The following is a 115343-nucleotide window of genomic DNA, read 5'->3' as shown; positions in this document are numbered from 1 at the left end:
TGGCTGCGGGCATTCAGGCCGCCCGGGGCGAATACATCGTGACGCTGGACGGCGACCTGCAAAATGATCCGATGGATATTCCCTGGCTGGTCGAACTGGCTCAGACGGAAGGCTGGGACGTAGTGGCGGGCAACCGGGCCAGTCGGCAGGATGGATTCCTGCTCCGCAAGTTCCCCAGCCGACTGGCCAACGCACTGATCCAGCGCCTGACGGGGGTGTATCTCAACGACTACGGCTGTACGCTCAAGGTATTCCGGCGCGAGGTAGCCCGCGACCTGGGGCTATACGGCGAGCTGCACCGGTTTATTCCCGTATTAGCCGCCATGCAGGGTGCTCGCATGACCCAGCGCGATGTGCAGCACCATCCGCGGCTGCACGGCTCATCAAAATACGGACTCGGTCGGACGTTCCGGGTGCTGAGTGATCTGCTGTTCATCGTGTTCATGCAGCGCTATTTCCGCCGACCCATGCATCTGTTTGGCCCGATTGGGCTGCTGGCGGTCGGTCTCGGGATTGGGCTGGGCAGCTACCTGTTCGTGCTCCGGCTCACGGGCGAACCGATTGGAAACAGTTCGTTGCTAACACTGGCGGCCGTGCTCGTACTCGGTGGTTTGCAACTACTGACCTTCGGATTCATCGCCGAGATTCAGATGCGAACGTATTACGAGTCCGCCCACAAACCCACCTACCGCATCCGGGAAGAATTTCAACTTGCTCCGGCTGTTCGCTGAATGAAAAACCTATTCGCGTCTTCCGTTCAGTCACCTGAGCAGCCCGTAACGGACGAGCCAGCGAAAAGCAGGAGGTGGGGACCGATCCTCCTAAAAGCCGTGCTGAGCGTGCTGGCCATTACGTACCTGGTCTGGCGAACCGACTGGGCGGCTGTGGGGAGTGTGATGAGCCGGGCGCGGGTAGAGTGGCTGCTGATGGCCGTGCTGGCCTACAATTCATCGCAGATTACCAGTACGTTCCGGTTGAAAACCATGCTGAGGGGTGTTGGCGTCCAGGCCCCATTCCGGTATCTCCTGCCGTTGTACTACACAGGCATGGCCTATAACCTGTTTCTGCCGGGTGGTATTGGCGGAGACGGCTACAAGGCGGTTCGATTGAAAACTAAATTTGGGGTTGGCTACCGGCTGGTCGTGACGACCTTACTGCTGGATCGTCTGCTGGGGTTGCTGGCGATCGTTGTACTGGGATGCCTGACTGCGGGTTTCAGTACGTCGGTGCAGACCTTGCTGCCGGTACCGCCCTGGATGGGACCCGTATTAGCCGGATCAGTGATTGCCGTGGCTTACGTTGGCGTTCGACTGGTGTTTGGGCGGTTCAGGACTGTTTTCTGGCAGGGTGTGGCCGTAGCGCTGGGCGTGCAAACCCTGCAACTACTCGGCTGTACGTGTCTGTTGCTGGCACTACGGGTCAATACCAACTTTGTGGATTACCTGCTGACGTTTCTGGCGTCGTCTATCGCGGCTGCTCTGCCGCTGACGATCGGTGGGATTGGTATGCGGGAGTTGGTGTTTGTACAGATGAGCCAGTGGTTGCCCATCCGAACGCCCGACGCCCTGGCAACGAGTCTGCTGTTTTATCTGGTCGCGGCCGTTAGTTCGTTGCAGGGGTTCTGGGTGAAGCAGAGCTGAGGAAAAAACGACCGGGACGATTAGCCCCGGCCGTTTTTTTATGATCAATACGTGCTTTCGTTTGACAACGTTACTGCCGGAGCTCGGCGCTTTCCTGCCCTTTGCGACTTTTAAAGCCCAGAGCCGGGGTATACCCTTCCGACTGCTTGCTGTAGTAACCCGTACCATCGTAGGCACGGAGGTTCGGGTCTTCCTTGCAGGCATCCGAACACGTACCGGCATGTTCCCAGCCGCAGTCGTCGCAAAGCGTTACGTGGTTGTTGCAGGCCGGGCTGGCGCAGTTGATCATCCGGCTGGTGGTTTTGCCGCAGCGGTAGCAGGTCGATACCACCTTAGGGTTCACGTGGTTCACGTCGACCGTCAGGCGGTTGTCGAACACGTAACACTGGCCTTCAAAATCTTCGCCACCTGCTTCAAGACCGTATTTGATGATGCCGCCGTGGAGTTGATACACGTTCTGAAATCCGCGCGACAGCAGGTAAGCACTGGCTTTTTCACATTTGATACCACCCGTGCAGTAGGTGACAATCTTCTTATCTTTCAGGTGCTCAATTTCATGGACGTGCTCCGGCAATTCGCGCAGATTTTCCATGTCAAACGTAACCGCCCCTTTAAAGCGGCCTACGGAATGTTCGTAGTTGGACCGCATATCGACCAGCACGACATCCGGGTCGTTTTTCAGACGACGGAACTCTTCTGGCTCCAGGTGCTTGCCTGTTTGCTCAAGCGGGTTGACCGGCAGATCGGAGTTAACGATCTCTTCCTTCTGCCGGACGTGTAGTTTCTGAAACGCGTGATGATCGTGTTCTTCTACCTTAAAATCGATGGTTGCGAAGCGCGGATCAGCATGCAGCGCGGCCATGTAGGCTTCGCAGTCGGCCGTCAAACCCGACACGGTACCGTTCAGTCCCTCGGGAGCAACAATGATCCGCCCGAGCAGATTCAGCCGCAGACACAGCAGATGATGTTCTTCGCGGTACTGCGCCGGATTCTCGATGGGCGTGTAGATATAGTAAAGTAAAACGCGGTACGGTTTCATGCTATCAAAAACTTACTAACAAAATTAAACCCATTTTTGTAAAGTTCGTTCCAATACCAAAAGGAGGAAAGGGACGAGGGGAAGGAGAGGAGGAAGGGAAATGGCCACGGAGGTAACTCCCACACTTCCCTTCCTCCCTTTTCTCCTCTCCTCTCCTCCCTTATCCTTCTACCATGCACATCGCCATAACAGGAAATATAGGAGCCGGCAAGACGACGCTGGCCGAATTACTCGCCGATCACTGTGGCTGGGAAGTTTTATACGAAGCTGTCGAAGGCAATCCATACCTGGCGGATTTTTACGCCGATATGGAACGATGGTCATTTAATTTGCAGGTGTATTTTCTGAATAGCCGGCTAACGCAGGTCAAGAAAATTATGAGCGTGCTGGACGAAAATCGGGCCAACGCCCGCCTGGGTAACGCTGCTCCGGCCCGAACGATGGTGCAGGACCGGACTATCTACGAAGATTCGGCTATCTTCGCCCGGAACCTCTACGAAAGCGGCTACATGACCGAGCGCGATTACCGCACCTACCTTGATCTGTTCAACAACATGGTAAGTCTGGTTCACCCGCCTGATCTCATGATCTACCTCCGGGCCGATCTGCCCAAACTGCGCGAACAGATTCAGAAGCGGGGCCGCTCATTTGAGCAATCGATCAGCGATGCCTATCTGTCAAGTTTGAATCGGCTCTACGAGGACTTTGTTGCATCCTATACGGCGGGCGAACTGCTAATCCTGGACATGAACCAACTGGATTTCGCCCACCAGCCAGCCGATTTTAATACCGTAATTCGGCAGATCAAGTCGCGGTTAACGGTGTTAGATGGAACAAGCCGGGGATCTTTTTCAGCAGACGTTTGAGGGCATTGTGTTGTGATTTGGTTACCAGGCAGCGAAAATACGCTGATGGGTAGTAAAAAATATGCGGGCCATAAACACGGTCTGGATGCAGGGAACGAACAACTCGCCCGAAAGTTGTCGGTCGGGCGGTGTCCCAATTTTCGTTTGCTGGTATTAAAGAGTAGCTTTAACTTGCGGCCGACGCTGCACTGGGTCGTTTAGAGTAGCAGTGACATCGATATCCGACTGTTGATCATGTTTCGACACGGATAAAGCCAGACAGATACCATTTGCGTCTCAGTGGTCACCGGCAGGCATACTAACACGTAAACCTATACTTGTACATAATTGATATGAATTACCCTGTTAAGGCCGTTATTGCCGCAACCGGCAGTTACATTCCTACTGTCAAAATGAGCAATGAAGCCTTCGCGGATCATCATTTTTACGACCGCAATGGGTTACCGCTGTTGCAGGAGCAGGCGGTCATCCTGGAAAAATTTAAGTCCATTTCGGGTATTTGTGAACGCCGGTACGCCCAACCCGACCAACAGGCGTCGGACCTGGGATTTCTGGCGGCCAGCAATGCTTTAGACAGCTCAGGGATTGATCCTGAAAGCCTGGATTACATCATCGTGGCGCACAACTTTGGCGATGTTGCGTTTGGTAGTAATCGGGTCAGTATGGTTCCGTCGCTGGCGTCGCGGATCAAGGCACTGCTTCAAATCAGGAACCCGAGCTGCGTGGCGTATGATCTGGCGTTCGGATGTCCCGGCTGGCTGGAAGGAGTCATCCAGGCCAGTTATTACATCCGGTCCGGCGATGCCCGCCGGTGCATGGTTATTGGTACCGAAACGCTGTCGCGCGTTACGGATGCTCACGATCGGGATTGCATGTTGTTCGGTGACGGCAGCGGAGCCGTAATTCTTGAAGCTGCCGATGACCACAGGGGCGGTATTTTGGCTCATTGCACCCAAACGCATGCGCATGAATACGCACATTTGCTGTCGATGCAGCCGTCGAACGCACCGTTACAAGCCGATAGCCAGGATATTTTCATGAAAATGAACGGCCGTAAGCTATATGAATTTGCGTTGACTACCGTTCCTGTTGCAATCAAAGCGACTCTCGACAAGGCGGGCGTGCCCCTGTCGGCAATTAATAAGGTATTGATTCATCAGGCGAACGAAAAAATGGATGCCGCTATACTTCAGCGGCTTTTTAAGCTCTACGATATGCCAATGCCTGCCGACGACCTGATGCCGATGACAATTTCCTGGTTAGGTAATAGTTCCGTGGCGACCATACCAACGTTGCTGGACCTGATTTTAAAAGGAAATTTTGATAACCATCAGATCCATCCGGGTGATAACATTGTATTCGCTTCTGTCGGTGCGGGCATGAACGTCAACGCCATGGTGTATCAATTCTAATTTGCCGGTCGTTCTGTATGAACAGACTGTGGTCCGCGTGAGTTGGGTTGGCTCATGCAGGCATCGATCCTACAACCCAGGAAGTATCATTCGCCCGACAGCGGGTTAGCCGTTTAATCCTTATCTCATGGCCGCAAATCGCCCATACTCCCGCGTTTACAAGGGACCCAAGCCAACACTGGAACACAAAAACCCGTATGCGGTTATTGGACAGCCCGGCATGATCAAATACCTGACCGATAAGCAGGCCAGCGGACGCGACGACCTCATCCCGCAGTTTCAGCGGTAATTAAGTTAGGGCTGCTCAGGGTTGAAAAGTGCGTGTACAATGAGGCAAAAGCGTTGCAAACTCGTTAATTAAACGATACGGCGACTAACTGATTGTCAGGAACCATGACCAGGTATTTCTGGGCCAGGTGTGCGATGTCATTGTCGTGGTCGGTGCCGTTGATGCAGCGTCGGGCACCGACCAGATCCGTTTTCACTTCATTGATGTAATCCGTGATTTTCCGGCCGGTAAAGTTGCCGGTTCTGAAGCCGTGAACAAGAATAAACAGGGCAGTGTCCGGCTCCAGAGCCAGGTCTGGGTTCTTGACCAGGTCGAGGTCCAGCAGTTCTGAATAGTTTTCGTAATTGAACTTCCAGGTCAACTGAACATAACCCCGGCCGTAGTAAGGGTAGTAGCGCAGGTTTTTGCGTCGCCATTCTTCGCTCAGCCAGAAGGCTTCCCTGACCGGTTTGAAGGTTTTAGCCGTTTCCCATTCCACTGTAGCCAGCACGTAGGCGATCTGGGGACTGAGGGTAAGGCCCTGAAACCGGCATTCATTCACGATGGCGGCAAGCGTTCCTTCTTTCGTCGAAAAGTCCGGATTGTTAACTGATCGGTCGACCTTACTGAGTAAAACGGCAATCGATTGAGGGCCAATCAGATCGGGGTTTCCTTCAAATACGTCCGTTTTATATTCGGCCCAGGCGGTGCGGGTTCTGGGGCCTAGCAGACCATCGATTTTGCCGACCGGATAACCCAGAAATTTCAGGGCGGTCTGGAGTTCCTTCAGTTGCTGCTGGGTAAGCTGCGACAGGGGCTTTGGTTCCGTAATGGTTTTAAGATCATCAAGCTGCATGGTAGTAAGGTGTAAGGGGAATGATAAAGCTTAAGTAAAGGTATCAGCCTGATTCAGAAGTGGGTAGGGGAGAATTCTCGTATTTGTGAACCTTATTTACCTGGCTACGATCAGCAAACTGAGGCCTACCACGTAGCAGAGCAACATGCCGTTGAGCAACATCCCAACCCCCCTGGGAGCATTGCGAAACTCCCGCCAGATGTAAATGCCCCACAGGGCTGCCACCACCGTAGCGCCCTGCCCAAGCCCGTAGCTGATGGCCGGACCGGCCTTATCGGAGGCCAGAATACTGAACGACATGCCAAGGCACCAGATCATCCCGCCCAGAACCCCCGTGAGGTGGTTGCGGGCACTGCCCCGGAAATAATCAGCGTAGGTTACAGGAGGGCCCACGAAGGGTCGACGCATGAGCAGCGTATTGAAAACAAGGTTACTGGCCAGGATACCCAGCGAGAAAAACACGACGGCAGTATAGGGGCTGAGCATGCCGGGTTGAGGTTGCTCAAAATTCGGAAACATTGACCGCGCTACGTACTGGTAAAACAACCCCATCAGGCCACCTGCAACGACCGATAGGAGTAAGCCCCGCGTCGATGACCCTCTGGTGGTGGAGGCCCCTTCCGTTGCTGTTTTACGATAGGCAAAGGCATTAAGCAAAATGGCCACTACAATGAGTGCCATACCGCCAAACAGTAACGTAGCATTACCAACCGGCGCGTTGAGGTAGTTGACCACTACGCCAATGACCAGCGCCAGCCCGATGCCGACCGGAAAGGCAACCGACATACCCGCAATGGAGATGGCCGCACCAAGCAAAATGTTGGCCCCGTTGAACAACACCCCACCCCAGACCGCCAGTCCCAGATTAGCACTATCTGCCTGCGCTACATCGGCGAAGAAGGAACGGCCACCCGTACCAACATTTCCCAGCGTGAGTGCCAGCAAAAGGGCCAGCAGCACGATTCCTAGTACGTAATCCCAGTAAAACAGTTCGAAACGCCAGCTACTGGCCGCCAGTTTCTGGGTGTTGGCCCACGAGCCCCAGCAGAGCATCGTAACAATGCAGAAAAATACCGCAACGGAATACGTCTGTATAATGAACATGGTCGAATGGTTTAGGAAGAAAGAAGCGTTGGTAAGAAGACGCACCAGATCAGAGAATCAATTGTCAATGGCAGATAATAGCTAGTTCTTAAGCAGATGCCAGCGGTAGGGTGTCAACCTCATAGCGCCGGGGCATCGATGCCTGGGCACCCATGCGTGTTACAGAAATGGAAGCAGCTTTGCAGGCAAAGGTAACAGCTTCCAGTAGGGGAAGGCTCTCAGCTAAAGCTACCGCCAGCGCCCCGTTGAAACAGTCGCCTGCCGCCGTGGTATCCACCGCCGTAACGGGTGGCGCAGAAACGAAGGTTGATTCGCCTTCTGTAGACAGATATGCCCCTTTTGATCCTAACGTAATGACTACATTGGGCACACCCGCTTCGTGGAGATGTTGAGCCGCCTGCCAGGCGGTGGTCTCGTCGGTCACACGGATGCCGGTCAGCAGTTCGGCCTCCGATTCGTTCGGCGTGATCACATGCAGGCAGGTGAGCAGGGATGGATTGAGGGGTTGAGCCGGGGCCGGATTCAGAATTACCCGCATCCCACGTACATGGGCTTGCCGAATGGCGTAATCGACGGTTGGTAAGGGCGTTTCCAGTTGCAACAGCACAACGGTCGAATCAGGCTGAGTCGCTAAAGCTGTAGCCACCTGCGTCTGGCTCAGCCGGGCGTTGGCCCCGGAAGCCACCATGATGCTGTTTTCGCCCCGGCTATCAACCCCGATCAGGGCTACACCCGAGGGTTCCTGGTTATCTGTCGTGACAAAGTCCGTGCGTAACCCTTCCTGATCGAATTGTTGGCGGGCCTGTTGCCCGAACACGTCGTTGCCCACATTGGCGACAAATGTGACGGAAGCCAAGTCGGGTTCCGATGCCGCGAGACGTACCGCAGCCACCGCCTGATTGGCTCCTTTGCCGCCCGCATTCATCAGAAAGGTGCCTCCAATGATAGTTTCGCCGGGGGCCGGCAATTTGTCGGCCTTAATAACCATATCTGTATTGGACGATCCAATAACGCAAACTGAAGCAGGCATATGGGATTGTATAAATATTGAACAAAACTATGAAAAATATGTACCTGACGGGGTTGAAAGTCCATGGATTATCGCTGAGGCCTGACGTACCTACCAGTCTGAAGTAAGGTCGTTCATTTTTACCGTTCACTAAATGGGGCTGAGGGAGTAGATCAAATAATGAGTTTTGTAGACTATTTCTGAGAAGCACTATCCACGTCTTTTCATGAACCCTTGCGCCTACTACGCTGCCTGCTGTTGGCGGTCGCTACCAGCCCGCTGTATGCCAATGCTCAGGAAACAGCCGTATGGACTCAGTGCTACGTCTTCTCAAATCAGTATTTACGCAAAAATGTCATTCTTAAATCCGCAAGATGTATGCCTATTACCATTAAAACCGCATCGTTCACGGTCGAATCATACGATGTGACAGTCAATCAGGCCACTGACGGCAACCGACGTGTCATACATCTGACCAGCCCTGACCTGTCGCATGGTATCCGGTTCAAAGCATGGATTCTATTTTTTAAAACTAACTTTTCCGGTAGTGCTTCGGCTAGGCACGTCAATAATCTGGAAGGAACCAATTTTGACCCTCGTCAAATAACCGTCTGGGGAGATCCGAGCTTATTTGATGGTTTCTACGCTGTGCTTAATTCGGAGTCGCCGGTTACTTTTTCGTTTGACTACGAGGTTGGCAGCAGCCAACCTAATGAAGATCAAAAAGATATTCGTTCCTACCAGCTTTTCACAAGCAAAGAAACGCCCGGTGATTTCGAACAGAAATTCAGGACAGTCTTTCAAGGATTAACCTCTCTTTCATCGACGGAGAAATTGTCTTAACACGACGCTGGCAGAAGCAGATGAACGCTGCATGGTTCGACCAAACATTAAAAAAGGCACTTACAGCGTGTTGTAAGTGCCTTTTACTATTTAGTTAAGTGACCACGGGAGACTCGAAAAAGGCCTCTCTGGTCTTTCGTACCATGATGAAGTCAAAGCCCGTAACAGCATTGGTCCTTGTGTGTTCTGGTACATAGATGAGCAGGGCCGCAAGCGGGGAAGGCAAATCAAGCTGTTTGATGATACGTTCCATACCATCAAGTACGTCAGCAAGGACGGAGAGAAGCGGAGCCGAACAAGTTGGGTTCATTCGGCCCTGCTACGTAAACTTACCCAACAACAAAAGCCGATCCCTGAATGGCTACAGCTATACGACGAACATGCCGAACGGTCGCCTTGCTTGTTTGGGCTACCTCAACTGCTGACCGCTCCTATTGATCAGCCGGTAGCCATTGTTGAAGCCCTAAAAACAGCGGTGATCAGTACGCCGTACTTTCCGGGTTTTATCTGGTTAGCCGTTGGCGCGTTGTCGTACCTGAATGCTGACCGCACTGATCCATGATACCCCGTAGCAGCAAGATAAACCTACTCAGAGCCGTTTTAACCGGTAAGGCTACCCCTGAACAAGTCGAAGCCTTACGTGATCTCAACAAGCCGGTATTTGTCACTATCTGCTTAGACGACAACGGGCGACCGTTGGAGCCTGAGCCAGATGAGCCAACTTATCACATCAGCATTTCCAGCGATCAGTCCGTAAAGTGCTATTACCAATATCCCGACGGCCGGATCGAGTACGTAAACCAATAAAACCGATGTGGTCAGCCCGACAGGAAAAGCTACTGGTCTTGCAAGCCGCAATTAACGGAGAGGTAGAAGTAGTACGCCGGTACAAAGAGCGACATAAGCCATTTATCCTGGTTGACGAAACGATAGTACTACCGGAAAGTAGAATAGCAATAGATCTAAAGTAAGCAGACGACCGGATAACTGAAATAACCGTATCTTATCCCCGCTTACATCAGCCTTTACAGGTTGTCACTTACCCAGACATGAGCCGTGCTGACTTTAAAGTTTTAACTAATTTAAAGCAGTATAAAATCTTTTATACCGTTCATCAACGAACTAAGCTGTAAGGATTCAAGATAAATGTGTAAACAGAGGCAGCGAATTTTTGATAAGAAAAAAAATGTTGGTAAATTTTCTCTTATCAAAAATCTTTAAAAGATGAATTACTCACTTTCAGAAATGAGCATAACCTAGTTGGTAAATTTTTTAAGTCAAAATTTTCATTTCAATTAATAAAATCTAACAGGAATATTACTTCATTTACCAAACATTATTCACGCCTAAAAAAATAAAAATGATGAGTAAAGAATCATTTTCTTATAGATCATTTATTAAAAATATTTACATAGAGCTTCCTAGAGGTTATGTTTTCAAGCACCATTCGCTTGAAGATGATGACAAAGAAGACTTTTTAGGTAGACAAAATATAAAACGAGATTTTTTAAATGTATTGATGTATGGGCAAAAAAGGGGTGCTTATTTAGTTACTGGTTATCGTGGCATGGGTAAAACAAGCTTTGTTAGTCAAGTCATTGAAGCTTATAAAAAAGAGAAAAATAAGCAAAACAAAAATAAGACAAGCTCAATAAGTACAAATACTGAAAAGCAAGATACTGATAACAACTATCCAGTAAAAGACATTAATATAAGTTTGGCACAAACTCAAGTTAGAGAAGTAGATATTTTAAAATACATTGTAAATAAATTGGTTGAAGATCTTAAAACATATCCACAATATAATACAATAAAACGAATTTCAATTAATAATATTTTTAGTTGGGGATGGCCAATCATTACAATTTTATTATTGACAAGTAATTATCTATTTATTAATTATTTCGTAGATAAGGAAAATAAACCTGACTCTTATAATACATTAATTGAAAATATTATTGGGTTAGTCTCAATTGCTGGGTTATCTTGCCTATTATTATATACTTTTGTCAACTGGTCGTATACAAATAATTATAATATTTTTTTATTTAGAATATTTAGAAACTCAAAAACAAGAGAATTTAAAGTTATACTTGAAGAACTTCTAAATTTACAGCTCAGGTCTAATGCACAAGTTACAAGTGAAGATTCATTACGAGAAACATTCACTGCTTCTGTAACAGCACTTTTTAAGAAAGATACAAAGGTTTATGCTATGGCAGGACCTAGAGAGATTGAGGCTTCACTTATATCGATACTAGAAAACTTGAAAATTTTTAAAGAGTATATATTTATCTTTGATGAATTAGATAAGATTGAACCAGTTCCTAATCAATATTCTTTTGAATTTTCAGAAAAAAACGATAATTATTTAAATCAAAAAACATATCTGGATGACTTAAGAGAGCGCCGACTCTTAATTACAAGTATTTTGTTGTCACTTAAGTTTTTTATAAATGAAGCTCACGCAAGATTTGTTTTTATTGCAGGTAGAGAGATGTTCGAAGCTTCACTGGCAGATATTTCTGATCGACAATCTTCAATTAGTAGTGTATTTCACAGAGTTATATATGTTGATAGTTTTCTTAAAGACAACTCCGAAAGAAATAACAGTAGTTTAGGTATTGGAACACTTGTTGAAACTTTTATAAATAATACACTTTTCGCTAACATATTTAATCATTCATTTAAAGAGTTTGAAAAGGTTAGTAAAAGAGAATATGATTTATTGTCGAAATACTACATTTATCTTCTTTATATTAAAAAATATAAGATTGCATCAATTGATGAATATTTAACGTCTGCAGAAAATGACAAAAAAAGAATAACAAAGCTTATAGAAAACAAAAAAAAATCAAAGTCAAAATTGAAAAATCTAAGAAAAAATTTTTTGGTATTTATAAAGGAGTATTTTCAAAAAAAGAAGTAAAAAAAATTGACGATTCATTAATAAGTTTAAAAAAAGAGATAGACGATTTGAATGAAAAAATTAAGGAGGTAAATAATTCAGTTCTGGAAGGTATAAATGATGCATTTAATAGATCAAAATTAAACGAACATGTGAATGAAGATTCTAGAAAAGTAATTTTTGTTCTACAGAATTTTATCACTTATTTAGTTTATAGAAGTAACGGCTCTCCTAGGAAAATAGTTAAATTATTCGAAGAATATATTGTTTCGAATAATTTTAAATCAATGCAAAGAGCCCAAAAGCGTAGCATAATAGTTAACCCATATGCATTAGAACAATATGAAGAAGATATTTACCGACAATATTTGTACTTTCCTTATTATATTCAATATAAATTTGGTTTTAATTCTTACTTATTTCAGCCATTGTTAACTATGTATAGTTCGTTTATTAAACGCTATAGTGATAAAACTCTGATTTCTATTCCGTTTCTAATAGACAATTTAATAAAATTTCATCCAACAGCATTTTCAATCCACAATCTAGAATTAATTCCTGAAATATTATCGACAAATAAATCGCCTATTTCAAGGCCATTCTTAGAAGAGTTAGTTAGTTTTCTAGGACAAAACCATATTCGTAGGACTGAAGCTGGAATATTTGAATTTAAATTCTATGATAAAACTCATAATGAGATTATGTTCATCTCAAAAATTTTTGAAGATGAATCAGCAGCTTACAATTTTACTTTGGATGAAACTTTACCAATTAAACAGCACTTAATCGAAAAAATTAAACAGCTAAGAACATATCACAAAGAATTAGAACATAAAACTGACAATCCTGTTAGTTCGATAATTTATCTCAATCGTTTATTAGGAGATGTTCGTTTTCAAGATGAAGAATACGAAGAAGCAATTATTTCATACCAAGATGCTCTTCAAATGATAAATAGAGATAACTTAGATAGTATAAATTTAATGATTTCTTTTATTCGCATTAAATTAAAGTTAGGACTTACTTATGAAAAGATTAAAGCATACGAATTTGCATTAGGTCATTATGCTGGTGTCATTGAAGAATGCATCAAGCAGCTGAAAACAGTTAATAATAATGGTATTAAACATCAAAACTCTAATTTTAGTGATAATAAGCTGCCCGAAGGACAATTAAATATATATAGAGAATTAATGTATTTTATATTGCAAGCTCATATGGCTGTGCTGTATCTGCAGGAAAAATTGTATGAGGGTATAACTTTTCAGAAAGTAAATTACATTTATTCATCAATTTATAATTTGATAAATCAATATATATACAGTTATGATCACAGAGATATTATTCTTGCCTCCGCCTGTAATAATATAGGCACAATTTTATATTATAAAAATTTTACTCCATCTCACAGCATTAATAGAATAATGCTATTATATTCCAAGAAAGTAAGTTTAGGAGTAAAAATTACTGAGTCAGAGAAAAGAAATTTTAGAAAAATTGTCAGCGATTCATTCCCAGAATATATTGATAAAGTTTTTGTTTTTAAAACTTTGGATGAATTACTTAAAAAGCACGACTTCAGTAATACAGATTCGAGAATTAACTCAACATCTATAATTTATTACAAATATGCTCTAAAAATGTTGTTAGGTGTTAAAAGGGAAAACATTGAAGGAGCTTATGAAAAAGATGGCAACCTAAAAATTAAGATAAGCATACATGACAAAAACATAGATGAAAAGTTAAGTAAGTTTAATGAGGAGAGATTGAAGGACAGTATTATTTTTTTATTAAAACAATGTCCACCACTTATTTACAAATTGAAAAGTTCAGATAATGAACGCGTATCTTTTAGAAGTTCTCAGCATCGGCGATATTTAACAAGTATCGGACATACATTATCAAAAATCGGAGACTCTTATTTGCCTTTGATTGAATACAAAAATGTGAATGTTAAGGATGCTTTAGGATGTTTCTGGCTTCCAAACGAACAAATAGACAGTGAAGAAAAGGCAGATCATATTGATTATGAAATTTTTGCAAGAGAAAAGTTGCTATGGGATTATTATGGCGACTGTGATGAAAGTTTTGGCATAAAAAATGATAAGATCTTGCAATCGCTTTTTCCTCCACGGTTTGTTTTCCATATTTATTATCTTTCATGTTTATTTTTTTTAGACGCTGGTGATACAGCTAATGGAATATTTCAGCTCAGAAAAATTTTATTTTCATTAAGGGCTATACAATTTGATAAGTCTAGCGAAAAAGACGACTCTATCGGCAATAAAGCGATTAGGAACGCGCTTAAATCTTTGGAACGGAACTTGATTAGGAGAATACTAGAGCTTTCAAGCTGGATGAGTCATTCGTCTGACAGACCACAATTAGCAAAATTTAAGAAAAGTTTTAGTGTTAACACTTTACGTACACCTCATTCTATCTCTCAAGAATTGTATTCTAACGTTTCAAATAACCCTGAAACAAAAGAAGTAATCTTAGCTTATACGTTATTGAAGTTACAATATACAGATCCTATCATTGGCGATTCGCTTAATGATAGTATAAATAGAGTTCTAGAATCAAAATTAGTTTCACCATATAATAGTATATCTCATCAAATATCAAGAATGATGGAGCTTGAGTTACAAACTTTGATAAATTACAAAATTGTTAACGGCTACTTTAAAGAGAAATTCTTTTCTTTAGCCAATTTTAATCTCGTAGGAGATGATTCATGGGTGACAAAATATTATTCATCATCTAAATTGTATGATCTCGATTTGTCTGAATTTAATAGTAAAGCTAAAAACAAAGACGTTGTAGAGTTTAGACAAATAATAGATAGTTTCAATAAAGTTGTTGAAGATGAAGAAAATAAACATAAGTTTGATGCCATTACAAAAGAGTTGAGTCAAGTAGCTGTTAATTCTGTTTTTAATTTAACTCAAATGATTAATATTTGTAATACATTTGGTGTTAATTATATTGTTAGTTATTCTTTTTTAGCTTCATGTCATGTGAAATTAGCATTTTGGCTTAAACTTCTTCATTTTTGTCGGTTTTTGAATAGTAGATATAGACTTAATTTACTGTTTGATACTGAATTACATGATCTAGTTGGTAATCAATCTTTAGTTTCTCTTGATGCTTTAACTCAATATCAGATAGCTCTTCAACATTACTACAGGGCTTTGCAAATGCATAAGGAAGGGGACTCTTATTCTCTTCAAACTAATAATATGATTTATCTAGAAGATGATTTTAACGATAATTTATATCATTTTGGTGCAGCATTAGAACGGCTTAAGATTAACTCTGGCTATATTCGTCAAGAGATTCAATTATTAAAATCCGAAATTAATAACGCAAATATGCATAAATATAGCGCCTATGCTGGAGAATCAGGGTCAGGTTAATAGATCATTTGATGTATTTTTTAGTTGGTCAATTTATTATAATGTAAGTATCCCTAAAATTCGGACAGTTTTGAATTAGAGAAAAATGCTAATTTTAAACTGATTCCCATGAAAAAGACCCGATTCACCGAATCCCAAATTGTCAAAATCCTTAAGCAGCAGGAGAATGGCATCCCCACCAAGGAAATTTGCCGCGAACATGGCATTTCTGAAGCTACTTTTTATAATTGGAAGAGCAAGTATGGTGGTATGGAAGCTTCCGATGTCAAACGGCTCAAAGACCTCGAAGAGGAGAACGCTCGCTTGAAGAAGATGTACGCTGATCTGGCGATGGACAATCAAATCCTGAAGGATCTGTTCACAAAAAAAGGTTGGGCCCTGCCACCAAAAGGCAATTAGCCGAGGAGATTGTTCAGGAGCACGCTATTCCCGTGAGCAGGGCCTGTCAGCTAGTGTCTTTACCGCGTTCGCAATTCTATTATAACACCAGGAAGGATGATACGGCTGTGATTGAGGTATTGCAGGATTTGGCTTTTGCCCATCCTTCGTATGGGTTCCGGAAACTGTTTGCCTATATCCGAAGATCTGGCCAGACCTGGAATCATAAAAAGGTGTATAGGATTTATAAACTGCTCAAGCTGAATAGAAAACGTAAGGGGAAGCGTAGGCTGCCAACTCGAGTGAAGCATCCGCTGCAACAACAGACCGCAATTAACAGCAGTTGGAGTATGGATTTCATGAGTGATACGATGGTAGGTAACCGTAAATTCCGGACGTTCAACGTCATCGATGATTGTACGAGGGAGGTGCTGGCGATTGAGATCGACACCTCACTTTCCAGCAAAAGGATCATCCGAACGTTGGAACGGGTGATAAAAGAACGAGGAAAGCCCAAGACCATTCGAACCGACAATGGCCCGGAATTTACTTCGGGTGATTTTGAGCTTTGGTGTAGGGGCGAGAAGATTGAGATTCAATACATCCAGCCAGGCAAACCGATGCAAAATGGGTACGTTGAACGGTTCAATCGACTATACCGGGAGGCTATTTTGGATGCTTACCTATTTTTTGACCTTGAACAGGTCCGGCAATTGACGAGCGATTGGATAGAGGAATATAATCTAAGAAGACCCCATGAGTCATTGGGTAATCTCACGCCCGAAGAGTGGAAAAGCAGGGTGATTGAAAACGAAGAAACTCTAATTGGTACTGTCTGAGATTAGGGGTACTTACAATTGCATTTTAGAATAAGCTTGTTGCGACACATTTATATTAATGCTGAAAATGTAAGTTGTTTAGCACAATTAGTTTAGGTCAACTTTGGGTTATACAGACGGCTTATGTCGTCAATTTCTACATTTAATTTTTTCGCTAAAGCTTTAACTACATCATCATGTACTAGATTTTCTGTACGACACCCAATTGATACATCGCTATTAGAAAAGTAATGAGTACCAATTGGACCATATAGTTCGTCAAATGCGCTAACAAACTTGTTTAAAATCGCGCCATTTTCAGCATGTGCTCTTATTAATAGCCCATGCTCGTAATGATTACGATTTTGTTGAGCAACCTCTCTTTCTACTTCTCTTTTCACAATAGATGTGAGCTGCTTTTTTTGAGCTGCTTTTTGAGCTTCAGAAACAGAAATCTTATGTTCTAGTGTTTCTTGATAATCCCCTTTGACTACGGTGCCGAGAATAGTAGACATCATTGTTTGTGACACAAACATCCCTTTACTACTATACTCATTTACTAAGCCAACAGTAACTTCGTCATAGATAGAGACAAAAATTTTATGTATCGATGAATCTAATTCTTTTAAAATTGTATACATATTACTTAGGACACTGCCCATATACAATTTTGCCTCGCTCTCTTCTGGGAAATACCCTTTGTGTGTTACTTTATTTCTAGTTTTAATTAAATTATCAGATAGGAGTGGAGCTCTTTTTTTTGTTACAAGAAGATATAAAAAAGCAAATGCACCTAGTTGACGTTCTGATTGATTGCTTATGCTTTTCCAGCTTTCATCTAGCGTTTTTTTATCAATGTCATAGGCTTGGCAGATTGCCTTTATACATAGTTCGTAAAATCGTTCTAAGCTTACTGCTGCGCTGGATACAGCGTCCCTTAAATAGCCATTAGTATAAGACTCAACTGCCGACCGAAAAAGAACTTCAAATTTTTGTTCAGGATATATGTAGTAAAACTCATGCCCCTTCTGACATGAAAGCTTATATACATTGTCTTCGGAAACAAAAAAATCAACTCTACACTCAGAAGGCAAAATAAACATGTCTTCTGTTATAGCTTCACCCGTTACTTCAGCTTTGGCTCTTTGCTTCTCCCCAAATTCACTTGAGCAGAAATAGCAATAAGTACTAAGTTTCATGCTTTATCAGATTACAGCTATAAGTTGGTTAATAATATAAGAATTAAATTGTTGTACCTAGCGTTGTGCCTTAGAATAAAATAGCCGATTAACTATCATGTTAATCGGCTACAAATCATGTAGTTAAGTGACCACGGGGAGACTCGAACTCCCATGCCGTGAAGCACCACCCCCTCAAGATGGCGTGTCTACCAGTTTCACCACGTGGCCGTTGCGTAATTGCGGGTGCAAATATAGCCGTTCCGCTATTTAATCCAAATAAGCGACCCTAACTTTTTCTGCTTTATCCGGTCAATATGGCCCTTTTTTCGCCAAAAAACCGTAACTTTATCTTTCTAAATCATCATTAAAAGTCCCTATCTGTATGGCACTTGAATTGACCGGAAAACTTATAAAAGTACTACCTGAAGTAACGGGTCAGGGAAAAAATGGCGCGTGGAACAAGCAGGAATTTGTGATTGAAACCAATGATCCTCAGTTTCCTAAAAAGGTCTGCATGACAGCCTGGGGCGACAAAGCCAACGACCTCAAACAGTTTGCTCAGGGTGATACACTGAAGGCTACGTTCAGCCTGGAATCCCGTGAATACAATGAGCGGTGGTACACCGAAGCCCGTGCTTACCGGATTGAGCTGGTTGAAGGTGATGCCATCCGGCCGGACAGCGCACCGGTTGGTCGTACAGAGCAACCCCGGCAACAGCCTCGTACGGCTTCGCAGAGCCAACCGGCTGGAGTCCCTTTCAATACGTCGTTCGACGACGAAAGCAACGACCTGCCGTTCTAAACCGGCAAAACAAAAAGCCGCTCAGTGAGCGGCTTTTTTGGTGATCCGGCTGGGACTCGAACCCAGGACCCATACATTAAAAGTGTATTGCTCTACCGGCTGAGCTACCAGATCATTACATGATCAATTCCTGTATCGCGGTGCAAAACTATGGCGTTTGATCGTTTAATGCAAGCCCTACGTCTTAAAAAAAGTCTATTTATTGCTTTGCTTACGCTGTCGTCGCTGGTGCAGGCGGCTCCTGATCGAACGCTACGTCAGGCCGATTCGCTGTTTGCCGCTGGCGCTCAGGCTGACGCGGCTTTGCTCTACGAATCGGTGATTGCCGAGGGGCATTCGGCTACCGACGCCATGTTGCTGAAATTAGCCAGTGCTTATGAACAGCAGAACGACATCCCCCGCCTGCTCTACTACCTACAGGTGTATTTCGACCGCCACCCCGACGAAGCTGTGCTGCGTAAAATGAACGACATTGCCCGGGCCAGTAATCTGAGTGGTTACGAAACCGATGACCTCAATTATTTTTATCTGTTTTACAAGCAGTACGGGATCTACCTCCTGCTCTTTTTGCTGATACCGGCCGGCTACGTTTTTACCGTTTTGGTTGTCAAACTTCTTCGAAAAGAGACCGTTCCCAAGCGCCAGAAGTGGGTCATGCTGGTTTACCTGATCATGCTGCTCATCTTCGTAAACCTGCCCGAAGGCTTTCAGTCGGGTATCACGAGCCATGAACGGGTACTGCTTCGTACGGGGCCTTCTTCAGCCGCGCCGGTTGCTGAGATTATCGGACGTGGCAACAAGGTCAATATTCTGGGCAGTCAGGACATCTGGCTGCGCGTGCTCTGGCACAACCAGCTGTTCTATATCCGCCGTGATAACGTCTGGGTAATCTGAGCGAAAAACAGCTTGCAGGGGCTTTTGCTTCTTACGAACTGACGGATTGACGTTTCAGGGGTGAATCTTTCTCCTTAGCCAGTGTATTGAACACCAGTTTGTCCGTTAGGCCGGGCAACAGTTTATTCAGCCATACCGTTAATTTCCCCTGACCAGTCAGGATCAACTCCCGCTTCCGGGTTTTTACCGCCCGCAAAATGTGGTCGGCTACTTCTTCTGCACTCATCATGTTCTCTTCGTCCCGAACCGTTTCGCCCGTAACCTGTCCGTGGCCGTCCAGCGCTGAAAAACGGATATTGGAAGCGGTGAAACCTGGGCAGGCGGTCAGTACGTGGACGCCCGCATGCAGCAGTTCCGTTCGAATCGCTTCCAGAAAACCGTTCATGGCGAATTTAGAGGCTGAGTAGCCACTTCGTACCGGCAGTCCCCGGTAGCCCGCTATGGACGAAATTCCGACGATGGAGCCCTTAGCCTGCTGGATGTAGGGGAGGGAATACCGGGTGGCATAAACGGTGCCCATAAAATTGATGTCCATAACCCGGCGCATCACCTCCGGATCGGTGTCGATGAACATCGATCGCATGGTAATTCCGGCGTTGTTGATGAGGATGTCCAGCCGGCCGAAATGTGCAATGGTCTGGTCAATCAGGTGCTTCACGTCCGCTTCAACGCTGACATCGGCTGTGAGCGACAGCGTGTCGATCTGGGCCTGTCGAAGCTCACTGTCAACTTGCCGGAGGGCGTCGGCGTTGCGCCCGCAAATCACTACATTGGCTCCGGCCCGACCGAAGGCGAAGGCCAGCGCCCGTCCGATTCCCGACGACGCGCCGGTAATCAGCACTACTTTATGCTGCATAGATTTCTGGGAGAGGTTCCGTGACAATTGCCCCGGAATGGAGTTAATACGGGTAAAACAGCACCGCGGCCTGTTTTCGACAAGCACAAAGATAGCAGGAATGCGGCCAGGCTTTACCTTACGTATCCATTTTAGCTTTATGAACAAACGATTCCGGCTCCTACTGACACCCCTTCTGCTGAGTGGACTATTAATGCAGAGCGCCTGCGAAAACAGGGACCCCGACCGGCGCGCTACGGTTGATTACGAAGCGACACTGAACAGTGCGCAACTGGTGGGTGTCGATCAGTCGTCAACCGCGACCGGTACGTTCACGGGTGTGTATAACAAAGAATCGAAGGTGTTGTCCTATACCCTGACGCTGGCGGGTGTGACACCCACGCAGGTGTACATAGCCCAGGCGCAGCCCGGTGTTAGCAACGGGATCGCTGACATTATACTGCCCAATCCACAAGGTGGAACGCTGACCGGCGAAACAGCGCTTAGTCAACGGCAGGAAAACGATCTGATCTACGGTAACTACGCCGTGATCGTCCGGTCGGCCCAGTATCCAAATGGGGCTATACGAGGAAATATCCAGGTCAGAAAGTATTGAGCTGATCGGATTCCCCGTGAACAGGATGGCTCTCATCCTGTTCATGGGGATGAAGCAGACTGTGCTATCTTAAAAGCGTGACCGTTCCTTTGAAACTACGTTTGGTGGTTTGGATAAGATAGTAGTAGCTGCCGGAGGGATAGTCAGTTCCGTACCAGCGGAATTTTGGGTCGGTTGAGGTGAAGACTACCCGGCCCCAGCGATTTACTATTTCCACCGATCTGAACTGCTCCACGCAATTGCCTTCGGGCATGTCTTTCACGGCAAAGAAATCATTGATGCCGTCGTTATTCGGTGTGAATACGTTCGGAACGGTAAGGTCAAAGTTGGCCGCCCGGTCTTTGACCACAAACGTAACGGTAGTCGTATCGGTATGCTTTGGCTGACAGCTCCGGTCGTCAGTAACGAAGTCCATAGTGAAGCTGGCTTCCGATTGGCCGTTGAGCAACTCGCAGGTCGGGCGCCACTGGAACGCTGATTGGAGCGTCGGCAACCCTGTTTTTCCGGCGAAGTTCATGCCGATCTTTGTGTAGTCGAATCCCCGGCCCGCGGCAAACAAGCGTAACGTATCGCGGTCGGCGTCGTTGGCCAGTACGTCGAAAGCCGTGGCCCCCGCTGAATCGGTCGGGCTGACAGTCAGCTCCACCACCTGTTTATTGAGCGTGGTGCGGATGGAAGGGGGCTGGCTCGGCAACCCCACGGCCGATAGCTTCACCGTCACCGTATCGCGGAGATTGCGGTTGCAGCGAGTGTCGGTCACGATAAAGTCAACGAGGTACTCCGACTGGGTAGCCTGCGTGCAGGTAGGCTTCCAGGTAAAGGGTCTCGATACGTTGCCCGTTCCCGAACCCGACGAAAAACTCATGCCCGCCTGACTCAGCGCAAAGCCGCGCCCAACGGCCTGGATGGTAACTTCATCATTGTCGGGGTCATTGCCGAATGCATTGAAGGTCAGCGATGAGCCAACTGTCACACGGCCCTGATTACCCGTCAGGTCGGTACCGGCGTCGGGTTTCTGGTTGGCATCCGGGATGATGTTCAGCCGTACGGTCAACGTATCACTGAGCCCCTGCGGACAGCCTTCGTCCGTTACCCGAAGCATGAGTGTGACGGGTTGGCCGGGCTGACCGACGCATCGACCGAAGCAGAACTGTGCGCGTAATGTATCCCGATTCGTGCGGGTGAGAAGCTGGCCGGGTGTGACGGTCAGGCCGGGCAGCGAACCACTCATGTTGATGACCTGGATTCGCTGGTTCGGATTCGGGTCGGTTACGAAAAGATCGAGGCAGTTCTGATCTTTCTCGTTAATGGTCAGGACGGTACCTTCTGTATAGAACGCCGACTGACCATCGGGACGTAGCAGAACCTTAGGCGGATCGTTTTTGGCGCAGTCAATGACCAGCACCTGGTAGTCGCGCCGGACGCGACCGATGCGCACTCCCTTCCGGTATTCATCGACCTGCACCGAAAAAACGTGCAGCCCAACCCGACTGGGCGTTACGGTCAGTTGGCCAGTTCGGGCATTCACCCGCAGGGGCTGCGGACCAGGAATCTGATTGGCCTCCGATACGCCTGATATCCATGAAACGGACGTGTAGGGACCCGGATAGAAGATCGGACCGAACGTGCGGGTGAGCGCACCGGGGTTAGGGTCGTTACGGCTGCTGAAGCCGTTGTAAGGCGTAACGAGTGAATACGTCAGGCTGTCGCCATCGGAGTCTTTGGCGCTGAAGTCAAGCGTAAACGGCTGGTTGATACAGGCGTAGTCACCTTTCGGAATCGTGAATACCGGGGAGGAGTTTGTGCGGTAAGCACCGGCTCCAATGGCCGGAAATTCGAGGTAGAATGTCGAGCCGGCACCCCCGGGGTCCTGGATGTTGACGACGCTCTGGTTGCGGCAGCATCGTTCCCAGGACATGTAGTAGCCGGCGGCATCGTTGAACAAATTCGGGTCGAGGTTCAGATCAACGCTGTGTCGAATCAGGCGGGTACGTAGTTCTGCCGATTGGCAAACGGAATTGGTGTAGGGTACGTATTCGCTGCTGACTCGGTTGAGTGCGACAAAGCCAATAAACTGATTGTTGCGTTTGGCGTAAATACCTACCGATACACGCCCATCGTCGGCACCCTGGTCGCCCTTGATGTCATCGAAATACAGGTTCAGGATAATTCGGTGGGTATAGGGGCTTTGCGCGCCAAGATATCGTAGTTCCAGTTCGCCCCCCACAATATGCGTTGCCTGAGCCACCCCACAGCTAATCAGCCAGAAACCAATCAGCCACACTCGCCACCAACCACTACGGTAAAATTGCATCATACAGGAATGAATGGGAAATACAGGCCGTCCGAAAACGACTGCTTAAATTAGCGGTTTATTTAGACTTATGCGTAACAAGACTCATAAAAAACCCGAACGGTTGCATACCGTACAAATTGATGCGGTTGCCGCCGAGGGAAAGTGTATAGTTCGTACCGACGAAGGGGTCATCTTCGTCGAAAACCCAACCGGCGGACCCGGCGTTGCTCCGGGCGACGTGGTGGATCTGCGGATTACGAACCGCAAAAAACAATACCGCGAAGCGGTTGCTGAGCACATCCATGAGCTGTCGCCCGTCCGGACGGAGCCTTTCTGCGAACACTTCGGTACCTGCGGGGGCTGCAAATGGCAGCACATCCGCTACGACGAGCAGCTCCGGTTCAAGCACCAGCAGGTGATCGATCACCTTACCCGCATCGGTAAGGTGGCATTGCCGACCATCCGGCCGATTCTGGCGGCTGAACCTACGCAGTACTACCGCAACAAACTCGAATTTACCTGCGCCGAGGGCCGCTGGATGACGACCACGGAAGTACATACCGACGAGCGAATCGACCCGCGGGCGGTTGGCTTCCACGTACCCGGCCGCTTCGACAAAGTATTGCCCATCCGTCATTGTTACCTCCAGCCCGATCCGTCCAACGCCATTCGGCTGGCCGTAGCTGACTACGCGATGCGCCACAACCTGTCGATGTACAACCTGAAGGTGCATACCGGCTACCTCCGTACCCTCATCATCCGAACGGCATCAACTCAACAGGTAATGGTGACGCTTCAGGTGGCGCAGGATAACCCTGAAACGCTGGAAAAACTGTTACGTTTCCTGTTGTCGACGTTCCCCCAGATTACGTCGCTGAACTATATCATTAACACGAAGAAGAACGACAGCTACCAGGACCAGGAGGTAATCAATTTTGCTGGAACGCCGTACATCGAGGAGCAGATGGACGATGGCAGCGGCCGGCCGTTAACGTTCCGGGTTGGTCCTAAGTCGTTTTACCAGACCAACGCACAGCAGGCGTTCAATCTCTACAAAATAACGCGTGACTGGGCGGGCCTGACCGGTAGCGAGCGGGTGTATGACCTGTATACCGGAACCGGGACCATCGCGCTGTTCGTAGCGCGCCAGGCACAGCACGTGGTTGGGGTGGAGTACGTCGAGGCATCCGTAGCCGACGCCCGTATCAATGCCTCTGTAAACGGCATCACCAACACAACGTTTGTGGCCGGCGACATGCGTGATATTCTGACTGATGGGTTCTTTGATAAGCATGGTCGGCCAGAGGTTGTCATTACCGATCCGCCCCGCGCCGGTATGGACGAAGCCGTTGTTGGTCAACTGCTCAAAGCGGCTCCCGACCGAATTGTGTATGTTAGTTGCAACACGGCTACCCAGGCCCGTGACCTGAACTGGTTAGATGAAGGCTACACGGTGGCCGATGTGCAGCCGGTCGATATGTTCCCGCACACGCACCACGTCGAGAATGTGGTTCTTTTAAAAAGGAGATAAAGGGGAGGAAGAGGAGAAAAGGAAAGGGTTTATCCGCTCCCTCTTTCTCCTCTCCTCCTTTTTCTTCCCTTCCTCCTTTAAAACGGCGTTTCCTGCGATGGGTCGGCTTTGCCGAAGTTGGAAAGATCGTTGGCTTTACTACGGAAGACGTTGCCACCGGTCGGGGGGACTGAATCGCCGGGCCGGTCGAAACTGCTTAGGCCGTTGACATCGCTGCTGAAGCCCGGTGTCTGTACCGGCTCAAAATACGTGTCGAGGTCGCAGAACTTGGTGAACTTATTGACGAACCGGAGCTGAATCGTATCCAGCGAACCGCTTCGGTTTTTAGCGATGATGACTTCGCCGATACCGAGTGTAGAATTACCGTTTTCGTCCTGCGTGATGTTGTAATATTCCGGACGGTACAGGAACATAACCATATCGGCGTCCTGCTCGATAGATCCCGATTCCCGAAGGTCAGAGAGTTGCGGTTTCTTGTCGCCACCCCGGGTTTCAACGGCCCGGCTCAACTGCGACAGGGCAATCACGGGTACGTTCAGTTCCTTGGCCAGGTTCTTCAGTGCCCGCGAGATCGACGCAATTTCCTGTTCGCGGTTGCTGCCCTTGCTGTGGTCGCCGGTCATCAACTGCAAATAGTCAATCACGACCATCTGAATATCATGCTGCGCTTTCAGTCGGCGGCACTTAGCCCGAAGCTCCAGAATGGACAGGGCAGGAGTATCGTCGATGAAAATGGGCGCTTCGGTGAGTCGCTGAATTTTGTGGTGCAACTGCGTCCACTCGTGTGGGGCCAGCGTACCTTTCCGGATTTTCTCCGAATCAATTTCAGCCTCGGCTGAAATAAGACGGTTGACAAGCTGCACCGACGACATCTCCAGCGAGAAGATCGCTACGGGTTTGCCGTGGTCGACAGCCGCATTCCGCAGCGCACTAACGACGAACGCCGTTTTACCCATCGCTGGCCGCGCGGCCAGGATGATGAGTTCGGTTGGCTGCCAGCCCGACGTAACGCGGTCGAGGTTGGTAAAGCCCGATGGAACCCCCGTCAGCCCTTCCTGGTGCTTCTTGGTTTCCATCTCGTTGAGGGCCTGCCGCACGATGGTACTCATGTCGGCGTAGTTCTTCTTGATGTTCGATTCCGAAATCTTGAAGAGCGACTGCTCCGTGCGGTCGAGCAGTTCGAATACGTCGGTCGTATCTTCGTAGGCATCGCGCAGGATGCTCGATGACATGGCAATCAGGCCGCGCTTAAGCGACTGCTCAGTGATGACCCGGGCGTGATACTCAATGTTGGCGGCCGAGTTGACCTTGAAGGTAAGCTCCGATACGTAGCCGCCCCCGCCGACGAGCTCAATCTCACCGGTTTTGCGGAGTTGCTGCGTAACCGTCAGCAGATCGATGGGATCGGAGTTGGAAAACAGCGTCAGAATGGCGTTGTAGATTCGCTGGTGAGCCTCTTTGTAGAAGCTTTCCGGTTTCAGGATGTCAACAACGGCCGATAGCGCGTCTTTTTCAATCATCAGGGCTCCCAGAACCGCTTCTTCCAGATCAAGAGCCTGGGGAGGTAATTTGCCAAGGCCGGTGTCGAGCCAGTGGTTTCCGGCTTGCTGGCGTCCACCGGAGAAGGCAGACGGTTTGCGAAGATGTTGATTAGGGCGTGCGTTTTCCATGACTTAATGCAAGTTTACGCAATCCGGACCAGATGAGGCAACCCTCCGTCGATGCACCTTCCGTCTGATTGAGTGACTTACCGTCGTAACATTCTGGTAATGTTTACAGTACTTCACTGAAAAATTTTCTTACTTTTTAAGCAACGGTTTCGGTATGTATTTGCGTACAGTAGGGAAGGAGCGAATATATACTGTCCGTCAGCAAGATAGTAATTTCTTAATATAAAATAAAACAACGCGGGGGTAATGCTACTTAAAGTAAGAAACGGTGAGAAACGAATAATTTTTCCGTAAAAAGTGTTGCACAAGCAGGAAGAACGCTTAATTTTCGGAATCACTCTTAAACGTTATCTATTCATTTGGTCGAAAAAGTCATCACCCTCGACAATGTTTCGCTCATTGATTTTCTGGGCGTCGAGAACAACAACATTAAGGAAGTAGCCGCGGCTTTTCCGATGAGTAAGATTATTTCCCGCGGCAATGAAATCCGGATCAAAGGCACTACGCCCGAGATCACCCGCATCAGCGATATCATGGATTCGCTGATTCAACACTATCAGAAATACGGCCGGGTAACACACGAAAATGTGCAGACCTACCTGGGGCAAAGTGGCATACAGACCAACGGAGGAACTGGTGTGGCACCCACGCTGCCCGACGACGAGGATGTGCTGGTGTATGGTACGCGGGGGGTGATCGTTCGGGCCCGGACCGACAACCAGAAACGCCTGGTGGAAGCCGCCGAAAAGCATGATCTGGTATTTGCCATCGGTCCGGCCGGTACCGGTAAAACCTACACCGCCGTGGCCATTGCCGTACGGGCGCTCAAGAATAAAGAGGTTAAGAAGATAATCATTACCCGTCCGGCGGTCGAAGCCGGGGAGAATCTGGGTTTTCTGCCGGGCGATCTGAAGGAAAAAATTGATCCGTATCTACGGCCGATCTACGATGCGCTCGATGATATGATCCCGGCTGAAAAGCTGAAATTTTACCAGGAAAATCGCATTATCGAGATTGCACCACTGGCGTACATGCGCGGACGAACCTTGAACAACGCCTTTATCCTGCTCGACGAAGCACAGAACACGACGCCGATGCAGATGAAGATGTTCCTGACCCGGATGGGCCCCAATTCGAAGGCCATCATCACCGGCGACCGGTCGCAGATCGATTTGCCCAATCGTCAAAAGTCAGGCCTGATCGAGTCAGTTGATATTTTAAAAACGATTAAAGGAATCGCTTTTGTCGAACTGGATGGACGCGATGTGGTTCGGCACCGGCTTGTGCGTGAGATTATTACGGCATATGAAAAAGCAGGGCAATAACCTGAATTGCTTACTGACAGGCACCGGCTGGCGTTGGCTGGCCGGTTCTTTTGTGCTATTACTGACCCAGCTTGCTGTGGGGCAGTCAACATCTGTGCCGGTCTATAAGCGCTGCGGTACGACTGATTATGAGCAACAGATATTGCAGCGCCGGAATCCGCTTCGGCAGAAGCAGATTCAAGAGCTTAATCGTCAGGTGGATCAGGTGCTTCAGGACCGCCAGTACCTGCGGCTGAAGGCCGACGAGACTGTCTACCGTATTCCGGTGGTGGTGCACGTCATTCACAGCAACGCATCGGGAACGGTTGGTGGCTCCAGTAACCCGAATATTACTGACGAGCAGATCCAGTCGCAGATTCAGGTCCTGAATGAAGATTACCGTCGGAAAGAAAATACGAACGGTTTCAATACAAACCCGGCAGGAGCCGATACGGGGATCGAATTTTTCCTGGCGACAGCTGATCCGGACGGAAACCCATCCAACGGCATTACCCGGCATTATTACCCGCAGAAAACGTCCTTCGACGTATTCAACGACGACATCCTTCTGTCGCAGATCACGTACTGGCCCAGCGACCGCTACCTGAATATCTGGGTGGCTCCGCTGGAAAACAACTACCTCGGCTTTGCGCAGTTTCCGACCACGGCTGATACGCTCAAAGGGTTGGAGCCAAATGAAACGAATGAATTCATCGACGGCCTGATCATTGACTACCGTAATTTTGGACGTGGTACCGGACCGTTGCGTTCGACCTACAACCTGGGTCGGACGGCTACGCACGAGATCGGGCACTGGCTGGGCCTGTTGCACCTGAACGGCGACGCTACCTGTGGCACTGATTACGTTGTTGACACGCCCCCGACGGAAGACCTGAACCAGACAACCGTTTGTAACGAACGATTCTCAAACTGTTCTGGTCGACGCACCCGCGATATGATCGAGAATTATCTGATGTATTCACCGGATGCCTGCATGAACGTATTTACGCAGGGACAACGGGAACGTATGCGGGCCGTGCTGGCGCTGAGCCCCCGCCGGGCCCGGCTGATCCGATCGGTCGATGCGCTGCCTGAAACCGAAAGCCTGACGCTGAACGTATTCCCGAATCCGGCAACGGAAAACCCGACGGCCGAAGTTCAGTTTACAGGTTTTCAGTCGTTTACGGTCGACGTGCTGGACGTAGGTGGTCGAATTGTGCGTACCCTTGCCTACAACAATGCACCCAGCACCCGCGTAACGCTGCCCGTCAATGGTCTGCCGACCGGACTGTACGTTGTTCGGGCAAAAACCGGTGATCAGGCCGTCAGCCGACGCCTGCTGGTTCAATAATTTTTTCCGGGATTCGTCGGATTCTTCGCAGCCAACCTGCTGTCCGGAGCCGACATTTCTTTTGTAGTTCTACATTCATGATTGAGGTTTTACCCATTACCAACCCCGACGATCTCGATACGGCATTCAGTATCCGTAGGACCGTTTTTGTTGAAGAACAGCACGTCCCCGCCGAGGAGGAATATGACGAATTTGAGGTAGGCAGTACGCATTTTCTGGCGCGTGTCGACGGCCAGCCAGCCGGAACGGCCCGCTGGCGACGTACCTCGAACGGCATAAAGCTGGAGCGCTTCGCTGTTTTGCCGGATTTTCGTCGGCGGGGTGTCGGCAAGGCGCTCGTGCAGTCGGTTCTCGATAGTGTGTTTTCGCAGCAGCCCGAACCCATCGAACGTATCTACATCCACGCCCAGGTGTCGGCCATGCCGCTGTATGAGGGTTTTGGCTTTGTGCCAGTTGGGCCGATGTTCGATGAATGTGGCATCCAGCATTATAAAATGGTGCTGCCGGGCGCTAAAATGACGGCTTCGTCTTCGCTCCAGGAATAATGAAGGGCCACCCGTTTGTCCGCTATGCTACGGGCCTGATAGCTGGTATCTTACTGTATGTTTACGGCCCCCATTGGCTATGGGTGCCAGCGACGCTGGCCGGTACGGGACTTATCGCGTATGGGCTGGGCTTTTGGCGGAACTGGCAACGTACGATTAAGCCGATTCAGATAGGGCAGGGGGTAGGAGCCTGGCTGGTGTTGCTAAGCCTGGGATGGTGCATAACCTACCAGCGAACAGCCGCTAACCGCCCGGACAACATCAGTCACGTCGCCGATACGTTGCAGGCCTACGAAGGGGTGATCGCTGCACAACCTGAAGAGCGGGCTAAAACGTACCGGGTGGAACTCGCCATTCGGCGAGGTTTATGGGCAGGTTCCTGGCATCCTTTAAGCGGCCGGGTTATTGTGTACCTGGATAAACAGGACGAATCGTCGATGAAGTCAGCCGATTCGTCGCGGACAGGTTCACCAACTGTACAGCGACCCCTTTACGGCGAAGTCTGGCTGGTAAACGGTGCTCCACGACCCATAGACCCGCCCCTCAATCCGGGTGAATTTAACTACAAACGGTACCTGAGCTTCCGGAATATCTACCACCAGCAGTATCTCCGACCGTATCAGCGGCAAATTCTTGCCCTGGACCCGCCGAGTCGGCTGACGGCCTGGGCGACGGCAGTCAATAGCTGGGCCGACAGTGTGTTTACCCACCAGATTGGTCCGGGTGCCCGGGCCGAATACGGCATCGTAAACGCCATGATTCTGGGAGTGCGCGATGATCTTGATATGGACCTGTACCGGGCGTATGCTGCGGCCGGGGCTGTGCACATCCTGTCGGTTTCGGGGATGCACGTCGGGATACTGTTTGCCGTGCTGACGTTCCTGCTTAGCTTCCTGATCAAACGGCCGAAGGGCAAGGTGCTGATGGCGGTGCTGCAACTGCTGATCCTGTGGTTCTACGCCCTCGTCACGGGGCTGTCGCCCCCGGTGCTTCGATCGGCGGGTATGTTTACGGTACTGATCATAGCCGGAGCCAGCGGCCGGTCGCAGGTACTGTCCAACACACTCGGGGCTTCAGCCTTCTTTATCCTGTGTTATGATCCCTACGCCCTGTTCTCGGCCGGGTTCCAGTTGTCGTACCTGGCAGTGGCCGGCATTGGCGCGTGGCAAACATCACTTTGCCAGTCGCTGACGCCCAAGGGCTGGCTGTTGGATAAACTGTGGCAGATTACGGCCGTGGCCCTGGTGGCACAACTCATTACGTTTCCGCTGGGCGTGTACTACTTTCATCAGTTTCCGACGTATTTTCTACTCGCTAATCCGGTCGTGATGGTGTTATCGTTTGTGTTGCTGCCCCTGGCAATGCTAACATTGGCTGTAAGCTGGATACCCGTCGTGAACAATCTGGTAGGCTGGGCTTTGTGGGCATGTGCGTGGCTGCTGAACCGGGCCGTTGACGCAGTGGGGCAGCTTCCAGGGGCTATCTGGGAAGGCCACTGGTTGTCGGAATGGACGATGCCTTTGGTATACACCGTCATTGTATGCGGAGTAGCGCTGTTGCTCACGCGACGGCGAACGTATCTCTGGGCTACCTGGACATCGGCGATCTGTCTGGCCGGTTTGCTGTTGTGGGATACGTACGGTCAACAGCATCAACGGCGGCTGGCCGTGCATTTTCTGCCCCACCGAACGGCCGTGAGCCTGACCGAAGGGCACGGCAGTACGCTCCTTACTGATGCCGATATGGCCGGCGATCCGCGTTCCTACGAGTTTTACCTAAAGAATACGTTTGGGCAGTGGGGCGTAACGAACCTGATGTTAGCCAGTGCCAAATCCGACACAACGCAGGGCATTCGGGCGTATCATCAGTCGTCCGACTATGCGGTATGGGTCTGGCACGGTAAAACGATACTGCTGGTCAATAAGCTGTCGGGACGAAATCGCTGGCGACTGCCGGCCGTGGTCGATTACCTGATTATCCGGCGCAACGCAGTCCGCGACTGGAATGACCTGAAGGGTCGCGTTGTGGCCAAAACGATTATTTTCGACGATTCGAACAAAACTCCGCTGACCGACAAATTGCTGGCCGACGCCCGCCGATTAGGCATAGCTTGCTACTCCGTCCGGCAGATGGGGGCGTACGTGCAGGAGCTAAACTGAACGATTCGCCTGCGGGTTAATCAGGCCATTTCTCTAAACCAGCGGCAATCCGGAGCGCGCGTTGTGCGTCTTCCCAGTAAAAACCGCTTTCATAACCGGTCGACAACCTGTCGCAGGTATCCAGGAAATCGTTGGCGGCATCGAACCGGATGGCTGCCTGTTGCTCAGGCGACGGCTGATCGGCCTCGGATGAAGGGTGGTTTGCTGGCGTTTCCATAGTATCAAAGATAGAACTTCAGTCGTTGAGGCAAACCGTAGCCATCGTTAAATTTCCGGCAGGTTGCTGTTAGTTCAATTGCAACTTGCTGATGCTGGTTTTTGGTATTGGGTTCCCAAACTTTTCCTCTACACATACCGTTTGCTTATTGTATGGAAACGCTCGAAAAAATCCGTAAGGCGTATACAGAATACGTACTTGAAAACGGTAAACAACCCACCTCCGTTTTCCAATTTGCCAAGAAACTAAAAATCGCTGAGTCCGATTTTTACAACTATTACGCATCCTTCGACGCCATTGAAGCAGACGTCTGGCTGGCTTTTTTTCAGGACGCCAAAGCGACCGTAGAGGCTGACGAAACGTACCAGACCTATTCTGTCCGCGAAAAAGTACTGGCTTTTTACTACACCTGGATTGAGCTATTGAAAGCCCAGCGCAGCTTCGTAGTGTATAGCTACGGCCGACTGCGCGACGAAGCCGCAATGGCCCGGCCTACCTCCCGGGCAGGGCTCCAGGCCCGGCGGGCGGGTGGTCGGAGGCAGGTACTTCAGCCGTTCAAAGACGCGTTTCTGGACTTTGCCCGCGACCTGCTGGCCGAAGGGCGCGAAAGCAAAGAGGTAGAACCCCGGCCGTTCGTAACGGATCGCTACCCAAATGCCTTGTGGGTTCAAACCCTTTACATTCTCGATTTCTGGGTCCGCGATGTCAGTAAGAACTTCGAAAAAACGGACACGGCCATTGAAAAGGCGGTCAATACGGCCTTCGACCTGATCGGGCGCTCTCCGTTCGACACCCTATTTGATTTCGCCAAGTTTATCTACCAAAATCGATGAGCGAATTAATGAGTTAGTGAATGAGCGAATACCAGACATTCACTAACTCATTAATTCGCTCATCCACTAATTGAACGAATGAAAACCCAAAATTCCGTTCCAACGACTAAAGTTGCCCGGGCCAGTCAGTTTGTGAAGGCCGGTGTGAAGGTAGGGGGTAATTATATCAAGCATTATAGTCGCAAGCTGGTCAATCCGGAGTTGTCGAAAGACGAACTGCACAAGGATAATGCGGCCGATATCTACGACGCCCTGAGCGAACTGAAGGGGTCTGCCCTGAAAATGGCGCAGATGCTCAGTATGGACCGGGGGCTGTTGCCGGTTGCTTACTCCGAGAAGTTTACGATGGCCCAGTATTCGGCACCGCCATTGTCGGGGCCGCTGGTCGTCAAAACGTTCCGGACGTATTTTGGCAAATCGCCGAATGACCTGTTCGACAAATTTGATATGAACTCGGTGAACGCAGCCAGCATTGGGCAGGTACACCAGGCCTGGAAAGACGGGAAAAAGCTGGCCGTTAAGGTGCAGTACCCCGGCGTAGCCGATTCGGTAAGTTCCGACCTGCGGATTGCGAAGCCGCTGGCTGTCCGGCTGCTGAACCTCGACGAGCGACAGATTGACCGGTTTATGGGCGAGGTGGAAAGCAAGCTGCTCGAAGAAACCGACTACGACCTCGAACTCCGGCGCAGCATGGAGATTTCGGAAGCCTGTAAACACATCAACGGCCTGGTTTTTCCGAAGTATTACCCCGACTACTCAAGTAAGCGCATCCTGACGATGGACTGGCTTGATGGGCTGCATCTGAAAGAATTTCTGGCTACGAATCCATCGCAAGAGGTACGTGACCAGATCGGACAACTGCTGTGGGATTTCTATGACCACCAGATTCATACGCTCCGGCAGGTGCATGCCGATCCGCACCCCGGTAATTTTCTGATGAGGGCCGATGGTACGATGGGCGTGATCGACTTCGGTTGCGTAAAGGTCATCCCGGATTTTTACTATGACAACTATTTCCGGCTGATCAATCCCGATACAATCCAGGATGAACAGTTGACCCGGCAGATTTTTACCAATCTGGAGTTTCTGGTACCTCAGGATTCCGAGAAAGACCGTACGTTTTTCTCGAACCTGTTCGTGCAGATGATTGAGATGCTGGGCGCCCCCTTCGCCGTCGATGAGTTTGATTTTGGCGACGACGACTACTTTACCCGGGTTTACGCTTTCGCCGATGAATTGTCGCGGCTGGAGGAGCTGCGCTCATCAAAAGTGGTACGTGGATCGCAGGATGGTTTGTACGTAAACCGTACGTATTACGGCCTTTATGCCATGCTGAACGAACTGAAAGCCCGGGTTCGAACAACCAAACCCGACTGGCTCCGCTCGCAGAAGGTAAAGCTGGCTGCCTGACTGGCTTAGGCTAATTGCCACAGAGTACACAAATCTTCGCAGATGAATTGTCGTTCTATATCTGTGAACTCCGTGTAATCTGTGGCATTCGTGTGTTATATTTACAGGATGCTACTCACCTCCGACGACATCACAGCAACCATTCAGTCCGGTCACGTCAGACCTCGGTTTGACGATATTTTCATGGAACTGGCCGTTAATCTGGCCAAGCGTTCGCACTGCATCAAAGCACAGGTCGGGGCTGTGCTGACCAAAGACACGCGCATTATTTCGATCGGCTACAACGGGCCGCCGGCCGGCACGCACAACTGCGACGACGAGTTTCCCGGCGTTGGCTGCCCCCGTGACTCAAAAGGATCGTGTTCGCTGGCCCTGCATGCCGAGGAAAATGCGATTCTGTACGCGGCCAAAAATGGATCGGAGGTGGCCGGAGCGACCATCTATGTTACGTTGTCGCCCTGCATAGCCTGTGCCCGGATCATTTATAGCATGAAAATCACCCGGGTTATTTATTTACACTCCTACGCCGAGTACAAAGGAATTGCATCAGATGAAGGCGTTGACTTCCTGAGAAAATTTGGCGTGACTGTTGAGCGTTATAGTCCGGGAGAGGGCGTAACACTTGTATCAGAACCGCCCCTGACGAAACGAACAGCATGAACATTCTGGCGCACGGCTATCTATCGAATCGAAATGAGGAGCTAATCGTCGGAAACTTCATTGCTGATTTTGTTAAAGGCGATCCGGCCCATCCGCGCCACGGATTGCTGCCCGGCGAAATCGCCGGTATCCGGCTACACCGGGCCATCGATACGTTTACGGATTCCCATACGGCCGTGGCCGACGTTCGCGAACTGCTGTACCCTCGCTGCCATAAATACGCCGGGGTGGCCGTCGATGTATTCTTTGACCACTTTCTGGCTGTCCGCTTTGCCGAACTGACCGGCGAGCCGCTGAATCAGTTCGTTCGGTACTTTTACAACGTACTGACCCGGCGCTCAAGGCGTTTTCCTATACCGGCGGCCCGCATGCTGGACGCTATGATTCGGTACGACTGGCTGACTCATTACCAGACCGCCGAGGGTGTAGATCGTACACTTATCGGTCTGTCGCGCCGGACGGCCTTCCCATCCGGGCTGGATACGGTCATTATCGACTTCGAACAGCAATACTCCACCATTGGCCGGGCTTTTGATGGGTTCTGGCCGCAATTAGTTAACCACTGTCGCCAGACGCTCATGGAAATTAGTTTGTAGTAGGCATTCATCGTCGGTTGGCGTATTTTTGTGGTTCACCGTTAGCTCACCGATTGTTTTCTGCGCATGATTGCCGCTGTTGATACCCTGCTGAAAGACATCCGTAACAAACGAATCGCTCCCGTTTACCTGATCCACGGCGACGAGCCGTATTACATCGACCGGATCGCCGACGAACTCGAAAAAGTGGCTGTTCCGGTGGCCGAGCGGGGGTTTAACCAGTTTGTCCTGTTCGGAAAAGATACGGACGTGGGGGCCGTGCTGAACTACGCCCGTCGGTATCCCTTCATGGCCGAACGGCAACTGGTGCTGGTGAAGGAAGCCCAGCAGCTTGGCGGCATCGGCGATAAATCAGCCCAGACCTTGCTGGAAGATTACGCGCTCAATCCACTCTCCAGCACCATCCTGATGCTATGCTACGTCAAGGAAGACAGCAAGCCTGGTCTCGACGAGCGTAAAGCCTGGGTAAAAGCATTCGGTCAAAAGGGTAAACTGCTTGGTGTGAAGAAGCTTTACGAAAACAAGATTGTAGACTGGATTGCAGAGTATTGCCATGAGCAGGGCTCCAAAGTGAGTCCGAAAGCCTGTCAGCTCCTGGCCGACCACATCGGCAACGACCTGAAACGCCTGGCGGGCGAGATTGACAAAATCCTCCTGAACCTGCACGTTGGAGAGGAAATCTCAGCCACTACGGTCGAGCGGCTGGTGGGTATCAGCAAAGAGTACAACGTATTCGAACTACAGAAAGCCCTCGTGCAGCGCGACGTCGTGAAGGCGAACCGCATCGTCGATTACTTTGCCCGCAACCCGAAAGATAATCCGTTGGTGGTGCTGCTGGCTCAGTTGTTCGGCTACTTCAGCAAGGTACTGATGGTACAGGCGTCGTCCGATCAGAGCGAGAAAGGCATAGCATCGCTGTTAGGCGTCAATCCGTTTTTTACCAAAGATTATCTACAGGCTGCCCGCACGTTTCCGCAGGTGAAAGTAGCGGCCATTATCCACGCTATTCGCCGGGCGGATGCACTTAGCAAAGGGATTGATGCCCCCACAATGAACGAAGGAGACATCCTGCGCGAACTGGTATTTGATGTACTCCACTAAATGGCATCATACTTATCCTGACTCACTTAATTACTCGGTAAATCCTGGACATCGAGGAATTGAGCCGAAAGCGGTTGACTACCCAGACTACTCCAGTACGGTTTAAGGCAGTCGACCGTAGCGCTGGGCTTGTGGTAAACAATCTTTTTGGGCAGGTAAGCCGCTGCACCCAGCGCGAGACACCGTTCCATCGCTTCTTTCTGCTCCAAACCGGTCACCACAACAATCGGAATGGTTTTGTATTCGCTATTCTTTTTAAGAAAGGTTAGTAATTCAAAACCAGTCAGAATCGGCATATCCAGATCCAGCACAAGCAGGTCGGGTAAGCGGACATCCAACTGGTGTGTAAGATGCGTCAGTAATGAAGAACCATCCTGAAATGTTCGTACGACACAATGCTGATAATGATGTGAAAGAGCCATCTTAACGAACAGACAATCATCTTGGTCATCGTCGATCACATATATCAATGGAGTAAGAACAGTGGGTACAAAAGCTGTCATTTTGTTACGTTAACGAATGGGCCTATACGTTTGACTGAAAGCGCTATATTCTCCACACAGGTTCAGGCTTTAAAACATTAGCCTGATTTGAATTAGCGTAAGGCGTAAATAGATTACAAGTGAACTAATGCTGATTGCCTGCCCAAAGGCTGACCTTTGCACACTTTTACAGGGAATAGCCACAACATCTGACCAATGAAAACCGTCCCCTGACCAGGAAATTGAGTAAGTGATTTTTTCGGCAAATAGATGGTAGTATAGATGAGCAAGATAGCTGGAAGAGGCATTTAAAAATGGCCTGAGGCAAATATATGATCTTGTTAACAATATAATATTAATTGTTAGTAAATATTTTATACGGTAACAAAGAGAGGTATATAATTAGATGCAATTATTCAAGGCATAAACTAGACGTATAAAGTAAATGGCAGTGGCAACTTTCTAAAACAAAAACGCTCATTGAAGGCCTGTTCAATGAGCGCATGAGTAGTAGCGGGGAGCAGGATCGAACTGCCGACCTTAGGGTTATGAATCCTACGCTCTAACCATCTGAGCTACCCCGCCGTTTTCGTACCACAAAAGTAGGCAAAAATTGACTTGGCACAACATATCGCGTTGACTTTCGCAAAAATTTTCGTTTACCTTTGCTCGAGTACCCTTATAATTTTCTGTTATGGAGAAATATAAATTTGTCGCCGAATACGAACTCCGGGCGTCCCCGAAAATGCTGTTTCCTTATATTAGTACCGCATCAGGCTTATCGCAGTGGTTTGCTAATAAAGTGAATACGTTACCCGAGCAGCGATTTGATTTTCAATGGGACAACGAAAGCCACATTGCCCGGCAGGTTTCGCTGCGACAGAACAAAGGGGTTCGGTTCGAGTTCCTGGACACAGCCGACAACGGCTCTGACAACAACTACATTGATTTTCGGGTGGATCAGAGCGAATTGACTCAGTCTACTTACCTCCGCATTACCGACTACTCGGCAAACAGTGATGAGGCTGAACTGAAAGACCTCTGGGACGGTTTATTGGAAAAGCTCCGTGAAATTGTAGGAAGTTAAAAATTGTTAGATTCCGGGGCTTCTGTGACGGTTTGATAACCGGTTTCGTTAGTAACGAAACGAATGTTTCTGAACAGAGACCACACGGAAGGCTTGAATGAAAAAGATTGATAAATTAATACTGAAGTCGTTCTGGGGGCCGTTTGTGCTGACGCTTGGCGTCGTCATATTCATTTTCCTGATGCGGCTTCTGATGTTCTACATCGACGAGTTCGTCTCCAAAGACCTTGATCTGGCCACCTTCGGCCGATTGCTCTTCTACTTTGCCCTGCTGACAATTCCAACGGCCCTGCCGCTGGCGGTATTACTGTCGTCGCTGATGACCTTCGGAAATCTCGGCGAGTTTTTTGAACTGACGGCCATGAAAAGTGCCGGCATTTCGCTCACCCGGGCCATGCGGCCGCTGCTGCTGGCGGCAATCGTGATCAGTGGCTTCTCGTTCTGGTTCAATAACAACGTATCGCCCTGGGCCAATCTGAAGGGGTACAGCCTGCTGTATGATATTAAAACGGCCAAAGCAACGCTCAACCTGAAAGAGGGGATTTTTTACAATGACCTGCCTGGCTACAGCATTAAAGTCGACAAGAAAGAAAAAGACGGTAAAACGTTGCGGGGCCTGGTAATCTATAAGCACTCAACGAGCGGAATCGAAACCGGCAACCGTGAGATCATCCTGGCCGATTCAGGGCGGATGTATACTGACAAAGATCGTTCGTATCTGGTGTTCGAGTTGTTTAACGGTAATGATTACCAGGAGTATAACGATAATAGCTCGATTAACTACGCCAGCAACGCTTCGGCAAAAGGCGGGCAGTTTGTCCGGAACGGGTTTCGTGATTATCGACTGGTGATCAGTCTGGAATCATTTGGAATCAAGCGGACCGACGAAAATCAGTTTGAATACCACGAGTATATGAAGAACCTCGGCGAACTGAAAACGCTGACCGATTCGCTGCGCAAGGACTATAAAAACACCAGCCTGAGCATTGCCAGTACCTCGCGGCAATACTATAATTATCAGTTTAAGAACGATCCAGTTGTCAGCGCAAAACCGATCAAGGATGGTAAATGGGTCGATTCCTTGCTGAAAAAGCAAAAAGTTCGCACACCCGAACTGGCCCAGACAGCCCTGAGCCAGGCCCAGAATATTCTGTCGTACACGTCCTCGAACATTACGTACCTCGCCGAAAAGCAAAAGACCGTGTGGCGTTATCAACTGGAGAGCCACCATAAGTTCACCCAGGCGATCTCCGTCTTTGTTATGTTCCTGATTGGTGCGTCGATGGGAGCCATCATTAAAAAAGGAGGATTTGGTCTTCCGGTGCTGGTGTCGATTGTCTTTTTTATCTTCCTGTACGTTCTGACGCTGACCGGCGATAAATACGCGAAAGATGGGTTACTTTGGGTCCCTGCAGGTGCCTGGATGGCCAATCTTGTGCTGTTTCCGGTTGGGTTGTACCTGATGCGGCAGGCTCGGCATGATTCCCGGCTGTTCGACAAGGACGTCTACGTTATTGCCTGGGAGCGGCTTAAGAAAAAGTGGCGCAATGGGCGCAACAAACCGGTTGTACAGACCGGACAGCCGGCCGAAATGTTGTAAAATCCAGTCGGTTTTACCGGGTATTATTGGATTTTTCGTATCTTTGCACCCGAAATAATTTTTGACTATAAACGCTGTCTGAAGATGTATTTAACGACCGAGAAAAAGCAGGAGATTTTCTCCACTCAGGGTCAGGCTAGAACTGCAACTGACACTGGGTCGGCCGAATCCCAGATTGCGCTGTTCACGTACCGGATTAATCACTTGACGGAGCACCTTAAGGTCCACAAGCACGATTACAGCACCCGCCTAGGCCTGCTGAAACTGGTTGGTAAGCGCAGACGTCTGTTGGATTACCTGATGAAGAAAGACATCAGCCGCTACCGGGCCGTGCTGGCCGAACTGGGACTCCGGAAATAAACGGACCATCCAAACAAAAGGGAATCTGCTTATCAGTAGATTCCCTCATTTTTATCTTTTCATTACTGAAGCGGTGTAAGCGGTCGGAGAAAGAAAGTAAACGAGGCTAAAGCTGTTGAGGGCGTTTTCTAACTGTTGTATGTTTCAAATCACCACGCAAGTAGTTGCACTTCCCGACGGTCGTGAAATTACCATTGAAACCGGAAAAATGGCCCGTCAGGCCGACGGTGCGGTAGTTGTCCGGCTGGGAAATACCATGTTGCTGGCCACCGTCGTATCGGCCAGAGAAGCCAAGGAGGGCGTCGATTTTCTGCCCCTCTCGGTTGACTATCAGGAAAAATTTGCTGCTGCCGGCCGAATTCCGGGCAGCTTTCAACGGCGGGAGGGCAAACTGTCCGACCACGAAGTGCTGATCAGCCGCCTGGTAGACCGGGCGCTGCGGCCTATCTTCCCCGAAGATTATCACGCGGATACACAGGTTATGATCACCATGATTTCGGCTGATCCCGAAGTGCTGCCTGATCAACTGGCGGCTCTGGCGGCTTCATCAGCACTGGCCGTATCCGATATTCCGTTCAACGGCCCAATCTCTGAAGTACGGGTTGCTAAAATTGACGGACAATATGTAATCAACCCGAAAACCTCAGAACTGGAGCGGGCAACGCTGGACCTGATTGTTGGAGCCACGGAGCGCGACATCTGTATGGTAGAGGGCGAAATGAGCGAGTGCTCAGAGGCCGAAGTTGTTGAAGCGCTTAAAACTGCGCACGACGCCATTAAACAGCACTGCCAGGCTCAAAAGGAACTGGAAACCAAGGTTGGTAAAACCGAAAAACGTCAGTACAGCCACGAAACGCACGACGAAGAACTGCGGGCGGCCGTTCGGGCATACTGCTACGATAAAATTTATGAGGTAGCCCGCCAGAAGAATGCCAGCAAAAAAGGCCGGTCGGAGTCTTTCCGGGCGGTGCGGGATGAGTATATTGCTACGTTCCCCGAAGATTCGCTGGTGAATCTGGATCTGGTGAAGCGCTACTTCCACGATCTGGAATGGGAAGCGTCGCGCCGGTTGGTACTCGATGAACGGTATCGCCTGGATGGCCGGGCACTTGATCAGATTCGTCAGATTTCGTGCGAAGCCGACTTCCTGCCGATGGCACATGGATCCGCCTTGTTTACGCGGGGCGAAACCCAGTCGCTCACGACCGTAACGCTCGGTACGAAAATGGACGAGCAGATCGTCGATCAGCCGCTGTTCCAGGGGTACAACAAGTTTCTGCTGCACTATAATTTTCCGGCGTTTTCAACCGGCGAAGTAAAGCCCAACCGTGGGCCTGGTCGTCGGGAAATCGGGCACGGTAATCTGGCGCACCGGGCGCTGAAGAAAGTGATGCCGCCCGATTCTGAAAACCCGTACACAATTCGGGTCGTATCTGATATTCTGGAATCGAATGGATCGTCGTCGATGGCGACCGTTTGCGCGGGTACGCTGGCGCTGATGGATGCTGGCGTAAAAATTAAAGCACCGGTTGCGGGTATCGCTATGGGGCTGATCACCGATACGGAACCCGGTTCGGATAAATACGCCGTTCTGTCTGACATTCTCGGTGATGAAGATCACCTTGGCGACATGGACTTCAAGGTGACGGGCACTGAGAACGGGATTACGGCCTGCCAGATGGACATGAAAGTCAATGGCTTATCGTACGAGGTATTGACTCAGGCGCTGGAGCAGGCTCGTGCCGGTCGTCTGCATATTCTGGGCGAAATGAAGAAAGCCATTTCGGAAGTCCGCTCGGATCTGAAGCCGCATGCACCTCGGGCGGTGGTGATTAAGATTGACCAGAGCCAGATTGGCGCCGTGATCGGACCGGGTGGTAAAGTGGTTCAGGACATCCAGAAGGATTCTGGGGCTACGGTGGTCATCGACGAGCATGATAATGCCGGTTGGGTGAGCATCTTCGCGACCAACAAGGACAGCATGGATAAGGCCGTCCGTCGGGTAAAAGGCATCGTTGCCGTACCGGAAGTAGGTGAGGTTTATGATGGCGTTGTGAAGACCATTCAGCCGTTCGGTGCCTTCATTGAATTCATGCCAGGCAAGGATGGGCTATTGCACATTTCCGAGATCAAGTGGGAGCGGTTGGAGAGTATGGATGGGGTATTAGAAGTCGGTGAAGAAGTACGGGTAAAACTAATTGACATTGATAAAAAGACTGGAAAATACCGTCTGTCGCGTAAAGCATTGCTGCCGAAGCCAGAGAACAAAAAAGCAGAGTGATTTGTTACTTTTTTGTGTAATGCATCGTCATAACAAAGCGTTATATAGCCACCCGCACGGGGACAAAGTAATATGAGACAGCTAAAAATTTCCAAACAGATTACCAACCGCGAGAGTCAGTCGTTAGACAAGTACTTGCAGGAAATTGGTAAGGTGGACCTGCTCACGCCCGATGAGGAAGTGACGCTGGCCCAAAAGATTCGCGAAGGCGACCAATTGTCGCTGGAGCGGTTGACCAAAGCCAACCTGCGCTTCGTGGTATCGGTGGCTAAGCAGTATCAAAACCAGGGGTTGTCGCTGGGTGACCTGATCAACGAGGGCAACCTGGGTCTGATTAAAGCTGCTCAGCGGTTCGACGAAACACGCGGATTTAAGTTCATTTCCTACGCCGTTTGGTGGATCCGTCAGTCGATTTTGCAGGCACTGGCCGAGCAATCACGGATTGTCCGTCTGCCGCTCAACCGGGTTGGTTCACTGAACAAGATTTCGAAGACGTTCTCCGACCTGGAGCAAAAGTTTGAACGGGAGCCGTCGCCGGAAGAACTGGCCGCTGTGCTGGAGATCTCGGCCGCTGAAGTTGTAGACACCCTGAAAATTTCCGGTCGTCACGTATCAATGGATGCGCCGTTCGTGCAGGGTGAAGAAAACAGCCTGCTCGATGTCCTGGAAAACGATGGGGAAGACAAACCGGATTCGGGTCTGATCAATGATTCGTTACGTAAAGAAGTACAACGGGCGCTGTCGACGCTTACCCAGCGTGAGGCCGATGTGATTACGCTGTACTTTGGTCTGAATGGTGAACACGCCATGACGCTCGAAGAAATCGGTGAGAAGTTTAACCTGACCCGCGAACGCGTTCGGCAGATTAAAGAGAAAGCCATTCGTCGGCTCCGTCATACATCACGCTCAAAAGCGCTGAAGACATATCTTGGTTAACAAAACCAATTGTGATACAAAAACCCGCTCCATCAGCGGGTTTTTGTTTTTACCGGCTTACGGTTCTGATTATCAGCGTTTCAGGGTAACAAGCAGCGTAGATTTATTATAGGCGGCAAAGCAACCAAGTCCATTTTTGATGTTGCTCGGAATCATGACAGGTTCGGCGAAAGGATTACCATCATAGCGGGCCGCCAACTCGGCCGCAGCATGGTACCGGTAGTAGGCTTCATCAACGTGAAGGAGTACGGCCATGACCGTGGCTCTAGCATAGTAATCACGAAAGATGGTTTTTGACGTACTGGTCGCTTTGTCGGTTGAGTCGGCCTGGAGCTGTCCCCACTCAGACGTAAGAACGGAACCATCTCGCAGGTTATCACTGACCAGGCCACCCAGGTTGGCAGGGGCGCTGAACGCAATCGGTGCCCTGACGGGGCGTTGACTGGCTTTTTCGGCGGGTGAACAGGTTACACAACTGCGCAGGTACGTAAACGCACCGATTGTCTGGTAGTAATTTTTTGTGCGCGACGGATCCCGCCAGGCGAGTTGAACTACATATTGTTTGTTACCATTGGTTTCCTGGACTGAATCGAGCACAATTTTTTGAACCGGAACCGTAGGGGGAACGGTGCAACTGCTACTGACCCGCAGACCGTCGGGCGTTTGAACCGTCAGGGTGTACGTCTGTCCACTACGTATTGGTAGGCGGGCCGGACTAGCCTGGTACTGTTGCTGATCGTCATTATACAGCAGCGAGAGAGAACGCCCTGCGTTTGTCAGCGTAACGTTGGCGTCGGTGACGAGTCCACTGGTTGCACTATATGGGTCCCCAATTGGGCGGGTACGATTAACTTTCACCGTCAAAACAGTATCCTGCGGAGAGATAAAGGCCGACACAACCAGTTTGTTAGGTTGTTGGGTAAGCCCATCCAGATCAACCTCCTGACGGAGATTCTGGCAGCCAGTTAGAACAAGAAGACTAATGCCGCACCATACAGACACATTCATAAAAACTTCAGAAGACGTTACATAAGGCGTTAAAATTTGAATGAATAATTAATGGTGGGGATAACTGGAAAGAGAGAGTACCGGTAGAGGACCGTACGGGAAGGCTTGTTTTGCGCGTCTACTTTGCCTTCCATCGAATAAAAGAAAGGATTGCGCCGATTATAGGCGTTGTACACCGTAAACTCCCACGTACTACGCTGGTCATTTTTTCGGCTGCCAATCTGCAGACTGACGTCGAGCCGGTGATACGGCTCGGCTCGAAATTTATTCTTGCCACTATATTCTTTGGTGGGCTGGCTATCACCGAATAGGGGCTGGCCTGAATTCAGGCTCCGCTCCGGATTATTGATGTGAAGCGTGTACCGGGCCAGGGGAATCGTGAGTGCCTGGCCAGTGCCATATACCCACGTACCCGACAGGCGGACCCGGTTGCTTATTTCATAGATGCCGACAAGCGCAACGTCATGTCGGCGGTCATAGCGTGGAAAGAAAGGGCGCCCACTGTTCAATTGCGGAAATTGCCAGCGGGTGAGTGATAGGGTATACCCAATCCAGCCCGAGAAAGAGCCTTCTTTTTTCTGTAGCAGCAGTTCAAGGCCGGACGACCAGCCCCGTCCCGCCGTGACATTGTCTTCCCAGCGGGCCTTCTGGCTTTTAGTGGCGTTGCCCGGGAGCAGAAAACTGGATCCCTCCCTATAGCTGATAAGGTGATTCATGGTTTTATAGTATCCCTCGACTGACACAGTCACGTTACGTGACGAGGTGGCCGATCGCCCAAACGTTTTGCTCATTCCCGCGGCTATCTGCCAGGCCTGTTCAGGTTTAACCCGATCGGTTGTGGGAACCCATAAATCGGTAGATAAGCCCGTACCGGTGTTGGAGAGCATGTGGACGTATTGATTCATCATGGTGAATGACCCCTTCGCCGAATACCCTGTCAAGAATCGATAGTCTACTGAAAATCTTGGTTCGGGCCGTATGAACTGCACTGCTTTGTGGAGGTAGTGACTAAGGCGAAGGCCGCTGTTCAGGTGTAACCGTTGCCCCAGAAACCAGTCGTGTTCTGCGTAAAGCCCCGATTCAAGCACATCAATGGGCTCGTTTGAGTCGGAGGTTACCGGGGCATTCAGGGTTGTTTCGACAATAGCACTGGGCGTAAACTGGTGGTACGTACTGCGCAGACCAGTGCGGATCTGGTGTTTACTGCCCAGTTGCAGTTGCCAGTCGTATTTGAAGGTCAGGTCCCTGATGCCTGACTGATACTTAAGCTGGTATAACTGGGTGGTACTATCCGAAGTAACATTAGCTTCCTGCGTATTAACTTTCAATTGATATCGACTGTAGATCAGCGCAGAATTACTACTCATTCGGTTTGAAAACCGATGTTGCCACCGCAGTGAAGCTGTTGTATTACCCCAATCCAGTCCCGATTGCAGAAACGTCCGCGACGCGTCGGTACGTTGCCCCCTGAACATATCGTACCCCGTATAACCACTAAATGTTAGGTGGTCCCTCGGGCTTAAGTCAGCATCGACCTTTGCGTTAAAATCATGAAACCAAGTGCGGTTTGGTAGCTGATCGGCCTGATCGCGCTGGGTCAGCCACTGGGTCAGCAGGCCGTAGTAGCTGCGTCGGCCGGCGATCAGAAAAGAAACCCGTCGTTTGAGCAGAGGGCCTTCCAGCATAAACCGGGAGGCAATCAGGCCAAGACTTCCCCCGCCATGAAGCCTATGCATATCGCCTACCTTCGACTTCATATCGATGACCGATGAAAGCCGTCCCCCGTATTGGGCAGGGAAGCCACCTTTGGTCAGTTCAACGCTTTGCAGAACGTCGCCGTTAAATGCCGAAAAGAAGCCAAAAAGGTGGTTAGGGTTATAAATAGTCGCATCGTCCAGTAAGATCAGGTTCTGGTCTGGCCCACCTCCCCGTACGTACACCCCCGTGCCCCCTTCTGTTCCTTTTTGAACACCAGGGAGCAATTGAATTATTTTCAATACGTCCTTTTCGCCCAGCAAAGCCGGTACCTTCTTCAGTTGGTCGAGAGAAATGGACATTTGGCTCAACGACAAATTCTCGCTTAGCCTTGTATCGGCTGTAGTTGGCCTGACGGTTACTTCAGACAGCGTACGGCCTGACGACAGCACGATAGTCACAGGCTCCGCCATGGAGTGGTCGGTGAGGGGAACAACGGTGTTCATATACCCAACGTGCGAGATTGCCAGAGTTATACTGTCGGACCGAGACACCTTTATTGAAAAGAAACCTGTTGCATCGGTTCGGGTTCCCAGACCGGTCTGGGCGACAACAACGCTTGCGCCTGACAAGGGAAAGCCGGTCCCTTTTTCGAGAACATGACCAGTAACAATCCGACTGGTCTGAGCAAAAAGAGAGAGAGAAAGGAAATAGCAAAGGAGTATGATACCAGCGATTCGTTGTCTCATAACCTTACCAATAATACCGATTGAGTAAAATAACCACCACACTCTACTATAGATATAGATCTTAAGGGCGGCAAGTTAAAGGTATAATGGCTAACTAACGCCTAATATTTATTGAAAATAGAGAAAAGTATCAATAGGCAGCATATAAATTTAGTAATTAGAGATAACAGTAAATTAATTAAAAGACCTTGCCTAACAAATAGATAAGTATGTGATAAAATTACCTAGTAATTTGAACGTAAATACTTGTAATAATACAATAAAATAGAATAAACATATTTAAATGTTTAATAAATTTCTTATAATAATCTATGCACTTTCGCAATCTACCCCCTAGTATACAGATAGTTACGCATTTATTTACGAAAATTTAAAAGTGTAAACTAAATATTTGTTGTTATTCGATATAAAAAATTTGTAAGTTTGAACTGTTGTTTACTTCAACTGTGCAAATGATAACTAGTATGTTTCGTATAACAGATAGTGAGAAGAAAAATTTGAGGTGCTGAAAATTCGATAGACTCTTTATGTTAAAGTGGTAATGCTGCTGGAGCGGCTCTACAAATCCTTTGCGTATAACAAAACATTGACATGCAAATAAGACCAACAATCAGTAAAAGAAGGATTTTTCTGACGGCTATACTGGGTTTGCTGATACTAAGCAGTCAATCACTCACTAGCTGTGTGTCAACGCGTGAGTTAGTTTATTTTCAAGACGGTACGGGAGAAGGGGATAAAACATCCGTTGCCAGTAAGTATACACCCACCGTTCAGGCTGGGGATGTACTTTCTATTCAGATCAGCAGCCTTAATCCCGAGGCCTCATCATTTTTTAATCCGTATTCGACCGTCGCACTAGCTGCTGAACGGGGTAACCAAATGAATACACCGGGTAGTACGACTCCACTGCCACCATCGACAGGTTACCTGGTCGACAACGCAGGTGATATTGAATTACCCGTTATTGGAAAGCTTCACGTAAAAGATCAAACGACCAGCCAGATTAAAGATGTTATCCGCGATAAGGTTAAGGATTACCTTAAGGAGCCAACCGTAAATGTGCGTAATCTCAACTTTCGCATTTCGGTGATGGGCGAGGTCATGCGTCCTGCATTGTTCACTATCCCGAACGAACAGATTACGCTGCTGGAAGCTCTAAGCCTGTCAGGCGACGTTACTATCTACGGCCGCCGGGATAACGTACTGGTTATTCGCGAAGAAAATGGCCAGCGAACCTTTTCTCGCCTTGATCTGACAAAGCGGGATGTTTTCAAGTCGCCCTATTACTACTTACATCCTAATGATGTAGTGTATGTAGAGCCGGGTAAAGCGAAAGCTGCCACCGCCGACCGTACCAACCAGCTACTGCCAATCGTCCTGAGCGCTCTTTCCTTTCTGGCAATCATCGCATCCCGCTTTTAGAAACTCTCGTCCAACTCAATTCAGAAGATTTATGACAACGTCGAACAATTACACCTATACGCCGTATCAGGTCTACGAATCGGACAATTCGCCAAGCTTACGAGTGGTGCTGATGCGGTATTTAAGACATTGGAAATGGTTTATTCTCTCTGTGGTGCTAGCACTGGCAGGGGCATACATGTACTTACAATATCAGCAGCCTATCTACAAGATTTCAACCAGCTTACTTATTAAAGATGAAAAGAAGGGGCTCAGCGAAGATAATATCTTGAAAGAGCTAGACATTTTCACTCCCAAAAAAGTCATTGAAAATGAGGTTGAAGTGTTGAAATCATATTCATTGATGGAAAAGGTAGTAGATGGCTTAGGGCTTGATGTAAAGTACTATCAGTTAACTTCAACAGGTAAAAGAGAAATTTTCAGAGAATCCCCATTTAGACTTATTGTTGAAAAAGCTGATCCGTCTTTGTACGAAACAGACTTAAAGATTCAGCTCGATAAGCAAAAAGTTCATATTAATGATCAGCAGTACGTACTTAATCAAAGTGTTCAGACTCCGTATGGAAAGCTTCGGGTTGTGACTCAACCAACGTCGAGCACCCTGTCGGATGATTTGTTGGTAGAAGTTTCGCCAAAAGAAGAAGCAGTTGAAGACTACTTAAAGAAGTTAAAAGCAGAAGCAAGTAGTAAAGCGTCTACTGTTATTGTAATTACACTTGAAGATGCCGTGCCTGAAAAAGGAGAGGCAATGTTAAATGAACTGGTTGAGGAATATAATAAAGCTGCAATTTTTGATAAAAATCAGGTAGCAGCTAACACGCTAAAATTTATTGAAGATCGGCTCCAATTGATTTCAGGGGAATTAACATCTGTTGAAAAAGATGTTGAAATATATAAAGCCAGTGAAGGGATTACCGACTTAGGAACACAGGCACAGGTTTTTCTGGAAACAGTTAAACAAAATGATACTGATCTGAATGAGTCTTCAATTCAATTAGCAGCAATAGAAGATGTCGAACGATACATTGAAAGCAAGGTTACTGAGCGGGGAGCTGCACCAGCCATTGTTGGTCTGGAAGATCCTGTTCTAATTGGCTTATTAAGTAACTTGACAGAACTTGAATTGAAGCGTGATCAATTAGCGCAAACGACAACTGAAAAAAACGTTCTACTTCAATCGTTAGATTCTCAGATCAATGCTACGAAAAAAAGCATAAGAGAGAATATTCAAGGGTTGAAGAGGGTTTTAGTCAGTACGAAGCGTAAACTCGAAGCTACAAATCGTCGGCTGGAGAGCCAGATCCGGACAGTACCGAGTAAAGAAAGAGCATTACTGAATATTACTCGGCAACAGGCCATAAAAAATAATCTATACACGTATTTGTTACAAAAGCGTGAAGAGACTGCTTTATCATACGCATCAACTGTTGCTGATAGTCGTACCATTGATCTACCACGTAGTGGAGCATTGCCAATCAAACCTGTAAAAAGCACAGTATTTTTTCTTTTTGGTTTATTAGGCTTGTTATTTCCAGTTGGTGTTATCAGTGCAAAAGATGTACTTAATAACAGAGTTAATCGTCGTTCAGATGTAGAAGAGGCAACACAAGTGCCTATTTTAGGGGAAGTCGTTCAGAATAAGCACACCGAACCGATTGTTGTCTTGTCGAGAAGCAAATCGGTTATTGCTGAACAAATTCGAACGATTCGTACTAACCTGCAATTCCTGCGTAATGATCAAACGGCAAGTCAGGTATTGCTATTTACTTCCAGTATAAGTGGAGAAGGGAAGTCGTTTGTCTCGCTGAACTTAGGTGCCAGCCTGGCCATTGTAGGGCAACCTACAGTGATATTAGAAATGGACCTTCGTAAGCCTAAGCTCCATGCTTCAATAAACATTCTTAAGGGGATAGGGCTAAGTAATTACCTTATTGGAGAGGCATCACTAGATGATGTTTTACAATTAGTACCTGGTCATGATAACTACTATATAATAACCTGTGGACCTATTCCTCCTAATCCGGCAGAATTACTTAGCGGCCCACGCTTAGAACAACTTTTCAAAGAGTTACGGGAGCGATTCAGACACATAATAGTAGATTCGCCACCAATCGGCCTCGTTACAGATGCACAGTTAATTGCTCCTTACGCAGATGCAACACTATTTATGGTGCGCCATGATCATACGCCAAAGAATTATTTGAAAATGGTGGATATACTGTATAAGGAACAGCGATTCCAGCGATTAAACTTGATTTTAAACGCTGTTGATGGTGGCGAGACTTACCACTATGGATATAGCTATGGTGGCTATTACGAAGAAGATTCTACCGGTTCTAAAAAGATCCTCTACAAATCGAATAAGTCCCAATAAGTATTAATTCACCAGGCAGAATTGTAACTCATTGTACTTTTTCAATCGTAAGTATGCTCAGCCTTACTACACTCATCGTAGAGCCGGTATCTGATGTAACTGGCAAAAGCGTAGTCTCAAGCCAAAAAGAAGGATGGGATAAACGTCTGTTTGACATCTTCATTTCGTTTTGTGTAATACTATTCGTAATGTCTTGGGTAAGTCTGATAATAGGATTGATTATTAAGATAACTTCTCCCGGACCAGTATTTTTTATGCAGTTACGAACTGGACGAAATGGTCGGCCATTTCGGTGCTTTAAGTTCAGAACAATGACTTATGATCCTAAGGCAACTTTCAAGCAGGCTACTAAAAATGATGCACGTATCACTCGCTTTGGTGCATTTTTGCGCAAAACTAATCTTGATGAGTTTCCGCAGGTTATAAATGTCCTGTTAGGAGATATGAGTATTGTTGGACCGCGACCTCATCCTATACAACTTGATGCTCAGCACTGGGACACTATGCCTGGTTATCCAGAACGATATGCAGTAAAGCCGGGTATAACTGGATTAGCTCAATCTCGTGGTTGCCGTGGAGAAACATCAAAACTAATACAAATGCAGCATCGTGTAAAATACGATCATTTCTATATTCAAAAACGTACGTTTTGGATGGATATGAAAATTTGCTGGTGGACTGCTGCGAAAATGGTTCAAGGTGATAAAAATGCGTTTTAATTTTTATCTGGCTAGTACCGAATTTTAAACGTCAATACCATAATAACCCTTATTGTATAGTAATAAGGGTTATTATGAGCATTAACAATTATATAATGAGTTCTTTATTAAAGAAAGGTGGAGTCGCTATTCTTGATCAAGTGTTATTTTCAGGTAGTAACTTCTTACTAAATATATATCTTGTCAAGCTACTTATCCCGGCAGATTATGGTTTGTTCGGAACGCTCTATTCAATATATATCTTAATTTGTATTGTTTTTACATCTATATTTTTAGAGCCATATATTTATTACAAGAACACTATGGATGATACTCATAACTACACTAAATTATATTCAAGTTATTATAACCTTCTGCTACTTTTTTCAATTTTTATAACAGCGGTAGGTTTACTATTAACTAGTTATATATTAATATATTTTTCATTTATAATTATAACTTGTGTAATTTACTTTTATAAAAGACATTTTTTAGCAATTTTATCTCCAAAATATTCATTGAAAATAAGCATGAGTTATTGCTTTTTTCTAATATTAGGTTTATACATGTTAGAGAAATTTTTTGATAAAAATTTATTAAATTCTTTTTTAGTTTTGAATATTTCTAGTTTTATATGCATAAGCCCTGTAATATTTTTTAACCCAAACTTCAGAACATTATTGTATAAAGTTGATGAATGCAAAGAATTTCTTAGTGTTTTATATAAACAAAAAAATACGCTTTTCATTGTATCACTTCAGGGGTATTATCATGGATTCCAAGCAATATATACTTTGTACTTTTGCCAATATTTTATTCAAAAGAATTGAATGCGGAATTAAAAGCATTACAGAATATTGCATTGCCCATTACACATCTAAACATTGCAATCGTTAGTTTACTTGTACCAGTGTTTATAAATGCTTTGAATCCGTTTAAACTCATAAAACAAATTTCATTATTATTCATAGTGTTACCTCTATTGTATTTATTTTTTGTGATAATTTTTTCAGGTTACATTGAATTATATATATATAATAATAAATATTTAATTGATTCGTTTTTAATCTCTGGTTTATTAATTGGTATAATTCCGGAAATAATATCTAACGTATTTAAGGCTTTTTTTCGATCTGTAGAAAAGCCAGAATACGTTACTAAGATTAACCTATTCAATGCAATTTTATCAATATTCTGCGTATATTTTGTTTATCATTTTGGATTAAAAGGGGTAGTATTTTCTTACTTTACAATTAATTGCTTAAATATGATGTGTTCAATTTATTTCTTTATGTCAGGGGTGAGAATGAATAGAAAAAATTATTACAAAGTAGCTTAGAATCAAAGGAAGACTCAGCTTTTTAATTCATAAAATTTTAAAGAAATGGAAACTTTTGCAACTAACATGTATCGAGCAATGCCTTTAGAAAAAAGGATTGTTATAAATGATAGTTATAGTAAAATGATATATGAAGTATTTATATTATCACTAATTTTAACTTGGCTTCCATTTAAAGCTTTTGCATATGCTGCCCCTTATATTTTAGTTTTGTATACATTTATTGTTTACAATTATTACAATTTGACCTTAAATCTTATTAAATGCATTTTAGCGTGTACTATTTTTATTGGTATAAATTTTTTTCTAAGAGAAGATTTTATATTTTCTAATGGTATACTCGCTATTATCACATATGGATCATTTTTGTTTTTGTTTGCAATGCCTAATAGAAAACTGTCGCTAACTTATGAATATAAAATCTATAAAATTTTACGCATAGTCGTAATCTTTCAAAGTGTTTTTGGAATTATTCAGTTCTTAATAGCTTATGTAAAATTTGGTAGTTATTCGGTTGATATGGGTGATTTCATTCAAGGTACTATCGTTCCTCTTTCATTCAATTTAGAAGGAGATAGGGGCATAGGTAATGCATATTTTGTAATAAATATTCTTATTATGATGTTATTCATCATGACAGATCCCAATAAAACAAAGAAAACATATGGAGTAGTATTGATAGGAAGTATTGCTGCAGTACTAGCAGGAGTTCACCATGCATTAGTGTCACTTTTTTTAGCTTTTTTAATTTCACTAGTAATAATCGATTTGAAAAAAGCTATTAAATATTCTTTTGTCATTATTCCAGTTGTTGCCATAACGCTTACCGCTTTTTATTTATTAAACCCTAACAATGTATATTTATACTCGCATTATTTCAATCTCTATTCTACCGGTGAATCATTTAAGACTATTGCTATGAAAATGGCTTTTGTAGATTTATATGAGGATCATTTTGATATAAGTCTTATTGGTACAGGTCCAGGTCAATTTTCTAGCAGAGCTGGACTTATAGCATCGGGTACATACTTAGGAGGATTAGACGAAAATCGAACGATTCCTTTCTTTTCAATAGAAAAATCATCCTACTTTAAAAATTATGCTTTTGAAGTTTATTATTCTATGAAGACTGATAAAAGTACAGTACATGGAGCTGCAAGTAGAACATTTTTTTCATTAATGTCTCTCTGTATTGAGTTAGGTATCATTTTATTTTCAATTGTCATATACTTTATAATTAAAGGCTTAATATTCATTAGGAGAAAGTATGAAGTTTTTAAAAGCCTTAATTCAATACAAGAGAGAGATATTGCTATTATGTTATCGTGTTCAATACTTTTTTTTGTTTTTATTTCATTTTTTGAAAATTACTTGGAGATGATCCAGGCGACACTTAGCTGTTTTATACTGATGAAAATTTTTTATAATAAAATTACGAGTGTATATAAGAACTAAGAAAGTGTCAATTACTTATAGAGAGATCGGCTTTAATCTGTTATAGCCTCAGTGGCGAACCAGTGAGCTGATACTTTCGGCCACCGAAGTTGGCACAGTTCGACTATTAGCCTCGTCAGCTCGGTATATTCAAACCTTCCATAACTTTCCAATACCGTCCATAAGTCTCAGCCGAGAGTTGCTGTTTGCGTACATTGACGTGCATTAAGCATAGCTCTTGATATTTAGAAGATAAAATATAGGTGCATTTAGCACCCGCTCTGCTATTAGATAGAGTATCGAGGGTTCAGCTTTTCTGGAGCTTTATTAAGCAACAGATTAGTCTGTTCTAAAGGACCTATGTTTTTATTTGTTAAAATACTCATAGAAGTTCTGCCAATGGGGCCACTCTTGTGGTGAGTTGCTCTACCGCGCTGGCGGCCCTGTAGCAGTTTGTACGAAGTTGCGATACGATGGTATTCATAATTTGAAAGATTCGCAAATTGGATCACCAGAGCAATTGTAGCCGATTGGGTCATAGTCAGCGCATTCTACTGTCAGTGCATCATTTTGTAGTTTGTCGACTAAAGAGATGATATGACTCTTAACTTTTTTTAACCCACCAACGCCTTTTAAAATGCAAATAACCAGAACATTCTTGCTCTGGTTATTTGCATTTAAGAATAGATAAGATACGTATTTGAATATTAGTTTTTAAGCCCATCAAGAATTCCGTAAAAAGCTGGTTTCTTGTTATAATTGGCGTCAAAAATGCAAGGAGCGTCTTTCTTCTTCTTTTGAGCTACAATCCAGCTATCTGCATCACTAAAATCCCAAACAGTAATTCCATGTTGTAAACGGCCTGGTATTATTTGCTTATATAAAGATGCGACAGATTGGTATTTAGAACGTTGTGCGTTTAATAACTGTTGATTTATCTCTAAGTTAGCATCATTACTGGGGTTCAATGCCACATCAAGCTCTGAGACATGAACTAGCAGGCCTGTAGCTGCTAATTTTAAAAAAGAATTCCTAATTCCAGCCTCAGACGTATTTAAATTAATGTGCATTTGTGAGCCAATGCCGTCAATTTGTACACCACTACGTTTAAAGTCTTCAACCATTTTGATAACTGCATCTAATTTTGCTTGAGAATTTTCAAGCGAATAATCATTATAAAACAGTTGAGCTTTAGGATCGGCTTCATGTGCCCACTGGAAACAACGTTTGATGAATTTCATATAATCTTCATCACTTGAATACATTTTACGAAACGCTGTTTGATCAATACCACCTTTGCTAGTAAATACTTCATTATAAACATCCCAGCTTTTAATTTTTCCTTTATGACGTGATACTATTGTTTGGATGTGATTTTTAATCATTTGTTCAAATTGAGCTGTAGTTCCTTTATATTGAAGCATCCAATCTGGTGCACCCGTGTGAAATACCAAGCAATGCCCATGTAACCGAATGGGGTTCGATTCAGCCCATTTGACCCAATAATCAATCTCTTGAAAGTTAAACTTATTTTCGGCACTTTCAATACTCATGTAAGCATGCACAGTTTTTGAGCTGAAATTGCTTTCAAACATTTGATAACCTTTCGTCTTTTTAGAAATCCAAGAACCAGGGGTAGCACCTATTGGGAAAGTGGCTGTCGATTTTAACGTTGCATTTGTATCAGCAGTACGAGCAGCCGAAGCTATATTAGTTTCTGTCGATTCTTTGATTGGATCAATCTGCTGATCACAAGCAGTCATTAGGCCTGTAATAACAATCAGAGTCAGCATTGGTAAAAACTTTGCGAGATGCGTAGAAGTGGTGCTTATGAGGTACATTTTTTTGTCCGTTTTCGTTGAGACAAAATTGATGTACCTACATAAAATTAACCTTAAACGCTGGTTAACAAGCTCTTAAACATAAATTATAAACTAATTAACAGCGAATTAACCAGTAATTAAAATAGTTTGGTGTATTAAAGATACCTTAAAATCAAACGTATTAAATTTGATAAAATAATATATCTCACCTGTCATTTATAGTAAAAAATATATGACCAATCGTATAAGACATACTATTTATAAGTTTTTTTAATTTATATATATCTAATTATTTATACTTATGCTGCGATTAAGTCAAATAAGTTGAGAAACTCTCATTTGAAGCTGGCTGGTTAAAATGCAATTAATCATTAGTCAAATTATTAGAAAAAAGAATATTTATGAAGTGACTATGCCTATTTCATTAGTTGTTAATCAATTTCATTATGTATAAATATAAAATTATTGATTTTGGCAGAATAATATTTGGTTTAGAGCTGGGGTGAGTTTATGGGATTTAAGGTTTAACCTTTGATTACTATATAATTGTTTCGGGTGAGTTTGAGCCCAGAAGTATGTGGTCTTGATCTTTTGTCAACTCTTCTGCTAGGCAGGATTAGGGGTGATGTAATTTGGGTCAGATAAGACACACAACAAGAGTCTATGGAAGTCAAAATGCTTAATACGCTGTTACGCTCGATAATCCAAGTATGCAAGGCTAAATAGCTATAACTGTATCATAAAAATTAAAAAATTAATTGGAAAAAAATAAATTATCATACTAATAAGTCTTTTAAGTAGAAATTATAGCGAAAGACTGTAGGCCAGACATGGCTTCAATAAAAAGAAGGTATAGCGTATAGACGGAGGTATTGGGATAATATATATTATACATGCGATTGTGCAAGTCGCGAAATACTCAGCAGAAGTTTGTTTTAATCCATTCATTAGCTATCACAAAAAATTGTCACTTAATCGGCCAGCACATGTTAGGCACCTTATTGACTTACAGTGAGTTATAGCTTATGAGTGACTTTAAATTATTGTATAGTTTTTATTTTGCATATATATATTGTTTATATTTATGGTGTTTAAGAAACAAAATAAATGGGAAAGAACTTTATTTTAGGCCATTTCGGCGGGTTTAACACTGGCGATGAAGCAATGCTCGGTGGTTTCTTAAAATCACTTCCTTCAGGTAGCAATGTGCTAATCAAATACAAAAATGAGGTGGATGTTGACTGGGGTGAGCATGTAAACCTCTTTCATGGCAGCTACACAGATTTTGTTAAGCCAATAGGCACTGAAGATACATTAGTTCTTTGTGGAGGAACTCATTTTCATGATGATTACAGCCCAGTCCGGCTGCTACGTCATTGGCTCTATTTGCTCCGGATCAACTATTTGTTTGTTAAGGCAAAACGTCAGGGGGCGCGAACGCTTTGTATAGGTAATGGATTCGGACCTGTAAAGCACCCTGTAACCAAACTATTAATTAAGCAGTTTGCCGGACTATGTGATGCGATAACGGTACGCGACAAAAGCTCACTTCGGGTTATGGATGCGCTTGGCTGTAAAGTCAATCTAGTTCATCCTGACTTGGCAATGCTACTATACAACCCTCATGAGCGTGTGTCAAAGCAGGATATAGTCGGCGTTTCGCTTACTTCTCTAAGCTCTCAAAGCGAAAGAGCTGTATCGGATGAGGAGTTGACAAAAGCTGTTGCCGATGAGCTCATCACTTTTTCGAAAGCAAATAATGGTAATGTTCTGATCCGGTTATTCGTAATTCGGTCTGGTGAGCGGGAGAGCGATGCACCGATTATGAATCTATTGCATCAACGTTTACAGCAATCTAACGTGCGATCAGAAATATATGCCTTTAATAATGACCTGAACGCGCTGATTCATCAGATGCAGGCTTGTCAAGTGTTGCTGGCATCGCGTTTCCACAGTGCCGTTTTGGGAGCAGTGACTCAGAATCGGCTCATTATACTGTCGTACCATAACAAGCTGGTTTCTTTCGCCGAGGAGGTGAAAATGGATAAGCGTTTCGTAGTTGATCTGCAACGTACGGATGCGGTGCAGCAGTTGGCTGGACTATCAAAGGTAATTTCTAGATTATATACTTCTAATCAACTCAATTACAATTTCCCTGAAGCCGATATTCGACAATTAGATAAGCAAATACGTGCTATTTATGAAGAGAGTGTTAACATTCGTGTTCACGCCAACGTACGGCGGGCCCCACAACCAGGTGAATCGGCTGTTCCTTCCACTGCGGGATCAGGACTATGAAACGGTCTTATGCGTTCATAAAGATTTTGAATCGAAATGGGAGGAACACTTTAATAAATTGGGTGTTCGTATACTGAAATACGATTTTAAGCGGTTACGATTCAATTCGTTCCTAAAAAACAATCTTCAATACGTATCCTCTTTTTCTAAGGATGTTCGGGAGATTGAGAAGTTAATCGAGGAAGTTAAGCCGGACGTTGTCCAGGTCTGCGGGTTGCTGAATGTTCAGGCGGTACTGGCGGCTAAGCGGTTAAACATTCCAGTAGTTTGGCAATTGCTCAGTACGTTTTCCCCACCGCCGATGCGTTTTCTCTATGGCCAGCTGGTCAAACGCTGGGCGGATTCAATTATGAGTACCGGTATGCTAGTCTCCCGCAAGCATTACTTGAATGGTAATGTTCAGGGCCGAATCTTTCCGTTTTATCCGCCGGTTGATACATCACGTTTCGTTGGGGCTAATGAAAAGAGGAGGGAAGCCCGGCAATTTTTCGGAATTCCAGAGGACGCTATCGTTATAGGTACGGTAGGTAACCGGAATCGACAAAAATCCCACGATCAGTTTGTACGCATTGCACAGCAGGTACTGTCGAACACTGAAAAAGACGTTTATTTCGTAATCGTTGGGGCTATCACGCCGTCGTACCAATCTACGTATCAAAGCCTGGTCGAGCAATTCATTCAGACAAATGGGTTATCGCAACGAATCAAATTATTTGAATCAACGATACCGGTTGACACTATTTTGTCTGGTTTTGACGTGTTTCTGTTGTCGTCGATGGCAGAGGGGGTACCTACCGTATTATTAGAAGCGATGTCGGTCGGTGTGCCGGTAGTATCTACCGATGTCGGTGCAATCCCAGAAATAATTAAAGAAGGTAAGAATGGCTTTTTGTACCGCCCCGGTCAAAACAGCAGGGCGGTAGATTACCTGATTACGCTAATTAATGATCCAGTGTTAAGAAATCGTCTTGCTGACAACAACGTGCGTGATGCTAAAGAGAAGTTTGATACCGTAGTATGTTCAAAAGTGCATAAAAATGCTTATGACTTTGCTTTACAGCAACATGTAGCGTAAGCTTAAACTTATATCCCACAAAACAAAAGAAACCGTTATTTAACGGCTTCTTTTGTTTTGTGGGATTGCTAGACAATCATTACGAATTCTGAACAACCTTAGGGTGATTGTCAGAAATAAAATCTTTCAGGTTGTAGTAAATAAATAATGGTACAATCTCAAGGTATCGTTTATACAGTCGTTTAGGCTCCATCAATAATCGGAAGAACCATTCCAGCGATAATTGCTGCATCCAGGCAGGGGCTTGCTGCACCTTGTCAGTATGAAAATCAAACGCAGCCCCGACCGTTACGATGAAGTGAACCGAAGTATATTTCTTCAGTTGTTGAGCAAAACGCTCCTGTTTAGGAGTGCTGAGACCAATCCAGACGATGTCAGCTCCTGATTGATTAATTTGATTCCCCAGTGCTTTGAATTCGTCATCGGATAAGGCACGAAATGGCGGACAATAGGTGCCAACTACGTTATGATTGGCAAATTTTGAGGCCACTGCCTGGCGTAGCTCGTCGGCTACGCCTTCTTTGCCCCCACATAGAAAATGCTTTACGGACTTATCTGCACTTTCCTGGAATACCCTTTTGAAAAATTCAGGGCCATAGCAACGGTCCATGTTCGTGGCACCTTTTAGCCGCCCGACCCAAACACCTGGCATTCCATCAGGCAAGTTCCAGTAGAATGAATCCAGAATTTGCCCGAAATCAGGTTCCTTCATGGCAGTGATCATACCGTGGGCACCTGTAGCGCTAACGCATTTATTGGATCGTTGGCTCGCAGGGGCGCATTGATCAATAATTTCTTGTACGGCCGAATTAAGGCCAGCATCATATAACTGAGTCTTCAATACCCTTACCATAATGTGCTATTTTACTCGGTAGCTACGCCAAAGTATACGTATTCTAAGGGCTGATCACCCACGGCTTCCAAACGATGGGGAATCCCGGCAGGGATCCGGACAAAAACGCCGTTTTGAAGCGTAATTTTTTGATCACCAACTGTATATATTCCATTTCCGCTCAGGAAGTAAAAGCATTCTTCCATGGTCGGGTGCGTGTGCATCTCGCAGAAGTCGGATGCCTTGAAGCTGCCGTAAGCTACCTGCGTAATATTGGTAGGAGTGTCAGCATTACGCAGGAACACCTTTTTTGAACCTTGTAAGTGAGCCGTTGACTCACTTACAAGGTTGGCAATTGTCGCTGTAATTTTTTCCATTAAACCTCAACAGCTTCCTCAACGTTGACTTTCTTCTGAATCTGTTCGGTGATCCAGTTATACGTTTTTTCAACGCCTACACGTAATGGCGTAGAAGGAGCCCAGCCTAACTTTTCCTGAATGAGTCGGTTGTCGGAATTACGACCACGCACGCCGGTTGGACCGGCAATGTTTTTAATGGTAATGTTTTTGCCAGATATATCGATTACCATGCGGGCAAAATCATTCAGGGAGATCATCTCTTCTGAGCCAATGTTAACGGGACCCGAGAAGTCTGATTGCATCAGACGACGGATACCTTCTACACATTCGTCTACGATCAGGAACGAACGAGTTTGTTTTCCATCCCCCCAGATTTCAATGAAACCACCGTCTTCAGCCATAGACACTTTGCGGCATACTGCAGCCGGTGCTTTTTCACGACCACCTTCCCAGGTTCCCTGCGGACCAAAAATGTTATGGAAGCGAGCAATTCGTGCTTCAATACCATGGTTGCGCTGATAGGTGAGGTACAGGCGCTCAGAGAACAGCTTTTCCCAGCCATATTCGCTGTCAGGGGCCGCCGGATATGCTGAGTCTTCTGAACACTTCGGATTATCGGGGTCTAACTGGTTGTATTCAGGGTACATACAAGCCGAAGACGAATAGAAAATCCGCTTCACTCCTTTGTGTTTGGCTTCTTCAAGAATGTTCAGGTTGCAAAGAACAGAATTGTGCATAATGCTGGCGTCGTTGTCACCCGTGAAAACGAACCCGGCACCTCCCATGTCAGCCGCGAGCTGATAGATTTCATCTAAATCACTGGTTACTACATCGGCTGCCACTGATGGATCTCTCAAGTCGCCAAGGATGAATTCATCCGCATTATTATTGTCGTATTCATTCTCCTTGATGTCGACTCCCCGTACCCAATAGCCTTCTGACTTCAGACGATTGACCAGGTGTCCGCCGATAAATCCGCCAGCTCCGCAAACAAGTGCTTTCTTCATAAAACTTAGAGTTAATAGATGGTTATTGATGGTTATTGATTGTAATTAGTTGCTTTTCAATCCTATTAATGACGAGTTGTTGATGAAGAACCATTCATGAATCGCTTTCGTATACTTATCCAGACGCCAGATGTGTTGGAATAAAGGTTCCCGTAGTCAATGGCAATGGCTGAGTTTAACTCGGTGTCACCAAGCCATCGGAGTGGCCAGGTGGCTGCTAATAAGCCCGAAAACTGATTGACTGCCTTCTCAAATGGAGCGCGGTAAATGCCGTAATTACGACTGTACGAAAGTTTAATCTGAGCGCTTACGCCTGAGGCAGAGACACCTGCCAGTCCCATATGCACTACCTGAACTCGATTGTTGGCAACAAACAGTTTGTAGCGACTTTGCGTTGGCAGCACCTCAGGCCGAACATCCATTCGGGGGCTGATGAATGGATTACCTATTACCTGTCTTGAGCGGGTCCAGCCATCGATGTATTGAAAATTATTAAAGTAATCATCCTGGCCGGTAGGTAAACGAGCACCACTTTGATTAAGAGTTGTCAGATACTCGAACAAAATTTGAGTAATCTGAAAGGATTCGATCTCACTGGTTGGTTGCCGTTTTAACCGCGCACCATACAATCCATCTGTAAGGTTATATAGCGTTAAGCCCGATTTGTCTTCGAATGGATGCTGATCGTAAAGCAGAAGCGTCCATTTTTTTAGCTCAAATTCTGCTCCTATATCTATTGAGCCTACATGATTACCTACCCGATTAAGAGCATCATGTGTCGTAATATCATTATCGGCCTGTTGCGTTGGTTGACGACCGATAACAACGCTCAGATAATCGTCAAAAGAAGAAGGCAGTTTGCCGTTTTTAGACGCTCCATTACCTAGATATCTGGACTCACCACCCCACTGGGCGTTGTATACCATTCCTCCATAGAGTTTTACCTTCCAGGTGGGTTTTCCTATTCGGCCAAACAATACTTTTTGATGGAGGTAAGAGTTTCTTATTGAATCTGTGTCAGGAAACCAGCCGTGCGAATAGAAGGCGTTTATTGCGATGAGCCCATTCGTGAAACCAAGCGGCACAAAACCATTCGTACCTATCTGTATTTTGGTCATCGGTAATGCGTTCTGCGACCAGGAGTAAAATCCTGAGGATAAGGTTGAATCGCCAAGACCAATAATTTCTTTCCGCCGGCCACCGTATACGTAGAACTTGCCCAATTGCGCCGATACGTATGCTTCGGGCAGTAATACTTTGCTGGACTTACTGAAAACCCCTACCGCTTCGAGCCCATACGTTAACTGCAACTTCCGGGTTGGTATCTCCCGGCCTATACGTCCATTAGCACCGACAATAAAAAGACCGCCTGGACTATTGGCCGGAACAATACCATACTGATTCGCTCTCAGCCAGAAAGGCGTGCGAGTTGTAGAAGCAGCCAGGCCACCAACTTCGATCCGGTACTGTGCCTGATGACGACCAGCAGATAGAGTGTCAACCTGCGCATGTAGCGTGGTGACAGTCAAAAGGCTAATTGAAAACAGTACAGTCAGTTGCATTATAATTAAGCTGAGTTAATTCAAATGAATCAGGCCCTTAGTAGCGTTCTGAAAGCTGAACATGTAAAAGGCCAGTTGGAACACGTACTATCATCAGCGGTATATAGAGTAAAGGAAGTATAAATAAGTATTAATGTTACCGAATCTTGATCAAAATAAATTTATAGAGTCGAAATAAGCAAATTATTTAACTGTTAGGAATAATTTTTATTTTTAAATATCTTAGTTTAGCCTTTAAGGTAAGTATATTCTACTTTACCTATCTTTGATTTCCTGACTTGACCGATTGGGGAAGGGCTTATTTAACATTGCCTGAAATAATGCGCATACTGCTGACAGGAGCCGCTGGGTTTATTGGCTCTCACCTGACCGAGCACTTACTACAGAAAGAAGCTTTCGTGATCGGGCTGGATAATCTGGATAATCAGTATGATCCGGCACTGAAACGCCGGAATGTGCGGTTGTTTCAACACCAGCCGAACTACCAGTTTTTGCGGGGGGACATTCGGGATCAGTCGGTTGTGGAGGCTGTTTTGCAGCAATACGAGTGCGATACAGTCATTCACCTGGCTGCACAGACAGGTGTGCGGCCCTCGGTCATCGACCCGGCGCTGTATTTTGATGTGAACGTAACCGGTACGTTGTCGTTGCTGGAAGCAATGCGCAAAACAGGCGTTCGTCGGTTGGTAATGGCCTCATCTTCCTCTGTATATGGCGATTCAATACGAGTGCCGTTTCGGGAAGACGACTGCGCCGACCGGCCATTGTCACCCTACGCAGCTTCAAAACGGTCGGCCGAGTTGTTAAGCCATACGTATCATCACTTGTATGGCTTCCAGGTAGCCTGCCTGCGCTTTTTTACCGTATACGGTCCCCGTCAGCGGCCCAATATGGCAATCAGTCAGTTTACAGAACGAATACTTAATCGTCTGCCTATTACGCTCTATGGCGATGGTAGTACGGTGCGGGAGTATACGTATATTGATGACACAATAAGCGGGATCGTTCAGGTACTGAACACCTCACGTGGCTTCGACGTACTGAATATTGGTGGACTTGAAACCGTGAGCCTATTGAAACTGGTGCAGTTAATCGAACAGTCAACGGGGGAGAAAGCACTGATTGACTGGCAGCCCATGCAGCCCGGCGATGTTATCCAAACCTCCGCAGACCTGAATCGTGCTTATGATCAGATCGCTTATGCGCCTTCTGTGTCAATTGAAGAAGGTATTCCGCGATTTGTGAACTGGTACAGGCAGTCCGTAGTTCGACAACCCTTTGGTTAATTTCTTAGACAGCACGTCGCTGACCTGGCGCACAAATGCAAAGCCAAAACATAATTCCGACGTTGATGACATGGCAAAGCTTTGGCACGTGCCCTTTACAAATAGTATTCCACTTCATATGATTTTTGCTGGATTTTTGTGATAAAAAAAATTTTATAGCCAAAATGTATAACACTATAAAGGAAAAGTTATGTGTTTCTGAGCCTCGTATTACCTAAAAAATTTTATCGGTAAAGAGTTTATTTTATATAAAATCAGTTAATAGTTATATTATTTTATATTGAAAATCAACTGTTTATAGCGCATGGTGAGCAAGGGAGGCTGGATTGAAAGTTTCACATCGTCTGCTTATCTACTTTATTCCTATTCCATTTTTTCTTCGATTAGTCTGATGTTGGGTGCTACACAACGCAGGTAGCATGGTATACTATTTGTCAGAGAGAGCTTGTTAAACCATCAATAAGTTACTTAATAAGGATAAAGGCTAATTAATGGTTGCCTTTTTGTTTTTCTTCCTCCTCCTTCAATTCAATCATCTTATGAAGAAGATCTACCAATGCTTGTACTTGGTTGTGGGTTTGTTATTGGCTGTAACCCCATCAATGGCTCAGCAGCAAACGATTGAGAACAACGGAATTTGCCGCGACCCTATTTCGGGTACTGCCGTATCGGTGAATCCGGCTCGCTCACAAGCCGTTTCCAATGGCGCTAACGTTACGGATGCGGATTTAAGCAATTTTGCGACACTCGGTGGGAGTCTGGCAACGATACTTGGCTCCAAAATTTCACTAAGAGATCAGGCGCAATACTATCCGGGCGGGAACGTCGCCGGCTTTGTCGTAGAACCTGTAGGAGGTCTGCTGACAGCTTCTTTGCTGAATGGCGGAATTCGTTTGTCAACCTATCGTAATGGTACGCTCGTTCAGCAAAGTACCACAAGCGGAGCAGGAGCGTTGGAAGCATCGCTGTTGGCTGGCAGCAATGGAAAGCAACTAATCAGTTTTGCAACAACCCAACCATTTGACGAAATACAGTTAGAGGTTTTGCAGGCAATTGGGGCCATTTCGACACTACGTGTGTACTACGCGTATGAGGGGCCAGGCAGTTGCCCAACCGACTGTGTGCAGCCTTTGACAACCGGCGTGACGTCGCAGAGTGGTAATTCGTCGTCAGGAGGTATTGGGGTTTGTGCCGTTGGGGTAAACAACCTGAATAACCTGACCGATGCGAGCCTGACGAATTTTGCGACGATGGAAATCACCGGTGTATCAATCGGGGGGAACTGCGGGGTGTTTGCCGAAGTACGTTCTAATACGACTATCCCGGCCAGTGTGTCAAGCCCAGAAGATGTTGGTTTTGCGATTGGTAGCGGGGCTGGTCTACTGGATGTTAACCTCCTGAGTCGATTGACCATTTCAACCTATTCCGATAATACGCTGCTCCAGTCTGTAAGTGGAACCAGTCTCGTGCGGGGTGATTTGATTGGCGGTACCGAAGCTACCTTGCTTAGCTTTAAAGCTACTCAGCCATTTAATCGGGTTCGACTCACGATCAATAGCCCGGTGGCCATTGGCTCAGATACGCGGGTGTACTATGCTTTTACCCGATCAGATACGGATAATGATGGTGTGCCCGACTGTCTGGATAAGTGCACCGGGGTGGACGGCACGCTCGACTCAGACAGCGATGGTATCCCCGATGGTTGTGATCAGAACATTGGCGACGTGAGAGTAACGGTTACGGCCGGATCAACGACAACGGCCACTGTTGGCTCGGTGGTTTCCTTTACGGTGACGGCTACAAAAAATGGGAACATCAACAATCTGTATGCTTCGCCAACGGGTCTGATCATTTCCAACACGCTGACAACAGGTTTGTCGTCGGTGTCGTACACAGCGCCGACGGGCACTCTCTACGATCCCGCTACAGGTTCCTGGACAATTGGTAGTGCGTTGAGCGGAACGGCCGTACAGGCGCTCTCGCTGGTCATTAGTGCGCAGGTTGATAGCGTTGGGGTGTTGTCCAATACGGCCAAAATTACCAGAATGGACCAATCAAACGCGTCGTCGATAACGGGTGGTAGTGCCTGTGTCAGCGTACCGATAACCGGATGTGAAGGCGACGTTACGGAATTGAGTGCGCCAGGCGGGTATACCAGCTACCAGTGGTTCCGTAATAACGTTGCGATCTCGGGTGCCACCGGGCAGACCTACGAAGCCAGTACGTCCGGTAGTTATTCTTACACGGCCATTGCGAGCGGGGCGCCTACTGGTACGCTCAATTGTCCGTCCGGGAACTGTTGTCCGGTCATTTTAGACCTGACACCGATTCCAACAGTTAGTGCGGGCCAGGATGTGACGATCTGCGCCGGCACAACGACAACCCTGACGGCGAGCACTACCTTGTCCACGGGTGTAAGTTACCGCTGGAGTACCGGCGATGTAACGGCTTCCATTCAGGTTAGTCCGACCATAACGACTGCGTACACCGTGACAGCCATAGTAGGAAGTGCAGCTTGTTTCTCGGTCGATACGGTAGTGGTCAATGTCAACAGCGGTCCTGCTACGGCTGGCGGCATCGCCCGATGCACCAGCGATGGTTTCTACGCTGTAACGCTTAATCCAAGTGGAGGGGTAGGGCAGACCTATACCGTTACGTTAAATGGACAGGCTGTTACGGGAACATTTACCTACGGCGTTGAAACACAGCCCCTGGGTAACTTCGCCGTATCGGCCGGCAGTACGGTAGCGGTTGTAATTACCGACAGCCAGACGGGCTGTTCGTTGCAGACGACCATCGCAGGTCCGGCACCGGAAGCATGTACCTGTACGACGGTTTGTACGCCGGTAGTCGTCAAACGATTAACGAGTCGATAAATAAAAACCACCTTCATAGTGGCATAAAACGAAGCAAGTCCGCTAGTTTTGGCGGACTTGCTTCGTTTTAAATTTTGCCTTCCTAAGCTTATGCATAAGTGAGGGAAATAACCACAGAAAGAATCGCTTGGGTGATCGCGATACGGATAAGTGTAGGCCAGAAACGTTGCATATAAATAAGTTTCTTTACTTTAAGGTAGCACATTTGCGTAAATATGCTACCTTTATTATAGTTGTTATCTGCGATCGGTATAGCTAACATGCCGTTGAGTAAGGTAGTTGACAGCAATTTTTACATGAATTTTTGGGAAAAGCTCCGGCAAACGTTCACCTCCAGTGAGGTAGTATCTACTACTGAACTGGCTGAGCCCTGTTTTTGGCTGGTGGATATGCACTCACACCTGGTGCCGGGGGTCGACGATGGAGTATCCAGTCCAGAGCAAGCGCTGGAATGCCTGCAGCAATTTGCCGCCTGGGGTATTCGTAAGGTTATCACAACGCCACATGTCAGCCGCGATTGGTTTCCTAACTCGTCGGCTGCGCTCCGGGAAGAACAGAATACGCTACGGGCGCTGGCTGCTGAGCACCAGTTGCCAATAACCATTGAGGTCGCGGCTGAGTACATGCTTGATGAGTTTTTTCCGGAACTCGTTGAGAACGACGATCTGCTTACCTTCGGTGCCGAGCGCTACGTACTGATCGAGACCGGCTGGGCCAGTGCCCCCCAGCAATTGGACGATCTGCTGTTCCGTATGAAAACGCGTGGATATACGCCCGTGCTGGCCCACCCCGAACGATATACCTATTTTTTTGACAATCAGAATTTTCTGGCTCACCTGCACGAAACCGGGTGTCTGTTTCAGTTAAACTGGCCTTCGCTTACCGGGCGCTACGGTGATCGGGTGCTGGCGCAGGCCCGCTGGCTCCTGAAACACGGTTGGGTCGATTTTGTCGGGAGCGACTTACACCGGCCCTCCAGCCTGACAACCCTGGCTTCCCTATTCTCATCACCTGATTATCAGTTGCTTCAGAAACAGCCCCTGCTAAACCAGTCCTTACTGTAGGACGGCCGTTCCGGCAGGCTTGAACCGGACTATGTATGCCGGGTGGTGATTAAATAGGGTCAGAGTATCTACTACGGTGTACCACTCACCAGGCAGACTAATTGAGTCGGCGATGTAGTAAGCTCCGTCTATTTTCTGGTCCGTTATCCGTAAAATGTCGTTGCGGTAGGCAGCGATGTAAAACGAGTTGATATCCGTAGCCTGATATGTCGATACATCGTTGGAGCGGTCGGAGCCAATCGTCTGCCGGAAGCCAAACAGAGGGGCACCGCGTGTTCGGCTGGCTACCCGCTCCGCTGTTTTTCGGTGAAAGTCCCGCTGCTCAAAACGGGGAGGGAGGACCAGCCAGTTGTAGCCGACACGAACCACCACCATCAGGGCCAGCATAAGACCGAGCCGGTTAATGGACGGCCGGAACATGGACCACGTAACAAGGCCCAGCAGGCAACAAACAATAGCTGTTTTCCAGACGATACCGGGCAAAGAACGCGTTTCGGGATACCACACGGCCGTCCAGCAACCAACGGTCAGAATGACTCCTATGACCTGCCAGATGCGTTCCGGCCAGATTCGGCGAGGGTCGGTCGGGGCCGTTTGTACATAGTAAAGATAGGCCAGGACCGTAAACAGCAGCGGAAGCAGGGGGAACAGATACCGCGCGAACACTTCGGGTGACGCCCAGTATACGATAAAGTTGACGAGAAATGTCAGCGTGTTGAAGGCGATGAATGGTTCCGTCCGTAGCACGCACCATAGCTTCGACCGGAATAATAAGACCACCAATGCGGTATAGGGAGCAAACAGGTGCATCATCTCGAACGGGTACGTAAGCATGTGCCGGAGCGTCTGCCCAAGCCCATAGTTAACTACCGTTCGGCGGGCACTTTGATCGACCAATACGGACGCCAGATCGCGAAACGGGATTTGATTGCGCGTAAAATAGGCAACGTAATAGGTGCCGACGAGCAAGGCGAAAAGAATAATACCCGCCCAGTGAGCCGGGTGCAGCAATCGCCTGAACTGCCGGGTGTAGCTGAACCAGGTTAACAGTGTTAACCCCTCAAAAACGAGCGATGGAAGCCCTTTTAACATGAAACCAATGGCAGTCAGCGCGTAGGTTGACAGGTACAAAGCCCAATAATTCCGTCGCCGTTCGAAGTGGTAAACGAGCAGAAAAGCTGTATACGTTACCCAGGAAAACGTAATGTCGATTAACCCCAGTAGCGAATCATAGAGCCACATCCGGGCGTTGGTCACCAGCATCATTGCAACAGCAAAAGCTATGACCGAAGGCGTTACCAAACCGGCCGATAGGGGGGGCGTCGATTTCCCCCGCAGGGAACTGGCCTGAGCCGGTACGTACCGGCGGACAAAAAAGAAAATGGTAAGCCCGAACAGTACCAGCGACAACGCCATGGGGAACCGCAACGCCAGCGACGAGTAATTTCCAAACAGCCAGTACGAGCCAATAATGAGCCAGTTGTAGAGCGGAGGTTTGTTGAAATAACGAATACCGTTGACGGTAGGCGTGAGGTAGTCGCCGGACAAAATCATTTCCAGCGATACGAGGGCGCGCCGTGCTTCGTCGGAATGGGTATCCATCGGTAACGCACCCAGATGGGAAAACAGGGCGACGATAGCCAACGTAGCCAGCACCCAGGCACCATACCGCCAGCGAAGCAGTAGCGGTTGCCGAACGGTGGAGGTAAATGCAGGCGCATCGATTTCTGATTTCACAATAGTTTGCAGCGTGTAAAGCTCACCGTAAACGACCTAATGCATACGATACGTTTACGTTCAATACAGGCAGGTAGCGATAGCCCGCCATGTTGCGTTCAACAATGGGTACCTGCTCATCAATCGTTGTGGTTTCCAGAAATCCTTCATAATCAAGCTCGACGGACGGTTTACCAAGGTAGTAAACCCCAAGCTCGACGCCAACGTTCAGCCGTTTGTGAGGTATAATGCGTCCGAAACCTGTACCGAGATACGCTACGACCGGTTTCCAGCGTAGCCCCGCCCGAATTGTACCGACATCTTCGGCTGTCATAACCAGTCCGCCAAAGTTAACTGTATTTTCAGCCGTCAGCACAAACCGCAGGGCTGGATGCCAGGTATAACCGGCCCCGGCTGCAACGAAAAACGAGCGCCGTTGGAAGGGATTCCACCGCAGGCCCGCATGAGCCAGACTGATTACAAAATCAGGGTCGATCACTACGTACGAATCGTCGGCTGTTTTAAGACGAATAGGTTGGCGGTAGGCCAGGTAATTGACCCCCACCCGAATAGCCAACTGATGTGTCTGAGAAAGTAGCCGCTCGCCATAGACCCCGATTCCCATGGTACCAAACTGAGCACCAACCCGGTATTGAGGAGTTTGACGCGGTTCACGTGTGGCATCAGATTGAGCCCATAGTGGATGTACTGTCAGGCTTAGCAGAAATAGTAGGTAGACCAAACGCATAAGAAAAGGCTTTGATAGTAAAGTAAATAAATATTTATCAAAACCTTAAATCGGTAACTAAATAATTAAAACGTATCGCCTATTTCACTCCTTTGTCAGTACAGGCTCTACCTGCTGGTTAGGTTATAATACAAAAGGCAACCCGGTCGGGCTGCCTTTTGTATATTTTTAATTTGTATGAATTAATTTTTCAGAATCCAGGCCTGAGCTCCCGTCAGATCACTGATGACACCAAGACTGGCTACGGCTTCCGACCGGATTTCGGAACCGGCGGCTGCTACCTTGTACAACTGACCTTTTTGAGCAGGAACAATAATGTAAGCGTCCTCATATCCTTTCCGGCGTAACCAACGCTGGAAACGCTGGGCATTGCGCTTACTGGAGAAGCTGCCCGCAATGACGGTGAAATGAGGACCGATGCGCTTCGGCTTGGCAACCGGCGCAGCAACGGCAACGGGTTCGGCCGGAGTGACCGGCGTTTCTACAACGTTCGTTTTTGTCGGTGCAACCGGTGCTGGTACTGGCTCTGCTACGGGAGGAGCCGGTGTTTCAACCGTAGTGGTCGGCGCAGTCTCAACTGGTTTAGCTACGTAGCGGGGAGCCGCAGAGGCCGGTTTGGCGGTTTCTTCCGCAGACTGGAAAACGGCCGGCACAGAGGTCAGCAGGTTGGCCGGGTTCAGGCTACTTTGTAGCGGCTGACCTGGCTTCAGTACTGATAAATAACTTACAGCACCCAGCGAACCGACCAGTAGAACGGCCGCTGCCACGCGCCAGTAAGACCGGGGCCGCTGAAGTGGCATCAACGCGGTTTCTTCGACTACGTCTTCGTGCAGAACAGGGCCCAGGGCTGTTACAGGAACGGCTTCAATAGCTGCCGGTTCTGCCTGATGACCGATTACCTGAGCGGATACAGAAGTTAGACCATAGGATTCTCCGTGAAAATTGTGCCGAAGATTCGGGTCAAACTGCAGCCGGTCCTCTTCATTACGGGTAAACGTACCTACACCCTCGATTTCAAAACGGCCGGTTTGCTGCACCTCCCGGCGTAGGTCGGCCACAAAGGAACTGATACGGCGCTGGGCATCCTCACGGTTGAGCTGCTCGTGCAGCATCAGGTAGTTCATCAGAATGCCGTCATCCAGCCGTAGGGCTTCGTTGAACGCCAGTCGTTTGCGTGGCGGCAGGTATACGCCTTGTGACTCCGTGAACGAAGCCGATTGGTAATGGGTCAGAAAAGCCCCCAGTTCGGGTACTACAATGCAGTCGTACTGGTAAAGGAGTTTTTTCAGGTACTCGTTCACGGTTGCCATAGTGCGATTGTTTGCACGCGTTGTGTTAAAAGGAATAACTGATTCCTCCGAGAAAGTTAAGGCCTTGAACCGGGTAATACAAATACCGCTGGTAATTCTGCCCGATGATATTATTTAATGACACAAAAGCGGCAAACTGCTTGCCTAGGAAATAGTCAATTTTCACGTTAGCGTCGTAGATGGGTTTCAAGGTGTAGACCGCGTTTGTCACGAAGTTCTTCCCTTTAATCCCCTGGTAAAAGTACAAGTCGGCCGTGACGAATAATTTTTTGTTGAGTATGTACGAATTCGTCCAGGACGCAGCTACCTGCGGGCGGCCCCAGGCTTCTTCCAGCCGGTCGAGACCGTAGCGATAAAAGTCGGCTTTAAGGGTCGACCGGAATTTATCCTTCTGCGTGTAGCCCAACTGCCCCGATATGGTCAGTACCTCGGAGGTGCCGCCATCATATAGAGCGAAGAATTTTGTAGTATCGGTCAGCGAATTGTTAAAGACGTAGAAGTTGCGATACCGGGCGTAAGAGACTTTACCCTCGTACGCAAACCCTCCGCCAAGCTCTCCCTTCGAGCCACCGTAAAAATCCAGCGACTTAACAGTGTTAGATAAAAGGACTTGTGGCGCAAGCCACTTATTCTCAGTTAGAAACGAGCGTAGGGTATTCCGGACGATATCACCGTCGACACCCCCGAAAAAGTGGATATTTCCAACTGGTACCACATCAATATCCACCACCGGGAAGGCTTGTGTCCGGTTGATGTTCTGCCGCTTGTCGGTTTCGTTGGCAGCCGTCAGACCGGCCACAATGGTAAAGCGCGGAGTCGTGTACTTGAACGTCGGTTTGACCCGGAACAGATTCCGGTTGTCGACCGGGCCGTCGGACCGTTGCGTTACGTACGCATCAGCCGCAACCAGGGCAAACACCTGATTGGTAATCCCGATCGACCCATTAAAGTTGGTGCCCCAGTCGGTTTCCGATGCGCTGTACAGATCCTTCAGCGAGGTGATGCCGGTTCGCAGCGAATAATCGATGGCGCTTTCCTGGTTCGTGTTTTCGATGCCCAGCTTAACGTTCACCGTGTTCAGGCGCTGCCGGATGGCGTCCCGGCTGATAGTGACATTTTCAGGCAATGGACCGTAGCCGTAGAAGAAATAACCGTTCCGTTCGTAACCGACGTCGCCCTGAAACTTGAAGGATTCGGTCATGTACTTACCCGTTACGTTCACGCGGGTATCGCTTTGGCCCGAATTCCGGCCATCCACCGGACCGATGCTCGACGACAGGTGTCTGAACGAGCCTTCCAGCGCCAGGTTCGATAGGTTGTTCACGCCCACGAAGCCTTCGCCCAGAAACGAGCCGTAGTTACCAGCGCCTACCTTAACGTAGTTGTTATACGATGGGGCCTGTTCGGTCTGCGTAGTCGTCGGGGGCAGAACACCGGGGGTAATGCGCGGATCGCCGACCGTCAGCTTACGGTCTTCAAACTCGTAGGTCAGCTTGCGCTGCTCGGCCGAGGGTTTGATTGACGGAATTTTATTAATAATACGGGTAGCCGGGGGAAGTTCAATTTTTCGACTTTTCTCGACCGTGATTTCTTGGTTTTCAATTTCACCTTCGCGAACGGATGGCCGCGTTGGGCGTGGTTGTTCCTGGGCGTACAACGTCAGAGACACAACGCTTGCTGTCAGGGTGAGGTATAGGGAGGGGATGCGGGGCATTCGATGATTTCGTGTTTGTAGTGCGTGGTTTTTGGTTTGTGGTTCATTGTTTAGCACTGTAATGACAAACTACGAACGACAAACCAAAAACCGAGTTTAATTTTTACTCTCCAGCGCGGCCAGCTTTTGTTTGGCTTCGGCCACGATCGTTTCGTTCGTTGAGTTTTCGATAATGGAGTTGAGGACGGCGCGGGCCTGGGCCATTTCGTTCAGCCCTACGTTGTTGTCGGCAACGAGCATGAACGCTTTCCCCTTCCAGTATTCAAATTCGCTGAACTGTTCATTGAATTTAAGCAGCAGCGCAATCGACTCTTTGTACTTCTTCTGCCGGTACAGGATGTCGCCGAGGAGGTAGTTCGCTTCGGCACCGTTTACATCCTTGGCCAGCGCCACGGTCTTTTCAAACTCCGTCTGGGCCGTTTTATAATCGCCTTTGTCCAGCGCAATCTTGCCGAGCATAAGCTGCGCCCGGTTCTGCGCCCCCGGCACAACACTACCTGCCGTGATGACCTCGCGGGCGAAATAAGCGGCCGAATCGGTCTTGCTGGCTGCATAGTACGTATCCATCAGGCCGAGCTGCGCCGTTACCTGTTCACTACGGCTGTCGGCCTGGTTCAGGATGTAGCGGTAGTTCAGTACGGCACGCGGGTAGTTTTTCTGCTGGGTTTCCAGTTCGGCCGCCCGAGTTGCTGCCCGCACAACAAACCCCGATTTATTATCGGTCAAGACCTGGTTGTAATACTTGAGTGCGTTGGCCACGTCGTTGGTTTGCCGGTATGATTCGGCTACGTAATACCGGGCTTCGTTGAGGCTCGGGCTGGCCGGGTACTCCTGAATGAAAGCCAGCAACGATTGAATAGCCTGAGCGTATTTTTCGCTAAAGTATATGTTCTTGGCGTTCTCAAACTCGGCCCGCTCCACGTCCGTGCTGCCAGGGTTGGTACGTTTGTACTTGCTGAGCACCTGCGAAAACTCTTCCGGCCGACCGGCATCAGTCAGGGCGTTTTGCAGACCAAGCAAGGCACTCTGCGCCTGTTCGGTATTGCCAAATTCGTCCAGAATCCGGCGGTAGTCGGCAATGGCCGGTTCGTACTGCTGGATGTTTCCGTATGCAACTGCCCGCCGGAGCAACGCCGAGGGAACGAGGTAGCTCTGGGGCTTTTCCTGAAGCAACCGAGTAAAGCCACGGATAGCGGCCTGGTAATTGCCTTTTTCAAAGTCAACGTTGGCGGCCTGAAGCAGCGCGTTGTCGGCAAAGCGTGACGCCGGATACTGCTTCTGGAGTTGATCGAACTGGGCCTTGGCTTCCGCGTCGCGACCAACATAGCTGAGAATCACTCCTTTCTGATACACGGCGTAGTCCTTGTCGCCCTGGTTCTGGGCAATGGCCTGGTCGTAGTACCGAATGGCTTCGTTATACTGCTTGTTGGCAAAGTATGAATCGGCCAGCCGGACTACCGCATCATCGAGTGTGCTGCGATCAGCTTTGTCGCCCCCCCGACTGACGAAATCGCGGAAGTAGGTCAGGGCGCGGGCGTAATCTTTTTTGTTGTAATAGGCGTAACCCAACCCATACAGGCTTTTGCTGGCGTACGGGCTGGCTCCCGACCGAGTTACGGCCGTGTAGAGCGGAATAGCCGTGTCGTACTGCCGACCGGCGGAGTAGGCCTCCGCTTTCCAGAACTGAGCGGCCTGCTGCAATTCGTTATCGACAGGATACTTCAACGACTTGTCGAGGTTTTCAACCGACTGACGGTACCGCTCAGCGTTGAAGTCGTTAACGGCCTGGTTGAAGGTCAGGCGCTGGTATGTGGCGTTAATCTTGGGTGTCCGGCGTTTCAGCCCTTCAATGTAGGCGATGGCGGCCGGGTAATTATTCGAAGCAAAATAGCCCTCGCCGAGCAGTTCGTTGGCTTCGTTTTCGAAGCGGCTGCTGGGGTAGCGTTTCAGGAAAGCCGTCAGTTCCTTTACGGCGTCGGCACCGTTGTTCTGATCAAGCTGCAGCTTGGCGTGGTTGAATATAGCTTCTTCCTGGATCTCCTTATTGAACGACAACCGGCCAGCCTGGTCAAAAGCCGTCATGGCGTAGGCCGGGTTCTGGGTTTGCAGGTAACTCACGCCTAACGTATAAGCGGCATATTGAGCGGTGGTGTCTTTACCGGCGGCAACGGGTTTGAGTTGGGTAATGGCGTCGTTATAGGCACCCGTCCGGAACAGCGACTGACCGTAGCGGAACTTAATGGCGTTCGGCACCTTCGCGCCAACCGTCGACATATACTGCCGGTAGTACGGCAGTGCTTTGGCGAACTGATTCTGCTGGTAATACACTTCCGCCGTAAAAAGGGCCACCTCGCTCAGATCACGGTTGGAGCCGCGCTTGAGCAGGGGTTCGGTGTAGGCCAGCAGTTCGTCAAACCGGCGCTGACGGTATAAGGCCTGGGCAATCCAGTTGGGTACCTCGTTCTGATACGTCGGGTTGTTTTCGATCCGCCGAAAATCTCTGACAGCTTCGTTCAGGTTGTTTTGCCGGAAGTTGATCACCCCCGCATAGTACGACGCAGCCGGTGCGTCCGTTGACGAGCTGGCTTTTACCTCATTATAAAGAGGCAGGGCCCGGCGCAGATCCTGGGTGTTATAATACGCAGTCGCCAGTTTGTATTTGTAGTCGAGCTGGCGGGCGCTGCTGCCTCCCTGAGCGACAGCTTTTTCGAGAAAATCGATCGATTTCGCAAAGTCGCCCTGGTTATAATAATACGTACCCAGATCGCCGTACAACTGTCCGGCTTTCGGGTGTTCGCTGTGGTTTTTAACAAATCGATCGACCAGGACCTCCGCGCCGGGTTCGTCGATGTACAGACTCGTGAGGGCGATGTAGTACTCGGCTTCGACGGCGTTCTGATCGCTCGTGTTGAGCAGCTTCCGGGAGCCGTCGCTCCGCCGGGGAGTGAGGTACTGCTGAAACTCGTTGCGGGCGGCCGCGAAATTATTTTTCTCGAACAGTTCGAGGCCGTTGCGGTAATGATAATCAGGTTCTGAGTAACTCAGGGTTCGCTGGGCGGAAACCGACAGCGGAAGGAAAAGCCCAAAGATCAGCAGGCAAAGCAGACCGGCCAGAGGGCGCATGGGTGGTCGTTGCTGAATCGGTTGGGGATCGGGTAGGGGCATAAATTGGATCAACGGTTGTGAATGCTTGAATTGCGTCGTAGTTTCGCTGTTTCTTTTCTGAAAAACGACGAAGTCCTGGTCAAAAAACGAAAGTATTATCTTTTCCGTATGAAAAAAAATCCCGGCTCCTGTTTTTATTGACAGCCTGGTTGCTCCTAGGGTACGGTCCACTGGCGCTGGCCGCTGATACGACCGCTGTGAATTCAACGGCCCCGGCTCCAGTACCTGCCATTACGTATGTGTTGTCGATGCCGGAGCCGCAGACCCATTATTTTGAGGTTGAAATGCAGCTTGCCAACAGCGCAGCCGCGACTAATGCCCGCAAAAACGGGTACGTGGATATCAAAATGCCGGTCTGGACGCCGGGGTCATATCTGATCCGGGAATACGCCAAAAATGTGGAGGGATTTACGGCATTGGCGGGCAACCGGCCGGTGCGGTCCCAAAAAATTCGAAAGAACGCCTGGAGGGTGTTTTCAGACGAGGACAATCTGACAATCCGCTACCGGGTATACGCCAACGAACTGACCGTACGGACCAGCTTCGTTGATGCAAACCACGGGTACCTGAATGGGGCCAGTATCTTCATGTACCATGATGCGTTGAAAAACCAGCCCCTGCGGGTGATTGTGCAGCCGTACAAGGATTGGAAAAGCGTAACGACGGCCCTTAAGTCCGTTGGTGACGAAAACGGGGGCGGATCAAACCACACCTTCGAAGCGCCGAACTACGACCTGCTGGTGGACTCACCAATGGAAATTGGAAACCACCGGACCTTTACGTTTACGGCCTCCAACATTCCGCATACGGTTGCTCAATTCGGCGAGGTCGACTACAACGAGCAGCGGCTGGCGACCGACTATAAACGGGTATGTGAAGCGGCCGCTTCGGTTGTGGGGGAGCATCCCTGCGAGAACTATACGTTCATTGTGCACCACATTCCGATGGCCGGCGGTGGACTCGAACACCTGAACTCGACTACGCTCCAAACGTCGCGCAACGCCTACGCTACCGAAGCCGGCTACAAAGGCTTTTTGACGCTGGTGGCGCATGAATATTTTCACCTCTGGAACGTGAAGCGTATCCGGCCAATCGCGCTTGGCCCGTTCGATTACGAGAATGAGAACTACACCCGAATGCTGTGGCTGTCGGAGGGATGTACGTCGTTCTACGAGGATTACATCCTGCGCCGGGCGGGCTTCCATACACCGGAGCAGTACCTGACCATTGTGGCCAACGACATTACGGGCATTGAAAACCAGCCGGGTAACCGGGTGCAGTCGGTGGCCGAGTCGAGTTTTGATGCCTGGATTAAATACTACCGCCCGAACGAGAACTCAAACAACAGTACCGTATCGTATTACAGCAAAGGCAGCGTGCTGGGGTCGCTGCTGAACCTGGCGATTCTGGCTGGTAGCAACGGTGCCCGGAACATGGACGACCTGATGCGGTATTTGTATAACGAGTACTATAAAAAGCGGCAGCGCGGCTTCACCGACGAGGAGTTCCGGCAGGCCGCCGAGCAGATCGCCGGTCGGAAGCTCGACGATTTTTTCAATATCGGCGTGTACAGTGCCGAACCGATCAACTATAACGCGTATTTTGAACCGGTAGGTCTGCGCCTGACCAACGTAGCGGCCCGCACGCAGGATGGGTATCTTGGTGTAGCCACTACCGTATCCAACGGGAAGGTTGTGGTGGCCGGGGTTCGGCGGGGTTCGGCGGCTTATGCAGATGGTCTGAACGTAGGCGATGAAATTATCTCCGTCGACAGCGTTCGGGTCGGTGAGGATCTGCTCCGGTTGCTGGCCGGTCGGCGCGTGGGCGAAACGCTGAACCTGCTGGTGAACCGGCAGGGAATTGTACGCCGGATGCCGGTTACCTTAACGCAGAATCCGCTGGTGAGCTACCGGCTCGAACCGGTCGCCAATCCAACCGAGCAGCAACGAGCGCTGTTTAATAAGTGGTTGTTCATTAAATAAGATACAAGCCCGGCCGATCCGCCGGGCTTTTTTATGAGTTAAACCGGAGGTATTCAGTCCATTGTCTCCCAATCCTTCAGAACAAATCTCTCTATAAAAAATACGCTGTAAATACACTTCAGCATATTTTTTGCACGACACTTTTTCGCTAAGCCTCCTCTACTCACAGGCGTTAATCCAGTCAAATCATTAGTTGATCCGGCAAAAGAAACAGCAACCACTGCTGAGCTGGTGCTTACGGTATTGTTTATGAGAGATTTATATGTTATATTATTGGTTAAACTGTTTACTTCTTACACTCAGTCTGGTAAATACGGTTCAGGCTCAGCTTCCCCGATCGCTGCATCCCAACATCACGGTCGAAAAGCTGATGGCAACCCAGGTCAGGGGCGTTCGGGTGGCCTATGACGCGCAAACCAGGAAGTTGTATTACCATTCGTTTCCGGGCGATGTGTATCGGATTGAACAGCCGGCCAATGGTCAACCGTATGAAGTGCCCATTGCGTCAGCGGCTGATCACGGCATCAACTACCTGCAGGGCATGGCGTTTGCTAACGGTGTTGTCGTACTGGTAGGTAATTTCAAAGAGACAGGGCAGCGGGGCTACGGGCTGGTCGTCAAGGGAATTTCGCAGCCGAATGGTACGTGGCGCTGGGAGCGGATCATGCAAACCGCCCCGTACCCGTCATCAGCCACCCTCTATGACCACGCATTTAATGCGGTATGCGTAACGCCACGTGGGGACTCCGTGTACGTCAACAGTGGGTCGCGGACGGACCATGGTGAGGTAGAAGATACGGGCGGACTTTACCCTGACACCCGCGAAGTGCCTTTAACCGCCACGATTTTTAAGCTGCCGATTAACCCGCCAACAACGATCCTGCTACCGAACGATCAGGCGGCCCTCGATCAGTCGGGCTACGTATTCTGTCGGGGTGTTCGCAATGAGTTTGACCTGGCCCTGGACCAGCAGGGTCGACTCTTTGGTGTTGAGAACTCCGGCGACCGCGACGATCCCGAAGAAATGAACTGGCTCCGGCCAGGGCGGCATTACGGATTTCCGTGGGAAATGGGTGGTAATCAGACGCCCCAGCAGTTTCCTGGCTATATCCCATCGCAGGATAAACTACTGCCGGCAACGTTGTCGCCTGATCAGCAGCAGAAGTTTTACAATGATCCGGCGTTTCCGCCCAAACCCGGCAACCTGGTGATCACGCAGCCCATCCGAAGCCTGGGTCCCGATGCCAGCTTTGTTCGTGATCCGGCTACCGGTCAGGTGCAGCGCGTAAACTCGATTGCTACGTTTACGTCGCACCGCTCTCCGTTAGGGTTGATCTTCGATACGGACAATGCGCTGGCCGACTTTACCGGAGATGCCTTTGTGTTAAGCTACTCGGCGGGCGGGGGTATACGGGGCGGCTATCTGTTTGCCGAGGACCCCGGCGAAGACCTGCTCCATGTCCGGCTACAATACGATCCGGCTGCCGATAACTTTACGGCGCAGACAACCAAAGTAGTTGATGGGTTTATAGCCCCAACGGACGCCGAGCGCGTGGGAAATGTCATGTATGTCATCGAGGAAGGACGGCAATGCATCTGGAAACTAACGTTTCGTCCATACGATGCTACGGCAAAAGCAGACCTGAGCCTGAGCATTCAGTCGTCGGACAGGGTGGTTGCGGTTAACCGACCTGTGTCCGTTACGGTAACGATCCGGAACGATGGTCCGTCCGAAGCCCGGAATGTTCAACTGGAAAATCGACTGCCGTCTTTTCTAGCCTACACTGGTGGTGATTTAACGAACGATGGGGGCGTGCTTAAAGCGACAGTACCCTCAATTGCGACGGGGGAGCAGGCCGGTCTGGTGTATCAGGTCACTGCCCAGCAGCCGGGTACGTTCCGGAACGCAGCACAGATCACTACTACCACTACACCCGACCCTGACTCGCAGGCCGGTAGCGGAACAGCCGACGGCGAGGACGATGCTGCGCTGTTGACCTTACGTACCCTCGACGCTGGACCGGCGGTCTATGAGTCGCCAAACCCTACCCAGCGGCCATTGCCTGTACCGGCGTCGAACCAGCCGGCTGCCGACCCGACAAAATCGGATGTGAGTATTCAGTTGGCCGCGAGTACGCTAATCCCCAGGGTAAATAATCTCGTTTCGATTACCGTCGTTGTAACAAACCGGGGTGGCCTATCGACGACTGCGATAACGGTTCAGTACACCCTGCCCAGCCAGATGGTTTTTGTCTCGGGTGGGGGCTGGACACCCACTGGCACTGTATTGACGGGGCAGTTGACCACCATTCCGGTTGGCGGAACGGCTTTTCTTACCTTTCAGGCACGCGTGACGGCTAGTGGTCGGTTACTGAATCAAGCCCAGGTCAGTGCCGCCGATCCTCTGGACCCGGACTCGACCCCGGGCAATGGCCTGGCAACCGGCGAGGACGATACGGCGCGGCTGGAGTTACGTGCTCAGTGATGAATACGGCAGCAACTCATTCGCTGCTATCAGGTGTGTCAGCCGTCAGCGCTAAAGGCGCGTAGCCAGCCCAACGCCCGACTACGCGCCATTGACTTTAGCTGATCAGGCCGTTACCACCGCTTCAGTCCCAGCAGTTTCTCGCCCAGCTCCGTCAACTGTGCCCGTTCGTAGCGGGTCTTTTCCCAGTTGCGCGGGTCGCCGGGAAACGCGTAACCTTCGGGCGCCTGGCGTTCGCGCCACGACGTAATGCGCCACTGCCGCAGGGCTTCGTTGTCTTCTTCGGCGGGCATCATCGAGATGTATTGTGCCATCCGCACTTTATCTTTCGACAGGTTGGGACGGATACCGTGCGCCAACGTACTGTTGAAGATCAGCAGGTCACCCGCTTCCATCTTTACCTTAACCAGTTCAAAGCCAGTGATGTCGGGCTTGAAATGGTCGCGATCGGCGGGCTGGGTCAGTTTCCAGGTGTCATAGGTACGGTACAGTTCCGGAATGCATTGAAAACCGCCCATGTTTTCGTCGGTCTGATCGGCCAGGGCCAACACACCCTGTACGTTCTGCGGCCTGGTTTCCGGGTCGTAGTCCCAGTGAATAAAGCCTTTGAATTCAAAGCCGGGCTGTACGGGCAGGTTGAGGTTTGCCCGGTCGATGGTCACCCAGAGCTTTTCAGTGCCCCAGATATCGACGAAGGCGTCGTACACGCGCGGGTACTGCCGGTTGTCCCACTCGTACTGGTGGTTGTATAGCTCAACCATGCCGCTGTTGGTCAGCTCCTTCATTTTCATCTCGGCCCTCGGAGGGGTGTACCAGGTGCTGGGGTCGTTGGCGTCTTTTTCCTCAAACTCCCACAGGAGGTTGGCCAGTCGCTCGGCGTTTTCTTTGGGCACGGCCTGTTTGATAATAACGTAGCCGTTGTGTTGCCAGAACTGCCAGTCTTCCTCCGACAACACGCGCAGAGGCTTTTCCGCTTTGGCGGACTGCGAGGATCGATCGTTGAGTTTGATTTTGCTGCTGGTGGCCGTTGAGGGATTTCCCGGAATGTCTTTGTGAGCATTCTCAGGAATCATGACCGGTGCCATTGTTTTTGTTGCCTCCATAACGAGTTTGTATTTACTGGTGATTTTGTTGAATCAAAGGTAGTCTGCATGAAACCACAGGTGTTATTACGGAAATAGCCAGTATTTGTACTATTTTGCTCCTGGAAGGATTTGAAGAGCTGGCAGACAGCATTTTGAAGCAAAAACAGACCGTATGAAACTAGCGCTGGAGCAAATAAGCCCGGACATCGGCAGCTCATTTCACCTGTTGCTGACGCCCCATCTGAGCGACGTTTTTCTGTGGCACTACCATCCCGAATACGAGATCGTGTATATCGAAGGAGCTAGCGGTACGCGGCACGTAGGCGATCACATTTCACGCTACGACGGCAGCGATCTGGTCTTTATTGGTCCGAACATTCCGCACCTCAATTTCGATTACGGGGTGAAAACCGACTACCGGAAAGTAGTGGTGCAGTTAAAGGAAAACTTTCTGGGGGAAGTGTTCTGGCAGGCCCCCGAGTTTACAGCTATTACGCAGTTGTTCGAGCGGGCGCGGTCCGGCGTTTCGTTTCATGGCCGGACAAAGGCCGAAGTAGGGGCGAAGTTGCACCAATTGGCGGATTTAACCCCATTCGAACGGATCATGGCCCTGCTGACTATCTTCCAGCAGTTAGCCACCAGCGACGAATGTACCCCGCTGCACGGCAAACCCGTAGCCGGTGCCTACAACCTGAAGGAACAGCAGCGGCTCAAACGTGTGCATCAGTTCGTGGCCGAGCAATACGCCCGAAAAATTGACATTCCTGAAGTGGCCGAACTCGCTAATCTAACTGAATCGGCTTTTTGCCGGTATTTCAAGCGCATGACCCGGCTGACGTTCACGCAGTTTCTGAATCAGTACCGCGTCAATCAGGCGCAGAAATTATTGCTGACCGATCATACCGTATCGGAGGCCTGTTTTGCCTGCGGCTTCGAAAGTTTGTCGTACTTCAACCGGATTTTCCGGCGCGTAACGGGCGAAAACCCGCTTCAATTCAAGAAGCGACATGGACTTTAAGGAATAAATGAATAAACAGACGTCGGTGAGCGGTATAAATGAACAGGAGGTAACTTCTATGTGCAGTTCAAACCTTCCAAAACCAAAGACACCGTGACCAGCAACCTCTCCGTGCTATTCGTCGCTCTTTTTGCCTGCCTCGTGGCCTGCCAGCCAGTAGATACATTACCAGCCGTTACCGATAGTAACCCGGCCGGAAACCTTCGGCAGGGCGCTGCTATGACCGTTCAGGTCGATGCGCAGTATAATCAATTCTTTACCCGCTATTCGGCCTGGAACGGGGGGGATGGGGTCTATTCGGTGCCGCTGCCCGACGGACGAATTTTCTGGACGTTCGGCGATAGTTTCATCGGCCGGGTTCAGCCGGATCGCAGCCGCAATGCCGCACAGAATGTCTTTGTCCGGAATGCCGTGATGGTGCAGCAGGGCGAAACATTTGATGGATTCCGGACGCTGAATCAGGGGGCTACGACAGACACTGGTGGAAAAACGTATTTTGTCCATTCACTCGAGAAAAACGGTAAGGACTGGTACTGGCCCCTCGACGCGACCGTTTATGGTGGTAAACTTCAGGTGGTATTGAGCCATATCCGGAAAACCGGTTCTGGATCGTGGGATTTTAAAAACTCCTCGGTTGATCTGGCCATTTGTTCCCCAACGACCGGCGCTATCGAAAAGCTGATTACCAACAAATACCGGGGCGAATGGGGCTACGGTGGGGCCTTGTGTGAAGCTGCCGACGGGTATACGTACCTCTATGGTGTCGACCACGGGACGTTAACGACCAACGTGGTGGTAGCCCGGGTTCCCAAAGGCGATCTGACAGCAACCTGGACGTACTGGAACGGATCGAAGTGGGGGAGCCAGCCGAATAAATACGCGATTTACAAGGATGCGTCCGATCAGTTCAGTGTATTTCGGTCGGGCGATAAGTATTACCTGTTCACACAGGAAATCATATTTGGCCGGGGGCTGTATTTGTCGGAGTCAACCAGCCCGATTGGCCCCTGGACTAACAAACGACTGTTGTACACCATTCCGGAGGAGCACGGTACCGGCAAGGTGTTTACCTACAACGCGCTGGTTCATCCGGAGCTGTCCAGGAATGGCGAACTGATGATTTCGTACTGCGTGAACGCCAATAATTTCGGTGACAATTTCGGTGTGCCCGGCAGTGCGGATCTGTACCGGCCTTATTTCATCCGGGTGTTCAACTGGAAATAACCGTCCCGCTACGAACAGCCTGCCGGTTGGCTTCCTACTGCATCTCCCGCGCCAGCCACTCGTCAACAATTACGACCGGGGTTTCCAGCCGCCAGGGTGCGTGGGTGTGTGCCCGGCCGAAACGTAGCTTCATCGGTTTGGATGTTGGAAACTCGGAAGCCAGCACGCTTAAGGGCTCAAGCAGCGGCTGGATGGCGATCTGAGCTACATCCAGCAACGTAGCAAACCGTTTCAGGCTGTCAAAAGCCGTATCATACTGCTCCTGCGTAATCCAGAGGGCTTTTATCGGTGCTTTCATGGTGCCGTTGTTAGGGAGGATAGTGCCAACGGACAACGTGAGTCAGCAGAATACCCCGGTGTATACTAAACCAAATTTAACGGGTTATGATTACGAAATGTCGTTTTTAGGATGAGTGGATAGCGGCTATAGTCCTTCTGACAGGGAATACCTGATGCCCGACTCAGCGTTAAGCCAGGGTATCGTTTACTTTTGCAGTTCATTATCGTTTATACCATTGGCCGCTACTATTCTCCTGATCGACGACGAAGACCGGCTTCGCCAACTGCTGGCAAGGCTGTTGAGCCTCGAAGGGTACACCATCCTGGAAGCAAGTGACGCCCGCAGCGGGCTGAAGGTGCTGGAGCGGGAAGACGTGCAACTCGTGATCAGTGATGTCAAACTGCCCGATAAAAATGGGATTGAGTTAACGGCCCAGATCAAACAGGCATACCCCGCCACGGAGATCATCGTCCTGACGGCGTACGGTACCATCGCCGATGGCGTAACGGCCATCAAAAACGGCGCATTCGACTACATCACGAAAGGCGACGACAACGACCGGATCATTCCGTTGGTTAGCCGGGCTGTCGAGAAGGCGGAGTTGCAGTTTCGCATCCGCCAGTTGGAACAGCAGGTGAGCAAGCGGTATGGCTTCGATAGCATTATCGGACAGTCGGCGGCCATCCGGCAGGCCATCAACCTCGCCCGGAAAGTGGCCGTAACGGATACGACCGTATTGCTGACCGGCGAAACGGGCACCGGCAAGGAAGTGTTCGCGCAGGCCATTCACTACGCCAGTCCGCGCCATAGCGGGCCGTTTGTGGCCATCAACTGCGGGGCCTTGAGCAAGGAGATTTTGGAAAGTGAACTGTTCGGACACCGGGCGGGGGCGTTTACCGGGGCCACCCGCGACCAGAAAGGGTTGTTTGCCGAAGCGAACAAAGGAACCATTTTCCTCGACGAGATCGGCGAGATGCCGCTCGATTTGCAGGCCAAACTGCTGCGGGTGCTCGAAACCCACGAGTTTCTGCGCGTAGGCGACACTAAACCGACCAAAACCGATGTGCGCGTGGTGGCGGCCACAAACCGGAATCTGGAACAGGAAGCCGGTTCAGGACACTTCCGGCTGGATTTGTATTACCGGCTGTCGGTGTTTTCGATCGAATTACCTCCACTCCGCGACCGTCCCGACGACATTCCGGCCCTTGCCGAATTTTTTGCCAGGCGGGATGCGGCCAAGATCGGCAAACGCGACGTGCGAATGACCCCTGAGTTCGTGCAGATGTTGCAGCAACATTCCTGGAAAGGCAATATCCGTGAACTGAAGAATGTCATTGAGCGAACCGTTATCCTGGCCGATGGACCAGAACTGCTGCCCGACTACCTGCCGTTCGACATCAGGGAAGGCTACGCAACGAACACCAGCGATGATTTGTCGCTGTCGGCGCTGGAACGCCAGCACATCGGGCGGGTTTTAGCCATGACCAGCAATCAGAAGGCCGAAGCCGCCCGACTGCTGGGCATTTCCCTGGCAACGCTCTACCGGAAGCTGGATGAATACGGGCTCAAAAAGTAAATCAAAACCGACGGGCTCATCCAACCGCCTTGTCGGTTTTCGGTGATGAGGTTGGTCGGCTGACTCGTTTCAACGGGAGTTCCTCGGCCGGGCGAACCACCAGCGGCACCTGCTCGGTCGTTACGTTCTGGTAATCCAGCCCATACGCTTTTTCGTCGGAGATGCTGAGCCGTTTGAGCGCGAAATAGGCGTTCATGATAAACGTATCGATGGCATCCAGATCGTTCTCGTACGAGAGGAAGCGATTGATGATGATGAACCGAAAATCACCGACAATATCGTGCCGCTGCAACGAACGATATCGGCTGAGGATGGTCACTTCGCAGCAACGTACCATTTCTTCGACCACTCGCTTGAAGAGCAGATTGATCCGGGGCTGCACCCGGAAACCAAGCTGGAACGTAATACGAACTACTTCTTCCGGTTCGAGAATATCAACGGAATATTGTGCGGTGTACGGCTCATCAACCAGATCGACGTGAATCAGCCAGTACAGGTCTGCCCGCTTGGGCTGGCGCTCGAGAATGGAATTGATGATGTGATCTTCGACCAGCAACGGATTGTCCGAAGACGTTAAAAAGACTAAATTGGTCGCGTACTTTGGTACATCCGGATCATTGCTGAGTTCCTTCAGAATAGGCAGGTGATCTTTAAGACTGACGTAGGAGGTCAACCGGCGCTTAATCCGGCTGCCCCGATACCAGACGTACATAATGGTGATGATAACCAGCCCCAGCATCAGTGTTACCCAGCCACCATTAGCAAACTTACGTAGGTTGGCCGCCAGAAACGCACTCTCAATCGTCAGGTAGAGAGCGAGCAGGCCAAACACAACGAACAGGTTTACGTGCCGTGTATAAAGGTAATAGGCCAGCAATATGGTGGTCATCAGCATGGTCAAATTCACCGACAGACCAAAGGCCGCTTCCATGTTCTTCGACTCTTTGAAATAGAGGACTACCCCGATACAGCCGGCCATGAGCAACCAGTTGAACGCTGGAATGTACACCTGCCCGCGCGCATCCGACGGAAATACAATCCGCAATTTAGGCAGCAGCGTCAGCCGGAACGCTTCCGAGACGAGCGTGAACGTACCGCTGATGAGCGCCTGACTGGCGATGATCGTGGCCAGCGTAGCAATGCCGATAGCCGGCAGCATGAACCAGTCGGGAATCAGCCCGAAAAATGAGTTAGATTCCCCCAGCGGTCGGCCCTGGTGATCCAGCAGCCAGGCAGCCTGGCCTAAGTAGCACAGAATCAGGCACAGCTTAACGTATATCCAGGAAACCTGCACGTTCCGTCGACCGACGTGCCCCATATCCGAATAGAGCGCTTCGGCCCCGGTCGAACAGAGGAAGACCCCTCCAAGCAGCCAGAATCCGTGGTCATGCTCCGAAATCATCCGATACGCGTACACCGGATTCAGCGCCCGGATAACCGAAGTATCCTTGAGCACCTGCGCGATACCAACGACGCCAATCATCGTGAACCACACCATCATGATCGGTCCGAAGGCCGTGCCCAGCCGGTCGGTTCCGATTTGCTGCACAGTAAACAAGACGACCAGAATGGCCAGTACGATCGGAACCGTAGGCAGATCGGGATACAGCGGCCGCAGACCTTCAATGGCGGAGGAAACCGAGATTGGGGGCGTAATGATACTGTCGGCAATGAGAAAGCTGCCGCCCGCAATGGCCGGAAACAAAAGCCATTTAGCATACCGCCGGATCAGGGTGTAGAGTGAAAAAATACCACCTTCACCCTTATTGTCGGCCCGTAGGGTGAGCAGCACATATTTTAGTGTAGTCTGAAATGTTAGTGTCCAGAAAATGGCAGAAGCTCCACCAAGGGCCAGAGTTTCGTCAACGACATGGTCTTCAATAATGGCCCGGTAGGTGTACAGGGGGGACGTACCAATATCGCCAAAGACGATACCTACCGCTACCAATAAGCCACCCGCAGTGAGCTTATCCAGGTTGTGATGAGATGATTCGGTTGCAGACATACGTGGCCTTAAAGGTAAACAGCATTTTGGCTTCTTTCGCAGCCGGTTTGACAAGCGGTCTTTCTCATTTTGAGAAAAAGACTCTTCTCATTTTGAGAAAAAGAATTCGGTTGAATTGGCGCTCGTGATGAGGTCTTTTTTGTAACAGGCTGTTTGTCAGTAGCAAATTTATAAAGTGGGGAAGGGGAGGTCTGTTTGGCATTCCATTGGCAACCTGGCTGATCGTACCAATTAAGAAAATGTCAAATGGGAACGCTCCTGTTGCTATTACTCTCGGCGCTGATCTGCTTCGCGTTTTTTTACGGCTGCATTGAGTGGTTCGAGAAAATCTAACCAACTACGCTCATGATCACCTTAGTTTTTATTGCTGCATTGCTCGTATTCGCGTACATGCTGTACGTACTCATCAAACCCGAAAGGTTTTAACTCACCTAACTCATGTTCACGGAATGGATGGGCGTGATTGTCATGTACGGCCTTACGGTCCTGCTGGCAATCCCGCTGGGCAAGTTTCTTGCTAAAGTTTTCAAAGGAGAACCGAATGCCTTTGATTTTATGGCTCCGCTGGAGCGACTGATTTACCGCCTGGGTGGGGTTGATCCCAACCGGGATATGAACTGGAAAGGAAACCTGGTGGCCCTGCTGACCATCAACGCCCTCTGGCTGGTGTATGCCTTCGTCCTGCTGGTCACGCAGGGAAGCCTGCCGCTGAACCCGGATGGAAACCCGTCGCAGACACCCGATCTGGCGTTTAATACGGCAATTAGCTTTCTGGTCAACTGTAACCTGCAACACTACTCCGGCGAGACCGGCGTAACGTACCTGACGCAACTGGGGGTGCTGATGTTTCTTCAGTTCGTGTCGGCAGCTACCGGGATCGCAGCGGCCGTATTGCTGTTCCGCTCGTTTATACCCAAAAGCACAGAAACGGTTGGTAATTTCTACGTGCTGTTTACCAAATCCATTACGCGGTTGTTGCTGCCGGGATCGTTGGTCGTTGCCCTTGTTTTGGCGTTCAACGGGATACCGGCCAGCTTCGACGGAAAGGACACCATCACGACCATGCAGGGCGACACCGTCGGGGTTTCGCGCGGGCCCGCGGCCGGCTTCATTGCCATCAAACACCTCGGCACCAACGGTGGGGGGTATTTTGGGGCTAACTCGGCACATCCGCTGGAGAACCCGAATTACCTGACCAACATGGTTGAGATGGTGACCCAGGTGCTGATTCCCATCGCCATGATTTTCGCGCTGGGCTTTTTCGTCAACCGCAGGCGGTTTGCCTGGGTCATCTACGGGGTTATGACGGTCGGGATGCTGGTGTTGCTGGTGCCCACACTTATCAGCGAACTGGGAGGGAATCCGGCTATTGCGCAAATGGGTATTTCCCAACCAACGGGGGCGATGGAAGGCAAAGAGGTTCGATTCGGGCCGGTCGCTTCGGCGTACTGGAGCATTGTGACGACCATCATCTCGACGGGCTCGGTTAACGCCATGCACGATAGTTCAATGGCGCTCTCGGGGGCAATGGAACTACTGGGTATGATGGTGAACGCCTTCTACGGTGGCGTCGGCGCAGGCTTACTCAACTTCTACTACTTCCTGATCATTTCCGTCTTCGTGGCTGGCTTGATGGTAGGCCGGACACCGGAATTGTTCGGCCGGAAAGTCGAGGCACGCGAGATCAAGATTGCCTCCATCGTAGCGCTGTTGAGTACGCTGCTTGTCAAAGGAGGTACAGCACTGGCTGCCTGGTTATTCATTAATTATGGTGATGCCACCTGGGCGGTGAAGCCGTCGGCCTGGCTGAACAACCCGGCTTTCCACGGTTTCTCGGAGATGCTCTACGAATTTACATCGGCTAACGCCAACAACGGTTCGGGTTTCGAAGGACTGGGCGACAACAACTTCTTCTGGAACTTCTCGACCGGTATTGTGCTGATGCTGGGGCGGTACATTCCTATTATCGGTCCGGTGGCGATTGCCGGCTTGCTGGCCCGGAAAAAGTACGTGCCGGAGTCGTCGGGAACGCTGCCGGTGGATACGCCCACGTTTGGCCTGATGATTTTCGCCGTCATCTTCATCATTACGGCTCTGTCGTTCTTCCCGGCCCTGACGCTGGGGCCACTGGCGGAATACTTTACATTGAAATAACAAAACAGCCGGCCACTCAATCGGCTGTCCTAATGATATAACCTAACATGGCAAAGCAATCATCCCCCGGCCGTACGCGGCCCGGCTTGTTCCAGCGTGACCTCGTTGGAACGGCGATTCGGGAATCATTTATAAAACTGAATCCAGCAATTCTGATCAAGAATCCGGTGATGTTCACCGTTGAAGTCGGAACGCTCATCATGCTGCTGGTTACGATTTACATCGCCCTGTCGGGCGATACGTCGCAGGGATCACTCGGGTACAACATTGCCATTACGGGCATTCTGTTCGCAACGGTCCTCTTTGCCAATTTCGCCGAGGCCATCGCCGAAGCGCGGGGGAAAGCTCAGGCTGAGTCGCTCCGCAAAACGCGGGAAGAAACCCCGGCCAGGGTGATTCGGCTGGGCGGCACTCCGCCAGTGGGACAGATGAAGCTCGATGAAATCGAGATCATTCCGTCGTCGCAACTCAAAAAAGGCGATGTATTTGTCTGCGAAAACGGCGACATCATTCCCTCCGACGGCGAGATTATCGAAGGGTTAGCTACCATCGACGAGTCGGCCATTACGGGTGAATCAGCGCCCGTTATCCGAGAAGCGGGCGGTGACCGGTCGTCGGTGACGGGTGGGACGAAGGTGTTGTCGGACAGGATTAAAGTGCTGGTGACGACCCAGCCGGGGGAGTCGTTTCTGGACAAGATGATCGCACTGGTTGAAGGCGCGAGCCGCCAGAAAACTCCCAATGAAATTGCCCTGACGATTCTGCTGGCAGGGTTTACGCTGATCTTCGTCATCGTCTGCGTGGCGCTGAAACCCTTCGCCGAGTACGCCAATACGCCGATCACCATTGCCGCGCTGATTTCCCTGTTCGTCTGTCTGATTCCGACGACCATCGGTGGGCTGTTATCGGCCATTGGTATTGCGGGTATGGATCGGGCCCTGCGGGCGAACGTCATCGCCAAATCCGGACGGGCGGTGGAAACGGCGGGCGATGTCGATACGTTGCTGCTCGATAAAACCGGTACGATCACGATTGGTAACCGAAAGGCAACCAATTTCTACCCGGCACCCGGTGTGAGTCAGGTTGACATGGTGCGGGCCAGTACGCTCAGTTCGCTGGCCGACGAAACACCAGAAGGTAAGTCGATTGTCGAACTAGCCCGTAATGGCAACTGGGGAGCCGACGTAACACGGTCGCTGTCCATCGAAGGCGCGACGCTGATCAAATTCACGGCCGAAACGCGGTCGAGTGGCATTGACATGCCGACCCGAAGCAACGTAGCGCGGGGAACCGACGGCCGTGTTAAGGACGAAGCCGTTATCAGTGACCAGACTACCGACGTAATCCGCATCCGAAAAGGAGCCGTTGACTCCATCCGGGCAATGGTGGAACGGGCGGGTAATACGTTCCCCGCCGAAACCGACAGGAAAGCGAAGGAGATTGCGGCCAACGGGGGGACGCCCCTGGTGGTTGCTGAAAACGAGGTTGTCAAGGGCGTAGTGGAATTGCAGGACATTATCAAACCCGGCATTCAGGAACGATTCCAGCGACTGCGCCGGATGGGCGTGAAAACGGTGATGGTAACGGGTGATAACCCCTTAACCGCCAAGTTTATTGCTGAAAAGGCGGGGGTTGATGACTTCATCGCCGAAGCCAAGCCGGAAGACAAAATGAACTACATCCGTCATGAGCAAACCGGCGGCAAGCTCGTAGCCATGATGGGCGACGGTACGAACGACGCCCCGGCGCTGGCGCAGGCCGATGTGGGCGTAGCGATGAACAGCGGTACGCAGGCGGCTAAGGAAGCGGGGAACATGGTCGACCTCGACAACGACCCGACCAAACTGATTGAGGTGGTTGAGATCGGTAAGCAGTTGCTCATTACGCGCGGTACGCTAACAACCTTCTCCATCGCCAACGACGTAGCGAAGTATTTCGCCATTGTCCCGGCCTTGTTCATCAGCTCGATTCCGGCGCTACAGGCGCTGAACATCATGCGGCTGAACAGCCCCGAGTCGGCCATCCTGTCGGCGGTGATCTTTAACGCGATCATCATTCCGATGCTGATTCCGCTGGCCCTGCGCGGGGTTGAATACAAACCAATTGGGGCCAGCGCGCTGCTGCGCCGGAACCTGCTGATCTACGGCGTTGGCGGCATTGTCGCTCCGTTCATCGGCATCAAAATTATTGATTTGGTAATTGGATTAATCTTTTAAATGAGTAAAAGAGTGAATGAGCGATAGTCTATCACAAAAGCTAATCCTTACAGTGAGCTTTTCTAGCGAAACCTTGAAAAAAAGCTAATACCGTTTCTTCACTCATTAACTCTTGCGCTCTTTCACTCTTTAATAACATGAAAACACACATCGGACCAGCCATTCGACTCACGATTGTCATGCTGGTATTGCTTTCTTTCATCTATCCACTCGTCGTAGCTGGTATTGCAACGTTGGCGCCCGGCGGGGGTAAAGGCGAGACCGTTACGGTAAACGGTAAAGTAGTTGGCTACAAAAACGTTGGCCAGGCGTTTACGGAAGACCGCTATTTCAACAGCCGTCCGTCGGCGGTGGATTACAATGCCGCAGGTTCGGCTGGATCGAACAAAGGGCCCAGCAATCCCGATTATCTGAAAACGGTTCAGGCGCGTATTGATACGTTTCTGGTGCATAATCCGGGCGTAACAAAAGCGCAGATTCCGGCCGAACTGGTGACGGCCTCGGGCAGTGGCCTGGACCCGGATCTATCACCAGCCGGGGCTAAAATTCAGGTTGCCCGCATTGCCAAAGTACGTGGCATCAGCGCCGATCGGTTGAATCAGCTCGTCGACGAACATACGCAAGGACCTTTGCTGGGCCTGTTTGGTCCCGCGACGGTTAATGTCTTAGCACTGAATACAGCGCTGGATGCGCTGAAATAGAGTCCGGGCCAGCCTCCTGGTCGGCCCTATCAATTAATCAACGGGCCAACCGGGAGGCTGGCCCAGACAATAGCATGAAATCAATAGGAATGACCGTGGCTCTGTCGACCTTCTATGTAGCAGCCATGGCCCAGGTTACGGATTCAACAACCACGTCAGCCCCGGCGCAGACTTCGGCCACATCAGCCAGCGGCCTGACTGTATCGGGCTACGTAGAAGCATACTATGTCCATGATTTTACGACGCCCAAAACCATTCAGGAACGGCCGGGCTTTCTGTATAACTTCAAGCGAAACCGCGAAGTGAACGTGAATCTGGCATTTCTGAAGGGGGCCTACGTAGGGGATCGGGTGCGGGCAAATCTGGCTATTCAGGCCGGTACGTATCCGCAGTATAACTATGCAGCCGAACAGGAGCTGATCAAAAACATCTTTGAGGCCAATGCCGGAGTGAAGCTGAGCCGGAACCGTGACTTGTGGTTGGATGCAGGCATCTTTTCGTCGCACATTGGCTTTGAAAGTGCGATTGGCAAAGACTGCTGGACGCTGACGCGCAGCATCGTGGCCGAAAACTCGCCCTATTACCTGGCGGGGGCGAAGCTAACGTACAATACCGGAACGCCGGACCGACCAAACGGCAAGTGGACGTTTTTGCTGGCGGTCGTCAACGGCTGGCAGCGCGTAAAACGGCTCGATGGGTACTCGGGGCCATCGCTAAGTACCCAGATTCAATACCGCCCGTCGTCTGCCGTGACCTTGAACTGGAGTACGTTCTTCGGCTCCGACCGGCCCGATTCGCTGAGCCAGCGACGGATGTACCATAATCTGTACGCCATCATTCAGCCGGGCAAAGTAGGCGTAACCCTGGGCTTCGACATTGGGGCGGACCGCAAGCCGAGGATAGAAGGGCGTCGGGTGGGCGACGGAAGTTACGTTTGGTATACACCCGTGGCCATTCTACGCTATAGCCCCGGCGACAAAGTACGGCTGGCCGGACGCGTTGAATACTACGATGACAAAAACGGGGTGATTATTCCCACCAACACCGGAACGCCTGACCGCCCCAACGGCTTCCAGACCTGGGGCTATTCGGCGAATGTCGACTACGTTATTTCGCAGCAGGCGCTGTTTCGCATTGAAGCCCGTACATTCAACAGCAAGGATGCCATCTTCCAGACAAGCAACGGATTCGGGCGGTATAACACCGCGTTGACAACGAGTTTGGCCGTAAGCTTCTAGCTTTACTTTAATACCGGTGGCTCACGCTACGTGGGCTATCGGCATTGCAATACATCGACGAATGACGACAGAAGACAACCGCGACCAGTCCGCCGAACAATTCCTCCGGCTAATTCAACAGTCGCGCCGGGGGAAATTTAAAATTTATATCGGGATGAGTGCGGGCGTGGGGAAGTCGTATCGAATGCTGCAGGAAGCGCACGCGTTGCTGCGGAGCGGTATTGAGGTGCGGATTGGGTTTATCGAAACACACAACCGGGCCGAAACGCAGGCGCTGGTGGAGGGTCTGCCGATCATTCCCCGGCGCCGGTTGTTTTATCGCGGTCGTGAACTCGAAGAGATGGACGTACAGGTCATCCTGAACGTGCACCCTGAACTGGTGATCGTAGACGAACTGGCCCATACCAACATACCCGGGTCGAAAAACGAAAAACGCTGGCAGGATGTCATCGAGATTCTGGACGCAGGCATCAACGTAATCAGCGCCGTCAACATTCAGCACATCGAGAGCCTCTACGACGAAGTGCATGCCATAACGGGCGTCGACGTAACGGAACGCGTGCCGGACAAGGTGCTGCACATGGCCGACGAGGTCGTTAACATTGACCTGCCCGCCGATGAGCTGATCACCCGGTTAAAGGAGGGCAAGATTTACGACAAAGCGAAGGTCGAGACGGCGCTGCGTAATTTTTTTCAGCCGGAGAAGATTCTACAGCTTCGCGAACTGGCACTGAAGGAAGTGGCCGGGCAGGTGGAGCGGAAAATCGAAACGACGCTGTCGCCGGGTGTGCAGAGCCGCCCCGAGCGATTTCTGGCCTGCATCAGCACCAACCACCAGACCGCCCGGATGATCATTCGCAAAACGGCTCGTCTGGCGTCGTTTTACCAGTCGCGGTGGTTTGTGCTCTACGTGCAGACGCCCGCCGAAGGCCCCGACCGAATCAAACTGGATGTGCAGCGGCACCTGATCAACAACCTGAAGCTGGCCACGGAACTGGGAGCGGAGGTGATCCAGGTGAAAGGAGCCAACATTCCCCGCTGCATTGTTGAAACGGCCGAGGAACGAAAAATAACAACCATCTGCATTGGCAAACCACATATAAATTTGATCCGGATTATTTTACGGACAAACCTGTTCAACGAGATGCTCAATAAATTGTCGCAATCCGATACGGACCTGATTATATTGTCTTAATAGGAGAAAGGGGAGGAAGGAGAAGAAAGGGAGGAAAGGAATAAACACATGAAGTAGCGGTTTTCTCCTTTCTCCCTTTTCTCCCTCCTCCCTTTCTCCCCCTCCATCATGACTCTAAAAGCCAAAATATCCCTGGGACTGACCTTTATGTTCGCCATCATTCTGGCGCTGGGGGGATTAGGAGCGTACTACCTGAATCAGCTTTCCAACGACGCCCAGGCGATTCTGAAGGATAACTACATTTCGCTGGAATACACCAGCGACATGCAGAAGGCGCTCATGAACCTGGCTGTCGATCCTGATGCAAAAGCTGTTTTTGAGCAGAACCTTCGTCTTCAGGAACGTAATGTGACGGAGGTCGGTGAGCAGAGCCTTACGGATGCGCTTCGGCGGGACTTTAACCGGGTAAAGGCCGGTGCCCGCGACTCGCTGACCATCAATCGGCTGCGTAATTCCCTTTTGCTGCTTGACGACGTAAACCGCCAGGCCATGGTTCGGAAGAACCGAACCGCCGAGCAGACCGCCAATGATGCGCTGGTCTGGCTGGCGTTTATCGGGACGCTGTGTTTCCTGGTGGTTTTCTCGTTCATTATCAATTTTCCGGGTTATATCGCCAATCCGCTGCGGGAGCTAACGCGTGGTATTAAACAGGTTGCCAGCCGGAATTTTGAAGAACGACTCCATTTTCAGTCCAGCGACGAGTTTGGCGAACTGGCCCGGTCGTTCAATTCGATGGCTCAGAAACTCGATGAGTATGAGCACAGCAGCCTGGCGCGGGTGCTGTTCGAAAAGAAACGCATCGATACCCTCATTCAGATCATGTCCGACGGCATCATCGGGCTGGACGAAAAACGGCGGATTCTGTTCGCCAATCCCGTGGCCTGTCGGCTGCTGGGGCTGACCGAAGCGCAACTGGTTGGTAAATACGCCCCCGATGTAGCTTCCGTCAATGACCTGATGCGGACGCTGATTCAGGAACTGATGACCGATGAGCCCATGAGCCGTGAAGGTCGGCTGCTCAAGATTTATGACGTAGACACCGACGGCAAAGGGAAGGAAAGTTACTTCAATAAGCAGATTCACGTAGTGGAAGTGACCCGTACGGGCGAAGAGCAGGCGCAGCAGGCCGGCTACGTGATCGTGCTGAAGAACATTACGCCCTACCAGGAGCGCGACCTGGCCAAGACCAACTTCATCGCTACCGTGTCGCATGAGCTGAAAACGCCCATTTCCGGTATCAAAATGAGCCTGAAACTGCTCGAAGACCAGCGCATCGGTCTGTTGAACGATGAACAAAAACAACTGCTGGACCACGTCCGCAACGATTCCGATCGGCTGCTCAACATTACGGGAGAACTGCTCAATATGGCTCAGGTAGAGTCGGGACAGATTCAATTGCAGATCGCTAACGTAGCGCCCGGTGCTATCATCGACGTAGCCATGAACGCGCTACGTACCCAGGTTGAGCAGAAACACATTCGGTTCAACGTAAACATGGCACCCAATCTGCCGCCGGTTCAGGCCGACCCCGACAAAGCCTCGTGGGTACTGGTCAACTTTCTGTCGAATGCCGTACGGCACAGTCCCGAAGATAACCGTATCGATATTCAGGTCAGGCCCGTGCAGGGGTTCGTTGAATTTCTTGTGCGCGATTATGGGGCGGGTATTCGCCCCGAACACCGCGACCGGGTGTTTGACCGCTACTTTCGCGCCCCCGGCAACAACGGTCAGGTAAGCGGTACGGGGCTGGGGCTGGCCATCTCTAAGGAATTCATTACGGCCATGCAGGGAGAGATTGGCCTGAAACCCGACGTAACGGATGGGGCTGCCTTTTACTTCCGGTTGCCGGCCGCCTGAACATAACGCCAACGAGTCGTTTCCTCAACTTCACGAAAATGTAATCTACCACCCCGGCGGGTGCTGGCACGGCAAGTGTAGAATAAAATTCTATATTTTATGTAGAATAAATGGGACAATGCGTCGGTGGTTATTCTGTTAACTACCACATAATCAACATATGGCATAGCTTTTGACCAGTCAGGCACGTAATTGATCATCAGCAAACCCGACTCACTATGCATCCTCAGGACAACCAGGACCAACAACCGCCCATCACCATTCCGGTGATTGAAGAGCAGGTACGAATTGACAGGGAAGTAGTGGAAACAGGTCGGATACGACTCTCCAAGCTCGTTCGGGAAGAAGAGGAAACGGTAGACGTACCGACAACGCAGGAGGAGGTGAACGTGCAGCGAGTGACGATCAATCAATACGTTGATGTTCCTCCACCGCCGATCCGGTATGAAGGTGACACGATGATCATTCCCATTCTCCGGGAGGTTGTGGTGGTCGAAAAACGACTGGTACTGGTCGAGGAGGTACACGTTACGAAGCGACGAACCGAAACGCATAAACCCCAGCAGGTGACCCTCCGCCGGGAGGAAGTTGTCGTGCAGCGGGATTCCCCCACTGATGCCGACGCGCATCAGCTTTGAATCAATCAGCTTATTACTAACACTTAATTCAAAACCCCTAGTACAATGGCACAGACTGTGATTGGAATTTTCGACAGCGCAACAGACGCGCAGGATGCCGTAGATCGGCTGGTGGACAACGGATTTACGCGCGACTCAATTGACATCATGGACCAGAGCAGCCAGAATACCACTGGTTATTCGCAGGGAACCACCGGCTACTCAAGCGAGACGGGTTATTCGGGCAGCGCGACCAACGACACGATTAGCCTGGGAGCAACCCGCGACATCGACGTTGATCGGGATCGCGACCGGGACCGTGACGACAACGGCGGTGGCATCGGTGGATTTTTCCGGTCACTGTTTGGGGGCGATGACGACGATGAGTACACGACCAGCCGTCGGTACACGGACGTTGCCAACCGGGGAACCGTTGTTTCGGTGTACACCCAAACGTCGGACGAAGCCGAGCAGGCAGCCGATATTCTTGATGACGCGGGTGCTGTTGACGTTAATGAGCGGGCCTCGCAATACGGCGGCATGACCGGCAATACGAACGCCGGTATGGCATCGGGTGCGTACACGACCTCCGATATAGATACGACGTCTGATGCTTACAGGACGGATCGTGACCGCCCGGTATCGACCGACGATGACACGACGATGAAGGTTATGGAAGAAAACCTGAACATCGGCAAGCGGGAAGTGCAGACGGGCGGTGTCCGGTTGCGGAGCCGTATCGTAGAGCGTCCGGTTGAGGAAATTGTCCGGCTGCGTCAGGAGCACGTACGGGTTGTTCGGACACCGGTTGACCGTCCTGCCACGGATGCCGACTTCAATACCTTCCGCGAAGGGGATATCGAAGTAACTGAGCGCTCAGAAGTGCCCGTAGTCGGCAAAGAGGCCCGTGTAGTGGAAGAGGTTTCGCTGGGCAAGGATGTTGACGAACGGGAAGAAACCGTGCGCGATACGGTTCGCAAAACGGAGGTTGACGTTGAGAACATCAACTCGACCGACATGAACCGCGGCATGGGTACAACAGGTCGTACAACTACTGACCTGGACGACGACCTGAACACGACGACGAACCGGTAGATCGGTAGTCGGGTAGATAAGCGGCAGCGCGATGATCTGGTCATCGCGCTGCTTTTTTTATCAATTGGCCAATCAGACGGGGCGGCATTTACTACACGGCATGTCAACGACAGGTATCTTTGGCTACTTTCGCCATTTGAAGGGTAGCTTGCTGTTCCCTTCGCTGGTCACATGCTCATTCCGCAACATCGCTCCATTGAATTCATTGTTCTGGTTCTGGCGTTTTTCGTTATCCTTTGGTTCGAACGCCGTAACCGCCCGTTTTCTCTTACCGACACCTCTCTATATTACCGGGTAAACGACTTTCTGCTGCGGACAGCCTATCGACCGGTCCGCGCTTACGGTTACCTGGCCGGTTATACGCTGAGCGTCCTGTTGCTGCTGTCGGTGGTGGCCTGGCCGCATCCCATCGCCAGCGCTGAATTCAGTCACCAACTGGCCGCTGATACGTTTGCCCACGGCCGCCTGACGAACCCGTCGCATCCGCTCTGGACATTTTTTGAAACGCACCAGATCATTTCGCAGCCGTTCTACGCGTCCAGCCTACCCCCGGCGCAGGGCATGATTATGGCTTTTGGGCAGGTCGTGTTTGGCTCATCCGTAGTGGGCGTCTGGCTGACCTACGTGCTGGCGGTACTGGCCGTGTACTGGTTACTGACGCTCTGTCTGCCTCCCGTTCAGGCCTTGCTGGGGGGCTGGCTGGTCGCGTCTCACTCGACGTTTGTGCTTAGCTGGGGACTGGCCTTCTGGGACGGGGGCGTACCGATGCTGGGGGGAGCCCTACTGCTGGGGGGCGCCATTGCCCTGCAGCAGCAGTCGCGGGGCCGATACGTGCTGCTGATGGCCGTTGGTGTACTGGCTCTCTGGACCAGCCAGCCGTACGAAGGCGTGGTTTTCTCGGTGATTCCGCTGGTCATGCTGCTCTACGTAGCCCAGCAAACATTGTATTGGCAGGGGTTCCGGCCGATGCTGCGGTGGATGCTTGGTTTGCTGGGGCTGTTTCTAGCTATTGCCGCTTTGCCGGCGTATGACTACCAAACGACGGGTAATCCGACCAAGATGCCCTATGCCTATTACAACGCCCGGTATGAACAGGCCCGGCCTACGCTGCTTCAGAAACCCCGTCGGGAGCCGGTCTATAACCGACCCGAAATGAAAAAGGTACACAAACGGGAGAGCGCACAGTTTTTTTACCGGCATTCGATTGAAGGCTTCTTTATTGGAGCCGTCCTGAAAATAAACCTGTTCGAAACATTCTACCTGGGCGTGCTTTTCCTGCTTCCGTTTTTACTGTTTCTAACGGGCTCCCGGTCGCTTTCGGATCGATTATGCTACTGGAGCATACTGCTTCTGTTCGGGGCTAATCTGCTTCGATCATCCGAACAGCCGCAGCACCTGGCGGCTGCTACCGGCCCGCTGGCAGTGGCCGTTGGGCAGGGGCTGCTGATTCTCTGGCAAACCTACGGCCACCCGCTCTGGGATTACCCGTTCTGGCAGCGCCCCGCTTTTCATGGCTGGCAACTCTGGAGCCGCCGACTGGTGCTGGCTATACTGCTGGCGTCGGTGCCGGTGTTGTTGATCGAAACGGGGCGGCAGGCGTTCAGTCAACCGCGACAGGCCATTCGGCAGCGGCTCGCCCACGAAACCCAACTGGCCGATGCGGGTGGCCGACACATCGTGCTGGTCAAATACGGGCCGAATCATCCGGTCGCCAGCGAATGGGTATTCAACCAGGCGCTGATCGATTCGCAGCCTGTTATCTGGGCCGTCGATAAAGGGGCCATTCAGAACCAGGCGCTGCTCCGCTATTACCCCGACCGGACGGTGTGGCAGCTTCGGCCCGAAGATGATCCCAGTCGCCTGTTTAAACTCAGCGCGTCGGCCAATCAGGCTGCTCGTCGGTAAAGCATCTAACTTATTACGCCATTGGCGTGCTTTCATCCCCCCACCCGTCGGGGGAATAACCTGACTGTGTTAAACACTTCCGGCCATCAGGGGGTTGTACCCCTGACAACTCAATTGATAGCGCCCTATGTGGCAGGAACAGGACAACCAGCTCACCCGAAGTTTTATGTTTTCCGATTTTAATGAGGCTTTTGGGTTCATTTGCCGCGTGGCCCTCATTGCGGAGAAACTGGATCACCACCCGTGGTGGTCCAATGTGTATAACCAGGTTACCATCCGGCTCTCAACCCACGACGCCGGCAATGTAGTGACCGAAAAAGACCGGGAGCTGGCCGCGGCCATTGATAAGTTAGTATAACAGATTCAGTTTCAGTAACTATTTAACGATTATTCAACTATGTTCAACGTAATGATTGACTCCGTCGCCTGCAATGGTAAGGTGGGCCGGCGTTGGTTCATGCAGGTGCTGGGCGTTACGTCGGCGGCTACGGGCCTGACCGCCTGCAGCAACCTGCTCGATGACGAAAATCCCTACGTAGGTGGGGTGCAACTGGGCCGCGACGACGTGGGGGTTCTGAATTATGCGTACGCCCTCGAACAACTGGAAGCAGCCTTCTATACCCAGATGCTGACTACCCCTTATGCGGGCATTACGCCGGAAGAAACGCAACTGCTCACTGACATCCGGGATCATGAAATTATTCACCGGGAGTTTCTGCGGACGGCTTTGGGGGGCGATGCGATCGAAAGCCTGGAACTGAACTTCGGCTCGCTGAATTTCGCCGACCGTGCTGCTATTCTGGCGGCTGCCCGGCAGTTCGAAAATACCGGCGTAGCGGCTTACAACGGTGCCGGTAAGCTGTTGAAAAACCCGGATTTCCTGACGCTGGCCGGTAAAATCGTGTCTGTGGAAGCGCGTCATGCAGCCCTCATTGCTGATTTATTGCAGCCCCGGACGGCCTATTTCGCGTCCGACGAAGTAGTGGCCTTCAACGGGCTCGAGAACGTACAGACACCCGAGCAGGTGCTGTCGGCAGTTCGGCCATACACGGGTACGGTTGTCAACGGCGATCTCTTACCTACTACGTAAGTATTCGGTTTACTGTTTTCGGTATACGGTGGGAAGGTTCTGCCTTTCGTACCCTGCTCATCTCCGAAAACCAAAAACTGTAAACCATCAAAAATCTGGAAACCATGAATCTGAACGCAATTCTCTCCGATATTGAAACTGTTGATCCGGAAGCATACGAGCGGCTGAACCATGCCGCTGGCCGGACCTCGCGCCGAAACCTGTTCCGGCTTGGAACCAAAGCGGCTGCTGTGGCTGTACCCCTGGCGTTTGGGGCTAGCCTCAAAACGGCCTATGGACAAACCAGCAACGCGGCTGCCATTCTGGAAATTCTGAACTTTGCCCTCACCCTCGAATACCTCGAGGATTCGTTTTACAAAGCTGCGCTGGCGGCTCCCGGGCTGATTCCGGCCGGCGACCGGGCCGTTTTCCAGCAGATCAGCACGCATGAGGAACGGCACGTTGGTTTCATCGAAAACGCAATCCGGACGGCGGGTGGCACAACCGTAACACGCCCCCGGCTGGACCCAACGGCCAAAGGCGCTTATCCGAACGTACTGTCTAACTACCAGACGTTTCTGACCGTAGCGCAGGCATTGGAAGATACGGGCGTTCGGGCCTACAAAGGGCAGGCGGCTAACCTCATCAGCAACGACGACGTACTGCAGGCGGCTCTGCAAATTCACTCGGTGGAGGCCCGTCACGCGGCTGAAGTACGCCGGATTCGTGGGCAGAAACCCTGGGCTACGTCGACGGATAATCCGGCTGCCATTGCGGCCGTGTACGAGGGTGAAGGCAACGTAACCCAGGGCGGGGTGAACGTGAGCAGCCTTCAGGTGTCTGGTATTACACTGGGTGCTTCAGCCGCCGGCGATGCCTTCGATGAACCCCTGACGCGGGCGCAGGTGCTGGCTATCGCTACGCCGTTTATCGGGGCGTAGAGGGTAGGGAAAGGGTTTCGGTTTACATTTTCAGATGTCGGTGTATAGGGCAAGGCTCACAACCGTATACCGAAAACTGTAAACCGAAACCCGGCCACCGTAACCTGTAAACCCGTAAACTTGCCGTATGAAATTATTCCTCGTCCCGACGCCCATCGGGAATCTCGACGATATTACGCTCCGGGCTATTAACGTACTTCGGCAGGCAGATGCCATTCTGGCCGAAGATACCCGCACCTCGGGCATACTTCTACGGCACCTGAATATTAGTAAACCGCTGCACAGTTACCATATCTTCAACGAACACCAGACGGTGCAGCGGCTGGTCGATCAACTCAAAAGCGGCAAAACCCTTGCGCTGGTATCTGATGCCGGAACCCCCGGTATTTCGGACCCCGGCTTCCTGCTGGTACGTGAATGCATCCGGCACGACATCCCCGTCGAATGCCTGCCCGGCCCAACGGCGTTCGTACCGGCCTTAATCAACTCCGGTCTTCCGGCCGATCGCTTCACGTTTGAGGGATTTCTGCCACACAAGAAGGGGCGGCAAACCCGGCTGACCGAACTCGCAAACGAAGAGCGGACCATGATTCTCTATGAATCGCCCCACCGTCTGCTCAAAACGCTGCAACAACTGGCCGAATTTCTCAGTCCCGACCGCCCGGCCAGCGTTTCCCGCGAACTGACCAAGCTTTTTGAGGAAAACGTACGCGGGCCATTGTCCGAACTTATTGCTTATTTTGCAGAAAAAACGCCAAAAGGTGAATTGGTTATCTGTGTTCAGGGGAAAGAGCCCGAAAAGGGGAAGGGCCGCAAGGATCGGGGTGGAAAATCAGACGACGAAGACGAGTAAACAACAGTTGGTCGGACGGTTTCTAGTCGTGCTGGGGCTGACCATTGGTTTAGTGACTACCCGCCCCCCGGTATCCCTGGCTCAAACGTACCCTCAGATAAGTCTGCTCACATTTGGCCCGGGGGAAGAGTTATACTCGTCATTTGGGCATACCGCCATCCGGGTGTATGACCCCATGCGTGGGCTCGACATGACCTACGGCTGGGGGGGATTCCGCTTTTCCGAGAACAACTTCTACGTGAAGTTTCTGCGCGGAACCCTGCCGTATTACATCGACGCTTACGAGATGAATTTGATGGTGTATGCGTATCAAAGCGAAAACCGCACCATCCGGGAGCAAATCCTGAACCTGTCGCCCAGGCAGACGCAACAGCTGCTCCAGGTGCTGGAAACAAACATGCGGCCCGAGAACCGTACGTACCAGTATAAATTCTTCTACGACAACTGTGCTACCCGTCCGCGCGATGTCATTTCGCAGGCCTGTGGCGACAGCCTCACTATCCCGTCCAGGTCGGTCAGTACTGGTAAATCATACCGGGACTGGATGAACGATTACCTGGGCGAACAACCCTGGGCCCAACTGGGTATGAATCTGGCCATCGGTCGCCCCGCCGATGTGATAACGACCGGCTGGCAGGCTATGTATCTGCCCAACAACGTACATGATCAGTTTGCGCACGCGACCATCCGCCAGGCTGATGGCCGCGTGGCACCGGCTGTTGCACAGGATCGGGTTGTGTTCCAGGCCGCCAGAACGTTCAAAAAAGAACTGCCGTTTTTCTTCGATCCGAATGTCGTGTTTGCCCTGCTCACCATTGCCGTGAGCGTATTCAGCATCCGGCGGTACCGCGACGGTAAGGTCGACCGCTGGCTTGACCGGCTGCTGTTCGGTGTTTCGGGCTTCCTGGGCTGGTTTCTGTTCCTGCTATGGGTCGGCACCGACCACGGCGTAACGGCCTGGAACCCCACACTACTCTGGCTGATGCCCCTCCACCTGCCCCTGATCTACTGGGCAACCGGCCCGACATCAACAACCGCTCGGCGTCGGACGTACTTCCTGGTCACGGCCGTGCTGATTCTGGTCGGGCTGATTTTATCGAACGTGCCGGGTGGGGCCGATACGCTGTTCGGGCTGATGCTGCTGATCCGGTGCCTGCTTAACGCTCAGGTGGTTGGTAGCCCAAAACGAGCCATAGAACGAGTGGCGTAAGGTAGCAGGAGCATATGTTACAGAATAAAGTAGACCCCATTTGTCCAACAACTTACTCACTTTACGGTTGTAATGGCTAAACAACCTAATTGAGTAGCATTAAATGGAAGAATATGGGCCCATCATTTTTATTGATGATGATGAAGACGACCATCTACTGTTAAAACCGATCTGGCAAAGCGTAGCCCCGAACAACCCACTCCTGGTGTTCACCAACGGCGAACAGGCGCTCGAGTATCTGCGGAACTCCGACCAGCGTCCATTCCTGATCATTTCGGAGGTTAGCCTTCAGATGATGGATGGGCTGGAACTACGCCGACACATTGAGGAAGATCGCATTCTGCGTAGGAGAGCCATACCGTTTATATTCTTTACCCACCCCGTTCATCGAAAGATGGTCGAGGAGGCATACGAACTGACTATCCAGGGCTTCTTCGAAAAACGGCAGAATATGGAGCAGATGCGCCAGCAGCTGCAGGCGATCGTGAACTACTGGCAGGAGTGTCTCCATCCGAACCGGTTTCCTGAGGACGAATAAGGTCGATTGTCAGCAAGCTTGGCCCTTCATGGATGAAGCCGGTGGTTCCGTTGTTTGTTTTCAGCCGGTCATAAGTAGAAACACGACAGCATTGTCATTTATGGGCAGTACCTTACCTGACTACGCCCGTGAAAAAAACGCTGTATGTCTGTTTGCTGATCGTCTGTCTGCCTATACGGACGCTACTGGCCCAGCCTGTCGAACGGCTTGTTAAACTGATCATCACCCCTGATCATACCGACTGGACGTACCGGATTGGCGAACCGGTCCGCTTTACTATTCAGGCGTATCAGAACAGCGTTCCGCTCAAGGGAGCCCGATTGCGGTATGAAATTGGGCCGGAAAAAATGACCCCTACCAAAACTGAAACCATTACGCTCAAAGACACGCCCATTACGGTCGATGCCGGAACCATGCGAACCGCCGGCTTCCTGCGCTGCGTGGCTATGGTGGAAGTAGACGGCAAAGAATACCGGAATCTGACAACGGCGGCCTTTGAGCCGGAGAAAATACAACCGACCGTAGCCAACCCGTCCGATTTCAAGGCGTTCTGGGATAAGGCTAAGGAGGATCTGGCCAAGCTGCCCATCGACGCCCGCATGACGCTGCTGCCCGAGCGCTGTACGGAAAGTACGAATGTGTACCACCTCAGCCTTCAGAATATCGACAATTCTCGGTTTTACGGGATTCTGTGCGTACCTAAGAAGGAAGGAAAATACCCAGCCATTCTGCGGGTGCCCGGAGCAGGTGTGCGACCCTATGGGGGCATGATCGCCGAGGCTGACAAAGGCTTCATTACGCTCGAAGTGGGTATCCACGGCGTACCGGTCATCATGGACCCGGGTGTGTACCTCGACCTGAGCCGGGGACCGTTGCGGAACTACCAGCAGGCTAATCTCGACGACCGTGACCGGTATTACTACAAGCGGGTGTACCTCGGCTGTGTCCGGGCGGTGGATTACCTGGCCAGTATGCCGCAGTTCGATGGGCAGAACCTCGCCGTAACGGGTGGGAGCCAGGGGGGCGCTTTATCGATCATCACGGCCGCGCTCGATCCGCGCATCAAATGGCTGGGTGCTTACTATCCGGCCCTATGCGACGTAACGGGCTATTTGAACAACCGCGCCGGTGGCTGGCCGCACCTGTTTACCGGTAATAACCTTGATGTGAACAACAAACCGGACAAAATCAGGACAACGGGCTACTACGATGTTGTTAACTTCGCCCGGCTGGTGAACGTACCGGGCTTCTACTCGTGGGGATTTAACGATGAAACCTGTCCGCCTACGTCTATGTATGCTGCCTACAATGTCATTCCGGGAAAGAAAACACTCGAGCTCTTCCGGGACACCGGCCACTGGACGTATCCCGAGCAGACCGAAAAGCTGATGACCTGGCTGATGGCCCAGTTGAAAGGAGGGCGATAGAACAAGCGCCCCGTTCCGATGTTATTGCTATATGCTGATTTTTGTTTATACCCGCCTAAACGACGCGACCCGCGCTGAAATTCGGCAGCAGGTGTCAGACTTTGCCGATGTACGTTTCCGCTCCGAATTGCCCGAAAATGAACTGCAGGCTGCGTTTGAGCAGGCTGAGGTCGTGATGGGCAATGTCCCACCGGCCTGGTTGGCCAGGCCACCCCAAACCTTGCAGTTCTGGCAGCTCGATTCGGCTGGTTTTGATGGGTATCAGAACCTCAGGTTGTCGGTTCCGGTGGCCAATATGGGTGATTTCTTTGCCTGGCCCTGCGCCGAAACCATTGTCGCCGGTATTATCGGTCTCTACCGCCATATCCACGAACTGGCCGTACTGCAGTACCAGCGAAACTGGGTAGGCGTACCCATCCGCTACAAGCTGGGGTTATTACGTCAGAAACGGGTCGTCATTCTGGGTACGGGCGCAATCGGGCAGGCTGTTCGCAAAATGCTGACCGGCTTCGACTGCACCGTGAAAATGCTGGCCCGCACCGATCCCCAGGCGGATCTGCATTCGGTTGATGAACTGAAGGCTATTCTGCCCCGGACCGACCTTGTTATTAATACCCTGCCCGGAACAGCCAAAGGATTCTTCTCGGCCGAACTGATTCAGGCCATGCCCGCCGATGGCGTCTACGCTAACATTGGCCGGGGCAGTACTACCGACGAGTCTGCTTTGATTGAAGCCCTGCAACAGGGTCGACTGGGCGGGGCCGTGCTGGACGTAACGGCCACGGAACCCCTGCTGACCGATAGTCCGCTCTGGACGATGCCGAACGTTATTCTGACGCAGCATACCGGAGGTGGGCAGAAAGCCGAGGATGAAGGCAAGGCGGCCCAGTTCCTGTGCAACCTCCAGCGGTTTCGGAATGGAGACCCGCTGGAGAACCAGATTGATCTGTCGAAAGGTTACTAAGTACGGGTAGCGATTCATCAGTAGCCTACGTGTATTCTGGGTTTATGTTACAGTTGTATTATGGTATGTTTCAGGAAAAACTGCCCATAATGCACGATTATCGCTATTTTTTTGTATCTTTAAGGAGTCATAGGGCTTGAAGACCCATGACTGATCCCGCCTTTTTGTCAACTGTAATAGTTCCGTAATAGTACATGATGAACGAAGAACAGCAGGAGCCGATCGAAGACGGTCTGTCGCAATCCGACGATGCCGGTACAGATCAACCCGTTATAACCAACACCACTAATGAAGTCCTGCATGACCAGACTGTCGTGTCGGGCCTATATGAAAACTACTTTCTTGATTACGCGTCGTACGTTATTCTTGAGCGGGCCGTCCCTGCTGTTGAAGATGGTCTGAAGCCGGTGCAGCGCCGGATTCTGCACGCCATGAAGGAGATGGACGATGGCCGCTTTAACAAGGTGGCTAACGTGATTGGGCAGACGATGCAGTACCACCCGCACGGCGACGCATCCATTGGCGAGGCCCTGGTTAACATCGGCCAGAAAGAACTGCTTTTCGACACACAGGGTAGCTGGGGCGACGTTCGTACGGGCGATGGGGCCGCGGCTCCACGCTACATTGAAGTCCGGCTGTCGAAATTCGCGCACGATACGCTGTTTAACGACAAAACCACCGAGTGGCAGTTGTCGTACGATGGTCGTAAGCGTGAGCCGGTAACCCTACCGGTCAAATTTCCGCTGCTGCTGGCGCAGGGCGTAGAAGGGATCGCAGTTGGGTTATCGACCAAAATCCTGCCCCACAACTTTAACGAACTCATCGAGGCTTCCATTCAGATTCTGAAGGACAAGTCCGTTCAGCTATATCCTGATTTCCAGACGGGCGGCCTGATTGACGTAACGAATTATAACGACGGCCACCGGGGCGGTAAAGTCCGTGTTCGGGCGCGCATTGAAGAGGTGGATAAGAAGACCCTGGCCATTCGCGATGTACCGTTTGGCGTGACGACCTCGCAGTTGATGGAGTCGATTGTGAAGGCATCCGAGCTGGGTAAAATCCGCATTAAATCACCCGCCAAGAACATACCGGCCGTGGTCGACAATACGGCCAGAGACGTTGAAATTCTGGTGCACCTGCAGCCGGGCGTTTCACCGGACGTATCTATCGACGCCCTTTACGCCTTCACCGACTGCGAAGTATCAATTTCGCCTAATGCCTGCGTCATTATCGGCGACAAGCCCCATTTTGTCAGCGTTACGGATATTCTGCGCGTCAACACGCATCAAACGGTACAGTTGTTGCAACGCGAACTGGAAATTCGGCGTATTGAACTTATGGAGCGGTTGCTGTACAGTTCGCTGGAAAAGATTTTCATCGAGAACCGGATTTACCGGAAGATCGAAGAATGCGAAACCTTCGAAGCCGTATTGCAAACGATCGATAAGGCGCTGAAGCCATTCAAGAAGCAGTTCTACCGCGAGATTAAGGAAGATGACCTGATTCGGCTTACTGAAATCAAGATCAAACGAATTTCGAAGTACGACGGCTTCAAGGCGGAGGAGTTGATGCGTAAACTGGAGCAGGAACTGGCCGAAACCGAAGATAACCTGGCAAACATTACCCGCTACGCAATTGGGTATTTCCGCGAGTTGCAGAAAAAATACGGTAAGGGCCGGGAGCGCAAAACGGAGATTCGGGCGTTTAATACCATCGCTGCGAGTGTGGTGGCCGCTGCCAACCAGAAGCTGTACGTCGACCGGGAAAGCGGTTTCATTGGATACGGACTGAAGAAAGACGAATACGTCAGCGACTGTTCGGATATCGACGATGTCATTGTGTTTCGGCGCGATGGCAAGTGCATGGTGACGAAAGTTCAGGAGAAGGTTTTCGTGGGTAAGGATATTCTGTACGTATCGGTCTTTAAGAAAAATGACGAACGGAAAATCTACAACCTGGTCTATCTGGATGCCAAGTCGGGGATCTCGATGATCAAACGGTTTCCCGTTACGGGGGTGACCCGCGACCGTGAATACGATCTGACAATGGGTAACCCCAAGTCGAAAGTGTTGTATTTCAGCGCAAACGACAACGGTGAAGCGGAAGTCATTACCGTAAACCTGACGGCCCAGAGTTCGGCCAAGGTAAAACAGTTCGATTTTGACTTTGCTACGGTCGGCATTAAAAATCGCTCGGCGCAGGGAAATATCCTGACGAAATACCCCGTCCGGAAGATTACGCAGAAAACGGCGGGCACATCGACCCTCGGCGGGGTAGACATCTGGTACGACGATCACCTCGGTCGACTGAACCGCGACGAACGGGGCCGTTTGCTGGGTAATTTTGAGGCAAAGGATAGTATTCTGGTTGTTTATAACGATGGCGAGTACGAACTGACGAGTTTTGATCTGACCAACCGATATGAGCCGGGCGACATTGCCATCCTGATGAAGTTTGATCCGGAAACGGTGCTGTCGGCGATCTACTACGAAGCCAACCAGAAATCGTGGTACGTCAAGCGGTTCAAGATCGAGACGACATCGCTGGATAAGAAGTTTAGCTTTATCGGCGACACCAAAGGGTCGCGGCTGCTGGCCGTAACGCCCGACCGGTATCCGCGGATTGAGATCGTACACCAGGTGAAGGAACGGGGACCGATCGAGAAAATGGTGCTGGAGCCGGAAGGCTTTATTGAGGTGCGGGGCTGGAAAGCGCTGGGCAACAAGCTGCCGTTTGCTAAGGTGAAAGATGTTAAACTGCTGGCCCCTAAGCCAGTGCCGTTAACGAATGCTGACGGTAAATCCGGCCATGCCAACGGTACACCGCTCGAAACGGTCTTACCGGAAGAGGGGGCCGATACTGACGAACCGATAGAAAAGGAGCCGGTACAGTTAGGCTTATTTTCGTAACTTTCGTACCATTAATGAACCCGACGTTGTATACCACCGACTACAGCGGAGATAAACACCACGAGGTTGCGTGGGTGCGTGTGGTGAAGCGACTGGTCAAGGGCGGTATCGTTCTTGGCTTCGTTGGTATCACGACCGTACTGATCTGCAATTGGTGGGTGGTCTACAATACGCGGGATCAAATCTATTTCAACATCGATCAATTGCCATCCAACGACGTTGGTCTGGTTCTGGGTACCAGTAAGTTCGTGCGGAGCGGGAAGGAAAATCTATTTTTTCGGTACCGGATGGAAGCTACCGCCCGACTGTACAAGGAGGGCAAGGTGAAATACCTGATACTTAGCGGTAACAACGACTCCGAGTATTACAACGAACCCGTGGACATGAAGCGGGCGCTGCTGAAACTGGGCGTTCCTGAAACCGTTATGCTGCTGGACTACGCGGGCTACCGCACATTTGATTCAGTGGTCCGCTGCCGGGACGTATTTAACCAGCACAAGATCACGATCATCTCCCAGAATTTTCATAATGCCCGGGCGCTCTACATCGGCAACCACGAAGGGATCCAGGCCGTAGCGTTTGCTGCACAGGACGTTCCCGATGGTTATTCGATTAAGACGCTCATCCGCGAATACCTGGCCCGTCCATACGCCATCCTCGACGTACACATTGTTCGGCCGCAGCCGGAAAAAGGAAACTGGGAACGTAAAAAAACGTCTTCAATACAGCCCTGATCATTGTATCAGGCCGTTCAGCCAGGCTGCGGATACTTTAGTTTCACCCGGTTGTTACGTTTTTTTTAAAGCTAAGTCAGTTAGAGGACATAAAATTGTGATGTTAACATATATTATTAAATTTTTTGAGAACGAACTGCTATTTTTTGGGCGTCGTTCAACCTTCATTTTTTAGATTGATTTCCACGCCCCAAGCGCTACACTCATGCAGGATAATATACTCTTCTCTGTTATTGATGCCAAAAAGTACCGCATAAAACGCCAGGTGCTTACTGAATTGTACCAGTCTGGTCCTCAGTCGATCGCGCAGTTGGCGAAACTGGTTCACAGCAGCGTACCATCTATGACAGCGTTGATTGACGAACTAATTCTGGGTGGCTGGGTGCGGGGCGTTGGAACCGGTGTTGCGCAGTTTGGCCGGAAACCGTCCCTGTTTGCACTTAACCCGGAGCAATATGCCATCGTCGTTGTCGACAGTACGGTTCATGACACGAAATTTTTTGTATTCAACCTCCTGAATGACGTTCTGTACCGAGTTGATCTGCCTTTGCAACTGACTAATTCCGCCGATTTTGTTGAGCAACTTGAAGCTCCCCTGCAGGAACTCGCCAACCAGATCCGGGCCGATCGGCTAACGGTGGTTGGGGTAGGGGCGGCCTTACCCGGTCTTGTCAATCCGGTTTTGGGGGTTAATCACACGTATCCGGAGATTAGCCGGACAGGAAGTTCGCTGAATCAACTGCTCGAAGAGTTGTTTAGCGCGCCGGTTTTTTTTATCAATGACACCAAGGCGATCATGCTGGGCGAACACCGATTTGGCCTGGCCCAGGGGCGGAAGCATGTCATATCCATGCTGATTGACTGGGGTGTCGGGATGGGCGTTATCATAAACGGCGATATTTTGCAGGGAACCGCCGGATTTGCCGGTGAACTGGGCCACATTCAGGTAGACCCAAACGGTGAGCCCTGTTCCTGCGGTAAAATCGGTTGTCTGGATACCCTGGTATCGGCTCCGTCGCTGATCCGGCGGGCGCAGGCCGGATTGCGAAATGGACAGGTGTCTCGGCTCGCCGAAGCAGACCCCTTAACCATCGAAACCATAATCGAGCAGGCCAATGCGGGCGATGCTTTCGCGATAGAGTTACTCCAGGAAGCGGGCCAGCAACTGGGGAGAGGGCTGGCCATTGCGGTGCATCTGTTTAACCCGGAATTGATTATTGTGAACGGGGTGCTGGCGCAGGCCGAGCGAGCCATTATCCGGCCTATTGAGGAGGCTATCGAAACGAATTGCCTGCCAAATTATCGGGATACCCTGGCGATTGAATTGTCGCAGCTTGGGGAGATGGCGAAGCCCTGCGGAGCCCAGGCTTTTGTGATGCAGCAGTTGCTGGAGAACGAACTAATCCCCTGATTCCAGCAGGAACGAGGAGGGAGTCCCGCAGTCTACGCATCCAGTTTCAGGCCATCTTCTGCCCCATCGCTATAAAGTTAGTGGTCTGTAAGTCATTGTGCCGAAGCACTTTTACCCGTATAGTACGGCAACGTTAACGAACTCCATGCAGGACTGTACGCCCCTGAAGTGTGCAGATTACCGATCAATTTACGTTCAACGCCGACCTCGTCTCGATACCGCCCGACTACGCGCCATCGGTGCCGAAGCGGGCAGGCTTACCTAGCGTTGGCATCCGTCCTTTCGCCAGTGGTAGATCAGGCTGGTTTATCGGGGCGCACCGTAATCACCAATACTAACAATTGCATATTTTATGCGGAACGATCAGGTCAGCTACCTATCTTTCGGCTTTTGGGCTGGCGCCTGTCAAATCAACCATCGGCTATTCGGTCACCAAGCCATCATCGGATGAGAATCTATTTACTTATCGTTATTATTTCTCTTGCTACGGCCTTGCAGGCCGTAGCGCAATCTTCCCCTGCCCCTGGGGTTACATATACAAATCCAGTTATTGCGGGCGATTTCGCTGACCCATCCGTCGTTCGGGTTGGCGACAGCTACGTTGCCGTTGGCACTTCCTCGGAGTGGGGGCCAGCCTATCCCATTTATACCTCAAAAGACCTGGTGAACTGGACGTATGTTGGTCCGGTGTTTAACGAATTACCACCGTGGACGATGGGTAGCTACTGGGCACCGGAGCTTTTCTACCGGAATGGCACGTATTACGTGTACTATACTGCCCGGCGAAAAACTGACCAGCGTTCGTTTATCGGGGTTGCTACCAGCCGTGACCTGACAAAGGGGTTTACCGACCACGGTTTGTTACTGGAATGGACAAGCGAAGCGATTGATCCCTTTGTCGTTGATGAGGCCGGCAAACTCTTTATTACCTGGAAAGCGTACGGGCTGGATAAAGGCCGGGTTATCGAGATTCTGGGCGCTGAACTATCGGCTGATGGGCTCAAGGTTACGGGGCAGGCGTTTCCGCTCCTGCAGGCTGAGCAGGCTAATTGGGAAAAAGGGGGAGTTGAAGGGCAGGCAATTTTTAAACGAGGTCGCTACTACTACATGCTTTATTCGGGCAATGCCTGCTGCGGGGCACAGTGTAATTACCAGGTGGGGTTGGCCCGAGCCGAAAAACTACAGGGACCCTGGGAGAAATATGCCAGTAACCCATTGCTGATCAGTGATAAAAATTGGAAATGCCCGGGTCATGGAACCGTAGTGGTTACGCCTGATCAGCGGTACTTTTATTTACACCATGCCTACAACGGCGACGATTTTACCTTTACCGGCCGTCAGGGCGTGCTGAGTGAGTTGATTTGGGACGATAAAAGCCAATGGCCTGCTTTTCGGTATGGGCACTCGACGCCCATTCGGGCTGAGTCACCGCTTCTGGCAGCCCAGAAACGGCAGATAAACCTGACCGCTGATTTTAGCCAGACTGACAACACAGTGCCCTGGGTGTGGGACGTGAGCCTTCCCAAGCCAACGTATAGGGTTCATCAAGGCCAACTGCAACTGGTCAATAAGGAAGCAGATCAGGCGGGCACCTTCCTGGGGCTGGTCGTCAAAAAAGGGACCTATACCATGTCGGCTGCCATCGTGCCCAGGGGTGACCTGCTTCAAAGTTTGTGTGTATACGGTGATTCGCAAAATCAGCTAGGCATTGGGATTCGGCCGGGCGAAGTTGAACTCTGGCAGATTAAAGCGGGAACGCGTTGGGTGTTAAAAACGCAGCCGGTAGCGGACAATAC

General features: G+C 49.8%; 91 protein-coding genes and 3 tRNA genes (2 of these 94 running past the window's edge). 66 read left to right on the top strand and 28 right to left on the bottom strand.

The genetic code is table 11. From position 1 onward, the window contains the following. On the top strand, positions 1–731 hold the 3' portion of the coding sequence (locus BN8_RS12020; protein WP_009282140.1) for a glycosyltransferase family 2 protein. 364 nt of this gene lie to the left of the window's left edge; the window shows 731 of its 1095 coding nt (coding positions 365–1095); its start codon lies beyond the left edge, outside the window; it ends in the stop codon at positions 729–731. After that, positions 732–1640, top strand: a complete 909-nt coding sequence (locus tag BN8_RS12015) for a lysylphosphatidylglycerol synthase transmembrane domain-containing protein (RefSeq protein WP_009282139.1) — start codon at positions 732–734, stop codon at positions 1638–1640. It begins immediately after the preceding gene. 70 nt (positions 1641–1710) lie between these two features. On the opposite strand, the gene trhO is transcribed toward BN8_RS12015, so the two are convergent. Continuing rightward, complete coding sequence (gene trhO / locus BN8_RS12010) at positions 1711–2679, bottom strand: oxygen-dependent tRNA uridine(34) hydroxylase TrhO (RefSeq protein WP_009282138.1); 969 nt, start codon at positions 2677–2679, stop codon at positions 1711–1713. 173 nt (positions 2680–2852) lie between these two features. Here trhO and BN8_RS12005 point away from each other — a divergent pair, with 173 nt between their 5' ends. From BN8_RS12005 to BN8_RS33260, 3 genes are all read left to right on the top strand, one after another. Continuing rightward, positions 2853–3545, top strand: a complete 693-nt coding sequence (locus BN8_RS12005) for a deoxynucleoside kinase (protein ID WP_009282137.1) — start codon at positions 2853–2855, stop codon at positions 3543–3545. A gap of 332 nt (positions 3546–3877) precedes the next feature. Continuing rightward, complete coding sequence (locus tag BN8_RS12000; protein WP_009282136.1) at positions 3878–4957, top strand: 3-oxoacyl-ACP synthase III family protein; 1080 nt, start codon at positions 3878–3880, stop codon at positions 4955–4957. A 127-nt stretch (positions 4958–5084) separates the two neighbouring features. Next, positions 5085–5246 carry a hypothetical protein gene (locus tag BN8_RS33260; protein ID WP_009282135.1) on the top strand — a complete coding sequence of 54 codons (162 nt, stop codon included), beginning with the start codon at positions 5085–5087 and terminating at the stop codon, positions 5244–5246. A 64-nt stretch (positions 5247–5310) separates the two neighbouring features. On the opposite strand, the gene BN8_RS11995 is transcribed toward BN8_RS33260, so the two are convergent. From BN8_RS11995 to rbsK, 3 genes are all read right to left on the bottom strand, one after another. Further along, on the bottom strand, positions 5311–6081 hold the full coding sequence (locus BN8_RS11995; protein ID WP_009282134.1) for a glycoside hydrolase family 19 protein: 771 nt from the start codon (positions 6079–6081) through the stop codon (positions 5311–5313). A 96-nt stretch (positions 6082–6177) separates the two neighbouring features. After that, positions 6178–7185, bottom strand: a complete 1008-nt coding sequence (locus BN8_RS11990) for a GRP family sugar transporter (protein WP_009282133.1) — start codon at positions 7183–7185, stop codon at positions 6178–6180. An 88-nt stretch (positions 7186–7273) separates the two neighbouring features. Continuing rightward, entirely contained in the window at positions 7274–8215 is a 942-nt protein-coding gene (rbsK, locus tag BN8_RS11985; RefSeq protein ID WP_009282132.1) for a ribokinase, read from the bottom strand. 213 nt (positions 8216–8428) lie between these two features. Here rbsK and BN8_RS11980 point away from each other — a divergent pair, with 213 nt between their 5' ends. The 6 genes from BN8_RS11980 (at position 8429) to BN8_RS11950 (ending at position 16578) form a co-directional block, all read left to right on the top strand. Next, positions 8429–9037 (top strand): hypothetical protein, encoded by a 609-nt coding sequence (locus tag BN8_RS11980; protein ID WP_192579046.1) that lies wholly within the window; start codon positions 8429–8431, stop codon positions 9035–9037. 181 nt (positions 9038–9218) lie between these two features. Then, positions 9219–9599, top strand: coding sequence for a DUF6371 domain-containing protein (locus BN8_RS11975; protein WP_009282130.1), 381 nt, complete (start codon positions 9219–9221; stop codon positions 9597–9599). Further along, the gene (locus BN8_RS33255; protein ID WP_040005760.1) at positions 9596–9844 is read left to right on the top strand and encodes a hypothetical protein; all 249 of its coding nucleotides are present in this window, start codon (positions 9596–9598) and stop codon (positions 9842–9844) included. Before BN8_RS11975 ends, BN8_RS33255 begins: the two co-directional genes overlap by 4 nt. A gap of 556 nt (positions 9845–10400) precedes the next feature. After that, complete coding sequence (locus BN8_RS11965; RefSeq protein WP_192579045.1) at positions 10401–11966, top strand: hypothetical protein; 1566 nt, start codon at positions 10401–10403, stop codon at positions 11964–11966. A 47-nt stretch (positions 11967–12013) separates the two neighbouring features. Next, complete coding sequence (locus BN8_RS11960; protein ID WP_009282128.1) at positions 12014–15361, top strand: hypothetical protein; 3348 nt, start codon at positions 12014–12016, stop codon at positions 15359–15361. A 108-nt stretch (positions 15362–15469) separates the two neighbouring features. Then, positions 15470–16578, top strand: a protein-coding gene (locus tag BN8_RS11950) for an IS3 family transposase (protein WP_374755517.1) whose coding sequence is annotated in 2 segments (ribosomal slippage) — positions 15470–15731 and positions 15731–16578 — 1110 coding nt in all. Because the reading frame shifts where the segments join, the coding sequence is not laid out codon by codon here. A 92-nt stretch (positions 16579–16670) separates the two neighbouring features. Here BN8_RS11950 and BN8_RS31690 read toward each other — a convergent pair. Then, entirely contained in the window at positions 16671–17756 is a 1086-nt protein-coding gene (locus tag BN8_RS31690) for a hypothetical protein (protein ID WP_009282127.1), read from the bottom strand. Between the two features lie 128 nt (positions 17757–17884). Further along, positions 17885–17966: transfer RNA gene (locus BN8_RS11940), tRNA-Leu, on the bottom strand. A 154-nt stretch (positions 17967–18120) separates the two neighbouring features. Here BN8_RS11940 and BN8_RS11935 point away from each other — a divergent pair. Further along, the gene (locus BN8_RS11935; RefSeq protein WP_009282126.1) at positions 18121–18540 is read left to right on the top strand and encodes a DUF3127 domain-containing protein; all 420 of its coding nucleotides are present in this window, start codon (positions 18121–18123) and stop codon (positions 18538–18540) included. 38 nt (positions 18541–18578) lie between these two features. Here BN8_RS11935 and BN8_RS11930 read toward each other — a convergent pair. After that, positions 18579–18654 (bottom strand) — tRNA-Lys (locus tag BN8_RS11930). A gap of 36 nt (positions 18655–18690) precedes the next feature. Between BN8_RS11930 and BN8_RS11925 the strand changes: the two genes are divergently transcribed. Beyond that, the gene (locus BN8_RS11925; protein ID WP_009282125.1) at positions 18691–19434 is read left to right on the top strand and encodes an SH3 domain-containing protein; all 744 of its coding nucleotides are present in this window, start codon (positions 18691–18693) and stop codon (positions 19432–19434) included. A gap of 31 nt (positions 19435–19465) precedes the next feature. Here the strand turns inward: BN8_RS11925 and BN8_RS11920 are convergent, their stop codons facing one another. Continuing rightward, complete coding sequence (locus BN8_RS11920) at positions 19466–20290, bottom strand: SDR family oxidoreductase (protein WP_009282124.1); 825 nt, start codon at positions 20288–20290, stop codon at positions 19466–19468. Positions 20291–20429: 139 nt separating this feature from the next. Here BN8_RS11920 and BN8_RS11915 point away from each other — a divergent pair, with 139 nt between their 5' ends. Next, positions 20430–20885 carry a CHRD domain-containing protein gene (locus BN8_RS11915; RefSeq protein WP_040005759.1) on the top strand — a complete coding sequence of 152 codons (456 nt, stop codon included), beginning with the start codon at positions 20430–20432 and terminating at the stop codon, positions 20883–20885. A 64-nt stretch (positions 20886–20949) separates the two neighbouring features. On the opposite strand, the gene BN8_RS11910 is transcribed toward BN8_RS11915, so the two are convergent. Next, the gene (locus tag BN8_RS11910) at positions 20950–23202 is read right to left on the bottom strand and encodes a T9SS type B sorting domain-containing protein (RefSeq protein ID WP_009282122.1); all 2253 of its coding nucleotides are present in this window, start codon (positions 23200–23202) and stop codon (positions 20950–20952) included. A gap of 67 nt (positions 23203–23269) precedes the next feature. Between BN8_RS11910 and rlmD the strand changes: the two genes are divergently transcribed. Continuing rightward, positions 23270–24712 (top strand): 23S rRNA (uracil(1939)-C(5))-methyltransferase RlmD, encoded by a 1443-nt coding sequence (gene rlmD, locus BN8_RS11905; RefSeq protein ID WP_009282121.1) that lies wholly within the window; start codon positions 23270–23272, stop codon positions 24710–24712. Positions 24713–24789: 77 nt separating this feature from the next. Here rlmD and dnaB read toward each other — a convergent pair whose 3' ends face one another. After that, positions 24790–26382: a replicative DNA helicase gene (gene dnaB, locus BN8_RS11900; protein ID WP_009282120.1), complete on the bottom strand. Its 1593-nt coding sequence runs from the start codon at positions 26380–26382 to the stop codon at positions 24790–24792. Positions 26383–26741: 359 nt separating this feature from the next. On the opposite strand from dnaB, the gene BN8_RS11895 reads away from it, so the two are divergent. The 4 genes from BN8_RS11895 to BN8_RS11880 all read left to right on the top strand — a co-directional run bounded on the left by BN8_RS11895 (position 26742) and on the right by BN8_RS11880 (position 31741). Beyond that, the gene (locus BN8_RS11895) at positions 26742–27707 is read left to right on the top strand and encodes a PhoH family protein (protein WP_009282119.1); all 966 of its coding nucleotides are present in this window, start codon (positions 26742–26744) and stop codon (positions 27705–27707) included. Further along, entirely contained in the window at positions 27688–29037 is a 1350-nt protein-coding gene (locus BN8_RS11890; RefSeq protein WP_051041036.1) for a M43 family zinc metalloprotease, read from the top strand. The genes BN8_RS11895 and BN8_RS11890 overlap by 20 nt, the downstream gene beginning before the upstream one ends. Before the next feature lie 77 nt (positions 29038–29114). Beyond that, positions 29115–29582 carry a GNAT family N-acetyltransferase gene (locus BN8_RS11885; RefSeq protein WP_009282117.1) on the top strand — a complete coding sequence of 156 codons (468 nt, stop codon included), beginning with the start codon at positions 29115–29117 and terminating at the stop codon, positions 29580–29582. Beyond that, positions 29582–31741: a ComEC/Rec2 family competence protein gene (locus BN8_RS11880; protein WP_009282116.1), complete on the top strand. Its 2160-nt coding sequence runs from the start codon at positions 29582–29584 to the stop codon at positions 31739–31741. The genes BN8_RS11885 and BN8_RS11880 overlap by 1 nt, the downstream gene beginning before the upstream one ends. Before the next feature lie 16 nt (positions 31742–31757). Here the strand turns inward: BN8_RS11880 and BN8_RS11875 are convergent, their stop codons facing one another. Beyond that, a complete protein-coding gene (locus BN8_RS11875) occupies positions 31758–31958 on the bottom strand; it encodes a hypothetical protein (protein WP_009282115.1) in 201 nt (66 codons plus the stop codon). A 152-nt stretch (positions 31959–32110) separates the two neighbouring features. On the opposite strand from BN8_RS11875, the gene BN8_RS11870 reads away from it, so the two are divergent. The 5 genes from BN8_RS11870 (at position 32111) to holA (ending at position 36558) form a co-directional block, all read left to right on the top strand. Beyond that, a complete protein-coding gene (locus BN8_RS11870; protein ID WP_009282114.1) occupies positions 32111–32791 on the top strand; it encodes a TetR/AcrR family transcriptional regulator in 681 nt (226 codons plus the stop codon). A 78-nt stretch (positions 32792–32869) separates the two neighbouring features. Beyond that, on the top strand, positions 32870–34201 hold the full coding sequence (locus BN8_RS11865) for an ABC1 kinase family protein (protein ID WP_009282113.1): 1332 nt from the start codon (positions 32870–32872) through the stop codon (positions 34199–34201). Positions 34202–34309: 108 nt separating this feature from the next. Continuing rightward, positions 34310–34861 carry a deoxycytidylate deaminase gene (locus tag BN8_RS11860; RefSeq protein WP_009282112.1) on the top strand — a complete coding sequence of 184 codons (552 nt, stop codon included), beginning with the start codon at positions 34310–34312 and terminating at the stop codon, positions 34859–34861. Continuing rightward, on the top strand, positions 34858–35457 hold the full coding sequence (locus BN8_RS11855; RefSeq protein ID WP_009282111.1) for an acyl carrier protein phosphodiesterase: 600 nt from the start codon (positions 34858–34860) through the stop codon (positions 35455–35457). The genes BN8_RS11860 and BN8_RS11855 overlap by 4 nt, the downstream gene beginning before the upstream one ends. 66 nt (positions 35458–35523) lie before the next feature. Next, a complete protein-coding gene (gene holA, locus BN8_RS11850; protein ID WP_009282110.1) occupies positions 35524–36558 on the top strand; it encodes a DNA polymerase III subunit delta in 1035 nt (344 codons plus the stop codon). Between the two features lie 26 nt (positions 36559–36584). On the opposite strand, the gene BN8_RS31685 is transcribed toward holA, so the two are convergent. Continuing rightward, positions 36585–37061 carry a response regulator gene (locus tag BN8_RS31685; protein ID WP_009282109.1) on the bottom strand — a complete coding sequence of 159 codons (477 nt, stop codon included), beginning with the start codon at positions 37059–37061 and terminating at the stop codon, positions 36585–36587. Between the two features lie 490 nt (positions 37062–37551). Next, positions 37552–37625, bottom strand: a tRNA-Met gene (locus BN8_RS11840). A 109-nt stretch (positions 37626–37734) separates the two neighbouring features. On the opposite strand from BN8_RS11840, the gene BN8_RS11835 reads away from it, so the two are divergent. From BN8_RS11835 to BN8_RS11815, 5 genes are all read left to right on the top strand, one after another. Then, complete coding sequence (locus BN8_RS11835; protein ID WP_009282108.1) at positions 37735–38127, top strand: START-like domain-containing protein; 393 nt, start codon at positions 37735–37737, stop codon at positions 38125–38127. Between the two features lie 97 nt (positions 38128–38224). After that, entirely contained in the window at positions 38225–39727 is a 1503-nt protein-coding gene (locus tag BN8_RS11830) for an LptF/LptG family permease (protein WP_009282107.1), read from the top strand. 84 nt (positions 39728–39811) lie between these two features. Further along, positions 39812–40087 carry a 30S ribosomal protein S15 gene (gene rpsO / locus BN8_RS11825; RefSeq protein WP_009282106.1) on the top strand — a complete coding sequence of 92 codons (276 nt, stop codon included), beginning with the start codon at positions 39812–39814 and terminating at the stop codon, positions 40085–40087. 139 nt (positions 40088–40226) lie between these two features. Continuing rightward, positions 40227–42368, top strand: a complete 2142-nt coding sequence (gene pnp, locus BN8_RS11820; RefSeq protein WP_009282105.1) for a polyribonucleotide nucleotidyltransferase — start codon at positions 40227–40229, stop codon at positions 42366–42368. 72 nt (positions 42369–42440) lie between these two features. After that, complete coding sequence (locus BN8_RS11815) at positions 42441–43304, top strand: sigma-70 family RNA polymerase sigma factor (protein WP_009282104.1); 864 nt, start codon at positions 42441–42443, stop codon at positions 43302–43304. 72 nt (positions 43305–43376) lie between these two features. Here BN8_RS11815 and BN8_RS11810 read toward each other — a convergent pair whose 3' ends face one another. Continuing rightward, complete coding sequence (locus tag BN8_RS11810; protein WP_009282103.1) at positions 43377–44312, bottom strand: DUF4249 domain-containing protein; 936 nt, start codon at positions 44310–44312, stop codon at positions 43377–43379. 29 nt (positions 44313–44341) lie between these two features. Beyond that, positions 44342–46756: a TonB-dependent receptor gene (locus BN8_RS11805; protein ID WP_009282102.1), complete on the bottom strand. Its 2415-nt coding sequence runs from the start codon at positions 46754–46756 to the stop codon at positions 44342–44344. Positions 46757–47347: 591 nt separating this feature from the next. Here BN8_RS11805 and BN8_RS11800 point away from each other — a divergent pair. The 4 genes from BN8_RS11800 (at position 47348) to BN8_RS11775 (ending at position 54044) form a co-directional block, all read left to right on the top strand. Further along, positions 47348–48178, top strand: a complete 831-nt coding sequence (locus tag BN8_RS11800; RefSeq protein WP_009282101.1) for a polysaccharide biosynthesis/export family protein — start codon at positions 47348–47350, stop codon at positions 48176–48178. Positions 48179–48209: 31 nt separating this feature from the next. Further along, entirely contained in the window at positions 48210–50552 is a 2343-nt protein-coding gene (locus tag BN8_RS11795; RefSeq protein ID WP_009282100.1) for a GumC family protein, read from the top strand. 53 nt (positions 50553–50605) lie between these two features. Then, the gene (locus BN8_RS11790; RefSeq protein ID WP_040005757.1) at positions 50606–51271 is read left to right on the top strand and encodes a sugar transferase; all 666 of its coding nucleotides are present in this window, start codon (positions 50606–50608) and stop codon (positions 51269–51271) included. Positions 51272–52634: 1363 nt separating this feature from the next. Then, complete coding sequence (locus BN8_RS11775) at positions 52635–54044, top strand: hypothetical protein (RefSeq protein WP_009282098.1); 1410 nt, start codon at positions 52635–52637, stop codon at positions 54042–54044. 686 nt (positions 54045–54730) lie between these two features. Here the strand turns inward: BN8_RS11775 and BN8_RS11770 are convergent. After that, a complete protein-coding gene (locus BN8_RS11770; protein ID WP_192579044.1) occupies positions 54731–55816 on the bottom strand; it encodes an endo-1,4-beta-xylanase in 1086 nt (361 codons plus the stop codon). Positions 55817–56953: 1137 nt separating this feature from the next. Between BN8_RS11770 and BN8_RS11765 the strand changes: the two genes are divergently transcribed. Further along, positions 56954–58144: a polysaccharide pyruvyl transferase family protein gene (locus BN8_RS11765; RefSeq protein WP_040005755.1), complete on the top strand. Its 1191-nt coding sequence runs from the start codon at positions 56954–56956 to the stop codon at positions 58142–58144. Next, positions 58104–59219, top strand: a complete 1116-nt coding sequence (locus BN8_RS11760) for a glycosyltransferase family 4 protein (protein ID WP_040005754.1) — start codon at positions 58104–58106, stop codon at positions 59217–59219. The genes BN8_RS11765 and BN8_RS11760 overlap by 41 nt, the downstream gene beginning before the upstream one ends. Positions 59220–59298: 79 nt before the next feature. Here BN8_RS11760 and BN8_RS11755 read toward each other — a convergent pair whose 3' ends face one another. The 4 genes from BN8_RS11755 to BN8_RS11740 all read right to left on the bottom strand — a co-directional run bounded on the left by BN8_RS11755 (position 59299) and on the right by BN8_RS11740 (position 62979). Then, positions 59299–60072: a WecB/TagA/CpsF family glycosyltransferase gene (locus BN8_RS11755; protein ID WP_040005753.1), complete on the bottom strand. Its 774-nt coding sequence runs from the start codon at positions 60070–60072 to the stop codon at positions 59299–59301. A gap of 11 nt (positions 60073–60083) precedes the next feature. Beyond that, complete coding sequence (locus BN8_RS11750) at positions 60084–60428, bottom strand: cupin domain-containing protein (protein ID WP_009282092.1); 345 nt, start codon at positions 60426–60428, stop codon at positions 60084–60086. Next, positions 60428–61417, bottom strand: a complete 990-nt coding sequence (locus BN8_RS11745) for an NAD-dependent epimerase/dehydratase family protein (RefSeq protein ID WP_009282091.1) — start codon at positions 61415–61417, stop codon at positions 60428–60430. Before BN8_RS11745 ends, BN8_RS11750 begins: the two co-directional genes overlap by 1 nt. Positions 61418–61482: 65 nt before the next feature. Then, positions 61483–62979 (bottom strand): capsule assembly Wzi family protein, encoded by a 1497-nt coding sequence (locus BN8_RS11740; RefSeq protein WP_009282090.1) that lies wholly within the window; start codon positions 62977–62979, stop codon positions 61483–61485. Between the two features lie 320 nt (positions 62980–63299). On the opposite strand from BN8_RS11740, the gene BN8_RS11735 reads away from it, so the two are divergent. The 3 genes from BN8_RS11735 (at position 63300) to BN8_RS11725 (ending at position 68205) form a co-directional block, all read left to right on the top strand. Beyond that, on the top strand, positions 63300–64265 hold the full coding sequence (locus BN8_RS11735) for an NAD-dependent epimerase/dehydratase family protein (protein WP_009282089.1): 966 nt from the start codon (positions 63300–63302) through the stop codon (positions 64263–64265). A 539-nt stretch (positions 64266–64804) separates the two neighbouring features. Further along, complete coding sequence (locus tag BN8_RS11730) at positions 64805–67141, top strand: DUF11 domain-containing protein (protein ID WP_192579043.1); 2337 nt, start codon at positions 64805–64807, stop codon at positions 67139–67141. Between the two features lie 296 nt (positions 67142–67437). Beyond that, positions 67438–68205, top strand: coding sequence for a tyrosine-protein phosphatase (locus BN8_RS11725; protein WP_040006008.1), 768 nt, complete (start codon positions 67438–67440; stop codon positions 68203–68205). Here BN8_RS11725 and BN8_RS11720 read toward each other — a convergent pair. The 5 genes from BN8_RS11720 to BN8_RS11700 all read right to left on the bottom strand — a co-directional run bounded on the left by BN8_RS11720 (position 68197) and on the right by BN8_RS11700 (position 76858). Then, complete coding sequence (locus BN8_RS11720; RefSeq protein ID WP_229367915.1) at positions 68197–69942, bottom strand: ArnT family glycosyltransferase; 1746 nt, start codon at positions 69940–69942, stop codon at positions 68197–68199. The genes BN8_RS11725 and BN8_RS11720 overlap by 9 nt on opposite strands. Positions 69943–69964: 22 nt before the next feature. Further along, a complete protein-coding gene (locus BN8_RS11715; protein ID WP_009282085.1) occupies positions 69965–70669 on the bottom strand; it encodes a hypothetical protein in 705 nt (234 codons plus the stop codon). Positions 70670–70851: 182 nt separating this feature from the next. Beyond that, on the bottom strand, positions 70852–71979 hold the full coding sequence (locus BN8_RS11710; protein WP_009282084.1) for an HU domain-containing protein: 1128 nt from the start codon (positions 71977–71979) through the stop codon (positions 70852–70854). Positions 71980–72004: 25 nt separating this feature from the next. Further along, positions 72005–73693 (bottom strand): hypothetical protein, encoded by a 1689-nt coding sequence (locus BN8_RS11705; RefSeq protein ID WP_009282083.1) that lies wholly within the window; start codon positions 73691–73693, stop codon positions 72005–72007. A gap of 96 nt (positions 73694–73789) precedes the next feature. Then, positions 73790–76858, bottom strand: coding sequence for a tetratricopeptide repeat protein (locus tag BN8_RS11700; RefSeq protein WP_009282082.1), 3069 nt, complete (start codon positions 76856–76858; stop codon positions 73790–73792). 149 nt (positions 76859–77007) lie between these two features. Between BN8_RS11700 and BN8_RS11695 the strand changes: the two genes are divergently transcribed. Beyond that, positions 77008–78840: a M61 family metallopeptidase gene (locus BN8_RS11695; RefSeq protein ID WP_445451872.1), complete on the top strand. Its 1833-nt coding sequence runs from the start codon at positions 77008–77010 to the stop codon at positions 78838–78840. A 262-nt stretch (positions 78841–79102) separates the two neighbouring features. Further along, positions 79103–81325: a PQQ-dependent sugar dehydrogenase gene (locus BN8_RS31680; RefSeq protein ID WP_009282080.1), complete on the top strand. Its 2223-nt coding sequence runs from the start codon at positions 79103–79105 to the stop codon at positions 81323–81325. 113 nt (positions 81326–81438) lie between these two features. Here BN8_RS31680 and BN8_RS11680 read toward each other — a convergent pair whose 3' ends face one another. Next, a complete protein-coding gene (locus tag BN8_RS11680) occupies positions 81439–82428 on the bottom strand; it encodes a phytanoyl-CoA dioxygenase family protein (RefSeq protein ID WP_040005749.1) in 990 nt (329 codons plus the stop codon). A gap of 154 nt (positions 82429–82582) precedes the next feature. Between BN8_RS11680 and BN8_RS11675 the strand changes: the two genes are divergently transcribed. Further along, the gene (locus BN8_RS11675; RefSeq protein WP_009282078.1) at positions 82583–83428 is read left to right on the top strand and encodes a helix-turn-helix domain-containing protein; all 846 of its coding nucleotides are present in this window, start codon (positions 82583–82585) and stop codon (positions 83426–83428) included. 93 nt (positions 83429–83521) lie between these two features. Continuing rightward, positions 83522–84652 carry a DUF5005 domain-containing protein gene (locus tag BN8_RS11670; RefSeq protein ID WP_144051649.1) on the top strand — a complete coding sequence of 377 codons (1131 nt, stop codon included), beginning with the start codon at positions 83522–83524 and terminating at the stop codon, positions 84650–84652. A 34-nt stretch (positions 84653–84686) separates the two neighbouring features. On the opposite strand, the gene BN8_RS11665 is transcribed toward BN8_RS11670, so the two are convergent. Then, positions 84687–84950, bottom strand: a complete 264-nt coding sequence (locus BN8_RS11665) for a hypothetical protein (RefSeq protein ID WP_009282076.1) — start codon at positions 84948–84950, stop codon at positions 84687–84689. A gap of 217 nt (positions 84951–85167) precedes the next feature. On the opposite strand from BN8_RS11665, the gene BN8_RS11660 reads away from it, so the two are divergent. After that, the gene (locus BN8_RS11660; RefSeq protein ID WP_040006005.1) at positions 85168–86508 is read left to right on the top strand and encodes a sigma-54-dependent transcriptional regulator; all 1341 of its coding nucleotides are present in this window, start codon (positions 85168–85170) and stop codon (positions 86506–86508) included. Positions 86509–86524: 16 nt separating this feature from the next. On the opposite strand, the gene BN8_RS11655 is transcribed toward BN8_RS11660, so the two are convergent. Beyond that, positions 86525–88513 (bottom strand): KUP/HAK/KT family potassium transporter, encoded by a 1989-nt coding sequence (locus BN8_RS11655; RefSeq protein ID WP_009282074.1) that lies wholly within the window; start codon positions 88511–88513, stop codon positions 86525–86527. Between the two features lie 345 nt (positions 88514–88858). Between BN8_RS11655 and BN8_RS33755 the strand changes: the two genes are divergently transcribed. From BN8_RS33755 to BN8_RS11550, 23 genes are all read left to right on the top strand, one after another. Continuing rightward, positions 88859–88939: a potassium-transporting ATPase subunit F gene (locus BN8_RS33755; RefSeq protein WP_083882496.1), complete on the top strand. Its 81-nt coding sequence runs from the start codon at positions 88859–88861 to the stop codon at positions 88937–88939. A gap of 12 nt (positions 88940–88951) precedes the next feature. Then, entirely contained in the window at positions 88952–90667 is a 1716-nt protein-coding gene (gene kdpA, locus BN8_RS11650; protein WP_009282073.1) for a potassium-transporting ATPase subunit KdpA, read from the top strand. Between the two features lie 47 nt (positions 90668–90714). After that, positions 90715–92883 (top strand): potassium-transporting ATPase subunit KdpB, encoded by a 2169-nt coding sequence (gene kdpB, locus BN8_RS11645; protein ID WP_009282072.1) that lies wholly within the window; start codon positions 90715–90717, stop codon positions 92881–92883. A gap of 137 nt (positions 92884–93020) precedes the next feature. Continuing rightward, positions 93021–93584, top strand: a complete 564-nt coding sequence (locus BN8_RS11640; RefSeq protein WP_009282071.1) for a K(+)-transporting ATPase subunit C — start codon at positions 93021–93023, stop codon at positions 93582–93584. A gap of 74 nt (positions 93585–93658) precedes the next feature. After that, a complete protein-coding gene (locus BN8_RS11635; RefSeq protein ID WP_009282070.1) occupies positions 93659–94822 on the top strand; it encodes a porin in 1164 nt (387 codons plus the stop codon). A gap of 61 nt (positions 94823–94883) precedes the next feature. Continuing rightward, complete coding sequence (locus BN8_RS11630) at positions 94884–96017, top strand: Osmosensitive K channel His kinase sensor (RefSeq protein ID WP_009282069.1); 1134 nt, start codon at positions 94884–94886, stop codon at positions 96015–96017. A gap of 108 nt (positions 96018–96125) precedes the next feature. Beyond that, the gene (locus BN8_RS11625) at positions 96126–97874 is read left to right on the top strand and encodes a sensor histidine kinase (protein ID WP_009282068.1); all 1749 of its coding nucleotides are present in this window, start codon (positions 96126–96128) and stop codon (positions 97872–97874) included. A 218-nt stretch (positions 97875–98092) separates the two neighbouring features. Further along, positions 98093–98512, top strand: a complete 420-nt coding sequence (locus BN8_RS11620) for a YsnF/AvaK domain-containing protein (RefSeq protein WP_009282067.1) — start codon at positions 98093–98095, stop codon at positions 98510–98512. A 45-nt stretch (positions 98513–98557) separates the two neighbouring features. Further along, positions 98558–99586, top strand: a complete 1029-nt coding sequence (locus BN8_RS11615) for a YsnF/AvaK domain-containing protein (protein ID WP_009282066.1) — start codon at positions 98558–98560, stop codon at positions 99584–99586. A gap of 171 nt (positions 99587–99757) precedes the next feature. Beyond that, on the top strand, positions 99758–101491 hold the full coding sequence (locus BN8_RS11610; RefSeq protein ID WP_009282065.1) for a hypothetical protein: 1734 nt from the start codon (positions 99758–99760) through the stop codon (positions 101489–101491). A gap of 127 nt (positions 101492–101618) precedes the next feature. Then, positions 101619–101849, top strand: coding sequence for a 4a-hydroxytetrahydrobiopterin dehydratase (locus BN8_RS11605; RefSeq protein ID WP_009282064.1), 231 nt, complete (start codon positions 101619–101621; stop codon positions 101847–101849). Between the two features lie 39 nt (positions 101850–101888). Further along, complete coding sequence (locus BN8_RS11600) at positions 101889–102581, top strand: ferritin-like domain-containing protein (RefSeq protein ID WP_009282063.1); 693 nt, start codon at positions 101889–101891, stop codon at positions 102579–102581. Between the two features lie 104 nt (positions 102582–102685). Next, positions 102686–103501, top strand: coding sequence for a ferritin-like domain-containing protein (locus tag BN8_RS11595; protein WP_009282062.1), 816 nt, complete (start codon positions 102686–102688; stop codon positions 103499–103501). Positions 103502–103628: 127 nt separating this feature from the next. Further along, positions 103629–104354 carry a 16S rRNA (cytidine(1402)-2'-O)-methyltransferase gene (rsmI, locus tag BN8_RS11590; protein ID WP_009282061.1) on the top strand — a complete coding sequence of 242 codons (726 nt, stop codon included), beginning with the start codon at positions 103629–103631 and terminating at the stop codon, positions 104352–104354. Beyond that, positions 104326–105564 (top strand): lipoprotein N-acyltransferase Lnb domain-containing protein, encoded by a 1239-nt coding sequence (locus tag BN8_RS11585; protein ID WP_229367911.1) that lies wholly within the window; start codon positions 104326–104328, stop codon positions 105562–105564. Before rsmI ends, BN8_RS11585 begins: the two co-directional genes overlap by 29 nt. A 103-nt stretch (positions 105565–105667) precedes the next feature. Next, the gene (locus BN8_RS11580) at positions 105668–106102 is read left to right on the top strand and encodes a response regulator (protein WP_009282059.1); all 435 of its coding nucleotides are present in this window, start codon (positions 105668–105670) and stop codon (positions 106100–106102) included. A 128-nt stretch (positions 106103–106230) separates the two neighbouring features. Then, a complete protein-coding gene (locus tag BN8_RS11575; protein ID WP_009282058.1) occupies positions 106231–107529 on the top strand; it encodes an acetylxylan esterase in 1299 nt (432 codons plus the stop codon). 31 nt (positions 107530–107560) lie between these two features. Next, entirely contained in the window at positions 107561–108493 is a 933-nt protein-coding gene (locus tag BN8_RS11570) for a D-2-hydroxyacid dehydrogenase (protein ID WP_009282057.1), read from the top strand. 194 nt (positions 108494–108687) lie between these two features. After that, positions 108688–111402, top strand: coding sequence for a DNA gyrase/topoisomerase IV subunit A (locus BN8_RS11565; RefSeq protein WP_009282056.1), 2715 nt, complete (start codon positions 108688–108690; stop codon positions 111400–111402). Positions 111403–111416: 14 nt separating this feature from the next. Then, positions 111417–112136 (top strand): SanA/YdcF family protein, encoded by a 720-nt coding sequence (locus BN8_RS11560; protein WP_009282055.1) that lies wholly within the window; start codon positions 111417–111419, stop codon positions 112134–112136. Between the two features lie 205 nt (positions 112137–112341). Next, a complete protein-coding gene (locus BN8_RS11555; RefSeq protein WP_009282054.1) occupies positions 112342–113547 on the top strand; it encodes an ROK family transcriptional regulator in 1206 nt (401 codons plus the stop codon). Between the two features lie 170 nt (positions 113548–113717). Next, positions 113718–113885 carry a hypothetical protein gene (locus tag BN8_RS33250; protein ID WP_009282053.1) on the top strand — a complete coding sequence of 56 codons (168 nt, stop codon included), beginning with the start codon at positions 113718–113720 and terminating at the stop codon, positions 113883–113885. A 109-nt stretch (positions 113886–113994) separates the two neighbouring features. Then, positions 113995–115343: the 5' portion of a glycoside hydrolase family 43 protein gene (locus BN8_RS11550; protein WP_009282052.1), read on the top strand. Its footprint extends 220 nt past the window's final position; only the first 1349 of its 1569 coding nucleotides appear in the window; the start codon lies at positions 113995–113997; the stop codon falls past the right edge of the window.

Origin of the sequence: Fibrisoma limi BUZ 3 (genome assembly GCF_000296815.2) — a bacterium.
Taxonomy (GTDB): Bacteria; Bacteroidota; Bacteroidia; order Cytophagales; family Spirosomataceae; genus Fibrisoma; species Fibrisoma limi.
Note: the sequence above shows the minus strand (reverse complement) of the source record. Positions and strands in the feature narration are given on the sequence as shown.

Bases quoted from the DNA above. Each gene is read 5' to 3' on its own strand.
- BN8_RS12015 (WP_009282139.1), top strand. From the start codon at position 732: ATGAAAAACCTATTCGCGTCTTCCGTTCAGTCACCTGAGCAGCCCGTA.
- BN8_RS11565 (WP_009282056.1), top strand. From the start codon at position 108,688: ATGATGAACGAAGAACAGCAGGAGCCGATCGAAGACGGTCTGTCGCAA.
- trhO (WP_009282138.1), bottom strand. From the start codon at position 2,679: ATGAAACCGTACCGCGTTTTACTTTACTATATCTACACGCCCATCGAG.
- BN8_RS11890 (WP_051041036.1), top strand. From the start codon at position 27,688: ATGAAAAAGCAGGGCAATAACCTGAATTGCTTACTGACAGGCACCGGC.
- BN8_RS33755 (WP_083882496.1), top strand. From the start codon at position 88,859: ATGATCACCTTAGTTTTTATTGCTGCATTGCTCGTATTCGCGTACATG.
- BN8_RS11580 (WP_009282059.1), top strand. From the start codon at position 105,668: ATGGAAGAATATGGGCCCATCATTTTTATTGATGATGATGAAGACGAC.
- BN8_RS11755 (WP_040005753.1), bottom strand. From the start codon at position 60,072: ATGGTAAGGGTATTGAAGACTCAGTTATATGATGCTGGCCTTAATTCG.
- BN8_RS33255 (WP_040005760.1), top strand. From the start codon at position 9,596: ATGATACCCCGTAGCAGCAAGATAAACCTACTCAGAGCCGTTTTAACC.
- BN8_RS12005 (WP_009282137.1), top strand. From the start codon at position 2,853: ATGCACATCGCCATAACAGGAAATATAGGAGCCGGCAAGACGACGCTG.
- BN8_RS11750 (WP_009282092.1), bottom strand. From the start codon at position 60,428: ATGGAAAAAATTACAGCGACAATTGCCAACCTTGTAAGTGAGTCAACG.
- BN8_RS11790 (WP_040005757.1), top strand. From the start codon at position 50,606: ATGCTCAGCCTTACTACACTCATCGTAGAGCCGGTATCTGATGTAACT.
- BN8_RS11710 (WP_009282084.1), bottom strand. From the start codon at position 71,979: ATGGCAACCGTGAACGAGTACCTGAAAAAACTCCTTTACCAGTACGAC.
- BN8_RS11715 (WP_009282085.1), bottom strand. From the start codon at position 70,669: ATGCGTTTGGTCTACCTACTATTTCTGCTAAGCCTGACAGTACATCCA.
- BN8_RS11595 (WP_009282062.1), top strand. From the start codon at position 102,686: ATGAATCTGAACGCAATTCTCTCCGATATTGAAACTGTTGATCCGGAA.
- BN8_RS31690 (WP_009282127.1), bottom strand. From the start codon at position 17,756: ATGAAACTTAGTACTTATTGCTATTTCTGCTCAAGTGAATTTGGGGAG.
- BN8_RS11865 (WP_009282113.1), top strand. From the start codon at position 32,870: ATGAAAACCCAAAATTCCGTTCCAACGACTAAAGTTGCCCGGGCCAGT.
- BN8_RS11740 (WP_009282090.1), bottom strand. From the start codon at position 62,979: ATGCAACTGACTGTACTGTTTTCAATTAGCCTTTTGACTGTCACCACG.
- BN8_RS11675 (WP_009282078.1), top strand. From the start codon at position 82,583: ATGAAACTAGCGCTGGAGCAAATAAGCCCGGACATCGGCAGCTCATTT.
- BN8_RS11775 (WP_009282098.1), top strand. From the start codon at position 52,635: ATGGAAACTTTTGCAACTAACATGTATCGAGCAATGCCTTTAGAAAAA.
- BN8_RS11990 (WP_009282133.1), bottom strand. From the start codon at position 7,185: ATGTTCATTATACAGACGTATTCCGTTGCGGTATTTTTCTGCATTGTT.
- BN8_RS11605 (WP_009282064.1), top strand. From the start codon at position 101,619: ATGTGGCAGGAACAGGACAACCAGCTCACCCGAAGTTTTATGTTTTCC.
- BN8_RS11615 (WP_009282066.1), top strand. From the start codon at position 98,558: ATGGCACAGACTGTGATTGGAATTTTCGACAGCGCAACAGACGCGCAG.
- BN8_RS11570 (WP_009282057.1), top strand. From the start codon at position 107,561: ATGCTGATTTTTGTTTATACCCGCCTAAACGACGCGACCCGCGCTGAA.
- BN8_RS11705 (WP_009282083.1), bottom strand. From the start codon at position 73,693: ATGCCCCGCATCCCCTCCCTATACCTCACCCTGACAGCAAGCGTTGTG.
- BN8_RS11875 (WP_009282115.1), bottom strand. From the start codon at position 31,958: ATGGAAACGCCAGCAAACCACCCTTCATCCGAGGCCGATCAGCCGTCG.
- BN8_RS33260 (WP_009282135.1), top strand. From the start codon at position 5,085: ATGGCCGCAAATCGCCCATACTCCCGCGTTTACAAGGGACCCAAGCCA.
- BN8_RS11795 (WP_009282100.1), top strand. From the start codon at position 48,210: ATGACAACGTCGAACAATTACACCTATACGCCGTATCAGGTCTACGAA.
- pnp (WP_009282105.1), top strand. From the start codon at position 40,227: ATGTTTCAAATCACCACGCAAGTAGTTGCACTTCCCGACGGTCGTGAA.
- BN8_RS11880 (WP_009282116.1), top strand. From the start codon at position 29,582: ATGAAGGGCCACCCGTTTGTCCGCTATGCTACGGGCCTGATAGCTGGT.
- BN8_RS11935 (WP_009282126.1), top strand. From the start codon at position 18,121: ATGGCACTTGAATTGACCGGAAAACTTATAAAAGTACTACCTGAAGTA.
- BN8_RS11700 (WP_009282082.1), bottom strand. From the start codon at position 76,858: ATGCCCCTACCCGATCCCCAACCGATTCAGCAACGACCACCCATGCGC.
- BN8_RS11815 (WP_009282104.1), top strand. From the start codon at position 42,441: ATGAGACAGCTAAAAATTTCCAAACAGATTACCAACCGCGAGAGTCAG.
- BN8_RS11555 (WP_009282054.1), top strand. From the start codon at position 112,342: ATGCAGGATAATATACTCTTCTCTGTTATTGATGCCAAAAAGTACCGC.
- BN8_RS11800 (WP_009282101.1), top strand. From the start codon at position 47,348: ATGCAAATAAGACCAACAATCAGTAAAAGAAGGATTTTTCTGACGGCT.
- BN8_RS11765 (WP_040005755.1), top strand. From the start codon at position 56,954: ATGGGAAAGAACTTTATTTTAGGCCATTTCGGCGGGTTTAACACTGGC.
- BN8_RS11870 (WP_009282114.1), top strand. From the start codon at position 32,111: ATGGAAACGCTCGAAAAAATCCGTAAGGCGTATACAGAATACGTACTT.
- BN8_RS11805 (WP_009282102.1), bottom strand. From the start codon at position 46,756: ATGAGACAACGAATCGCTGGTATCATACTCCTTTGCTATTTCCTTTCT.
- BN8_RS11640 (WP_009282071.1), top strand. From the start codon at position 93,021: ATGAAAACACACATCGGACCAGCCATTCGACTCACGATTGTCATGCTG.
- rlmD (WP_009282121.1), top strand. From the start codon at position 23,270: ATGCGTAACAAGACTCATAAAAAACCCGAACGGTTGCATACCGTACAA.
- BN8_RS11560 (WP_009282055.1), top strand. From the start codon at position 111,417: ATGAACCCGACGTTGTATACCACCGACTACAGCGGAGATAAACACCAC.
- BN8_RS11830 (WP_009282107.1), top strand. From the start codon at position 38,225: ATGAAAAAGATTGATAAATTAATACTGAAGTCGTTCTGGGGGCCGTTT.
- BN8_RS11655 (WP_009282074.1), bottom strand. From the start codon at position 88,513: ATGTCTGCAACCGAATCATCTCATCACAACCTGGATAAGCTCACTGCG.
- BN8_RS11680 (WP_040005749.1), bottom strand. From the start codon at position 82,428: ATGGAGGCAACAAAAACAATGGCACCGGTCATGATTCCTGAGAATGCT.
- BN8_RS11885 (WP_009282117.1), top strand. From the start codon at position 29,115: ATGATTGAGGTTTTACCCATTACCAACCCCGACGATCTCGATACGGCA.
- BN8_RS11770 (WP_192579044.1), bottom strand. From the start codon at position 55,816: ATGCTGACTCTGATTGTTATTACAGGCCTAATGACTGCTTGTGATCAG.
- holA (WP_009282110.1), top strand. From the start codon at position 35,524: ATGATTGCCGCTGTTGATACCCTGCTGAAAGACATCCGTAACAAACGA.
- BN8_RS11910 (WP_009282122.1), bottom strand. From the start codon at position 23,202: ATGATGCAATTTTACCGTAGTGGTTGGTGGCGAGTGTGGCTGATTGGT.
- rpsO (WP_009282106.1), top strand. From the start codon at position 39,812: ATGTATTTAACGACCGAGAAAAAGCAGGAGATTTTCTCCACTCAGGGT.
- BN8_RS11665 (WP_009282076.1), bottom strand. From the start codon at position 84,950: ATGAAAGCACCGATAAAAGCCCTCTGGATTACGCAGGAGCAGTATGAT.
- BN8_RS11860 (WP_009282112.1), top strand. From the start codon at position 34,310: ATGCTACTCACCTCCGACGACATCACAGCAACCATTCAGTCCGGTCAC.
- BN8_RS11925 (WP_009282125.1), top strand. From the start codon at position 18,691: ATGGCGTTTGATCGTTTAATGCAAGCCCTACGTCTTAAAAAAAGTCTA.
- dnaB (WP_009282120.1), bottom strand. From the start codon at position 26,382: ATGGAAAACGCACGCCCTAATCAACATCTTCGCAAACCGTCTGCCTTC.
- BN8_RS12000 (WP_009282136.1), top strand. From the start codon at position 3,878: ATGAATTACCCTGTTAAGGCCGTTATTGCCGCAACCGGCAGTTACATT.
- BN8_RS11965 (WP_192579045.1), top strand. From the start codon at position 10,401: ATGAGTAAAGAATCATTTTCTTATAGATCATTTATTAAAAATATTTAC.
- rsmI (WP_009282061.1), top strand. From the start codon at position 103,629: ATGAAATTATTCCTCGTCCCGACGCCCATCGGGAATCTCGACGATATT.
- BN8_RS11625 (WP_009282068.1), top strand. From the start codon at position 96,126: ATGACTCTAAAAGCCAAAATATCCCTGGGACTGACCTTTATGTTCGCC.
- BN8_RS11835 (WP_009282108.1), top strand. From the start codon at position 37,735: ATGGAGAAATATAAATTTGTCGCCGAATACGAACTCCGGGCGTCCCCG.
- BN8_RS11745 (WP_009282091.1), bottom strand. From the start codon at position 61,417: ATGAAGAAAGCACTTGTTTGCGGAGCTGGCGGATTTATCGGCGGACAC.
- BN8_RS11735 (WP_009282089.1), top strand. From the start codon at position 63,300: ATGCGCATACTGCTGACAGGAGCCGCTGGGTTTATTGGCTCTCACCTG.
- BN8_RS11620 (WP_009282067.1), top strand. From the start codon at position 98,093: ATGCATCCTCAGGACAACCAGGACCAACAACCGCCCATCACCATTCCG.
- BN8_RS11630 (WP_009282069.1), top strand. From the start codon at position 94,884: ATGACGACAGAAGACAACCGCGACCAGTCCGCCGAACAATTCCTCCGG.
- rbsK (WP_009282132.1), bottom strand. From the start codon at position 8,215: ATGCCTGCTTCAGTTTGCGTTATTGGATCGTCCAATACAGATATGGTT.
- BN8_RS11610 (WP_009282065.1), top strand. From the start codon at position 99,758: ATGCTCATTCCGCAACATCGCTCCATTGAATTCATTGTTCTGGTTCTG.
- kdpB (WP_009282072.1), top strand. From the start codon at position 90,715: ATGGCAAAGCAATCATCCCCCGGCCGTACGCGGCCCGGCTTGTTCCAG.
- BN8_RS31680 (WP_009282080.1), top strand. From the start codon at position 79,103: ATGTTATATTATTGGTTAAACTGTTTACTTCTTACACTCAGTCTGGTA.
- BN8_RS11855 (WP_009282111.1), top strand. From the start codon at position 34,858: ATGAACATTCTGGCGCACGGCTATCTATCGAATCGAAATGAGGAGCTA.
- BN8_RS11725 (WP_040006008.1), top strand. From the start codon at position 67,438: ATGAATTTTTGGGAAAAGCTCCGGCAAACGTTCACCTCCAGTGAGGTA.
- BN8_RS31685 (WP_009282109.1), bottom strand. From the start codon at position 37,061: ATGACAGCTTTTGTACCCACTGTTCTTACTCCATTGATATATGTGATC.
- BN8_RS11920 (WP_009282124.1), bottom strand. From the start codon at position 20,290: ATGCAGCATAAAGTAGTGCTGATTACCGGCGCGTCGTCGGGAATCGGA.
- BN8_RS11730 (WP_192579043.1), top strand. From the start codon at position 64,805: ATGAAGAAGATCTACCAATGCTTGTACTTGGTTGTGGGTTTGTTATTG.
- BN8_RS11600 (WP_009282063.1), top strand. From the start codon at position 101,889: ATGTTCAACGTAATGATTGACTCCGTCGCCTGCAATGGTAAGGTGGGC.
- kdpA (WP_009282073.1), top strand. From the start codon at position 88,952: ATGTTCACGGAATGGATGGGCGTGATTGTCATGTACGGCCTTACGGTC.
- BN8_RS11995 (WP_009282134.1), bottom strand. From the start codon at position 6,081: ATGCAGCTTGATGATCTTAAAACCATTACGGAACCAAAGCCCCTGTCG.
- BN8_RS11810 (WP_009282103.1), bottom strand. From the start codon at position 44,312: ATGAATGTGTCTGTATGGTGCGGCATTAGTCTTCTTGTTCTAACTGGC.
- BN8_RS11915 (WP_040005759.1), top strand. From the start codon at position 20,430: ATGAACAAACGATTCCGGCTCCTACTGACACCCCTTCTGCTGAGTGGA.
- BN8_RS11635 (WP_009282070.1), top strand. From the start codon at position 93,659: ATGAAATCAATAGGAATGACCGTGGCTCTGTCGACCTTCTATGTAGCA.